Annotated in this window: 82 protein-coding genes and 1 pseudogene; 48 read left to right on the forward strand and 35 right to left on the reverse strand. The window is 69.2% G+C overall.

Translation table 11 applies throughout. The features are described 5' to 3' along the window. The 5 genes and pseudogenes from LGR54_RS23745 to LGR54_RS23765 all read left to right on the forward strand — a co-directional run. Positions 1-387, forward strand: a pseudogene (locus tag LGR54_RS23745) (methyltransferase); the annotation flags it as partial. Next, the gene (locus LGR54_RS23750; protein ID WP_230364440.1) at positions 384-1,043 is read left to right on the forward strand and encodes a chemotaxis protein CheW; all 660 of its coding nucleotides are present in this window, start codon (positions 384-386) and stop codon (positions 1,041-1,043) included. The pseudogene LGR54_RS23745 and the gene LGR54_RS23750, both read left to right, overlap by 4 nt. Then, the gene (locus LGR54_RS23755) at positions 1,040-3,319 is read left to right on the forward strand and encodes a hybrid sensor histidine kinase/response regulator (RefSeq protein ID WP_230364441.1); all 2,280 of its coding nucleotides are present in this window, start codon (positions 1,040-1,042) and stop codon (positions 3,317-3,319) included. The genes LGR54_RS23750 and LGR54_RS23755 overlap by 4 nt, the downstream gene beginning before the upstream one ends. A gap of 28 nt (positions 3,320-3,347) precedes the next feature. Next, positions 3,348-4,364: a chemotaxis response regulator protein-glutamate methylesterase gene (locus tag LGR54_RS23760; RefSeq protein WP_230364442.1), complete on the forward strand. Its 1,017-nt coding sequence runs from the start codon at positions 3,348-3,350 to the stop codon at positions 4,362-4,364. Positions 4,365-4,377: 13 nt separating this feature from the next. Then, a complete protein-coding gene (locus LGR54_RS23765) occupies positions 4,378-5,391 on the forward strand; it encodes a diguanylate cyclase (protein ID WP_230364443.1) in 1,014 nt (337 codons plus the stop codon). A gap of 51 nt (positions 5,392-5,442) precedes the next feature. Here the strand turns inward: LGR54_RS23765 and LGR54_RS23770 are convergent, their stop codons facing one another. Further along, a complete protein-coding gene (locus LGR54_RS23770) occupies positions 5,443-5,901 on the reverse strand; it encodes a YbaK/EbsC family protein (RefSeq protein WP_230364444.1) in 459 nt (152 codons plus the stop codon). Between the two features lie 196 nt (positions 5,902-6,097). Here LGR54_RS23770 and LGR54_RS23775 point away from each other — a divergent pair, with 196 nt between their 5' ends. The 13 genes from LGR54_RS23775 (at position 6,098) to LGR54_RS23835 (ending at position 18,425) form a co-directional block, all read left to right on the forward strand. Beyond that, on the forward strand, positions 6,098-7,432 hold the full coding sequence (locus tag LGR54_RS23775; RefSeq protein WP_214007359.1) for an ABC transporter substrate-binding protein: 1,335 nt from the start codon (positions 6,098-6,100) through the stop codon (positions 7,430-7,432). Between the two features lie 386 nt (positions 7,433-7,818). Then, on the forward strand, positions 7,819-8,754 hold the full coding sequence (locus tag LGR54_RS23780) for a carbohydrate ABC transporter permease (RefSeq protein ID WP_246564403.1): 936 nt from the start codon (positions 7,819-7,821) through the stop codon (positions 8,752-8,754). Next, positions 8,751-9,719: a carbohydrate ABC transporter permease gene (locus LGR54_RS23785; RefSeq protein ID WP_230364445.1), complete on the forward strand. Its 969-nt coding sequence runs from the start codon at positions 8,751-8,753 to the stop codon at positions 9,717-9,719. The genes LGR54_RS23780 and LGR54_RS23785 overlap by 4 nt, the downstream gene beginning before the upstream one ends. Next, positions 9,716-9,922: a hypothetical protein gene (locus tag LGR54_RS23790; RefSeq protein ID WP_230364446.1), complete on the forward strand. Its 207-nt coding sequence runs from the start codon at positions 9,716-9,718 to the stop codon at positions 9,920-9,922. The genes LGR54_RS23785 and LGR54_RS23790 overlap by 4 nt, the downstream gene beginning before the upstream one ends. A gap of 4 nt (positions 9,923-9,926) precedes the next feature. Next, positions 9,927-11,069, forward strand: a complete 1,143-nt coding sequence (locus LGR54_RS23795) for an ABC transporter ATP-binding protein (protein WP_230364447.1) — start codon at positions 9,927-9,929, stop codon at positions 11,067-11,069. Next, on the forward strand, positions 11,062-12,078 hold the full coding sequence (locus LGR54_RS23800; RefSeq protein WP_230364448.1) for an ABC transporter ATP-binding protein: 1,017 nt from the start codon (positions 11,062-11,064) through the stop codon (positions 12,076-12,078). Before LGR54_RS23795 ends, LGR54_RS23800 begins: the two co-directional genes overlap by 8 nt. 151 nt (positions 12,079-12,229) lie before the next feature. After that, entirely contained in the window at positions 12,230-13,864 is a 1,635-nt protein-coding gene (locus tag LGR54_RS23805; RefSeq protein WP_230364449.1) for a dihydroxyacetone kinase subunit DhaK, read from the forward strand. 26 nt (positions 13,865-13,890) lie between these two features. Further along, positions 13,891-14,505 carry a dihydroxyacetone kinase subunit DhaL gene (gene dhaL, locus LGR54_RS23810; protein ID WP_230364450.1) on the forward strand — a complete coding sequence of 205 codons (615 nt, stop codon included), beginning with the start codon at positions 13,891-13,893 and terminating at the stop codon, positions 14,503-14,505. Next, positions 14,502-14,924, forward strand: coding sequence for a dihydroxyacetone kinase phosphoryl donor subunit DhaM (gene dhaM / locus LGR54_RS23815; RefSeq protein ID WP_214007351.1), 423 nt, complete (start codon positions 14,502-14,504; stop codon positions 14,922-14,924). The genes dhaL and dhaM overlap by 4 nt, the downstream gene beginning before the upstream one ends. Beyond that, positions 14,924-15,286 carry an HPr family phosphocarrier protein gene (locus LGR54_RS23820; protein WP_230364451.1) on the forward strand — a complete coding sequence of 121 codons (363 nt, stop codon included), beginning with the start codon at positions 14,924-14,926 and terminating at the stop codon, positions 15,284-15,286. Before dhaM ends, LGR54_RS23820 begins: the two co-directional genes overlap by 1 nt. Beyond that, positions 15,246-16,961: a putative PEP-binding protein gene (locus LGR54_RS23825; protein ID WP_370638269.1), complete on the forward strand. Its 1,716-nt coding sequence runs from the start codon at positions 15,246-15,248 to the stop codon at positions 16,959-16,961. Before LGR54_RS23820 ends, LGR54_RS23825 begins: the two co-directional genes overlap by 41 nt. Positions 16,962-16,964: 3 nt before the next feature. Further along, entirely contained in the window at positions 16,965-17,372 is a 408-nt protein-coding gene (locus tag LGR54_RS23830; RefSeq protein WP_230364452.1) for a hypothetical protein, read from the forward strand. Between the two features lie 51 nt (positions 17,373-17,423). Further along, entirely contained in the window at positions 17,424-18,425 is a 1,002-nt protein-coding gene (locus LGR54_RS23835) for a dihydroxyacetone kinase subunit DhaK (protein ID WP_230364453.1), read from the forward strand. Here LGR54_RS23835 and LGR54_RS23840 read toward each other — a convergent pair. After that, a complete protein-coding gene (locus LGR54_RS23840; RefSeq protein WP_230364454.1) occupies positions 18,374-19,015 on the reverse strand; it encodes an NAD(P)H-dependent oxidoreductase in 642 nt (213 codons plus the stop codon). The two genes, LGR54_RS23835 and LGR54_RS23840, sit on opposite strands and share 52 nt — an antisense overlap. An 87-nt stretch (positions 19,016-19,102) precedes the next feature. Here LGR54_RS23840 and LGR54_RS23845 point away from each other — a divergent pair, with 87 nt between their 5' ends. Next, the gene (locus LGR54_RS23845) at positions 19,103-20,005 is read left to right on the forward strand and encodes a LysR family transcriptional regulator (protein ID WP_230364455.1); all 903 of its coding nucleotides are present in this window, start codon (positions 19,103-19,105) and stop codon (positions 20,003-20,005) included. 6 nt (positions 20,006-20,011) lie between these two features. On the opposite strand, the gene dmeF is transcribed toward LGR54_RS23845, so the two are convergent. From dmeF to LGR54_RS23860, 3 genes are all read right to left on the reverse strand, one after another. Next, complete coding sequence (dmeF, locus tag LGR54_RS23850) at positions 20,012-20,986, reverse strand: CDF family Co(II)/Ni(II) efflux transporter DmeF (protein WP_230364456.1); 975 nt, start codon at positions 20,984-20,986, stop codon at positions 20,012-20,014. Then, positions 20,983-21,255 carry a metal/formaldehyde-sensitive transcriptional repressor gene (locus LGR54_RS23855; RefSeq protein ID WP_230364457.1) on the reverse strand — a complete coding sequence of 91 codons (273 nt, stop codon included), beginning with the start codon at positions 21,253-21,255 and terminating at the stop codon, positions 20,983-20,985. The genes dmeF and LGR54_RS23855 overlap by 4 nt, the downstream gene beginning before the upstream one ends. A gap of 219 nt (positions 21,256-21,474) precedes the next feature. Next, positions 21,475-22,704, reverse strand: a complete 1,230-nt coding sequence (locus tag LGR54_RS23860; RefSeq protein ID WP_230364510.1) for an MFS transporter — start codon at positions 22,702-22,704, stop codon at positions 21,475-21,477. A gap of 260 nt (positions 22,705-22,964) precedes the next feature. Between LGR54_RS23860 and LGR54_RS23865 the strand changes: the two genes are divergently transcribed. Then, positions 22,965-23,894: a LysR family transcriptional regulator gene (locus tag LGR54_RS23865; RefSeq protein WP_370638272.1), complete on the forward strand. Its 930-nt coding sequence runs from the start codon at positions 22,965-22,967 to the stop codon at positions 23,892-23,894. Between the two features lie 3 nt (positions 23,895-23,897). Here the strand turns inward: LGR54_RS23865 and LGR54_RS23870 are convergent, their stop codons facing one another. Continuing rightward, the gene (locus LGR54_RS23870) at positions 23,898-24,824 is read right to left on the reverse strand and encodes an AraC family transcriptional regulator (RefSeq protein WP_230364459.1); all 927 of its coding nucleotides are present in this window, start codon (positions 24,822-24,824) and stop codon (positions 23,898-23,900) included. Positions 24,825-24,961: 137 nt separating this feature from the next. On the opposite strand from LGR54_RS23870, the gene LGR54_RS23875 reads away from it, so the two are divergent. The 10 genes from LGR54_RS23875 (at position 24,962) to LGR54_RS23920 (ending at position 38,628) form a co-directional block, all read left to right on the forward strand. Further along, positions 24,962-25,945 carry an oxidoreductase gene (locus LGR54_RS23875; RefSeq protein WP_230364460.1) on the forward strand — a complete coding sequence of 328 codons (984 nt, stop codon included), beginning with the start codon at positions 24,962-24,964 and terminating at the stop codon, positions 25,943-25,945. Positions 25,946-26,061: 116 nt separating this feature from the next. Continuing rightward, entirely contained in the window at positions 26,062-27,639 is a 1,578-nt protein-coding gene (locus LGR54_RS23880) for an alkaline phosphatase family protein (protein ID WP_230364461.1), read from the forward strand. 150 nt (positions 27,640-27,789) lie between these two features. Further along, a complete protein-coding gene (locus tag LGR54_RS23885; protein WP_230364462.1) occupies positions 27,790-28,926 on the forward strand; it encodes an ABC transporter substrate-binding protein in 1,137 nt (378 codons plus the stop codon). 34 nt (positions 28,927-28,960) lie between these two features. Next, the gene (locus LGR54_RS23890) at positions 28,961-30,157 is read left to right on the forward strand and encodes a YncE family protein (protein WP_230364463.1); all 1,197 of its coding nucleotides are present in this window, start codon (positions 28,961-28,963) and stop codon (positions 30,155-30,157) included. Positions 30,158-30,182: 25 nt separating this feature from the next. After that, positions 30,183-31,391, forward strand: a complete 1,209-nt coding sequence (locus LGR54_RS23895) for an isochorismate synthase MenF (protein ID WP_230364464.1) — start codon at positions 30,183-30,185, stop codon at positions 31,389-31,391. Beyond that, a complete protein-coding gene (locus LGR54_RS23900; RefSeq protein WP_230364465.1) occupies positions 31,388-33,025 on the forward strand; it encodes a (2,3-dihydroxybenzoyl)adenylate synthase in 1,638 nt (545 codons plus the stop codon). The genes LGR54_RS23895 and LGR54_RS23900 overlap by 4 nt, the downstream gene beginning before the upstream one ends. Before the next feature lie 2 nt (positions 33,026-33,027). Next, positions 33,028-33,675: an isochorismatase family protein gene (locus tag LGR54_RS23905; RefSeq protein WP_230364466.1), complete on the forward strand. Its 648-nt coding sequence runs from the start codon at positions 33,028-33,030 to the stop codon at positions 33,673-33,675. Next, positions 33,672-33,953 carry a phosphopantetheine-binding protein gene (locus tag LGR54_RS23910; protein ID WP_230364467.1) on the forward strand — a complete coding sequence of 94 codons (282 nt, stop codon included), beginning with the start codon at positions 33,672-33,674 and terminating at the stop codon, positions 33,951-33,953. The genes LGR54_RS23905 and LGR54_RS23910 overlap by 4 nt, the downstream gene beginning before the upstream one ends. Next, the gene (locus tag LGR54_RS23915) at positions 33,914-37,912 is read left to right on the forward strand and encodes a non-ribosomal peptide synthetase (RefSeq protein ID WP_230364468.1); all 3,999 of its coding nucleotides are present in this window, start codon (positions 33,914-33,916) and stop codon (positions 37,910-37,912) included. Before LGR54_RS23910 ends, LGR54_RS23915 begins: the two co-directional genes overlap by 40 nt. Beyond that, entirely contained in the window at positions 37,852-38,628 is a 777-nt protein-coding gene (locus LGR54_RS23920; RefSeq protein ID WP_230364469.1) for a 2,3-dihydro-2,3-dihydroxybenzoate dehydrogenase, read from the forward strand. The genes LGR54_RS23915 and LGR54_RS23920 overlap by 61 nt, the downstream gene beginning before the upstream one ends. On the opposite strand, the gene LGR54_RS23925 is transcribed toward LGR54_RS23920, so the two are convergent. After that, positions 38,629-39,411, reverse strand: a complete 783-nt coding sequence (locus LGR54_RS23925; protein WP_230364470.1) for an ABC transporter ATP-binding protein — start codon at positions 39,409-39,411, stop codon at positions 38,629-38,631. Continuing rightward, on the reverse strand, positions 39,408-40,532 hold the full coding sequence (locus LGR54_RS23930; RefSeq protein WP_230364471.1) for an iron ABC transporter permease: 1,125 nt from the start codon (positions 40,530-40,532) through the stop codon (positions 39,408-39,410). Before LGR54_RS23930 ends, LGR54_RS23925 begins: the two co-directional genes overlap by 4 nt. A gap of 233 nt (positions 40,533-40,765) precedes the next feature. On the opposite strand from LGR54_RS23930, the gene LGR54_RS23935 reads away from it, so the two are divergent. Both LGR54_RS23935 and LGR54_RS23940 read left to right on the forward strand, forming a co-directional pair. Continuing rightward, positions 40,766-41,617 carry an alpha/beta hydrolase gene (locus LGR54_RS23935; RefSeq protein WP_230364472.1) on the forward strand — a complete coding sequence of 284 codons (852 nt, stop codon included), beginning with the start codon at positions 40,766-40,768 and terminating at the stop codon, positions 41,615-41,617. Positions 41,618-41,772: 155 nt separating this feature from the next. Next, the gene (locus LGR54_RS23940) at positions 41,773-42,297 is read left to right on the forward strand and encodes a disulfide bond formation protein B (protein ID WP_230364473.1); all 525 of its coding nucleotides are present in this window, start codon (positions 41,773-41,775) and stop codon (positions 42,295-42,297) included. 189 nt (positions 42,298-42,486) lie between these two features. On the opposite strand, the gene LGR54_RS23945 is transcribed toward LGR54_RS23940, so the two are convergent. The 4 genes from LGR54_RS23945 to LGR54_RS23960 all read right to left on the reverse strand — a co-directional run bounded on the left by LGR54_RS23945 (position 42,487) and on the right by LGR54_RS23960 (position 47,200). Then, the gene (locus tag LGR54_RS23945) at positions 42,487-43,044 is read right to left on the reverse strand and encodes an HNH endonuclease (RefSeq protein WP_230364474.1); all 558 of its coding nucleotides are present in this window, start codon (positions 43,042-43,044) and stop codon (positions 42,487-42,489) included. A gap of 147 nt (positions 43,045-43,191) precedes the next feature. Continuing rightward, the gene (locus LGR54_RS23950; RefSeq protein WP_230364475.1) at positions 43,192-43,884 is read right to left on the reverse strand and encodes an alpha/beta hydrolase; all 693 of its coding nucleotides are present in this window, start codon (positions 43,882-43,884) and stop codon (positions 43,192-43,194) included. Positions 43,885-43,892: 8 nt separating this feature from the next. Beyond that, the gene (locus tag LGR54_RS23955; RefSeq protein WP_230364476.1) at positions 43,893-45,881 is read right to left on the reverse strand and encodes a M23 family metallopeptidase; all 1,989 of its coding nucleotides are present in this window, start codon (positions 45,879-45,881) and stop codon (positions 43,893-43,895) included. Between the two features lie 266 nt (positions 45,882-46,147). After that, entirely contained in the window at positions 46,148-47,200 is a 1,053-nt protein-coding gene (locus LGR54_RS23960; RefSeq protein WP_230364477.1) for a PHB depolymerase family esterase, read from the reverse strand. Between the two features lie 293 nt (positions 47,201-47,493). Here LGR54_RS23960 and sdhC point away from each other — a divergent pair, with 293 nt between their 5' ends. The 6 genes from sdhC to LGR54_RS23990 all read left to right on the forward strand — a co-directional run bounded on the left by sdhC (position 47,494) and on the right by LGR54_RS23990 (position 53,338). Beyond that, positions 47,494-47,895 (forward strand): succinate dehydrogenase, cytochrome b556 subunit, encoded by a 402-nt coding sequence (sdhC, locus tag LGR54_RS23965; RefSeq protein ID WP_370638270.1) that lies wholly within the window; start codon positions 47,494-47,496, stop codon positions 47,893-47,895. Between the two features lie 4 nt (positions 47,896-47,899). Continuing rightward, positions 47,900-48,307: a succinate dehydrogenase, hydrophobic membrane anchor protein gene (sdhD, locus tag LGR54_RS23970; RefSeq protein WP_230364478.1), complete on the forward strand. Its 408-nt coding sequence runs from the start codon at positions 47,900-47,902 to the stop codon at positions 48,305-48,307. 5 nt (positions 48,308-48,312) lie between these two features. After that, positions 48,313-50,172, forward strand: coding sequence for a succinate dehydrogenase flavoprotein subunit (gene sdhA, locus LGR54_RS23975; RefSeq protein WP_230364479.1), 1,860 nt, complete (start codon positions 48,313-48,315; stop codon positions 50,170-50,172). A 76-nt stretch (positions 50,173-50,248) separates the two neighbouring features. Continuing rightward, positions 50,249-51,031 (forward strand): succinate dehydrogenase iron-sulfur subunit, encoded by a 783-nt coding sequence (locus LGR54_RS23980; protein ID WP_214007324.1) that lies wholly within the window; start codon positions 50,249-50,251, stop codon positions 51,029-51,031. A 115-nt stretch (positions 51,032-51,146) separates the two neighbouring features. Next, the gene (gene gluQRS, locus LGR54_RS23985; protein WP_230364480.1) at positions 51,147-52,007 is read left to right on the forward strand and encodes a tRNA glutamyl-Q(34) synthetase GluQRS; all 861 of its coding nucleotides are present in this window, start codon (positions 51,147-51,149) and stop codon (positions 52,005-52,007) included. An 86-nt stretch (positions 52,008-52,093) separates the two neighbouring features. Beyond that, positions 52,094-53,338 (forward strand): glycerophosphodiester phosphodiesterase family protein, encoded by a 1,245-nt coding sequence (locus LGR54_RS23990; RefSeq protein ID WP_230364481.1) that lies wholly within the window; start codon positions 52,094-52,096, stop codon positions 53,336-53,338. Positions 53,339-53,426: 88 nt separating this feature from the next. Here LGR54_RS23990 and LGR54_RS23995 read toward each other — a convergent pair whose 3' ends face one another. The 5 genes from LGR54_RS23995 to LGR54_RS24015 all read right to left on the reverse strand — a co-directional run bounded on the left by LGR54_RS23995 (position 53,427) and on the right by LGR54_RS24015 (position 58,298). Beyond that, positions 53,427-54,383: an AEC family transporter gene (locus LGR54_RS23995; RefSeq protein ID WP_230364482.1), complete on the reverse strand. Its 957-nt coding sequence runs from the start codon at positions 54,381-54,383 to the stop codon at positions 53,427-53,429. A 7-nt stretch (positions 54,384-54,390) separates the two neighbouring features. Beyond that, complete coding sequence (locus LGR54_RS24000; RefSeq protein WP_230364483.1) at positions 54,391-54,720, reverse strand: hypothetical protein; 330 nt, start codon at positions 54,718-54,720, stop codon at positions 54,391-54,393. 279 nt (positions 54,721-54,999) lie between these two features. Further along, a complete protein-coding gene (locus LGR54_RS24005; RefSeq protein WP_230364484.1) occupies positions 55,000-55,596 on the reverse strand; it encodes a disulfide bond formation protein B in 597 nt (198 codons plus the stop codon). 63 nt (positions 55,597-55,659) lie between these two features. Continuing rightward, on the reverse strand, positions 55,660-55,812 hold the full coding sequence (locus tag LGR54_RS24010; protein WP_230364485.1) for a DUF5993 family protein: 153 nt from the start codon (positions 55,810-55,812) through the stop codon (positions 55,660-55,662). A gap of 272 nt (positions 55,813-56,084) precedes the next feature. Beyond that, complete coding sequence (locus tag LGR54_RS24015) at positions 56,085-58,298, reverse strand: primosomal protein N' (RefSeq protein ID WP_230364486.1); 2,214 nt, start codon at positions 58,296-58,298, stop codon at positions 56,085-56,087. Between the two features lie 50 nt (positions 58,299-58,348). On the opposite strand from LGR54_RS24015, the gene LGR54_RS24020 reads away from it, so the two are divergent. The 3 genes from LGR54_RS24020 (at position 58,349) to LGR54_RS25865 (ending at position 60,080) form a co-directional block, all read left to right on the forward strand. Then, positions 58,349-59,356: a tyrosine recombinase XerC gene (locus LGR54_RS24020; protein WP_230364487.1), complete on the forward strand. Its 1,008-nt coding sequence runs from the start codon at positions 58,349-58,351 to the stop codon at positions 59,354-59,356. A 66-nt stretch (positions 59,357-59,422) separates the two neighbouring features. Next, the gene (locus LGR54_RS24025; RefSeq protein ID WP_230364512.1) at positions 59,423-59,848 is read left to right on the forward strand and encodes a VOC family protein; all 426 of its coding nucleotides are present in this window, start codon (positions 59,423-59,425) and stop codon (positions 59,846-59,848) included. Between the two features lie 106 nt (positions 59,849-59,954). Further along, complete coding sequence (locus tag LGR54_RS25865) at positions 59,955-60,080, forward strand: hypothetical protein (RefSeq protein WP_255608041.1); 126 nt, start codon at positions 59,955-59,957, stop codon at positions 60,078-60,080. A 153-nt stretch (positions 60,081-60,233) separates the two neighbouring features. Here LGR54_RS25865 and lpdA read toward each other — a convergent pair whose 3' ends face one another. The 7 genes from lpdA to zapE form a co-directional block, all read right to left on the reverse strand. Beyond that, a complete protein-coding gene (gene lpdA, locus LGR54_RS24030) occupies positions 60,234-61,634 on the reverse strand; it encodes a dihydrolipoyl dehydrogenase (RefSeq protein ID WP_230364488.1) in 1,401 nt (466 codons plus the stop codon). A 27-nt stretch (positions 61,635-61,661) separates the two neighbouring features. Further along, positions 61,662-62,303: a LysE family transporter gene (locus LGR54_RS24035; RefSeq protein WP_370638271.1), complete on the reverse strand. Its 642-nt coding sequence runs from the start codon at positions 62,301-62,303 to the stop codon at positions 61,662-61,664. A gap of 42 nt (positions 62,304-62,345) precedes the next feature. Further along, a complete protein-coding gene (gene odhB, locus LGR54_RS24040) occupies positions 62,346-63,578 on the reverse strand; it encodes a 2-oxoglutarate dehydrogenase complex dihydrolipoyllysine-residue succinyltransferase (RefSeq protein WP_230364489.1) in 1,233 nt (410 codons plus the stop codon). 65 nt (positions 63,579-63,643) lie between these two features. Next, the gene (locus LGR54_RS24045; protein ID WP_230364490.1) at positions 63,644-66,625 is read right to left on the reverse strand and encodes a 2-oxoglutarate dehydrogenase E1 component; all 2,982 of its coding nucleotides are present in this window, start codon (positions 66,623-66,625) and stop codon (positions 63,644-63,646) included. 315 nt (positions 66,626-66,940) lie between these two features. After that, a complete protein-coding gene (mdh, locus tag LGR54_RS24050; RefSeq protein WP_230364491.1) occupies positions 66,941-67,906 on the reverse strand; it encodes a malate dehydrogenase in 966 nt (321 codons plus the stop codon). 299 nt (positions 67,907-68,205) lie between these two features. Then, the gene (locus tag LGR54_RS24055) at positions 68,206-68,937 is read right to left on the reverse strand and encodes a DUF1003 domain-containing protein (RefSeq protein WP_230364492.1); all 732 of its coding nucleotides are present in this window, start codon (positions 68,935-68,937) and stop codon (positions 68,206-68,208) included. Positions 68,938-68,996: 59 nt separating this feature from the next. Next, positions 68,997-70,211: a cell division protein ZapE gene (gene zapE, locus LGR54_RS24060; protein WP_255608043.1), complete on the reverse strand. Its 1,215-nt coding sequence runs from the start codon at positions 70,209-70,211 to the stop codon at positions 68,997-68,999. 403 nt (positions 70,212-70,614) lie between these two features. Here zapE and LGR54_RS24065 point away from each other — a divergent pair, with 403 nt between their 5' ends. The 3 genes from LGR54_RS24065 (at position 70,615) to LGR54_RS24075 (ending at position 74,683) form a co-directional block, all read left to right on the forward strand. After that, a complete protein-coding gene (locus LGR54_RS24065; RefSeq protein WP_230364493.1) occupies positions 70,615-71,253 on the forward strand; it encodes a GNAT family N-acetyltransferase in 639 nt (212 codons plus the stop codon). A 120-nt stretch (positions 71,254-71,373) separates the two neighbouring features. Further along, positions 71,374-73,848, forward strand: coding sequence for a DUF3772 domain-containing protein (locus LGR54_RS24070; RefSeq protein WP_230364494.1), 2,475 nt, complete (start codon positions 71,374-71,376; stop codon positions 73,846-73,848). 178 nt (positions 73,849-74,026) lie between these two features. Beyond that, positions 74,027-74,683, forward strand: a complete 657-nt coding sequence (locus tag LGR54_RS24075; protein ID WP_230364495.1) for a CAP domain-containing protein — start codon at positions 74,027-74,029, stop codon at positions 74,681-74,683. Between the two features lie 138 nt (positions 74,684-74,821). Here LGR54_RS24075 and LGR54_RS24080 read toward each other — a convergent pair whose 3' ends face one another. Both LGR54_RS24080 and LGR54_RS24085 read right to left on the reverse strand, forming a co-directional pair. Further along, the gene (locus LGR54_RS24080) at positions 74,822-75,952 is read right to left on the reverse strand and encodes a GTP-binding protein (protein WP_230364496.1); all 1,131 of its coding nucleotides are present in this window, start codon (positions 75,950-75,952) and stop codon (positions 74,822-74,824) included. A gap of 11 nt (positions 75,953-75,963) precedes the next feature. Continuing rightward, positions 75,964-77,421: a D-alanyl-D-alanine carboxypeptidase family protein gene (locus LGR54_RS24085; RefSeq protein ID WP_230364497.1), complete on the reverse strand. Its 1,458-nt coding sequence runs from the start codon at positions 77,419-77,421 to the stop codon at positions 75,964-75,966. Between the two features lie 202 nt (positions 77,422-77,623). Between LGR54_RS24085 and hisE the strand changes: the two genes are divergently transcribed. Both hisE and LGR54_RS24095 read left to right on the forward strand, forming a co-directional pair. Then, positions 77,624-78,151, forward strand: a complete 528-nt coding sequence (gene hisE, locus LGR54_RS24090; protein ID WP_255608045.1) for a phosphoribosyl-ATP diphosphatase — start codon at positions 77,624-77,626, stop codon at positions 78,149-78,151. 53 nt (positions 78,152-78,204) lie between these two features. Then, positions 78,205-78,786 (forward strand): YqaA family protein, encoded by a 582-nt coding sequence (locus LGR54_RS24095; RefSeq protein WP_230364499.1) that lies wholly within the window; start codon positions 78,205-78,207, stop codon positions 78,784-78,786. Positions 78,787-78,804: 18 nt separating this feature from the next. On the opposite strand, the gene cysW is transcribed toward LGR54_RS24095, so the two are convergent. The 9 genes from cysW to LGR54_RS24140 all read right to left on the reverse strand — a co-directional run bounded on the left by cysW (position 78,805) and on the right by LGR54_RS24140 (position 87,220). Next, complete coding sequence (cysW, locus tag LGR54_RS24100) at positions 78,805-79,641, reverse strand: sulfate ABC transporter permease subunit CysW (protein WP_230364500.1); 837 nt, start codon at positions 79,639-79,641, stop codon at positions 78,805-78,807. After that, entirely contained in the window at positions 79,638-80,501 is an 864-nt protein-coding gene (gene cysT, locus LGR54_RS24105) for a sulfate ABC transporter permease subunit CysT (RefSeq protein WP_230364515.1), read from the reverse strand. The genes cysW and cysT overlap by 4 nt, the downstream gene beginning before the upstream one ends. 112 nt (positions 80,502-80,613) lie before the next feature. Further along, the gene (locus LGR54_RS24110; RefSeq protein ID WP_230364501.1) at positions 80,614-81,633 is read right to left on the reverse strand and encodes a sulfate ABC transporter substrate-binding protein; all 1,020 of its coding nucleotides are present in this window, start codon (positions 81,631-81,633) and stop codon (positions 80,614-80,616) included. A gap of 208 nt (positions 81,634-81,841) precedes the next feature. Further along, positions 81,842-82,576 carry a phosphoadenylyl-sulfate reductase gene (locus tag LGR54_RS24115; protein ID WP_230364502.1) on the reverse strand — a complete coding sequence of 245 codons (735 nt, stop codon included), beginning with the start codon at positions 82,574-82,576 and terminating at the stop codon, positions 81,842-81,844. Continuing rightward, a complete protein-coding gene (locus LGR54_RS24120) occupies positions 82,573-83,118 on the reverse strand; it encodes a DUF934 domain-containing protein (protein ID WP_230364503.1) in 546 nt (181 codons plus the stop codon). The genes LGR54_RS24115 and LGR54_RS24120 overlap by 4 nt, the downstream gene beginning before the upstream one ends. Continuing rightward, positions 83,105-84,760 (reverse strand): nitrite/sulfite reductase, encoded by a 1,656-nt coding sequence (locus LGR54_RS24125; protein ID WP_230364504.1) that lies wholly within the window; start codon positions 84,758-84,760, stop codon positions 83,105-83,107. The genes LGR54_RS24120 and LGR54_RS24125 overlap by 14 nt, the downstream gene beginning before the upstream one ends. Positions 84,761-84,800: 40 nt before the next feature. Further along, positions 84,801-85,142: a DUF2849 domain-containing protein gene (locus LGR54_RS24130; RefSeq protein ID WP_230364505.1), complete on the reverse strand. Its 342-nt coding sequence runs from the start codon at positions 85,140-85,142 to the stop codon at positions 84,801-84,803. Between the two features lie 129 nt (positions 85,143-85,271). Next, positions 85,272-86,036, reverse strand: coding sequence for a DUF429 domain-containing protein (locus LGR54_RS24135; RefSeq protein WP_230364506.1), 765 nt, complete (start codon positions 86,034-86,036; stop codon positions 85,272-85,274). Beyond that, positions 86,033-87,220, reverse strand: a complete 1,188-nt coding sequence (locus LGR54_RS24140) for an FAD-binding oxidoreductase (protein WP_230364507.1) — start codon at positions 87,218-87,220, stop codon at positions 86,033-86,035. The genes LGR54_RS24135 and LGR54_RS24140 overlap by 4 nt, the downstream gene beginning before the upstream one ends. Before the next feature lie 141 nt (positions 87,221-87,361). Here LGR54_RS24140 and LGR54_RS24145 point away from each other — a divergent pair, with 141 nt between their 5' ends. Together LGR54_RS24145 and LGR54_RS24150 are read left to right on the forward strand one after the other, a co-directional pair. Continuing rightward, a complete protein-coding gene (locus tag LGR54_RS24145) occupies positions 87,362-88,261 on the forward strand; it encodes a CoA ester lyase (RefSeq protein WP_230364508.1) in 900 nt (299 codons plus the stop codon). A 45-nt stretch (positions 88,262-88,306) separates the two neighbouring features. Next, the gene (locus LGR54_RS24150; protein ID WP_230364516.1) at positions 88,307-88,510 is read left to right on the forward strand and encodes a DUF1737 domain-containing protein; all 204 of its coding nucleotides are present in this window, start codon (positions 88,307-88,309) and stop codon (positions 88,508-88,510) included. Positions 88,511-88,727: the final 217 nt, after the last annotated feature.

An 88,727-nucleotide genomic window follows, 5' to 3' on the forward strand; every position in this document is an offset into this window, starting at 1 on the left:
GGGGTGCCGCTTCCCGTGGCGGCGCCGGCGCCGGTTGCGACCGGGCCAGCGGCCCCGCCGCGCGACGCGGCGGCCGACAGCCTCGCCGCCGTCGAGCGCGCGGCCAATGAAGGCCGGCTCGCCGAGGCGCGGCAGGCGGCGGGCCGCCACATCGCCGCCTTCGGGCCGTCGGCGGCGGCGCTCTACCTGCTCGGCCTCGCCTGCGATGCCGAGGGCGCGGCGGCGGAGGCCGTGGAGGCCTATCGCAAGGTGCTCTATCTGGCGCCGGACCACCACGAGGCGCTGGCGCATCTGGCGCTGCTGCTGCGCCGGCAGGGCGATCTTTCAGGAGCGAAGGCGCTCGGGGACCGTCTCAGGCGGCTCGAGAAGAGGAGTGAGCGGCGATGAGCGCCGGTGCCGATGACGAGCTGCCTCCCTCGCGCGCCCAGGCGGAGCCGTCGAGCCGGGAGGCCTCGCGCCACGCGGCCGCCAGCCGCCTGCTCGACCGCGCCCTGCCGCCCGGCTATCGCGAGGAATGGGCGCGCTATTTCGCCCGGGTTCCCGATGTCGACGAGGTCGAGGCGGAGGCGGGCGAGGCGGGAGCGGACCGGCGCGTGCTGGTGTTCCGCCTCGGCGACGAATGGCTGGCGCTGCCTGCCGATCTGGTTCAGGAGATCACCGAGCCGCGTCCGCGCCATACGCTGCCGCACCGGCGCGACGAACTGGTGCTCGGGGTGGTGAACATTCGCGGCGAACTGCTGGTCGAGATTTCCTTCGCGTCGCTGATCGGCCTCGGCGAGGCGCGCGGCGAGGCGGCGGAGAACCGCATCACCGCCTTCCCGCGTCTCGTCGTGCTCGGCCGGGACCGGCATCGGGTGGCCTTCCGCGTCGACGAGGTGCACGGCCTGCACCAGCACGCGACGCGTGACCTGGTGGCGCTGCCGGCGACCATCGGCAAGTCGGCGTCCAGCTTCGCGACCGCGATGATCGCCTGGCAGGGCCGCATGCTGGGCCGCCTCGACGGCGATCTCGTCCTCGACGCCATCGACCGGGGCATCGCATGAGCACCCCCGACTATGGCAGCTTCTCCATGCTCGACCTGTTCCGGGCCGAGCTCGACATGCAGTCGCAGGCGCTGACCGCCAGCCTGCTGGCGCTGGAGCGCGATCCGGTGGCCACCGCCGAGCTGGAAGCGGCGATGCGGGCGGCGCATTCGCTGAAGGGCGCGGCGCGTATCGTCGAGCTGATGCCGGCGGTGCGCGTCGCCCACGCGATGGAGGAATGCCTCGTCGCGGCGCAGAACGGCCAGCTGCGGTTGCGCCAGGAGCATATCGACGCCCTGCTCAAGGGTGTCGACCTGCTCGGCGCGGTCGCTGCCGACGAGACGGCCGGCGCGACGGCGGAACCGCGGATCGCCGTCTTCCTGCAGGCGCTGGAGGCGGCGTCGCGGGCGGAGCCGCCGGCGGTTCCCGCCGAGGTGCCCGTGTCGCCAGTGTCGCCTTTGCCGGCGCCGGCCGCCGGCCTGGTCCCGGACGATGCGCCGGTGACGTTCCCGACATCCTTCCCGGCGCCGGAGGCACCGTCGGCGGGCACCGAGCGGATGATCCGCATCACCGCCCAGAGCATGACCCGGCTGCTCGGCCTTGCCGGCGAATCGCTGATCGAGGCCCGGCGCCTGCGGCCCTTCGCCGACAGCCTGCAACGGTTGCGGCGGCATCATGCCGAGCTCGCCCGCGCGCTCGACACCGCCCGTGCGGGGCTGCCGCCGGACGCGGGTGACGGGCCGGCCGCCCAGGCGCTCGCCATCGCCCGCGCGGCGCTGGGAGAGAGTCGGGACTATCTCGCCGGGCGGTTCGCCGAACTCGACTCCATCGACCGGCGCAGCACCGATCTCGCCAACCGCCTCTATGCCGAGACGCTGGAGAGCCGCATGCGGCCCTTCGAGGATGGCGTGCGCAGCTATTCGCGCACCGTGCGCGATCTCAGCCGCGCGCTGGGCAAGCAGGCGCGGCTCGCCATCGTCGGCGGCTCCACCGGCATCGACCGCGACATTCTCGACCAACTCGACGCGCCGCTCGGCCATTTGCTGCGCAACGCCATCGATCATGGGCTGGAGACGCCGGCGGAACGCCAGGCCGTCGGCAAGCCGGCCGAGGGGCTCATCCGCCTGGAAGCCCGGCACACCGCCGGCCTGTTGCAGATCATCGTCGCCGATGACGGCCGCGGCGTCGATCTCGACCGGCTGCGCCAGGTGGTGGTCGAGCGCCATCTCATCGCCGAGGAGGCGGCGGCCCGGCTGAGCGAGGCCGAGCTGCTGGAATTCCTGTTCCTGCCCGGCTTTTCCATGAAGCCGACGGTGAGCGACGTCTCCGGTCGCGGCGTCGGTCTCGACGCGGTTCAGGCGACGGTGAAGGAGATGCGTGGGCGGGTGGTGATCACGAACCGGCCGGGCGAGGGCACGCGCTTCCTGTTCGAGCTGCCGCTCACCCTTTCGGTGATCCGCACCCTGCTGGTCGAGGTCGATGGCGAGCCCTATGCGCTGCCGCTCGCCGGCATCACCCGCACCCTCAAGCTGGAGCGCAGCGCCATCGAAACGCTGGAGGGGCGCCCGCATTTCCGCTTCGGCGACTGGCCGGTCGGGCTGGTCACCGCCCACGAATTGCTGGAGCGCGGCGCGGCGCGGCCAGACACGGCCGAGATCGCTGTCGTGGTGATCGGCGAGAACGAGGGCACCTACGGCCTGATCGTCGACGGCTTCCTCGGCGAGCGCGAGCTGGTGGTGCGGCTGCTCGATCCGCGGCTCGGCAAGATCAAGGACATCAGCGCGGCAGCGTTGATGGAGGACGGTTCGCCGGTGCTCATCGTCGATATGGACGACCTGCTGCAATCGGCCGACAAGCTTGCCGTCGCGGGGGCGGTCCGCAGCCTGCGCCAGAGTTCGGCCGCCACCGCGCAGAGCCGGCGCAAGCGGGTGCTGGTGGTCGACGATTCGCTCACCGTGCGCGAACTGGAGCGCAAGCTGCTCGACCAGCACGGCTATGTCGTCGAGATCGCCGTCGACGGCATGGACGGCTGGAACGCGGTGCGCTCCGAGGCCTTCGACCTGGTCGTCACCGATGTCGACATGCCGCGCATGGACGGCATCGAGTTGGTGACGCTGATCAAGCGCGACCCGCGCCTCAACCGCCTGCCGGTGATGATCGTGTCCTATAAGGATCGCGAGGAAGACCGGCGCCGTGGTCTCGACGCCGGGGCGGACTATTATCTCACCAAGAGCAGCTTCCACGACGAGACCTTGATCCATGCGGTCGAGGATCTGATCGGCGCGGCGGTGGAGTGAGAGGGGCGGACATCATGCGGGGCGCGGGATGAGGATCGGCATCGTCAACGATCTGCCGCTGGCGGCGGAGGTGCTGCGGCGGGCGGTCGCCGCCACCCATGAGCACGAGGTGGCCTGGATCGCCTCCAATGGGCGCGAGGCGGTGGACGCCTGCCGGCGCGACCTGCCCGATCTCGTGCTGATGGACCTTGTCATGCCGGAGATGGACGGGGTGGAGGCGACGCGGCGGATCATGCGGGATACGCCGTGCCCGATCCTCCTGGTCATCGCCAGCGTCGACGGCAACATTCCCGGCGTCTACGAGGCGATGGGCCATGGCGCACTCGACGCCGTCGACATTCCCTCGGTGAACATCGCCGAGGGAATGTCGATCCAGGCCGACGTGCTGCTGAACAAGATCGCCACCATCGGCCGGCTGATCGGCGACGGCCGCTCGTCGCGCCCGGTGCCGCCCGCCGCCCCGGCCGGCGGTTCGGCGCCGCCGCTGGTGGTCATCGGCGCTTCCGCCGGTGGCCCGGCGGCGGTGGCGACCCTGCTCGGCGGCCTGCCGGCCGATTTCCCGGCCGCGCTGATCCTGGTGCAGCATGTCGACGAGAAATTCGTCCCCGGCCTCGCCTCCTGGCTCGGGCAGCACACCGGGCTGAAGGTGCGCCCGGCGCTGGAGGGCGACCGGCCGGAGGTCGGTACGGTGCTGATCGCCGCCTCGGCCGATCACCTCGTGCTCACCGCCATCGGCACGCTCGCCTATACGCCGGAGCCGCGCGCCTATCCCTACCGGCCCTCGGTCGACGTGTTCTTCAAGAGTGTCGCCCGGCTGTGGCGGGGCGACACCGTCGCCGTGCTGCTTACCGGCATGGGCCGCGACGGCGCGACCGGTCTTAAAATGCTCCGCGACGCGCATCACCACACGATTGCGCAGGACAAGGACAGCAGTGCGGTTTACGGAATGCCGAAAGCTGCCGCCGCGATAGGTGCGGCGGCCGAGATACTTCCCCTCGACCTGATCGCCCGTCGCCTGACCGTGGCGTTCGGGCGGTCGCAATGACGGGCATGGTACGATGAGCAACACCGCCGTTTTCCCGGCCAACATGCCGCCTCTGGCGGAAGGCTATCTCTCGCTGGTGCTGTTGGTCGACGACCAGGTGCTCATCTGCGAGGCGGTGCGGCGTGCGCTGCTGGGCGAAGGCGACATCGACCTGCACTATTGCACCAACGCCCAGGACGCGATCCGGGTGGCCGAGGAATTGAAGCCGACGGTCATCCTGCAGGACCTCGTCATGCCCGGCATAGACGGCCTCGCCTTGGTGCGGCACTACCGGGAGCACCCGACGCTGCAGCCGGTGCCGGTCATCGTCCTGTCGGCCAAGGACGAGGCGGCGACCAAGAGCGCGGCGTTCCAGGCCGGTGCCAACGACTATCTCGTCAAGCTGCCCGACCGCATCGAGCTGATCGCCCGCATCCGCTATCACAGCCGCGCCTATCTCGATCATCTCCAGCGCGACGCCGCCTATGCGGCGCTGCGCGAGAGCCAGCGCCAGCTGATGCAGGCCAATCTGGAGCTGGAGCGCCTTACCCGCATCGACGGGCTGACCAGCCTCGGCAACCGGCGCTATTTCGACGAGTACATGATGGCGGAGTGGCGGCGCGCGCTGCGCGGCGGCCTGACGCTGTCGGTGCTGATGATCGATGTCGACCAGTTCAAGGACTACAACGACAACTATGGCCATCTCGCCGGCGATGACGTGCTGCGGCGGGTGGCCGACGCCATTCGCGTCAGCGCCAGCCGCGCCGGCGATTTGGCGGCGCGCTTCGGCGGCGAGGAGTTCGTCGTGGTGCTGCTGAACACCGGCATCGAGGAGGCGCAGGTCGCCGCCGAGCGGCTGGTGCAGAACGTGCGCAACCTCGACATCCCGCACGGCAGCAAGCGGGTGACGGTCAGCGTCGGCGTTGCCTCGATGCAGCCGCAAGGCGACCTGCCGGAGGAGATCATCACCGCCGCCGACCTCGCTCTGTTCCGCGCCAAGGCGTCCGGCAAGGACCGCTACGAGCTGAGCATCCCCGGCGATCGCTAGCCGCGCTGGGCGGTCAGCCTTTTCTCAGCCTGCGTCTTGCCGGCTAACCTCTCACCGGCAGACGTCGACCCAGGCGGCGCCGGTGATGTCGGCCATGCGGTCGGGCGCGATCCGGAGCGCGGCATAGGGCGAGCCGGCCGCCGGCACCACCTCGTCGAACGCCTTCAGCGACACGTCGCAATAGACCGGCAGCGGCGTCGCGAGGCCGAACGGGCAGACGCCGCCGATCGGATGGCCGGTGAGCGCCGTCACCTCGTCGGCGCCGAGCATGCTGGTCTTGCCGCCGAAGGTCGCCTTGGCCTTGGCGTTGTCGAGCCGCGCCTCGCCGCCGGCCACCAGCAGGAAGGCGCGTTCGCCCACCCGTAGCGACAGCGTCTTGGCGATCTGTGCCGGCGCGACGCCGTGCCCGGCCGCCGCCTCGGCGACGGTGGCGGTGCGCGCCTCCAGCTCGACGATGGCGATGTCGGGCGCCGTGGCGTCGAGAAAATCCCTGACCGATTGGACGCTCATTCCCGCCGCGCGCTCCCGCTGTTCATCGCGGCTGATCCTGCCCGATTCGCCCGCTGCGGCGCAGCATCGAATTGCCCTTGCGTTGTTGAGCGAATTGAACATAACTAAACACAAAGCTAAACGCGGCCGGACGCCACCGGCACGTAAACGCCAATCGAGGGGGCAGAAGACCCACCTCGTTTCCTGGGAGGAGAACATGCTGAAGACGTTGAGGCCCCTTCTGGGGGCTGCGGTTGCGTTTGGAGCCTTCGCCGGCACGCTCGCCGTGCCGCAGGCAGCCAAGGCCGAGCAGCTGACGCTGTGCTGGGCGGCCTGGGACCCGGCCAACGCACTGGTCGAGCTGTCCAAGGATTTCACCGCCAAGACCAAGATCGACATGAAGTTCGAGTTCGTCCCGTGGACGAGCTACGCCGACCGCTTCCTCAACGAGCTCAACTCGCACGGCAAGCTGTGCGACCTGATCATCGGCGACAGCCAGTGGGTCGGCGGCTCGGCGGAGAACGGCCATTACGTGAAGCTGAACGACTTCTTCGCCAAGGAAGGCATCAAGATGGATGACTTCGTGCCGGCGACCGTCGTGGGTTATTCGGAATGGCCGAAGAACACGCCGAATTACTGGGCGCTGCCGGCGATGGGCGACGTGGTGGGCTGGACCTACCGCAAGGACTGGTTCGAGAAGCCGGAGCTGCAGAAGGAGTTCAAGGCCAAATATGGCTGGGACCTCGCGGCGCCGAAGACCTACACCCAGCTGAAGCAGATCGCCGAGTTCTTCCAGAAGAGGCAGATCGACGGCAAGACCGTCTATGGCGCCTCGATCTATACCGAGCGCGGCTCGGAAGGCATCACCATGGGCGTCACCAACGTCCTGTATGATTGGGGTTTCATGTATGACAACCCCAAGAAGCCCTATGAGATGCAGGGCTACGTCAATTCGCCGGACGCGGTGAAGGGCCTCGAATTCTACAAGGCGCTCTACGATTGCTGCACCCCGCCGGGTGCCTCCAACGTCTACATGGTGGAATCTGCCGACGCCTTCAAATCCGGCCAGGTGGCGATGCAGATGAACTTCGCCTTCACCTGGCCCGGCCTCTACAAGGACGAGAAGGTCGGCGGCAACCGCATCGGCTTCTTCCCCAATCCGGCCGAGAAGTACCATTTCGCTCAATTGGGCGGGCAGGGCATCTCGGTGGTGTCCTATTCGGACAAGAAGGACGCGGCGCTCCAGTACATCAAGTGGTTCGCCCAGCCGGACGTGCAGCAGAAATGGTGGCAGCTCGGCGGCTTCTCCTGCCTGAAGGCGGTGGTCGACGCGCCCAGCTTCAAGACCAGCCAGCCCTATGCGCCGGCCTTCCTGGAATCCATGGCCATCGTCAAGGATTTCTGGGCCGAGCCGAGCTATGCCGAACTGCTGCAGGCGATGCAGAAGCGGGTGCATGACTATGTCATCGCCGGCAAGGGCACGGCGAAGGAAGCGCTCGACGGCCTGGTCAAGGACTGGACCGAGGTCTTCAAGGACGACGGCAAGATCTGAGGCGACGGGGCGGAGAGCCCGCAAGGCTCTCCTTTCCGGCACGAGAGATATCTGCCGAGCCATTCCGGGATCGCCCCTTCTTTCTTTCCCTCTCCCCGGTGGGGAGAGGGGCCCGCGCACCGGGTCGGTGAGGGGCCCTCGCGATCGGGAAGCCAAGAAGGCCGCTCACCCCGTCCCTCTCGGTCAAAACCGAATGCCTTCGGTTTTGACCATCCAGATCCCGAATTCGGCAACAGCCGAGTTCGGGGAGGGAGGGAACCGCCGGGCCTCCACGTGACGGTTCTGTTGCAGGTGGCCGCGTGGCCGCCCAGGACCAGACCCGGCCCACCCGCTCATCCATCAGGTGAGAGACCGTGACCGCTTCACACGACACCTTCTCCGACAAGATGGCCGACGCGGCCATCCGCGCGACGCCCGAACCGCTCGCCGCAAGGGTGCGCGGCCTGTCCGACCGGGCCATCGCCTGGCTGTTCATCGCCCCGACCATCGTGCTGCTGCTGGCGATCAACATTTTCCCGCTGTTCTGGGCGATCTATCTGTCCTTCACCAATTTCCGCGCCAACCGGCCCAATGCGGTGGTGCAGAATGTCGGGCTCGGCAATTATTCGCGCATCCTCAACGACCCCGACATCTGGGCGTCGATGCAGACCACGGCGCATTTCGTGTTCTGGACCATCGTGCTGCAGACGCTGATCGGCTTCACGCTGGCCTATCTCATCGACCGCAAGTTCCGTGGCCACGCCTTCTGGACCACGCTGATCCTCATCCCGATGATGCTGTCGCCGGCGGTGGTGGGCAATTTCTGGCGCTTCCTCTACGAGCCGCAGATCGGCCTGTTCGCCTATGCCGTCTCCTTCGTGTCGGGCATCCCGACCTCCGACATCCAGATGCTCGGCAACGTCCATCTCGCGCCCTGGGCGATCATCATCGTCGATACCTGGATGTGGACGCCCTACGTGATGCTGATCTGCCTCGCCGGGCTGCGCTCCATCCCCGACTACATCTACGAGGCGGCCGAGGTCGACCGCGCTTCGCCCTGGCGGCAGTTCTGGTCGATCACCGTGCCGATGGCGCTGCCCTTCATCATGCTGGCCGTGCTGTTCCGCGGCATCGAGAACTTCAAGATGTTCGACATGGTGAACCTGCTCACCGGCGGCGGGCCGGGTTCGACCACCGAGGTCGCCTCGATCGCGCTCAAGCGCGACGCCTTCGAGGCGTGGGCGACCGGGCGCTCCTCCGCCTTCGCCATCGTGCTGTTCGTCGCGGTGTTCGGCCTCGCCAACATCTATGTGAAGGCGCTGAACAAGGTGAAGCAGAGATGAGCACCAGCAAGGCCGCCCCCGCCGTCTCCGCCCATTCGGTCGTCGAGCCGAGCCCGCGCACCAAGCGCATCGCCGGCGCCCTCGTCATCCTCTACGCGCTCATCACCCTGGTGCCGCTGGTGTGGATCTTCCTCACCTCGATCAAGTCGCCGCCGGATTCGATCTCCTACCCGCCGAAGATCCTGTTCACGCCGTCGCTCGAGGGCTACTGCAACCTCTTCACCACCCGCACGCGGCAGACGCCGGACTACATCGCCGCTCTGCCGCCGCCGTCCGGCGTGTGCGACGCGGTGACCCGCGAGCGCAACATGGTGATCGCCGGCCCGTCCAACTTCCTGCCGCGCTTCGCCAATTCGCTGATCATCGCCTTCGGCTCGACCTTCCTCGCCGTGTCGCTGGGCACGCTGGCGGCCTATGGCTTCTCGCGCTTCAAGGTGCCGCTGGCCGACGACCTTCTGTTCTTCATTCTGTCGACGCGGATGATGCCGCCCATCGCGGTCGCCATCCCGATCTACCTGATGTACCGCCAGCTCGGCCTGTCCGACACCGCGCTCGGCATGATGCTGCTCTACACGGCGGTGAACGTCTCGCTGGCGGTCTGGCTGCTCAAGGGCTTCATCGACGAGATCCCGCGCGAATATGAGGAAGCCGCGATGATCGACGGCTACACGCGGCTGCAGGCCTTCTTCAAGGTGGTGCTGCCGCAGGCTACCACCGGCATCGCCGCCACCGCGATCTTCTGCCTGATCTTCGCCTGGAACGAATACGCCTTCGCCTCGCTGCTCACCTCGGGCTCGGCTCAGACCGCGCCGCCCTTCATCCCCACCATCATCGGCGAGGGTGGGCAGGACTGGCCGGCGGTGGCGGCGGGCACCACCATCTTCCTGGTGCCGATCCTCGTCTTCACCATCCTGCTGCGTAAACAGCTGCTGCGCGGCATCACCTTCGGGGCGGTGCGCAAATGACCGACCATACGCTGATCCCCGGCAAGTCCCGCCGGCCGTTCTTCCTGCGGCGCGGCCCGATGGAAATGCTTGCCGTCGCCCTCATCGCGCTCGGCTTCCTCATGCTGTTCCAGCCCTTCGCGCTGGTGCTCTACACCTATTCCTTCATCACCCTCCTCGCCGGCACGCTGATGTTCACCATCGTGTCGAAATTCCCGGAGTAGGCCGATGGCCGAGATCAGGGTCGACCACCTCCGCAAGGCCTTCGGCGAGTTCGTCGCGGTGCAGGATTCCTCCTTCACCGTCGAGGACGGCGAGTTCCTCGCCCTTCTCGGGCCGTCGGGCTGCGGCAAGACCACCACTTTGCGCATGATCGCCGGGCTGGAGCTGCCCACCGGCGGCGCCATCCATCTCGGCGGCGAGGACGTCACCTACAAGCGCGCCAGCGAGCGCGACATCGCCTTCGTGTTCCAGCTCTTCGCGCTCTACCCGCACATGAACGTGCGCCGGAACATCGGCTTCCCGCTGCTCTCGCAGGGCGTGCCGAAGGCGGAGATAAAGCGCCGCGTCGAGGAGACGGCGAAGCTCCTGCAGATCGACCACATCCTCGACCGCCCGGTGTCCGGCCTCGCCGGCGGCGACCGCCAGCGGGTGGCGCTGGGCCGCGCCATCGTGCGGCGGCCGAAATGCTTCCTGATGGACGAGCCGCTCGGCACGCTCGACGCCGAGTTCCGCGATGTGATGGTCCGCGAGCTGCGCGAACTGCACAACCGCATCCACGCCACCACGGTCTACGTCACCCACGACCAGATTGAGGCGATGGCGATGGCCGACAAGATCGCGGTGATGAATCACGGCATCATCGAGCAGTTCGCCACCCCGCGCGAGATCTACAACCGCCCGGCCTCGATGTATGTCGCCGACTTCATCGGTTCGCCGCCGATGAACTTCCTGCGCTTCACCGCCGGCCTGCCGAAGGGTGCCCGCATCGCCCGCATCGACGGGGCGGATGTGCAGATGCCCGAGTTGCGCGCCGACGTCGCCGAGGGCGAGCTCGCCTTGGGCGTGCGTCCCGAGCACATCCGCTTTTCCGACACCTCGCCGCTGCGCGGGGCGATCTATGGCGCGGAATATCTCGGCACCAACCAGATCGTCACGGTCGAGACGGCGGGCGGCCTCGTCCGCGCCCGTCTGCCGGCCGAGCGCTCCTACCGCATCGGCGACCGCGTCGGCCTCGCCTTCGTCGCCGACCGGCTGTCGCTGTTTGATTGCCGTAGCGGCCGCGCCGTTCCCTCGGTGCTGCATGAGGGCGTGCTGGCGCGCGACACCCGCCACCGCGAAATGCGCGATCTGGAGGCCCATCATGGCTGATGTCACGCTGAAGAGCGTCACCCGCAGCTTCGGCGACAAGCGCGCGGTCGACAGTCTCGACCTGCATATTGCCGATGGCGAATTCGTGGTGCTGCTCGGCCCCACCGGCGCCGGCAAGACCACCACGCTGCGCCTCATCGCCGGGCTGGAGAAGCCGGATGCCGGCACGGTGGAGATCGGCGGGCGGCCGATGAACGGCCAGTCCCCCGCCGGGCGCGACGTCGCCTTCGTGTTCCAGCAATATTCGCTGTACCCGCATCTCACCGTCTACGAGAACCTGGCCTTCCCGTTGCGCTCGCCGGCGCGGCGGATGGACAAGGCGACCATCGATGCCCGGGTGCGGCAGGTGGCGAAGATGGTGCGCATCGACCACAAGCTGGAGAACCGCTCGACAAGGCTGTCGGGCGGCGAGATGCAGCGCGTCGCCATCGGCCGGGCGCTGGTGCGCCGGCCCTCGATCTACCTGATGGACGAGCCGCTCTCTTCGCTCGACGCCAAGCTGCGCGGCGAATTGCGTCTCGAGCTGAAGCGCATCCAGAAGGAACTCGGCGCCACCCTGCTCTACGTCACCCACGACCAGATCGAGGCGATGACCATGGCCGACCGCATCGGCATCCTCGCCGAGGGCAAGCTGGTGCAGATCGGCACCCCGCGCGAGATCTACGCCAACCCGGCCAATCTGCACGTCGCCGCCCGGCTCGGCCAGCCGCACATCAATCTGGTGCCGCCGGGCCTGCTGCCCGACGCCGCCACGCCGGTGGGCACCCGCACCATCGGCGCGCGTACCGAGCATCTGGAGATCGCCCGCACCCGGGAGGGCGCCGCCGGCAATGCCGAGGTCGACTGGATCGAGCATCTCGGCGACCAGAACCACCTGCACATCAAGGTCGACGGCCACAAGCTGGTGACGCTGGCCGATCCCGACCTGCCGGTCGAGGCGGGCGACCGTGTCAGCGTGCGATTGCGCCAGCCACTCTATTTCGGTGGCGACGGGCAGCGCCTCGCGTGACATGAAGACAGGCGGCGCGGTTCGCTGCGTCGCATCATGTGTCGGCCAGCGCCTCTTCCGGTCGGGTCCCTTGCCCGGTCGATAGGAAGAAGTGCCGGATTCAGGAGAGTGAGCCCGATCCGGTCGGGGCGGGCTCTGGGGATCGGAAGCAATGACCAAGCATTTCTTCAACCGCCGCGAGGCCATCGTCACCGAGGCGCTGGACGGTCTCATCCGTACCACTCCGCCCGGCCGGCTGGCCCGGCTCGACACCTATCCCGACATCAAGGTGGTCCTCCGCGCCGATTGGGACAGGTCGAAGGTGGCGGTGGTCTCCGGCGGCGGCGCCGGTCACGAGCCCTCGCATGCCGGCTTCGTCGGCCGCGGCATGCTCACCGCCGCCGTCTCCGGCGAGATCTTCGCCTCGCCGAGCGTGGAAGCCGTGCTCACCGCCATCCGCGCCGTCACCGGCGCGCCGGGCTGCCTGCTGGTGGTGAAGAACTACACCGGCGACCGGCTGAATTTCGGCCTCGCCGCCGAGCGCGCCCGCGCCGAGGGCTTCAAGGTCGAGGTGGTGATCGTCGCCGACGACATCGCGCTGCCCGACCTGCCGCAGCCGCGCGGCATCGCCGGCACGCTGTTCGTGCACAAGATCGCCGGCCATCACGCCGAGGCGGGCGCCGACCTTGCCAGCGTGGCGGCGGCGGCCAAGGCGGCGGCGCACGACATCGCCTCGCTTGGCGTGTCGTTCTCCTCCTGCTCGATCCCCGGCCAGAATTTCACCGAGCGGCTCGGCGAGGCCGAGGGTGAGCTCGGCCTCGGCATCCACGGCGAGCCGGGCGTCGAGCGTATCGCGGTGCAGCCGGTCGACGCGCTGGTGGCGCGGATGGGCGAGCATCTGGCGCCGAAGCTCGAAGCCGGCGCCAGCTACGCCCTGCTGGTCAACAATCTCGGCGCCGTGCCGCCTTTGGAGATGTCGCTGATCGCCGACAGCGTGCTGCGCGCGCCGCTCGGCGCCGGGGTGAAGCTGGTAATCGGCCCGCAGGCGCTGATGACGGCGCTGAACATGAACGGCTTCTCGCTGTCCTTCCTCAAGCTCGACGCCGCGCGGGAAGCCGCGCTGGCCTCGCCGGTCGAGCCGCTGGCCTGGCGTCCGGCGGTGACGGCCGGCCCGGTCGTCGTGGTGCCGGCGCCCGCCGCGCCGCGCGCCGAGATCCCGCCCGCCAGCGGCGACGCCACCGCCGAGGCGGTGATCCGCACCGCCTGCGCCGCCCTCATCGGGCTGGAGGCGGAGCTGAACCGCCTCGACGCCAAGGCGGGCGACGGCGATACCGGCTCCACCGTCGCTACCGGCGCCCGCGCCATCGAGGGCAAGCTCGCCTCCCTGCCGCTCGCCGACATCGCCGCGACGCTCGCCGTCATCGGCGAGACGCTGGCCACCGCCATGGGCGGGTCGAGCGGCGTGCTGCTCTCCATCTTCTTCACCGCGAGCGCCAAGGCGGTCGCCGAGGGCAAGAACATCCCCGCCGCGCTGCTCGCCGGCCTCGACCGCATGACCTTCTATGGCGGGGCGACGCTGGGCGCCCGCACCATGGTCGACGCGCTCGATCCCGGCTTGAAGGCGCTGGCGTCCGGCGGCCTCCCCGGCGCCGCCGAGGCGGCGGATACCGGCGCTGAGGCCACCAAGGCGATGACCCATGCCCGCGCCGGCCGCGCTTCCTATGTCGCGGCGCGCGATCTCGAAGGCTCGGCCGATCCCGGCGCGGTGGCGGTGGCTGCGGTGTTCGCGGCGCTCGCGCGGGGATAGTGGAAACCAGCACAGGGGAGGAGCCGATGCATCTCGCCGCCGCCGATCTCTCCGCGCTGATCGCCCTGTGCCGGGCGGAGATCGACCGGCATGGCGAGCATCTGGGCGCGCTCGACAGCGCCATCGGCGACGGCGACCACGGCGCCAATATGCGGCGCGGCCTCGAGGCGGTGTTCGCCGAGCGCGACGCCATCGCCGCCCTGCCGCTGCCGGCGGCGCTGGAGCGCATCGGCCTGGTGCTGGTGATGAATATCGGCGGCGCCGCCGGCCCGCTCTACGGCACGCTCTTGATGGAGCTCGGCCGCGCGCTGCCCGACGGCGACGAGGCCGACGACCTCGCCGCCCCGCTTGAGCGCGCCATCGCCGCCGTGGCGCGGCGCGGCCGCTCCGGTCCCGGCGACAAGACGCTGCTCGACGTGCTTTACCCGGTGCAGGCCGAACTGGTAAGGCGCTCGCCGCCGGGCGACATCGCCGCCTGCGCCCGCTCGGCGGCCCATTCCACCGGGCCGATGCAGGCGCGACGCGGTCGGGCGTCGTTTCTCGGCGCCCGCTCCATCGGCCACGAGGATCCCGGCGCCTCCAGCTGCGCCCTGCTCACCGCCGCCATCTGCGGCTATTTCGAGGAGCACCGCCCGTCATGAACGCGCGTGCCGACCAGCCCTCCGCGCCGTCCCCGGCCAATGTCGGCATCGTCATCGTGTCGCATTCGCCGCTGGTGGCGAAGGGCGCCGCCGACATGGTGCGCCAGATGGTCGGCGACTGCGTGCCGCTCGCCTGGACCGGCGGCAATGTCGAGGGCGGGCTCGGCACCCATGTCGCCGGCATCGCGGCGGCGATCGAGGCGGCGTGGTCGGAGGCAGGGGTCGCGATCTTCGTCGATCTCGGCGGCGCCGAGACCAATAGCGAGATGGCGGTCGAGCGGCTGGGCCCGGCGCGGGCGGCCCGCGTCGCCATCTGCAACGCCCCGCTGGTCGAGGGCGCGGTGGTGGCCGCCGCCGAGGCGTCGGGGGGCTCCAGCCTCGCCAAGGTGGTGGCGACCGCCGAGGAGCTGTCCCCCTGATGAGCGAGCCCAGCCCCGCCTTTCCGCGCGAGCGCAGCGGCGCCCGCTGGCAGACCGAGGTGGAAGTCACCCACGGCATCGGCCTGCATGCGCGCCCCTCGGTCGCCTTCACCCGGCTGGCCAAGAGCTTTCCCTGCGCCATCGAGGTGGCGGTGGACGGCTCGGCGGACTGGCTGAACGGCAAGAGCATCGTGAAGATCATGGGCGCCCGCATCCGTCGCGGCACCCGCCTGCGCATCCGCGCCGAGGGCTTTCGCGCCGAGGAGGCGATCGTCGCGCTCGGCGAGCTGGTGCGGCGCAATTTCGACGAGGACCGCAAGAATGCCCGTGCCGATGGTCGTCCGGATGGCCGGCCCGCGTGAGCTGACCGGCAAGGCGGCCTCGCCCGGCCGCGCCTGCGGTCCGGCGTTCCGCGCCCTCGCGCCGGCCGCGCCCCCGGCGATGGCCGGGGAGGACGCGCGCGCCGCGCTGGCCGGCGCGGTGACGGTGGCGATCGGCGAATTGCGGGCGCTGGCCGCCGGCGCCGATGCCGAGAGCGCCGGCGTGCTCGACTTCCAGATCGAGATGCTGCTCGACGACGACCTGATCGAGCCGGCGCTCGCGCGCATCGCCCGCGGGGAGGGCGCCGCGCTGGCCTGGGCCGGCGCGATGGACGCCCACATCGCCGCGCTGGTCGCCGATGACGGCCACGATGCGGCGGACACCATTGGGGCGCGCGGCGCTGGCGAAGATGCCTTCGCCGATGGGGTTGGGGAGCGCGGCTCCGGCGAGGACGCCTTCGCCGATGGAGTTGGAGAGCGCGGCGCTGGCGAAGATGCCTTCGCCGCGCGGGCCGCCGATCTCGCCGACCTCCGGCAGCGCGTGCTCGATGCGCTCGCCGGACGGCCGCGTGCCGATTTCCCCGCCGCCGCGATCTATGTCGGCGACGACATGCCGCCCAGCCTGTTCCTCGCCCATGACTGGTCGAAGGGCGGCGGCATCGCGCTCGGCGCCGGCAGCACGGTGAGCCATGTCGCCATGTTGGCCCGCGCGCGCGGCGTGCCGATGGTCATCGGCCTCGGGCCGCTCGCCGTCGTCGCCGGCCAGCCGCTGCTCGTCGACGGCACGGCCGGGCGGGTCGGCCTCGATCCGGCCGAACCGGTCGCGCCGCCGCTTCCGACCATCATTCCCGCCGCCGTCGCCGGGCCGGGCGGGGCGTTCCGGCTGAGCGTCAACCTCAACAGCCTGTCCGACCTCGCCGCCGTCGATCCCGCCACGGTGGACGGCGTCGGGCTGGTACGCAGCGAATTCCTGTTCCTCTCGCCGGCCGAGGCGCTGAGCGAGGAGCGGCATGTCGACTGCTACCGCGCCATCCTCGCGCGCTTTTCCGGCCGCCCGGTGCGGCTGCGGTTGCTCGATCTCGGCGGCGACAAGGCGCTGCCCGGCCTCGTCGAAGGCGGGCCGGCCTCGCTGCTCGGCGAGCGCGGCATCCGCTTCCTGCTGGCGCATCCCGATCTCGCCCGCATCCAGGCGCGGGCGATCCTGCGCGCGGCGGCGGACAGTCCGGCAACCCGTGACTCCGTCAGCGTGCTGCTGCCGATGGTGACGCTGCCGCAGGAGGTCGCCGCCATGGCCGCCTTGTTCGATGAGGAGGCCGCCCGCCTCGCCCGGCTCGGCATCGCCGCGCGGCGCCCGCCGCTCGGCATCATGGTGGAGGTGCCGGCCGCTGCCCTCACGCTCGACCTGTTCGAGGCGGCGGCGTTCTTTTCGGTGGGGACCAACGATCTGATGCAGTATCTGTCGGCGGCCGCGCGCGACAATCCCATCGCCGCCCCGCTCAATGCCGGCTCGGAGACCGCCTTGTTCCGCCTGATGGCCCAGATCGCGACGACCGCGGAGGCGCTCGGCAAGCCGGTGTCGGTCTGCGGCGACCTCGCCGGCGATCCGGAGGCGCTGGCGCGGCTGGTCGGCCTCGGCTTCCGCGATTTCTCGGTCGCACCCTCGCGCCTCGCCGCCATCGGCCCGCTGCGGCGCGCCATGCCCGCCGGGGAGGGGTGAGCCGTGGCGCGGGAGCTCGACGAGGCGGTGATCGCCTACAAGGCCATGCTGGCCGGCATTCTCGACAACCGGCCCTCCGGCACCCGCCAGCGGCTGGCCTCGGCGCTCGGCAAGCATCGCAGCTTCGTCACCCAGGTGACCAGCCCGACCTATGACACGCCGCTGCCGGCCCGGCACTTGCCGACGATCTTCCGCGTCTGCCATTTCAGCCCGGCCGAGCAGGAGCGCTTCCTGCTCGCCTATGACGCCGCCCATCCCGGCAAGCTGCCGGAGGCCGGGGGCGGTGAGCGGCTGCGCCCGCTGACGCTGATGGCGCCGGACTTCGGCGACGACAAGAAGAACCGCCAGTTCGACGAGGCGGTCGCCGAGTTCGCCCAGAAGATGGCGGCGCTGGTGAATGGCGGTGAGTGAGCGGTTCCACCATAGCGGCATCCGCCCGCTTGCGCGCCGGAGCGCCGGGCGATGAAGAAGATCATGAACGCGCCGGAGCGTTTCGTCGCCGAGAGCCTCGACGGGTTGGTGCGCGCGCATGCCGAGCTCGTCACTTTCGGCGGCGGGCGCAAATTCGTCCGGCGGCGCCAGCTGGTGCCGGGCAAGGTGGCGGTGATCTCCGGCGGCGGCGCCGGCCACGAGCCGCTGCATTCCGGCTTCGTCGGGTTGGGCATGCTGGATGCTGCCTGCACCGGCCATGTCTTCACCTCGCCGACGCCCGACCAGATCGTCGCGGCGATGGACGAGACCGATACCGGCGCCGGCTGCCTGCTGATCGTCAAGAATTACGACGGCGACGTGATGAATTTCGAGATGGCGGCGGAGATGGCCGCCGACCGTCATGCCGTCGAGACCGTCATCGTCGAGGACGACGCCGCCACCGGGCCGGCGGTGCGCAGCCGGGGCCGGCGCGGGGTCGCCGGCACGGTGGTGGTGGAGAAGCTGATCGGCGCCGCCGCCGAGCGCGGGGCGGACCTCGCGGCGCTGAAGGCGCTGGGCGACGGGCTCAATGCCGGCATCCGCTCGATGGGCGTCGCCCTGCGCGGCGTGGCGATACCGAACAACCCGCGCGAGACCTTCGTGCTCGGGCCGGAGGAGATGGAGATCGGCGTCGGCATCCATGGCGAGCCGGGTCTCGATCGTACCCGCTTCGCCGACGCCGACGCCATCATCGGCCAGCTCGGCGCGGCCATCCTCGCCGAATTGCCGGCGGAGCTGACGGCGGCGACGGACCTTCACCCTCTGCTGGTGGTCAACGGCTTCGGCGGCACGCCGCCGATCGAGCTCTATCTCGCCTATGGCCTGGCGCATCGCTTCTTCGAGGCGCGGGGCCTGGCGCCGGTGCGCTCGCTCACCGGCACCTTCGTCACCTCGCTGGACATGGCCGGGCTGTCGGTGACGCTGGCGCTGCTCACGACCGATCAGCTGGCGCTGTGGGATGCCCCGGTGGCGACGCCGACGCTGAACTGGTGAGGCGTCGCCGAATTGTCGGTGATCCAGTCGTCGAGCTGTCGCGCATAGGCCTCGGCGGCGGCATCGAGAGCCTCCACCGGCACCTTGTTGGCCTCGTAGACGATGAAGGGGTCGGCGAGCGCCAGGCCGCAGCGATGCGCGGTGGCGCGCAGCGGCGCCAGCAGCGCGTCGAGCGCGAAGGGGTTGCCGGCGCCGGAGCGGTAGGCCTCGGCGGGGCCGCCGGCGGTCAGGGCGAGCAGCAACGGCATGCCCTCCACGAGCCGGCCCTCGCTTTCATAGGCGACGTAGAACATGCGGGTCAGCACCGCGTCCTGCCACGCCTTCAGCAGCGGCGGCGTCGCGTACCACAGCAGCGGGAATTGCAGCACCAGCCGGTCGGCCGCGAGAAGCCGTGCCGCCTCGCGGGCGCCGTCGGCCTCCATGTCGATGCCGTGCGGGTAGAGCGCGGCCATGTCGACTACCTCGACATCCGGTCGCCGCGCCGCCGCGCTGGCGAGCCTCGCATTGGCGCGCGAGCGGGCGGGATCGGGATGGAACAGCAGGACGAGGGTCTTTCCAGTAGGGTTTTTGCCGGTCAGTGCGTCGGACATCGTCGTCTCCATGGCGGGTTGACGGCACGATGCGCGGCGGCAATAAATCATTCCAATCGATTATCGATATAGCTTATTATCCACGTCATGAATTTACGCTCGCTCGACCTCAATTTGCTGGTGGTGCTGGACGCGCTGCTCGACGAGGCGCATGTCGGGCGGGCCGCCGAGCGGGTGGGCCTGTCGCAGCCCGCCGCCTCGGCGGCGCTGCAGCGCTGCCGTCATCTGTTCCACGACGCGCTGATGGAGCGCGGGCGCGGTGTCATGCGCCTCACGCCGCGGGCGCAGGCATTGCGCGCACCGCTCAAGGCGCTGCTGGCCGAGGTGGAGGCGCTGGTCGATCCGGCGCCGGTGCCGCTGCACGAGCTGCGGCAGACGCTGCGCATCGTTATGACCGACTATCCGGCTCTGTTCGTGCTCGCCCCGCTGGCGGCGAAGCTGGCTGAAACCGCGCCCGGCCTCGATCTGGTGGTGCAGCCCTGGCTCAGTGCGGAAGCGGCGCGGCGGGCGCTGGCCGAGGGCAGCGCCGATCTCGCCGTCTCGGTCTTCGCCCCCGGCGAGGACGGATTGCGCTACACCCATCTCCTCGGCGAACGCTATGTGGTGGCGATGCGGCCCGGCCATCCCGCCGCGACGGCGTTCGACCGTGCGCGCTGGCTCGCCAGCCCGCACATCGTCGTCTCCGGACGGGGCGAGCGGACGACGCCGGTGGACGAGGAACTGGGGCGGCGCGGGCTCGCCCGCCGTGTCGGCTTCGTGGTGCCGGGCTTCCAGATGGTGCCGACACTGCTGCGCCAGACCGACATGATGGCGCTGCTGCCCTCGCGGGTGGTGGCGGCGGAGGGCGGGCTCGTCAGCTTCCCGCCGCCGGTGCCGGTGGCCGGCTTCCCGCTGCACCTCGCCTGGCACCAGCGCCGCGCCGGCGATGCCGGGCTGCGCCACGTCGCCGGTCTGCTCGCCGAGCTGCTGCGTGCGCCTGCACCCGCCTGAAGGGGCTCAGGCGGCCAGCTTCGGCTCCACCTCGACCGTCACATGCGACAGGTCGTGGATATGCGCCAGCTTGGCGCGGTAGTGCGAGGGCGGGCGCGGATCGGCGCTGCGCAGCGCGACGATGGCGCCGTGATGGCCGGGGCCGAGCTGCCAGACATGCAGGTCGACGATCTCGTCGCCATCGGTCTCCACCGCCTCGCGGATCTCGTCCGGCAGGTCCTCGCCCGGCTCGACATAGTCGATCAGCACCGCGCCGGCGCTGCGGATCAGGCCGAAGGACCAGCGGGCGATGACGAGGCCGCCGACGATGCCCATCATCGGGTCGAGCCACAGCCAGCCATAGAGGCTGCCCAGCGTCAGCGCCGCGATGGCGAGCACTGAGGTCAGTGCGTCGGCGAGTACGTGCAGATAGGCGGCGCGCAGGTTGAGATCGTGCGCAGGCCCCTCGCTGTGCTGCTCGCCGTCATGATGATCGTGATGATGCCCGTGCCCGTGGTGGTGGCCATGGCCGTGATGGTGGTCGTGGTCCTCGCGCAGCAGCCAGGCGCTGGCGAGGTTCACCGCGAGGCCGAGCACCGCCACCGCGATGGCCTGCGGAAAGTCGATGGCGGTCGGGCTGTAGAGCCGCACCAGGCTTTCCCAGCCGATCAGCAGCGCGATCAGCGCCAGCACCACGGCGCTGGCGAAGGCGGCGAGGTCGCCCAGCTTGCCGGTGCCGAAGCTGAAGCGCGGATTGTGGGCGTTGCGGCGGGCATAGAGATAGGCGAGGGCGGTGATCAGCATCGCCGCCGCATGGGTCGCCATGTGCCAGCCATCGGCGACCAGCGCCATCGAGCCGAACACGCTGCCGGCGACGATTTCGCCGACCATCATCGTCGCGGTCAGCGCGATCACCAGCCAGGTGCGGCGGGCGTTGCGGTCATGGTTGTCGCCGAGGAACACGTGGCTGTGCGGCGCATCGAGGCGGGCGGCGTCGGTCATTTCATATAGGTCCGGATGACGTCGATCAGCTCCTCGGCGCCCGCCTCGCGGGCGGCCGGGTCCTCGACGGCGAGCACGTGCTCGTGGATGTGGTCTTCGATCAGCTCGGCGGTGAGGCCGTTGATGGCGCCGCGCACCGAGGCGACCTGGTTCAGCACGTCGGCGCAGGGCGCCTCCGCCTCCAGCGACCGCTCGATCGCCTCCATCTGCCCCTTCAGGCGGCGGATACGCGCGAGAAGCTTGGCCTTGTTCTTCGCAATATGGCTCATGGGATATAGGGGTATACCCTATTTTTCCGAAGGGCAAGGCCACCCGCTCTCCGTCCGGCGACGCGGAAACGACCAGCTATCCGACATTTAGTGAGGTTTACGCACGCCCCGGCAGCACCCGAGGGCATGCGCGATCGAATTATAGGAGGTATACCTATACGAAAACGCCGCGCCTTTGCCGGGCGCGGCGTCGCGGAAGGCCGATGGTGCGTCGTGCGGTCAGCGCGCGATGGCGGCGGCGCCGGCCTCGTGGGTCCGCCCGGCGAGGGAGAGCAGGGCGCCGAGTCCGGCCAGCCCGCCGGTGAGGGCGACAATCGCGCCCCAGCCGCCATGCTGCCAGAACCAGCCGCCCATCGAGCCGGTGACGCTGGACCCGATATAGTAGAACAGCAGGTACAGCGAGGCGGCGTGCCCCTTGGACAGCCCGGCCAGCGGGCCGACCGAGCTGGAGGCCACGGAATGGCCGATGAAGAAGCCGGTCGCCACCAGCGCCACGCCGCCGGCGATCGCCACCAGCGAGGCGGACAGCGTCAGCAGGATCCCCGCCAGCATGATCAGGAAGCCGGCGACCAGCAGCGGCCGGCGGCCGAAGCGGTCGGCGAGGCTGCCGGCCAGCGAGGAGGAGACGATGCCGAAGCCGAAGGCGAGGAACAGCATGCTCACCGCGGAGGGGGAGAGCCCATAGGGCGCGCCGGACAGCCGGAAGGTGGCGTAGTTGAACAGCGTCACGAAGATGCTGGTGAGCACGAAGCCGATGGCATAGACGCGGATCAGCGCGCGGTTGCGCAGGTGCCCGCCCCAGGCGGAGAGGTGGAAGCCGAGGCCGAGGCCGCGCTGCGGCTGGAAATTGCGCGAGGGCGGCAAGAGCAGCAGGAAGCCGATCGCCGAGGCGACGCACACCGCGCCGAGCACGCCGAGCGCCATCCGCCAGGAGGCGAATTCGGTGGTCAGCCCCATGCCGACGCGGCCCATCATCGCCCCGAAGGCGGTGCCGCCAATATAGAGGCCCATCGCCTTGCCGAGATGCCTGGGAGCGATCTCCTCGGCGAGATAGGCCATCGCCACCGCCGGCACGCCGCCGAGCACGAAGCCTTCCAGCGCGCGCGCGGCCAACAGCGTCGGCCATGAGGGCGCGAAGGCGGCGGCGAGATTGAAAACCGCCGCCAGCGCCATCGAGCCGAAGATCAGCCCGCGCCGGCCCAGCACCTGCGAGAAGGCGCCGGCCAGCACGATGGAGACCGCGAGCATCCCGGTGGTCAGCGACAGAGCGAGCGAGCTCTGCGCCGGGGTCAGCGCGAAGGAGCGGGCGAAGTCGGGCAGCAGCGGCTGCACGCAATAGATCAGCGAGAAGCTGGCGAAGCCGGCGAGGAACAAAGCGAGGCCGGCGCGGCGATAGTCGGAGGTGCCGCGCTCGATGAAGCTCGGCGAAGGCGCGGCCTCATACGCCATCTCCTCGGGCACCACGAGGTCGGGCGCCGCGCGCGGGATCTCGGCGGCGGGGGCGCGGTCACGCAACACAGGCGAGGCGGCGGCGGGCAAGGCAGCAGCGGAGGCGGCAAGAGCGGGCGAGGCGAGGGCAGGCGCGGACATCTGACAATTCCCGGAAGCGTCCCCGTTTCGGAGAGGGGGCAGCCCGGCGGAGATAGTCCCACCAACATCATCTGTCCAATATATGGAAATGTCGTTCTTCATATGTAATATGTATGGCCATGGAGCTGCGCCACATCCGCTATTTCATCGCCGTCGCCGAGGAGCGGAACTTCACCCGCGCCGCCGCCCGCCTCGGCATCGGCCAGCCGCCGCTCAGCGCCCAGATCAAGGATCTGGAGGCGGAGATCGGCACCCAGCTGTTCCACCGTGTGGCGCATGGCGCCGAGCTCACCGAGGCGGGCGAGGCCTTCCTCGCGGCGGTGAAGCCGCTGCCGGAGGAGGCCGCCGCCGCCATCCACGCCGCCCGGCGCGCCGCGCGCGGCGAGATCGGCCAGCTCAGCGTCGGGCTCACCGGCACGGCGGCACTCAACCCGCTGTTCCCCGCCGCCATCCGCTCCTTCCGCCGTTCCTATCCCGAGGTCGAGCTGAGGATCGTCGAGGCGAACTCGGTGGTGCTGCTGTCGAGCCTGGTCGAGGGCCGGCTGGACGTCGCCATCCTGCGCCCGGCGGAATCCGATCCCGCCGACCTGCACGAGGAGCGGCTGATCGACGAGCCGCTAGTGGCGGCGCTGCCGGCGGCGCATCCCGCCGCGGGGAAGGCGGGGAAGGCGCGCGGCGGCAAAACGCGCGCCGGGCTGGATCTGACGACGCTGCGCGAGGAACCGTTCATCCTCACCCCGCGCTCGGTCGGCACCAGCCTGCACGATGCCGCGCTGGCCGCCTGCCGCGCGGTCGGCTTCGAGCCACGCCTCGGCCAGCCGGCGCCGCAGATCGCCTCGATCCTGTCGCTGGTGGCGGCGGAGTTCGGCGTGTCGCTGGTGCCGGCCTCGCTGGGCGATCTCAACGTGCCCGGCGTGGCGTTCCGCCGGCTGCGCGCGCCGGAGCCGCGCGTCGGGCTGGTCGTCGCCTACCGCAAGCACCGCCCACCGCCGCTGGCGCTGAACTTCGCCCGCGCGGCGCGGGCGGCGCGGCCGACCGTGCCGGAATGAGGCTCAGCCGTTCCTTGCCGCCCGCCGGTAGCGGCCCGGCGGCACGCCGGCGAAGCGGCGGAAGCCGGCGCTGAACGCCGCCTCGGACCGGTAGCCGAGCGCGAAGGCGATGCCGGCGATGCTCTCGGTGGTGTCCCGCAGCCGCCCGGCGGCCAGTCGCATGCGCCAGCCGGTCAGGTAGTCGAGCGGCGGCTGGCCGACCGCCCGGCGAAAGCGGTCGGCGAACACGCTGCGCGACATGCCGGCCTGCCCGGCGAGTTCGGCCAGCGTCCAGCGCCGTCCCGGTTCGCCATGCAGGGCGGCGAGCGCGCGCGCCAGCCGCGGGTCGGCCAGGGCGCCCAGCCAGCCGGGGGGCTTGGCGCCCGCCATGGCCAGCCACAGCCGCAGCACCTGCAGCAGCATGATATGGGCGAGATGCTCGGCCATCAGGCCACCGCCTGGCGCCCTGTCCTTCAGCTCCGCCGCCAGCCGCTCCAGCGCCCAGCGCAGCACGGCGGCCTGCTCGCCGGCGGCGGCGGGCACATACACGATGGCCGGCAGCGCCTCCAGCAGCAGGCCGGCCGCCTCGCCGAAGGCAAACCGTCCGCCGACGAGGAAGAAGTCGCCGCCGCCATTGCAGGTGGCGATGCCGTCCACCGCGCGATCATAGAGGGTCGGCGAGGCCACCGGCGGCAAAGCGAGGTCGGTGGCGAAGCGGAACGGCCGGCCGCGCGTCAGCAGGAAGCAGTCGCCGGCCTCGATGCGGCGCGGTTCGCTCTCGCCCTCCGCGTCGCCGTCGACCTGCACCCAGCAGGCACCGCGCAGCACGGCGTTGAACTTGATGCCCTCATGCGGGGGAAAGGCGATCGCCCAGTCGCCGCCCGCGTCGAGGCCGGCGCTGATCGCGCTTTTCGGCTTCAGCAGCGACAGCACGTCGGAGAGAGGATCCATCAGCGGAGCCGGACGATACAGGAGAAAAGCCGGACTTTATCGCATGGAACGTCCGTCGGCCATCCGCGATGCTTGGGGGGAGATCGCCGGTCGGTGGACAGTGCATCCGGCCGGCAGTGCAGCGCAGGAGAGTTCTCATGGCCACCCACCAGATGCCGCTCGGTTCCGGCTTCGGGCCGCGCAGCACCGCGCGGCAGGTTCTCGCCGGCCTGGACCTTGCCGGCCGGCGGGCCCTCGTCACCGGCGGGCATTCCGGCCTCGGGCTGGAGACGACGCGGGCGCTGGCGGCGGCCGGTGCCGAGGTGGTCGTCGCCGCCCGCCAACCCGAGGTCGCCCGCCGCGCCCTGGCGGATCTTCCCGGCGTGGCGGTCGAGGCGCTGGACCTTGCCGACCTCGTCAGCGTGCGCGCCTGCGCCGGCCGCCTGCTCGCTTCCGGCGAGCCTCTCGACCTCATGATCAACAATGCCGGCATCATGGCCTGTCCGGAGACCCGCGTCGGGCCGGGCTGGGAGGCGCAGTTCGCCACCAACCATCTCGGCCCCTTCGTGTTGACCAACCTGCTGTGGCCGGCGCTGGCGGCAGGCGCGGGCGTGGCGGGAGGCGCGCGCGTGGTCTGCGTCTCCTCGGCCGGGCATCACCAGTCGGCCATGCGCTGGGACGACGTGCAGTTCCGGGACGGCTACGACAAATGGCGGGCCTATGGCCAGTCGAAGACCGCCAACGCACTGTTCGCCGTGCATCTCGACCGGCTGGGGCGGGAGCATGGCATCCGGGCGTTCTCGCTGCATCCCGGCAAGATCTTCACCCCGTTGCAGCGGCATCTGGCGCGGGAGGAGATGGTAGCGGCCGGCTGGCTGGACGAGACGGGAGCGCTCGCCGATCCCAGCTTCAAGACGCCGGAACAGGGCGCCGCCACCGCCGTGTGGGCTGCCACCTCGCCGCGCTTGGAGGGGCTTGGGGGCCTCTATTGCGAGGATTGCGACGTCGCGGTCCGCGCCGAGGAGGCACGGGAGCCGTTCGTCGGCGTGTGCGCCCATGCGGCGGACGAGGGGGAGGCGGCGCGTCTCTGGGCGCTGTCGGCCGAACTCACCGGCATCGGGCGAGCCGGAGGTCCGGGCTGACCGGGGCCGGCGGCGGGAGGTTTGTCGCAGCGGCTGTCGCGAAACCCGCTTATGCTGCCGGCGGCGGCGCGCCCGCGTCGCCGTCCAGCCTCCATCAGCCCGTGACGGCCCTTCCAATGACCCGAGCTTCGACCCGAGCTTCCTCTGAGCGCGCGCCGGCGCCTTCCCGCCCCAACATCCTGCTGATCACCGCCGACCAGTGGCGCGGCGATCTCATGGGCGCCGGGCGGCCGTTCGGCGGGCTGACGCCGCATCTCGATGCGCTGGCCGCCGCCGGCACCAGCTTCGCCAGCCATTATTGCCAGGTCTATCCCTGCGGCCCGTCGCGGGCCTCGCTCTATACCGGGCTCTATGCTCACAAGCACCGCTCGGTGGCCAATGGCATGCCGCTGGACGCCCGCCACCCGACGCTGTTCACCGAGCTGCGCCGTGCCGGCTATCTGCCGACCCTGTTCGGCTACACCGACACCACGCTCGACCCGCGCGGCCGGGCGCCGCTGGATCCCGATCGCGGCACCTATGAGAATCTCTGCCCGGGCATGGTGGCGGGGATGATGCTCACCGAGCGGGCGACGCCGTGGTTGGCGCATCTGAAGGCGAATGGCTACCGGGTGGAGGATCCCGATGCCGGCCGCGAGGCGATCTTCGCCCAGCGCCGCTTCGGCGAGCCGGCGGTGTTCGCCGCCGAACACTCCGAGACCGCCTTCCTCACCGACCGCTTCCTCGACTGGCTCGGCGTGGTCGGGCGGGAGCCCTTCTGTGCGCATCTCTCCTACATCGCCCCGCATCCGCCCTTCGGCGCGGCCGATCCCTGGCACCGTCTCGTCGACCCGGCCGACATGCCGGCGCCGGTACGCGGCGCCGATCCCTCGGTCGAGGCCGGCCAAAGCCCGCTGATCGCTGCACTGATCGGTCAGATTGGCCTCACTGCACACCTCATCGGTCTCACCGGACGCGCCGCCGAGATGGATGACGAGCTCATCCGCCGCATGCGTGCCATCTATGCCGGCCTCGCCCATGAGGTGGACCACCATCTCGGCCGAATCTTCCGGGCGCTCAAGGAAAACGGCTTGTGGGACAATACCTTGATCGTCTTCACCGCCGATCATGGCGAGCAGCTCGGCGACCACTGGCTGCTCGGTAAGACCGGCTATTACGACCAGTCCGCCCATATCCCGCTGATCATCCGCGACCCGCGTCCCGCCGTAGACAAAGGGCGCGGCAAGTTGTTGGATTCGTTCACGGAATCCGTCGATGTGCTGCCCACTCTGCTGGAGGCCGCGGGCGTGCCGACCCCGCGAAACTGCGACGGCAGGAGCCTCCTCCCCCTCTGCGCCGGCGAGGAAACCCCCACCGACTGGCGCGACGCCACGCAATGGAGCTTCCATTTCGGCGACATCGTCGGGCGGCGAATGGAGCAGGCTCTCGGTCTGCCGACCAAACGCTGCCACCTGCAGGTCATTCGAACCAAGGCATTGAAATATATTGCCTTTGCCGGAATGCCGCCAGTGCTGTTCGACCTCGCCGCTGACCCGGCCGAGCTCACGAACCGTGCCTCCGACCCCGCGTCGCTCGCCCTGCGGCTGGAGGGAGCCGAACGGCTGCTCGCCTTCCGCCAGCGCCATGAGGAGGAAACCCTCACCGGCTATCTCGCCAAGGACGGAGCATTCCATGAAGAGACGTCTAGAATATGATTAGAATAATTAAAATGAGAGGGTGACGTCCGTTGTTTTCTCCATAAGTAGAATAGTTTAAAAGTAAGAATTAAGAATTGTTTAGTTGACAGTAACGGCATAGCGGGCGGATAGGCAGCGTAGTTCTTGTGCAGCCGATGACACCGATCCATGCCCGTCCGCAACCTGTCGCCTGTCCTGCCCCGCCGACGCGATGTACTGGGCCTCATGGCGCTGACCCTGGTCGGCGGTGGCCTGTCCATGCACCCGGCGATGGCGGATATCGCGCTGAAGGACGTCACCGGACGCGAGGTGACGCTCGCCAAGCCCGCCTCGCGGATCGTGATCGGCGACGGTCGTTTCCTTCTGGCGCTGGCGCTGGTGCATCCCGACCCGGTCTCGCTCGTTGCCGGCTGGCCGCGCGACATCAACCGCCTGGGCCGGTCGGCCTATGAGGCGTGGCAGAAAAAATTCCCTGCGATCAACGACATACCCCAGACGTCGGCGGCCAATGCGGCGATCTCGGTGGAGCGCATCATCGCCGCGAAGCCGGACCTCGCGCTGTTCTCCCTCGGCGCGACGCCCTCCGACGAGGAGCGGGCGCGGCTGGAGGCGGCGGGCATTCCCGTCGCGGTGGTCGATTTCTTCGTCAAGCCGCTCGACAATATGGAAGCGAGCCTCCGCCTCATCGGCGCGGCCGTGGGCCGCGAGGCGCAGGCGGAAGCGTTCATCGCCTTTCGTCGCCAGCATTTCGATGTCGTGCGCAGCCGCGTCGCTACCCTGCCGCCGGAGAAGAAGCCGCGCCTATTCTTCGAGGCGCATGCGGCGATGACCGCCGATTGCTGCAACTCCCCCGGTCGCGGCAATATCGGCGAAGTCATCGCGGCGGTGGGCGCGACGAATATCGGCGCCTCGGTGATTTCCGGCGCCTTTGGCAAGCTGAACCTGGAATATGTCATCGCCCAGGACCCGCAGGTCTATGTCGCGACCGGCGGCAGCCACATGGAAGGCACCGCAGGCCTGCTGATCGGCCCGGAATACAGCGCCGAGCGTGCCCGCGAGACGCTGGCCGGCCTCATCAAGCGCCCCGGATTCGACGGCATGAGCGCGGTGCGCAACCACCGCGTCTACGGCCTCGCCCACCAGATGCTCAACTCGCCGCTTGACGTGCTCACCCTCGAGGTGCTGGCGCGCTGGGCGCATCCCGAACTTTTCGCCGATCTCGATCCCGACGCCACGCTGGCCGAGATCAATGCGCGCTTCCTCGCCGTGCCCGTCGCCGGTCCGAACTGGATCGCCCTCGACTGATCGGCCTCATCGCATCCCGCAACGGAGATTTCCCATGCGCCTCGTCGCCCAGACCCGCCGATTCCTTGCCGCTTCCTCGCTTCCCGCGCTTGTGATGGGTGCGGCGCTGCTCGTCGGTACCGGCGCAGCGCAGGCCGAGCCGGAATTCGTCCGTTCGGTGAAGCCCGGTCCCGGTGTCTATGAGCTGGTGTTCAGCGCGCCGATGAACCGCGTCTATGTCGCCGCCGCCGGCACGCGCGGCTCGACCGAGGCCAAGGTGCTGGCGCTGGATCCGGCGACGCTGGAGACCAAGGAAACCATCGATTTCGGCTCGGAGGCCGCTTTCGGCCTCGGCATCAACAACAAGACCAAGAAGCTCTACGCCACCCAGACCCGCATCGGCGCGGTGGCGATCGTCGATCTTGCCACCGGCAAGGTGGTGGCGACGGTGAAGAAGGGCGACAAGGCGCATGTGCGCGAGGCCGTGGTCGACGAGGCCGGCAACCGCACCTTCATCACCGTGATGGGCCGCGATGACGACAGCTCGGTGTGGATCATCGACGGCGCCACCGACAGCATCGTCGGCAGCATCGACAACCTGCCCGGCAGCGTCACCGGCGTCGCCGTCGATCAGAAGGGCAACCGTCTGTTCGCCTCCGCGATGAAGAGCAATCAGGTCCATGTCATCGACCTCGCCACCGGCAAGATAATCAAGAGCTTCGCGTCGGGCGGAGAGAACGCAATCAACCTCGTTTATGACGCCAGCGGCGACCAGATCTTCGTCGCGCATCAGGGTTCCGGCGACGTGGTGGTGCTCGACGCCAAGGACGGTTCGGTCGTCAAGAAGATCCCGACTGGCCAGGGCGCCCTCGGCATCACGCTCGATGCGGCGCGCAACCTGGTCTACGTCGCCAATCGCGTCGGGGGCTATGTCACGCTGATCGACACCAAGACGCTGGAGCCGGTGGCGAATGTGGTGACCGGCTCGATGCCGAATACCGTCGCCGTCGATCCGGCGACCGGCAATGCCTATGTCACCAACAAGTCGAAGATGACGCCGCGCCCGCGTCCCGCCCAGCCGCCGGCGGCTGGAGCGGCGCCCGCCCCGGGTGCTACGCCGGCCACGCCCGTCGCGGCGGCCCCCGCGGGCGGTGCCCCGGCCGGTGGTGCGCCGGGTGGCCCGGCTCCGGGCGGCCGTCCGGTGCCGATGATCGATCCCTTCGGCGACACCGTCTCCCTGATCAAGCCGTGACGCCGAGGACGTGACCAAAGCCCGCATGATGAAGACCTCGGAGATGACAGACCGGGAGGCGACGGCACTCGATGCACCGGCTGCCGCCCTCTCGTCCTTCGTCCTGGTCGGGGCCGGCGAGACGGTGGTGGCCACCGGCTGCCGGCCGGTTCCGGTCGTCGCCGGCGTGTCGCTGGCGCGGCAGGCCGCCGACGCGCTGGCCGATGCACGCGGCGGCGCGGCGGTGCTGGTCGGAGCGTTGCCTTACGACCATGCGCAGCCGGCGCATCTGCTGCGTCCGGCCGGCTGGTCGCGCCAGCCGGGCCGTTCCGCCGCCCGGGCCTTCGGAACGCCGGCTCTCGTGCGGGCCGACGCCTACCCACGCTGGCAGGTGACGGCGGAGCCTTCCCTCGCCGCCTATCAGGCCGCGGTGGCGGAAGCACTGGCGCGGATGGAGCGCCGGCCGGAGCTGCGCAAGGTGGTGCTGGCGCGGGCGCTGCGGGTGGCCGGTGACCGGCCGATCGATGCCCGCGCGCTGCTCGGTCGCCTTGCCGAGGATCCGGCCGCCACCGCCTTCTGCGTGCCGCTGCCGTCGCAGGGCGGGGCGGGGCGGCTCTTGGTCGGTGCGACGCCGGAACTGCTGGTTTCGCGGCAGGGCGACGCGGTGCTGTCGCACCCGCTCGCCGGTTCGGCTCGTCGCTCGGCCGATCCAAGTCTCGACCGCGAGGCAGCCGAGGGCCTCGTCGCTTCGGCCAAGGATCAGCGCGAGCACCGGGAAGTGGTGACCGCCATCCTCGACCAACTGGCGCCGCATTGCCGCGAATTGGGCACGCCGGAGGGCACGCAGATCGTGTCCACCGCCAGCATGTGGCATCTCGGCACGCGGATCGTCGGGCGGCTGCACGACACGACGCTGTCGAGCCTCGACCTCGCCGCCCTGCTGCATCCGACGCCCGCCGTCTGCGGCACGCCCCGCGACGCGGCGGCGGCGGTCATCGCCGAGCTCGAAGGCCATGATCGCGGCTTCTACGCCGGAGCTGTCGGCTGGTGCGAGGCAAATGGCGACGGCGCCTGGTATGTCGCGCTGCGTTGCGCCGAGATCGCCGGCAACGAGGCGCGGCTGCATGCCGGCGCCGGTGTCGTGCCGGGCTCCGACCCGGTGGCGGAAGGCGAGGAGACCGCGGCGAAATTCGCCGCGATGCTGCGTGCGCTCGGCCTCGACGAAGCCATCGCCTTTGACGGAGCCGCTCGATGATCCCGCTGGTGCAGCCCTTCCAGCCGGAATTCGCCGAGCGCTACCGCCGGGCCGGCTATTGGCGCGGCGAGACCTTCCCCGGCATGCTGCGGGATCTCGCCGCGCGCCATGCCGAGCGGATGGCGGTTGTCGGCGGCGATCAGCGCTGGAGCTATGGCGAGCTCGCCGGCCGGGCGGAACGGGCGGCGGCCGGTTTCCTCGCGCTGGGGCTGAAGCCGGGCGACCGGGTGGTGGTGCAACTGCCCAACATCCCGGAATTCCTGTCGGTGGTGTTCGGCTTGTTCCGCGCCGGGCTGGTGCCGGTCTATGCGCTGCCGGCGCATCGGGTGGTCGAGGTGGTGCATTTCGCCCGCACCGCCGAGGCGCGCGCTTATGTCGTCGCCGAGCGACATGAGGGCTTCGACTATCGCGGCCTTGCCGAGGAGGTGCGGCAGCAGGTGCCGGCGCTCGATACGGTCATCGTGGTCGGCGAAGCCGGCCCGTTCGAGCCGTTTGGCGGGTTGGAGGGCGATGTCGCGTCGCTGCCGGGCGATCCGGATCCCTCGTCGGTCGCCTTCCTGCAGATTTCCGGCGGCAGCACCGGCCTGTCCAAGCTGATCCCGCGCACGCATGACGACTACATCTACAGCTTCCGCGCCAGCGCCGAGATCTGCGGCCTCACGCCGGACAGCATCTATCTCGCGGCGCTGCCGGTGGCGCATAATTTCCCGATGAGCTCGCCCGGCGTGTTCGGCGTGCTCCATGCCGGCGGCACCGTGGTGATGTCGCCCTCGCCGAGCCCGGAAGCGGCTTTCCCGCTGATCGCGCGGGAGAGGGTGACGATCACCGGCCTGGTGCCGCCGCTCGCTTTGCTGTGGATGCAGGCGGCGCCGAAGGCCGGGCACGACCTGTCCAGCCTGGAGGTGCTGCAGGTCGGCGGCGCCAAATTCATGCCGGAGGCGGCGCGCCGCGTGCGTCCGACGCTCGGCTGCACCTTGCAGCAGGTGTTCGGCATGGCGGAGGGGCTGGTCAACTACACCCGCCTCGACGACCCCGAGGAGATCATCGTCACCACGCAGGGACGGCCGATCAGCGAGGCCGACGAAGTGCTGATCCTCGACGATGCCGGCGCCCCGGTGCCGGAGGGCGAGGTCGGCAATTTGCTGACGCGCGGGCCCTACACCATCCGCGCCTATCACAATAATGACGGCGCCAATGCTCGCTCCTTCACCCAGGACGGCTTCTACCGCACCGGCGACATGGTGAAGCGGACGCCCGATGGCTATCTCGTCGTGCAGGGGCGCGCCAGCGACCACATCAACCGCGCCGGCGAGAAGATCTCCGCCGAGGAGATCGAGGATCATCTGCTGGCGCATCCGAGCGTATTCGACGCTGCCGTGGTGTCGCTGCCGGACGAGTTCCTCGGCGAGCGGAGCTGCGCCTTCGTCATCGCGCAGGGAGACAAGCCGAAGGCGGCGGCGCTGAAGGCGTTCATGCGTACGCGCGGGCTCGCCGATTTCAAGGTGCCTGACCAGGTCGTCTTCGTGCCGGCCTTCGAGACCACGGCGGTGGGCAAGGTCAGCCGCAAGGAGCTGCGCGCCACGCTGCGCCGGCAGTTCCTCGCCGAACAATCGGCCGTGCCGCCGGGAGAATGACCATGTCCGACAAACCCGGATTGCCGCGCATTGCTTCCTATGCGCTGCCGACGCCGGCCGCGCTGCCGGCCTCGCGGGCACCGTGGACGCTCGCCCGCGAGCGGGCCGCGCTGCTGATCCACGACATGCAGGGCTATTTCGTCGCCGCCTTCGCCGCCGGCGAGGCGCCGATCGCACCGGCCATCGCCAATATCGCCGCGCTCGCCGCCGCCGCCCGTGCCGCCGGGGTGCCGGTGTTCTACACGGCGCAGGACGGCGACCAGGACCGGCGCGACCGTGGCCTGCAGGCCGATCTCTGGGGCCCGGGCATGAGCTCGGCGCCGGAACACCAGAAGATCATCGCCGAGCTCGCGCCCGGGCCGGCCGACTTCGTGCTGGTGAAGCACCGCTACAGCGCCTTCCAGCGCTCCAACCTGGAGACGCTGATGCGCGTGCGCGGCCGTGACCAGCTGATCGTCACCGGCATCTACGCTCATATCGGCTGCCAGCTCACTACCGCCGAAGCCTTTATGCGCGACATCGAGCCGTTCTTCGTGGCCGATGCGCTCGCCGATTTCTCGCGGGCGAAGCACGATGCGGCGCTCGCCTATGTCGCGTCGACCTGCGGTGTCGTCGCCCCTGCCGCCGCGCTGATGGAGATGCTGCGATGATCGATCCCACCCAGATCCGCCGCCTCGCCGAGCCGCGCGAGCCGCTGACCATGGACCGCATGCGCCGCGACATCGCCGCGATGCTGCACGAGGACCCCTCCGAGATCGGCGAGGCCGACAGCCTGCTCGACCTCGGGCTCGATTCCATGCGGGCGATGAATCTCGTGCTCGGCTGGAGCGAGGGCGGGCTCGACCTCGAATTCTCCGAATTCGCGGAGGATCCGACCCTGACCGGCTGGTGGACGATCGTCGCCCGGCAGCAGGCGCGGCGCGGCTGAACGCGATGGCCGCGTCGCCCGATAGTCCCGGCTGGCCGCTGACCGAGGCGCAGAGCGGCCTGTGGTACGCGCAGCGGCTCGATCCCGCCAATCCGCTGTTCAATACCGGCCAATATATCGAACTCGCCGGCGCGCTAGATCTCGACGCCTTCCGGTCCGCCGTCGCGACGGCGGTGGAGGAGGCCGAGGCGCTGGCGCTGTGCATGGTCGATGCCGCCGAGGGACCCCGTCAGTTGCTCGACCCGTCGCGGCGCCCTCGGCTGGAGGTCGTCGACGTGTCCGGTGCAGCCGATCCGCTGGCCACCGCCGAGGCCGACATTGCCCGCGACATGGCGACGCCGATCGATCCGACGCGGGATCCGCTCGCCGCCGAGCGGCTGTTCGTCCTCGGGCCGCAGCGTTTCGTCTGGCAGCAGCGCATCCATCACCTCGCCATCGACGGCTATGGCATGATCCTGCTCACCCAGCGGGTGGCCGACCTCTACAATGCGCGCCGGCGCGGGACCGTGGCCGGCCCGGCATTGCCGGGGCTCGATGTGGTGCTGGCCGAGGATGCCGCCTATCGCTGCTCGAACAAGCGCCAGGCCGATGCCGCCTATTGGCGCGACGCCTTCGCCGGCCAGCCGGAGGTCGTCAGCCTGGCAGCCGGCGCGCCGGTGAGTGCCTTCGGCTTCCATCGCCGGGCGGTGGAGATCGATGCCGCGACCATCGCCCGCCTGCATGCTCTGGCGCGGGAAAGCTCCATTCCCTGGCCGGACCTCATCACCGCCTTCTGCGCCGCCTATGTGCAGCGCCACACCGGCACGCCGGAAGTGGTGCTCGGCGTGCCGCATATGGGCCGGCTCGGCAGCAAGGCGGCGCGGGTGCCGGCGATGCTGATGAACGTGCTGCCGCTCAGGGTGGCGCCGCAGCCGGGCGCCACACGGGCGGATTTCCTCGCCTCGGTGGCGCGCAGCCTGGTGAAGGCCCGCCGCCACGGCCGCTACCGCAGCGAGCAATTGCGCCGTGATCTCAAGCTGATCGGCCGCCGGCGGCGCCTGCACGGGCCGCTGGTCAATGTGCTGCCTTTCGACGAGACACCGCGCTTTGAGGGGCTCGACGCCCGGCTGGAAGTGCTGAGTGCCGGGCCGGTGGATGACATCACCTTCACCTTCCGCGCCCATGGCGCCGGGGGGCTGCGGCTGGAGGTCGACGCCAATCCCGATCTCTATTCCGCCGAGGAGGCGCTTGCGCATGCCCGCCGGCTCGACGCCTTCATCGCCGGGGCGCTCGCCGCCGAGCGACTCGATGAGGTGCCGACGGCCACGCCGGAGGAAGCGCACCGCCATCTGGTGGAGATGAACGCCACCGCGCATGAGGTGCCGGACGTCACCCTTACGGCGCTGATCGAGGCGGCGATGCGGCTGACGCCGGAGGCGCCGGCGGTGCGTTTCGAGGGCGTGGAACTCAGCTATGCCGAGCTTGAGCGCCGTAGTGCCGCGCTGGCCGGCGGCTTGACGGATGCCGGTGCCGGTCCGGGCTCCCTCGTTGCGGTGGCGTTGCCGCGTTCGCTGGAACTGATCGTGGCGCTGGTGGCGGTGCTGCGGGCCGGCGCCGCCTATCTGCCGCTCGATCTCGCCCACCCCGACGAACGGCTTGCCCGCATCCTCGGATCCGCAAAACCGTGCGTGATACTTGCGCGGGACGCCGATGCCGACCGGCTGCGGCCACATGCGGCGGTGCTTGTCCCCGAGGCGTGGCCGACCGAGATCGGCGCCGCGCCGCTGCATGCGCCGGTGCCCGACGACGCGGCCTATGTGATCTACACCTCCGGCTCTACCGGCGAGCCGAAAGGCGTGGTGGTCGGGCATCGGGCCATCGCCAACCGCCTCGAATGGATGCGCGAGCACTACGGCATCGGGCCGGGCGAGCGCATTGTGCAGAAGACGCCGGCCACTTTCGACGTCTCGGTGTGGGAGTTCTTCCTGCCGCTGATCGCCGGGGCGGTGCTCGTGGTGGCGCCGCCCGACGCGCATCGCGACCCGCTGGCGCTGGCGCGGCTGTTCCGGACCGAGAAGGTGACGACGGCGCATTTCGTGCCGTCCATGCTGGCGGCCTTCCTCGCCGAGCCGGCGGCTCGGGGGCTCGAAGTGCGCCAGGTCTTCTGCTCCGGCGAGGAACTGCCGGCGGATCTGCGCGACCGTTTCCACCGCACGCTGAGCGCGGAGCTGCACAATCTCTACGGGCCGACCGAGGCGGCGGTCGACGTCAGTTACTGGCCGGCCGGGCCGGACGATCGCGCGCGGCCGGTGCCGATCGGCTTCCCGGTGTGGAACACCCGGCTCTATGTGCTCGACGAGGCGATGCGCCCGCAGCCGCCGGGCGTGCCAGGTCATCTGTTCCTTGCCGGCGTGCAGCTGGCGCATGGCTATCTCGGCCGACCGGACCTCACCGCCGAGCGCTTCCTCGCCGATCCCTTCGTGGCCGGCGAGCGCATGTACCGGTCGGGCGACCTCGCCTATTACCGGCCGGACGGTGCGGTGGTGTTCCTCGGCCGCTCCGATCACCAGATCAAGATCCGCGGCCTGCGCGTCGAGCTCGGCGAGATCGAGGCGGCGATCATGCAGAGCGGACTGGCTCGGCAATGCGCCGTGATCGCCAGCCGCGATGCCGCCGGCACTCAGCGCATCGTCGCCTATGTGGTGGGCGTCGAGGATGTCGCAGTGCTGCGCGAGCGGCTGGCGGCGCGGCTGCCGGACTACATGGTGCCTTCCGCGCTGGTAGCGCTCGACGCGCTGCCGGTGACGGCGAACGGCAAGCTTGACCGCGCGGCCTTGCCGGCACCGGAATTCTCCGGCAGCGGCGGGCGTGGGCCGGGGACGCCGAGCGAGAAGCTGGTAGCGGCGCTGTTCCGCGAGGTGCTGGGACTGGACGCCGAGCCCGCCGCCGAGGACGACTTCTTTACGCTCGGCGGCGATTCCCTGCAGGCGGTCGCCCTGCTGCTGCGTCTGCGCGAAGCGGCAGGACGCGATCCGGGCCTCGCGGCGCTATTCGCGGCCCCGAGCGTTGCCGGCCTTGCCGGCGCCTTGGACGAGCAGGGCGCGCGGGCCGATTTCGGCCTTGAGCCGCTGGTCCGCCTGACCGAGGGCGATCCCGCGCTACCGCCGCTCTTCGCCATTCATCCGGCCGGCGGCCTGTCCTGGTGCTATGGGGGGCTCGCACGGGCGCTGGCGCCGCGGCGGAGCGTCTACGGGCTTCAGGCGCCGGCCCTGTCGCCGGACCAGCCGCTGCCGCCGAGCCTCGAGGCACTCGCCGCAGATTATGCCCGGCGCATCCGGGCGCTGCGGCCGGAGGGACCCTATCATCTCGTCGGCTGGTCGGTCGGCGGCATCCTCGCGCAGGCGGTGGCGGTGGAACTGCGCCGGCAGGGCGCCGAGGTCGGCATCGTCGCGCTGCTCGACGCCTATCCGAGCGATTGCTGGCGTGCCGAGCCGGAGCCGGCGCCCGATGCGGCGCTCAAGGCACTGTTGGCGATCGCCGGCCACGATCCCGACCGGCTGCCCGGGCTGGCGCTCAGCCGCGCCTCGGTAGTCGCCTTCTTGCGCGCCTCCGACAGCCCGCTCGGCACGCTTTCCGACACTGCTCTCGACGGGGTGGTGCGGGTGGTGGCCGGCAACAACCGGCTGGTGCGCGGGCATCACCATGCCCGCTACGACGGTGGGCTGACCTTCTTCCGTGCGGCGCTGGACCATGAGGGGCGCGACCTCACGCCGGCGAAATGGGCGGCCTATGCTGATCATATCGACGTCGTCGACATAGCGAGCCTGCATGCGCATCTCACCGGCCGCGAGGCAACCATGGCCATCGCGCCGGCTCTCGGCGCCGCGCTGACGGCCTGCGAACAAGCAAGGAAAACATCATGCGCGACAATGGCCTGCGCGGACGCATCGCCCTCGTCACCGGAGCGGGCGGAGGCATAGGTCGGGCAGTGGTCCGGCTGCTGGTCGAGGAAGGCGCCCGCGTCGTCGCCACCGACCACGCGGCCGAACTGCTGGCGCCGATCGCCGAGGAATTCGGTGGTGCCGTGCGCACGGAGATTCTCGACATCCGCTCCACCGAGGCGGTGGAGGCGGTGGTGGCGCGCGTTGAGGCGGAGGAGGGGCCGATCGATCTCGGCGCCAGCGTCGCCGGGGTGCTGTCCTGGCAGACGGTGGTGGAGACCGACGACGCCGAGTGGGATCGGGTGTTCGACATCAACAGCAAGGGGGTGTTCCGCTTCGGCCGGGCGCTCGCCCGCCGTATGCAGCCGCGCCGGCGCGGGGCGCTGGTGACGGTTGCCTCCAATGCCGCCGGGGTGCCGCGCCACGCCATGGCCGCCTATGCGGCCTCCAAGGCGGCGGCGGCGATGTTCACCCGCTGCCTCGGCATCGAGCTCGCCCCGCACGGCATTCGCTGCAACATCGTGGCGCCCGGCTCGACGCTGACGTCGATGCAGACCGGCATGTGGGCGGACGACAACGGCGCGGCGCAAGTCATTGCCGGCGCAGCGGAAGTCTTCAAGGCCGGCATTCCGCTCGGCAAGCTGGCGACCCCGGAGGATGTGGCGGAGGCGGTGGTGTTCCTGCTCTCGGCACGGGCCGGGCACATCACCATGAGCGACCTCTATGTCGATGGCGGCGCGACGCTGCGGGCCTGACTAGTCCTTGACGGCGTCGACCATCACTTGCACGAAGCCGTGCGAGCAGCGCTCGACCCGCGCCTCGACACCGTAGACGCTCGCCAGCATCGCCGGGGTGATCGCCTGCGCCGGCGTGCCGTCGGCGACAATATGCCCTTGAGAAAGAACGATAATCCGGTCGCACCAGCGAGCCGCCAGCGCGATGTCGTGCAGCACCACCACGACGATGATGCCGCGCTCGCGCGCCACCTCGCCGGCGAGCTTCATCACCGCGAGCTGGTGGCGGATGTCGAGGGCACTGGTGGGCTCGTCGAGCAGCAGCACCCTCGGCTCGCGCACCAGGCACTGGGCGAGGGCGGCGAGCTGGCGCTGGCCGCCAGACAGCTCGTCGAGGCCGCGCATGGCGAGGTCGGCAATGCCGAGACGGCGCAGGACGTCGAGAGATTTCCGTTTTGGATCAGTGCCTTGCGCGAAGGTTACCGATTGCAGCGCGCTCAGCGTCGCCTCGAAGACCGAGAGCGCGACGCGCGGCGGCAGCGTCTGCGGCATGTAAGAGACCTCGCGCGCATAGCTGGCCGGATCGAGGCCGGACAGTTCGCGGCCGTCGAGGCGGATCGAGCCGCGGGCGGGAATCAGCCCCGCCAGCGAACGCAGCAAGGTGGTCTTGCCGGCGGCGTTCGGTCCGACCAGTGCGGTGACCGATGCGGCCAGAATGCCGCTCAAGTGCAGCCCGTCGATGATGCGACGCGCGCCGTAGCCGACCGACAGGTCGGCAATGTCCAGTCCCGATGCCGCACTCATCCCAGATTACCCCGGCGGGAGAGGATGAGGACCACGAAGAAGGGTATCCCGATAAGCGAGGTGATGATGCCGACCGGCAGCAGCGTGCCGGGCACGATGAGCTTGCTGCCGACCGAGGCGAGCGACATCAGCCCGGCGCCGGTCAGCACGCTGGCCGGCAGGTAGAAGCGGTGATCCTCGCCGACCAGCAGCCGGGCGATGTGCGGCGCCACCAGCCCGATGAAGCCGATGGTGCCGACAAAGGCGACGCTGGTGCCGGTGAGCACGCTGACCCGCAGCAGCGAGGCGAAGCGCAGTCGGCCGAGCGCAATGCCGAAGCTGCGCGCGCGATCCTCGCCGAGGCGCAGGGCAGTCATCTGCCAGCTGTCCCGCAGCGCGAGCGGCACCAGCACCGCCAGCACTGCGGCGAGCACCCCGAGCTTGGCCCAGGTGGCGCGGGCGAGCGAGCCCATCGACCAGAACACCAGCTGTTGCAGCGCCTCCTGGCTGGCGACGAACTGGATGAGCGCCACCAGCGCGTTGAAGGTGAACACCATGGCGATGCCGAACAGCACCAGGGTTTCCACCCCGGTGCCGCGCAGCCGCGCCAGCGCCTGCAGCAGCAGCACCGAGCCGAAGGCGAACAGGAAGGCGAAGAGCGGCAGGTTCCAGTTGCCGGGCAGGCCGGGGATGGCGAGGCCGAGCACGATGGACAAAGCGGCGCCGAAGGAGGCGGCCGAGGAGACGCCGAGCGTGAACGGGCTGGCCAGCGGGTTGTTGAGGATGGTCTGCATCTCCGCCCCGGCGAGCGCCAGCGCGGCGCCGACCAGCACCGCCATCAACGCCGCCGGCAGCCGCACCTCCCAGACGATGACCCGGATGCCGGGCTCGGCGGCGGCGGGATCGAGGAGGGTGCGCAGCACCGCGCCGATCGACAGGCCGGAGGGGCCGGTGGCGATGTCCACCAGCATGCCGGCCGCCATGATGGCGAGCAGGCCGGCGAGGATGGCGAGCCGCCGGCGCTGGCGGCGGGCATAGGCATCGATCGGATCGGCGGCAATGAGATCGGCGGCGAGGGCGGCGCCGGCCGGCAGGTCGGGAAGGCTCTGGCCTGGCGGTGCCTGCGGCGACAATCCGGTCATCTCCGTCCCACTCGGCCTGTTTGCGCGGCGTGTCGCGACGCTATCCGTCGCGTGGCCCGGCGAGCGGGGCTCTCGCGGCGGCGCGCAAGGTTCAATGCCCGAGCCGTCCGTACCGGTCAAGTTTCTGATGTCGCTCAATAATTTAGAATCGTTTCAGTCTGGAGGGCGGCTGCTTGCATTGTCCGGCGAGTGGTTTAGATGCCGGGAGGAAATGGCAGGGGCGCGCGAGGCGGATGGAACCCGGCATCGTCATCGAGGGTAGCTGCTGGTTCGACCTCGCGCCGCGTGGCGGCGGGGCGCCCTATCGCATTTTCCTGGCGCTGCCGAAAGGACCGGCGCCGCCGGCCGGCTTCCCGGTGCTGTATCTGCTCGACGCCAATGCCAGCTTCGCGACGCTGGTGGAGGCGCAGCGGCGCGGCGGCGAGCGCCCGGCCGGCACCGGCATCGGCCCGACGGTGCTGGTGGGCATCGGCCATGCTGCCGACGGGCTCTATGACCGGACGCGCCGGACCTTCGACTACACCGCCGGGCCGAGCCAGGAGGCGCCGGCGGTTGCCGGTGCTACCGCCGGCCGGGCGACGGGCGGGCGGGATGCGTTCCTTGCCTTTCTTCGTGGCGAGGTGAGGCGGGCGGTGGCCGCGCGCGTGCCGGTTGATGCCGGCCGGCAGACGCTGGTCGGCCACTCGCTGGCGGGGCGTTTCGTGCTCGATGTGTTCGGCCGCGACAGCACGGCCTTCGCCGCCTATGTGGCGATCAGCCCCTCGATCTGGTGGGACGAGGAGGAGCTTCTCGACGGATTATCGGCCCCGGGCGGAGCTCCTCGCCTTTCCATCGTCGTCGGCGAATGGGAACAGCAGCTGGCGCCCTGGCTGGCGGCGCGCCCCGGCGCGGCGGAAATCGCCGAGCGGCGGGCGCGCCGGGCTATGGTCGACCGGGCGGCAGCCTTCGCAGAGCGGGCGCGAGCGGTGCTTGGCGAAGAGGGCAGGGTGCAATTCGAATGTCTTCCCGGCGAGGACCATGCCTCGGTGGTGGCGCCGGCTCTGACCCGGGCGTTGCGCTTGGCGCTGGTCGCTGCCGAAGGGTAAGGCGACTCGCGCCACGGTGTGTTCGCCAAACTGTGATCGCCGCAGATGCCGTGTCGCCGTCGGTGCGCTGGAATTGCACGGGTTCTGGTCGCGACGGCGATTTCCCGGCGGCCAAAACGGCTTTAAGGAAGGCTCGCTTGTTCGCGGAGCCCGAGATGCCGAATCCTGATATGTCCAGCCTCGATGCGACCGCTGGCGCGCGCCGCCCGCTGGTGCTCGCCCCGCTGATCATCGCGGCCGGGGCGGCGGCGACGCTCGCCGGTGCCTGGTTCTTCCAGCTGGTGATCGGGCTGGCGCCGTGCCCGCTCTGCCTGGAGCAGCGGCTGCCCTATTACGCCGCCGTGCCGCTGGGGCTGGTGGTGGCGCTGGTGGCGCGGCAGGGGCATGCCGGGCTGGCGCGGCTGGGTCTGGCGCTGCTCGGCCTATTGATGCTGGTCGGCTTCGGGCTGGCGCTCTATCACGCCGGCGTCGAATGGCACTGGTGGCAGGGACCGACCGCCTGCTCGGGGGCCGCTCCGGCGGCGGGCTCGGCGAACCTGCTGCAGGACCTGCAGCAGGCGCGGGTGGTGCGCTGCGACGAGGCGCCGTGGCGCTTCCTCGGCCTGTCGCTGGCCGGCTGGAACGTGCTGATCGCCGCGACGCTGACGCTGGTGGCGGTATGGGGCGTGCGCCGGCGCTGAGGGCGGGAGCGGCGAAGGCCGCTCGCCCCATCCCTCTCGCCGACTGGGAGGGGGCTGTCGCGCGGAACTGGGCAGACCGCGTCGGGGCGATTCAGCGATGGCGGGGCGGAGCAGGTAAGGGGGCAGGCGAGCCGAAGCCGCGAGGGCCCGCGTCCCAACGGGAGAGGGGAGCCTCCCGAGGATTGCAGCCTACGGGTCGAGCTCGGTATCCCAGTAGAGATAATCGACCCAGCTCTCATGCAGGTAGTTGGGCGGGAAGTGCCGGCCGTTCTGGTGCAGGTCGAATACCGCCGGCTGGAAGGGTTTCTGCCGCGGCACCATCCTCGCCTCCGCCGGCATCAGGCTGCCCTTGCGCAGATTGCAGGGTGAGCAGGCGGCGACGACGTTCTCCCAGGTCGTCAGCCCGCCGCGCGAGCGCGGGATGACGTGGTCGAAGGTGAGGTCATCGCGCGAGTCGCAGTACTGGCAGGTGAAGCGGTCGCGCAGGAACACGTTGAAGCGGGTGAAGGCCGGCTGGCGGGCCGGGCGGATGAAGCTCTTGAGCGAGACGACGCTCGGCAGCCGCATCTGGAACTGGGCGCTGGAGACCTGCCGCTCGTAATATTCGACGATATTCACCCGGTCGAGGAACACCGCCTTGATGGCGTCCTGCCATGACCAGACCGAGAGGGGGTAGTAGCTCAACGGGCGGTAATCCGCGTTGAGCACGAGGGCCGGCCAGGCACCTGGGGACAAAGTCGCCGTCAAGCACTTGCTCCCTTACCGGAGCGACTCACGACGGCTCGGCGCCGTGGGACGCACGGCGATACTCTATAGGTAGCGTGTCAGTCTTGTGAAGCACCGCGATGCGGCATCGGCTTCACGAATGCGGCCAACGGACCCGCCGGAGCGGGCTCAGCCGAGCGGCGGCAGGCGTTCGGCGAGGAAGGCGCCGCCGAGCAGCAGGCCCTCGCTGTCGATGCCGTGGCCGAGCCCGCGCGACAGATGCCCGCGCGCTGGCACGCCGGCCGCCTTGAGGCTCGCGAGCGAGCGCGGCAGCGCCTGCGGCGGGATCACCTCGTCGGCATCGCCATGGATGAGCAGCACCGGCGGGCGGCTGGCGATCACCGGGCCGGCGATGTCGGCGGCGCGGCCTTCCGGGGTCACGTGCAGGCCGGAATAGCCGAGGATGCCGGCGAGCGGCGCCGGCCGGGCGAGGCCGACCTCCAGCGCCATCATCGTGCCCTGGCTGAAGCCGACCAGCGCCAGGCGGGACGGCGGCAAGGCGTGGCGGGCGAGCTCGGCATCGAGGAAGCCGTCGAGCGCGGCATGGGCGGCCTGCACGCCGGCCCAGCGCTCGCGGTCGTTACGCTCGACATAGGCGAACCATTGCCGGCCGACCGGGGCGATGCCGAGCGGCTCGGGCGCGTGCGGCGACACGAAGGCGGTGCGCGGCAGCTTCTCGCCCCACAATTCGCCGAGGTCGATCAGGTCGCGGCCATCGGCGCCGTAGCCGTGCAGCAGCACCACCAGCGAATCGGGCGCGCCGCCGGAGCGGGGGGCGAGGCGCGGGCCGTCGAGGAGCGGAACTGCGGCGGGAGTGACCATGGCGGGGCTCAGTTGGTGTCGTCGCTGCCGTCGCGGGAATTGCCGGCGACCTTGGGGCTGGGGCTGTGGTTGAGCAGCGTGTCGATACGGGTGCGCTCGGTGGAGAAGTCGGCGAGGATCTTGCCGTCGAGCGCGCGGCCACGCGGCAGGCGCACGCGCATCGGATCGACGAAGCGGCCGTTCACCAGCACCTCGTAATGCAGATGCGGGCCGGTGGAGAGGCCGGAGGAGCCGAGATAGCCGATGAGCTGGCCCTGGCGCACCCGCATGCCCTCGCGGATGCCCTTGGCGAAGCCGGACTGATGCGAATAGGTGGTCACATAGCCGTTGGCGTGCTGGATCTCGGTATGGCGGCCATAGCCCGAGCTCCAGCCGGCCTTCCGGATGATGCCGTTGCCGGCGGCGTAGATCGGCGTGCCGACCCGGTCGGCCCAGTCGACGCCGGAATGCATGCGCGAGAAGCCGAGGATCGGGTGGCGGCGCATGCCGAAGCCCGAGCGCAGCGTGCCACCGGCGATCGGTTTGCGGACCAGGAACTTCTTCGCGCTCTTGCCGGTCTCGTCATAGAAGTCGAGCACGTTGTCGTCGGCCGTCTGGTAGCGGTAATAGCGCCGCTCCTCGCCGCCGACGGTGAGACCGGCATAGAGCACGCCGGCGGTGCCGCCGCCTTCCTCCGGGTCGAACAGCACCTCGAAGCTGTCGCCCGAGCGCACCCGGCGCTGGAAGTCGACGTCGAAGGAATAGATGCGGATCAGGTTCTCGATGACCGGGCGCGGCACGTCGTGGCGCAGCGCGGTCTCCCAGATGCTCTCATAGAGGGTGATGCCGCCACGTCCGCCGGCATCGTCGTCGCCATCGTCGGAGGGCAGGTCGGCGACCTCGACGTCATTGGGCTCCTCGACCGCGAGGAAGGTGCCCATGTCGGAGAGCGCGATGGTGCCCTCATGGCCCTGGTCGCTGAACACCCCAACGCGCAGCGGCACCGTGGCGCCGCCGGACGGATCGAGCAGCACCCGCAGCCGCAGGCCGGGGGTGAGCGGGCCGCGCAGCTCGGGAGTGGCGAAGGCCGCCGCCGCCGCCTTGGCGGACACGTCGGCGACGCCGAGATCCTTGAGGATGGAGGCGATGCTGTCGCCTTTTTTGGTGACGACGGCGCGCTCGGTCCACTCATTGCCGCCGGACGCCTCGCCGGCTGACTTGCCGAAGGCGCTCATATTGTCCGGCGTGTTGGCGAGCGCGGTGGGGTCGGCCGGGACGTTGGCAGGCGCGTAGCCGAGGGCGCCGCCGCCGAAGCTGGCCAGCGCCGGCATCGTCGCCTCGGCGAGCGGCATGCTGAACTCGGCGGTCTCGCGCACCTTCATCAGCACGTCTTCCATCGACAGTTCGGCCGCGAACTTCGTGGAGGGCGGCAGGCTGCCGAGGTCGCGCATCGTCAGGGTGAGCTCGCCGGTGGGCTCGGCCTGCGGCGTGTCGTCGTCCTGGTCGTCGGAAGAGGTATCGGCGATCAGCTTGGTCGGGTTGAAGCGCGGCACGTCGGCCGAGGCCGAGGTGACCGACTGGGCGAGATTGGTGCTCACCCGCGTCACCGCCCGCACCTTGATCACCTCGCGGTCGCCGTCCCGCGTGGTGGTGGACAGGCGCAGCGTCTGGCGGGCGTTGAAGCTCTCGTTGATGATCGACATGCGGTCGCCCTTGCGGGCGACATTGGACGGGCGCTCGCCGGCAGCCAGCGCGCCGCGCAGGGCGGAGCGCACCGTTTCGGGCGACTGGGCGAAGCGGTAGACCTCGTTGTCGAGCGCGGCATAGACCGCGCCGCCCATCAGCGCCGCGCCGCAAATGCCGGTGAGCAGGGTGGCCATCAGCCAGCGTATGGAGATGCGGCGGCGGTTGATCGGCTCCTCGGTGTCGCCGTCAACGCCCAGCGGAGGCTCGTCGCCGAGATCGAACGCCGCGCCGCGCCAGCGTCGCAGGCCGTTTGCTCCGAGCCGCGTCTCCAACAGATCCTATCCCCGTGCTTCGCGGCGCTCCCTGGGCCGCCACTCAGAAATTGCGCGTCCGCTGGTTCGAACGTCCGTGTCTCATTGCCGCCGGGTCGGCAGCGGGCGGGACGATGCCGCCCCGGGCGCGCAACGTCAACCCGGGCGAATCCCGCCAGCGCTTCGGCGTCGTGCAGGATGTAAATCGCCGTCTCGCGGCGAAACCAAGGCGAGGGCGCGTGGACGCCCCCTCATTCCGCGTCGGTGGGGCATTGCGTGCCGACGGATCACTCCGCGCTGGCGGACTTGCGGCGCAGCGGCGAGGCCATCGGCAGCGGCACGCTGGCGAGCGTCGTGACGGTGCGCGATGCGGCGGCGCCGGGACGCAAAGGCAGCGGCTGCGACGTGGCGGCGGTGCCGGCGGCCACCAGGGCCTCGGTGCCGGGCGGCGTCTCCGGCACCGTCGGCGTGCCGTAGCGCTTGAAGAAGGACCAGATCTCGTTCGGCGCGTCGAGACCGCTGCGGCGCGGCCCGAGCAGCAGCGCGGCCAGGGCATCGCCGGCGTCGACCGACTGGGCGGGCGGCTGGTGGCCGCCGGCAATCTCGTAATAGGCCACCGCCGCGCCGCCGGCGCAGCGGTCGAAGCGGTAGATGCGGGTATTCGGCGCCTGGCTGACCTGGGCGGAAGCGCAACCGTCGATGCGGGCGAACAGCTCGGCGCTTTCCCGCGCCGACATCAGCCGGGCCCCCGGCGTCGGGCGGCCGAACATCGGCACGATGGGATCATAGGTGCCGTTCATCATCAGGATCGGCACCGGCTTCGACGGCCGGCAGGATTCCGCATAGCCGACCGGCACCGTCATCATCATGGTGGCAAAGGCGGCGAAGGCGTCGGCATGGCGGCAGGCGACGAAGGCGGTGAGGAAGCCGCCATTGGAGAAGCCCATGAGATAGGAGCGGCCGGGATCGGCCAGCCCCTGCGCGACGAGCTCGTCGCGCACCGCCAGCACGAAGCCGGCATCGTCGCGGGCATCGAGGATCGGCAGGAAGCCGGCGACCGAGGCACGGCCGTCGTTCCAGATCAGGTTGATGCCCTTGGGATAGGCGACGACGAAGCCTTCGCGGTCGGCCACCGCGTCGAGATCGAGGTAGCGCTGCATGATGCTGGCCGGCTGCAGGGCGCCGTGCAAGGCGACGACCAGCGGCCGCGGGCCGGGCGGCAGATTCTTCGGAACATGCAGGATGTAGTTTCGCGTCGTGCCCTGAAACGCGATGGAGCGCTGCTGCGCCTGCGCGGCCGCGAACGGCCCAAGGAGGGCCGGCGCCAGCAACAGGGCCATGACGGCAACACAAAATCGGCCAAGCCCCGACAGTCGGGCAAAACACGCACGCCGCATGCCGGTCCTCGCTCACGCCACCATTCGGCGGTCATTGACGCCGCCATTCCGTCAATTAAATGGCAAAGATGGTTAATGGTCCATGACCGGCGCGATTGCCTCCTGACAAGAGCGTCCGGCATCGCTAGGTTGCCCTTGCTGCGACGCACCCAAAAACCTATAGACGTCGCCTTTGGAATGATTGCGAACTGCTATCGTTTCCGCTACGCACTCCGCATAGACTGAAGGACCTCGCAATGTCCGATATGCACGGCGCTGCCCGGCGGCCGCTTTCGCCGCATCTCCAGATTTACCGGCCGATGCTCACGATGATGATGTCCATCGTGCACCGAATTACCGGCGTGGCTCTCTATTTCGGCACCTTCCTGTTGGTCGTGTGGCTGGTGGCGGCGGCAAGCTCCCCCAACGCCTTCGCGACGGTGAACGCCGTCTATGGCAGCTGGATCGGCCTCATCGTGCTGTTCGGCTTCAGCTGGGCGATGCTGCACCACATGCTGGGCGGCCTGCGCCACTTCATCTGGGACATGGGCCACGGCTTCGGGCCGGAGGCGCGCGAATTGATGGCCAAGCTGACCATCGGCGGTTCGGTGGCGCTGACGGTGCTGCTGTGGGTCGTCATCTTTGCGGTGAAGGGCTGAAGTCATGAGCGGATCTTCCGACTTCCCGGGCTCCTCGCTGCGCACGGTGCGCCGCCGCGTCGCCGGCCTCGGCGCCGCCCATTCCGGCACCCACCATTTCTGGCTGCAGCGCGTGACCGCGCTCGCCAATGTGCCGCTGACCCTTGCGTTTCTCGCGGTGCTGGTCTGCGTCGCCGGCGAGCCCCCCGAGCGGGTGCTGGCCACCATCGGCCAGCCGATCGTGGCGATCATCCTTCTCCTCGCCATCGTCTCCATCACCACCCACATGCGGGCGGGCATGCAGGTGGTGATCGAGGACTACGTCCATAACGAGGGCGCCAAGGTGCTCGCTTTGGTCGGCAACACCTTCTTCTGCGCCGCCATGGGCTGCGCCGGGGTGTTCGCGATCCTCAAGATCAGCTTCGGAGGCTAGTTCCCATGGCCGAGACCCATTCCGCCAACGGTTCTGCCGCCAACGGTTCCGCCGACCCGAAGGCCGCCTATCTGAACGGCGCCTACCCGATCACCGACCACACCTATGACGTGGTGGTGGTGGGCGCCGGCGGCGCCGGCCTGCGCGCGGTGGTCGGCTGCTCGGAAGCCGGGCTGCGCACCGCCTGCGTCACCAAGGTGTTCCCGACCCGCTCGCACACCGTGGCGGCGCAGGGCGGCATCGCCGCCTCGCTCGGCAATATGGGCGTCGACGACTGGCGCTACCACATGTACGACACCGTGAAGGGGTCGGACTGGCTGGGCGATCAGGACGCCATCGAATATCTGGTGCGCCACGCGCCGGCGGCCGTCTATGAGCTGGAGCACTGGGGCGTGCCGTTCTCGCGCACCGAGGCCGGCAAGATCTACCAGCGCCCCTTCGGCGGCATGACCATCGACTACGGCAAGACCCCGGCGCAGCGCACCTGCGCCGCCGCCGACCGTACCGGTCACGCCATCCTGCACACGCTCTACGGCGCGGCGCTGAAGCACTCGGCCGAGTTCTTCATCGAGTATTTCGCCCTCGACCTGATCATGGACGAGGATGGCCGCTGCCGCGGCATCGTCGCCCTGAAGATGGACGACGGCACCCTCCACCGATTCCGGGCGCAGACGGTGATCCTCGCCACCGGCGGCTATGGCCGCGCCTATTTCTCGGCGACATCAGCCCATACCTGCACCGGCGACGGCAACGCCATGGTGCTGCGCGCTGGCCTGCCCTTGCAGGACATGGAGTTCGTGCAGTTCCACCCGACCGGCATCTACGGCTCGGGCTGCCTGATCACCGAGGGCGCGCGCGGCGAGGGCGGCTACCTCACCAATTCCGAGGGCGAGCGCTTCATGGAGCGCTACGCGCCTTCCGCCAAGGACCTCGCCTCGCGCGACGTCGTCTCGCGCTCCATGACCATGGAGATCCGCGAGGGGCGCGGCGTCGGCAAGAACAAGGACCACATCTTCCTGCACCTCGACCATCTCGACCCGGCGATCCTGCATGAGCGCCTGCCGGGCATCTCCGAGAGCGCGAAGATCTTCGCCGGTGTCGACGTGACCAAGGAGCCGATCCCGGTGCTGCCGACCGTGCATTACAACATGGGCGGCATCCCGACGAACTTCCACGGCGAGGTCGTCACCAAGAAGGACGGCAACCCCGACCATGTGGTGCCTGGCCTGATGGCGGTGGGCGAATGCGCCTGCGTGTCGATCCACGGCGCCAACCGGCTCGGCTCCAACTCGCTGACCGACCTCGTGGTGTTCGGCCGCGCCGCCGCGCTGCGCTGCGCCGAGCTGCTCACCCCCGGTGACAAGCAGCGCGAATTGCCGGCCAATTCGGCCGAGCTCGCTCTGTCGCGGCTCGACCATTTCCGCAACGCCTCCGGCTCGACGCCGACCGCCGAGCTGCGCCTCTCCATGCAGAAGGTGATGCAGAACAACTGCGCGGTCTACCGCACCGGCGACGTGCTGCAGGAAGGCCGCAAGCTGATCGCCGACGTGTTCGCCGGCACCGACGACATCGACGTCACCGACCGCTCGCTGGTGTGGAATTCCGATCTCATCGAGACGCTGGAATATGACAACCTCATCTGCCTCGCCACGGTGACGATGGAAGGCGCGGCGGCGCGTACCGAGAGCCGGGGCGCCCATGCCCGCGAGGACTTCCCGGATCGCGACGACAGCAAGTGGATGAAGCACACGCTGGCCTTCGTCGATTTCGACACCCGCGCGGTGCGGCTCGACGACCGTCCGGTGCACACCTACACGATGTCGAACGACATCCAGTACATCGAGCCGCGCAAGCGGGTCTACTGAGCCAGCCTGCGGCAGCGGCCGCGCGCGATTACCGACAGGCCTGCGGCATCGGCCGCGGGAAAGGGATAAAGGCCAGATGGTCCAGCTCACGCTTCCGAAGAACTCGCAGCTCGTTCCCGGCACGGTGTGGCCGAAGCCGGAGGGCACCAACCGGCTGACCGAATACCGCATCTATCGGTGGAACCCGGATGACGGGAAGAACCCGCATGTCGACACCTATTATGTCGACCGCGACGATTGCGGGCCGATGGTTCTCGACGGCCTCATCTATATCAAGAACAAGATCGACCCGACGCTGACCTTCCGCCGCTCCTGCCGCGAGGGCATCTGCGGCTCCTGCGCGATGAACATCGACGGCACCAACACGCTGGCCTGCCTCAAGAGCATGGACGACGTGACGGCGAAGTCGGTCAACATCTACCCGCTGCCGCACATGCCGGTGGTGAAGGACCTGGTGCCGGACCTCACCCAGTTCTACGCCCAGCACGCCTCGGTGGAGCCGTGGCTGCACACCAAGACCCCGGCGCCGGAAAAGGAATGGCCGCAGGGCCGCCAGGACCGCGAGAAGCTCGACGGGCTCTATGAGTGCATCCTGTGCGCCTGCTGCTCGACCTCCTGCCCGAGCTACTGGTGGAACGGCGACCGCTATCTCGGCCCGGCGGCGCTTTTGCAGGCCTATCGCTGGCTGATCGATAGCCGCGACGAGGCGACCGGCGAGCGGCTCGACGACCTCGAGGACCCGTTCCGGCTCTATCGCTGCCACACCATCATGAACTGCGCCAAGGCCTGCCCGAAGGGGCTGAACCCGGCCAAGGCGATCGCCGAGATCAAGAAGATGATGGTGGCCCGCCAGTTCTGACGGCGGTTCTTCTTCTTTCGACGCGTCGATATGGCCGGGCTCGTCCCGGCCATATGCGTTTCGGGACCCGCGCGGCCTCTCGCCTGATGCCTCGTGAATGGCGTAGACACGAGCGATGCCCCGCCCCGATCCCCGCCCCGTCTTCCGCTTCGCGCCGAGCCCGAATGGGCTGCTGCATCTCGGCCATGCGCGTTCGGCGCTGCTCAATGCCGAGATGGCGCGCGCGGCGGGCGGGCGGTTCCTGCTGCGCATCGAGGATATCGACGCCACGCGCTGCCGGCCGGAGTACGAGGCGGCGATCTATGAGGATCTCGCCTGGCTCGGGCTCGACTGGGAGCGGCCGGTGCGCCGGCAGTCCGAGCATATGGACGCCTACCGCGCCGCGCTGGCGCGGCTGGAGGCGATGGACCTCGTCTATCCGAGCTTCGAGAGCCGCGCCGAGATCCGCCGCGCGGTCGCCGCCCGGCCGGGCTGGTCGAGCGACCCGGACGGGGCGCCGCTGTTTCCGTTTTCCCGCGCGGCGATGGACGAGGCGGAGCGCCGCGAGCGGCAGGCGGCGGGCGAGCCCTATGCGCTGCGGCTCGACATGGCACGCGCGGTGGCGCTGGTGGGGGAGGGGCTGAGCTGGCGCGAGGCGGGCGAGGCGGGGCCGGTGCCGGCCGACCCGGCGGCGTGGGGCGACGTCGTCATCGCCCGCAAGGAGACGCCGACCAGCTATCACCTCTCGGTGGTGGTCGACGATGCCGTGCAGGGCGTCACCCATGTGGTGCGCGGTGCCGACCTGAAGGCGGCGACCTCGGTGCATCGCCTGCTGCAAAGGCTGCTCGACCTGCCCGAACCGCTCTACCGCCATCATGCGCTGGTGCTCGATGAGCAGGGGTGCAAGCTGTCCAAGTCGATCGGCTCGGAAAGCCTGCGTGACCTGCGCGCGCGCGGAGTGAGCGCCGCCGAGGCGCGGCACATGGCGCTCGGCTAAGGATTGGCGTTTCCCGCTGCGTCAAGCCGATGTCATCGGCGGCGGCTATGCCTTCGCCGTCATCCGCCGGGGAAGGGAAACCGTCCATGTCGCGCCCGCTGTCGATCCGCCTGCCACTTGCCGCACTCGCGCTCTCGCTTTTCGTCGCGCCGCTGGCGGCGCAGGAAGTTAGCCGGCTCGCCGAAGTCGGCCCGCGCCCGTTCCATCTCGTCGACACCATGAAGGACGGCCCGCTGAAGGATCAGCTGGCGCAGTGCAAGGGGCCGTTCACCACCAAGAATTTCTCGATCTCGCATCGCGGCGCGCCGCTGCAATTCCCCGAGCATACCCGCGAGGGCTATCTCGCCGCCGCGCAGATGGGCGCCGGCGTCATCGAATGCGACGTCGCCTTCACCAAGGACCGCCAGCTGGTGTGCCGCCACGCCCAGTGCGACCTGCACACCACCACCGATATCCTCGCGCGGCCCGAGCTCGCCTCGAAGTGCTCGCAGGGCTTCCAGCCGGCCGACCCGGCGACCGGCCGCAAGGCCAGCGCCAAATGCTGCACCAGCGACCTGACGCTGGCCGAGTTCAAGTCGCTGAAGCCGAAGATGGACGCCGGCAACCCCGCCGCCACCACGGTGGCCGACTACATGAATTCGACGCCGCGCTGGCGCACCGACCTCTATGTCGACCGCGCGACGCTGATGTCGCACAAGGAATATGTCGAGCTGGTCAAGTCGCTCGGCCTGAAGTTCACCCCGGAGCTGAAGGCGCCGGAAGTGACCATGCCGTTCGAGGGCAGCTACACCCAGGCGAACTACGCCCAGCAGCTGATCGACGAGTACAAGGCGGCCGGCATCGACCCGAAGGACGTCTACGCCCAGTCCTTCCAGCTTGACGACGTGCTGTACTGGCTGAAGAACGCCCCGGAATTCGGCGCGCAGGCGGTGTATCTCGACGGTCGCGACGAGACCGACACCGGCTTCGACAACATGAAGGCGGAGAGCTGGAAGCCCTCCATGCAGGAGCTCGCCGACAAGGGGGTGAAGATCCTCGCCCCGCCGCTGTGGATGCTGGTCACGGCCAAGGACGGCAAGATCGTGCCCTCGCTCTATGCCGAGGAGGCCAAGAAGGCCGGGCTCGGGCTGATCTCCTGGTCGCTGGAGCGCTCCGGCCCGCTGAAGGATGGCGGCGGCTACTATTACCAGTCGATCAAGTCGGTGACCGACCGCGACGGCGACACGTTCGCATTGCTCGACGTGCTGGCCCGCGACATCGGGGTGATCGGGGTGTTCTCCGACTGGCCGGCGACCACCACCTTCTACGCCAATTGCATGAAGCTGAACTGAGCCGAAGCAGGCCTGATTTCGTCGATCACCGCCCCCGCCGCACGGCGTCCGATCCGCCGGCGGCGGTCCTTAGGCCGGATTCGAGGCGTTAGCCGACGCCGAGGATCAGGAACCACACCGAGACGGTGAATAGGCTGAGCGCGGTCGACAGCGACACCGCGCTCGCCGAGGCGGTGACGCCGACGCGGTAGCGCTGCGCCAGCAGATAGGCGTTGATGCCCGAGGGCATCGCCGCGAACACCACCGCGACATCGGCCCATACTTTCGGCATCGGCAACACCTGCACCAGCCCGAACACCAGCGCCGGGTGCACGACGAGCTTCAGCGTGGTCATCACCGCCGCTGGGGCGATGTCGCCGCGGATCGGGTAGCGGTGCAAGGCGAGGCCGAGCGAGACCAGCGCGCAGGGCGAGGCGGACGCCGCCAGCATGTCGATGGTCTGCTTTAAGAGGCCGTCCGGCGCATAGCCGATCACCTTGGCGATGCCGCCGGCATAGATGCCGAGCAGGATCGGATTATAGGCCAGCTGCCGGCCGAGCTTCTTCAGCCCGGCGAGCGAGAGGCCGGAGGCGGCGCCCTCGGTGAGCACGGTGGCGACCACCATCATCACCGGCAGATGGATGGCGATGAGCAGGAACAGCGGCACCGCGCCCTCCGGCCCGAAGGCGGTGAGGATCAGCGGCACGCCGACGAAGACCGTGTTGGCCTGGCCGGAGGTGAAGCCCTGGATCACCGCCTCGGTATGGTCGCGGTGGAACAGTTTCCGCGCCGCGAGCATGCCGAGGGCGAACACCGTGAAGGCGCCGGTGAAATAGGCGATCCAGTAACCCCAGGGCTGGCCCTCGGCCGGCAATTGCGCCTCGGCCAGCGTCTTGAAGATCAGCACCGGCACGGCCAGCCCGAACACATATTCGGACAGGCCCTCCGCCGCCTTCTCGCGCAGCAGGCCGCCCCGGCTCGCCACATAGCCGAGGCCGATCAGACCGAACACCGGCGCCACGAGGAAGGCGATGCCGCCCAGCTGGGCGCCGAGCTGTGCGAGCATGGATGCCTCAGGCCGCCGCTTCCGAGGAAGCTGGCGAAGAGGTCGATGAGGACGCCGGGGCGACGGCGGTGGAGACGAGGTGCGAGGAGCGCACCGGCACCATCACGTCGATGCGCGACCACAGGCGCTCGGCGACCTCCACCGGGGCGGTGAAGGCGATCTCCGCCCGCATCGCGCCGAGATCGGCCATGTCCATGACGCCGTCGGCCGGGCCGTCCATGCGCACCCGGGTGGGCTGCACGTCGTGCACGGCGAAGGGTTCGAGCAGGCGCAGCATGAGATTGGGATGGGCATCGGCCTCGACCACGAGGCGATGACGGAGAAGGGCGTAGGACATGGGAGCTAATCCGGGAATGACGAGAAAGGAGCTGGTGAGCGTCGGAACTCGCGGCCGATCGCATCGGCCCTCAGAGTTCAGGTGCCCCGGCCGATGAAATCGGCAGACAGGGTCAGGTATCCCGGCCGATAAAATCGGCCGGGCGACGAATTCGCCGTCCCGCGCGGATGCGCTCTCTCGTCACCAGGGTCGTCATGGTGGTGAAGCTAGGCGCCCGCCCGGCGCGCGTCAATATGACAAAGGTGGACAGAGGCTTGCGTGGAACGCAGGCCGTGCGAATCAGGGAGCCGGGGACGGGGAGAGCAGTTGGTAGCCGGCGGGATCGTCCGGGCAGAGGCCGGCGCCGCATTCGAGCACGGTGGAGACGCCGTTGCCGAGCGTCAGCGCCGCCATCAGCACCAGAGCGGCGAGGGGGAGGGCGGCGAGGGGGAAGGCATTGGGCGGGCCGTTCCCCGGCCGGGGCTCCTCGAACTGCCGGTCGAACAGCAGCAGCACGGCGCAGCCAGCGATGATGGCGATATAGAGCACCAGCGCCCAGGAATAGAAGTGCAGGCCGAGCAGTGCCTCGCCATAGGACCCGGTGCCGGGCACGATGTGCAGCAGCACCTGCCGTACCGACACGAGCGCGCCGGCCATCGCCGAGAGGATGGCGACGGCATAGTGGCTCGGCCGCGCGCCGAATCGCAGGTTCAGTGCGAGGCCGACGCCGACGCCGCAGAAGCCGACCCGCTGCAGGATGCAGAGCGGGCAGGGCAGGTCGTGGCGGAAGATCTGGTCGATGAAGGCGAAGAGCAGCACCAGCGCCACCGCGACGAGGCCGAGCGCGTTCAGCAGCCGCGAGCGGGCCGGGTCGAGCAGGGCGGGGGCGGGGCTCATGCGCGTGGCCTCACGAGCGGGGTTCGATGGGCGAGTGTTCCGGGGCGGGGTGCCATCGAGGGCTCACAGCGCGATGTTCAGTGCGTCGGTGGCGTGCAGGCGGAACAGCAGCGCCAGCAACGTCATCGACAGCGCCCAGGCCAGCATGGCCGCGCCCCGACGCCCGGCGAGGATGAGCGCCAGACCGGCGAACAGGCCGAAAAACGGCAGGCTCATCATCGGCGGAACGTCCTTAAACCGAGGAAACGGGCCAGAAGCGGGGCAGGTTGAAAGCCGCGCATTTTGTGCAGGAAATCCGTCGCTGTCACGACGCGCTGCGGTGGAGTCGGCCCGGCCGGAGCACACCAGTCAGAGGAGGTCGGATAGAGGAGGCGGGCAGGTGAGGGCCGGCCGGAGGAAGCTAGTCAGAGAAAACCGGGCCGCAGAAGGCCGGCTGAAGGAGGTCGGTCAGGGGACGTCGGTTAAAGGAGGCGGCTGGCGAGAAACGGTCACAGGAAGCTCTGTGGGTCGATGTCGATCTCCACCTTCACATTGCCGCGCGGGCGCGGCGCTTTCGCCATCCAGTCGCGCACATAGGCGGAGAGGTCGAAGGCGCGGGGCGCGCGCGCCAGCAGCCGCAGTCGGTGGCGGCCGCGCAGCAGCGCGATCGGCGCTTCCGCCGGGCCGAGGATGCGCACGCCCTCGACGAGGGGGGCCGAGGCGGCGAGCGCCTGGGCGTGGCGCTGCGCCTCGTGCTGCTCGTTCGCCGAGACGACGAGGCCGCAGAAGCGGGCGAAGGGCGGCAGGTGCGCCTCCTCGCGCACCGCGATCTCGCGGTCGTAGAAGGCGGCGCGGTCGCCGGCGATCAACGCCTGCATCACCGGGTGCTCCGGCATGAAGGTCTGCAGGAAGGCGCGTCCCTCCAGCTTGTGGCGGCCGGCGCGGCCGGCGACCTGGTGCAGCAGCTGGAAGGTGCGCTCGGCGGCGCGCGGATCGCCATGACCGAGCCCGACATCGGCATCGACCACACCGACCAAAGCGAGGCCGGGGAAATTGTGCCCCTTCGCCACCAGCTGGGTGCCGACGACGACGTCGACCTCGCCGTCCTCGATGGCCTTCAGCTCGGTGCGCAGCCGTTCGACGCCGCCGGCGAGGTCGGAGGACAGCACCTGCACGCGCGCCTGCGGCAGCAGCGCCTGGATTTCCTCATGCAGCCGCTCGACGCCGGGGCCGCAGGGGATGAGGCTGTTGGGCTCGTGGCAGGAAGGGCAGGCCTCCGGCACCGGGGTGGCGTAGCCGCATTGATGGCATTCGAGCCGGCGGCGGAAGCGGTGCTCGACCAGCCAGGACGAGCAGGACGGGCAGCGGATGCGGTGGCCGCAGGTGCGGCACAGGGTGAGCGGGGCATAGCCACGCCGGTTGAGGAACAAGAGCGCCTGCCCGCCGCCTTCGATCGTCTCGGTAATGTCGGTCACCAGCGACGGGGCGATCCAGCGGCCCTTGGGCGGCCCCTGCCGGCGCATGTCGATGGGCTCCAGCCGGGGCACCTTGGTGCCGGCGAAGCGCTCGGGCAGCGCGAGGCGCAGATAGCGGCCGCGCCGGGCATTCACCTCGGTCTCGATGGAGGGCGTCGCCGACGCCAGCACCACCGGCGCGCCGGCGAGACGGGCGCGCACCACCGCCATGTCGCGGGCGTGGTAGTGGACGCCGTCCTCCTGCTTGTAGGCAGCGTCGTGCTCCTCGTCGACGATGACGAGGCCGAGATCGCGGTAGGGCAGGAACAGCGCCGAGCGGGCACCAGCCACCACCACGACCTCGCCGGAGGCGACGCCGGCAAACACCCGGCCGCGACGCTTGCTGCCGACCGCCGAATGCCACTGCGCCGGGACGACGCCGAAGCGCTTGGCGAACCGGTCGAGGAAGGCCTGGGTGAGGGCGATTTCCGGCATCAGGATCAGCACCTGCCGGCCGTCGCGGATCGCCTGCGCCACGCCTTCGAAATAGGTCTCGGTCTTGCCCGAGCCGGTGACGCCGTCGAGCAGGTGGACGCGGAATTCGTGCGCCGCCACCGCCTCGCGCAGCACATCCGCCGCCGCCTTCTGGCCGGGCAGCAGCTCGGGCACCGCGTGGTCGGGATCCGGCGGCTCGGCAGCGGGCTCGGGCGGCAGGGTGACGGTCTCCAGCACCCCCTCGTCGATCAGCCCGTCCACCACCGAGGGCGACACGCCGGCCTCGCGGGCGGCCTCGTTCTTCGGGCGCAGGAAGCCGTCGGCGAGCGCCTCGATGACCTTCTCGCGCGCGCCGGTGCGGCGCTCCGGGCGCTTGTCCGTCAATCGCACGCCGACCCGCTCGCGCTGCGGGCCGGCGGCCTCGTCATGGCGCAAGGCGAGGCGCAGCACCATGCCGGGCGGCGAGACGGTGTATTCCGCCATCCAGTCGATGAAGGCGATCATCTGCGCCGACAGCGGCGGGGCGGCGTATTTGCGGATCACCGGCTTCAGCTTGCCCGGATCGACCGGCTTTTGCGGCGCGGCGGGATCGCGCGGCCAGACGCAGCCGAGAATGTTGCGGGTGCCGAGCGGCACCACCACCACGTCGCCAGGGGCAAGCTCCATGCCCTCCGGCACGCGGTAGGAATAGGCGGCGCCGATGGCCACCGGCAGCAGCACATCGACGGTCTCGGGCGCAGCCGCCTCGGCGAAGGGGAGAATCGGAGCTTTCATTAAGCTCAGATATGGCAGGATGGGCGCGGAACAGAAGGGGAAACGCGCAGATGGCGATGACCGACGTCCAGAAGGCGGAGCGGGCGGAGATCGCTCTCCTCGCCGGCGCCGCGCCGGACGTGGCGCCGGCATTGAAAGCCTGGCTGGCGCGTCTTGGCCATGAGCGGCGGCTCTCGGCCAAGACGCGCGAGGCCTATGCGCGCGACATGACCGGCTTCCTGCAGCATCTGGCGCGGCATCTCGGCGCGACGCCCGACCTCGCCGCCTTCTCCGAGCTCGCCCCGCGCGACGTGCGGGCGGTGATCGCCGCCAAGCGGGCGGAAGGCATCGAGCCGCGCACCCAGATGCGCTTTCTCGCCGCCGCCCGCTCCTTCGGCCGGCATCTCGAGCGCGAGGGGCTGGGCAAGGTGGGGGCGTTGACGGCGGTGCGGGCGCCGAGGATCCCGCGTACCCTGCCGCGACCGGTCTCGGTGGCCGATGCGAAGAAGCTCGCCGATCCGGATATCCGTGCCGGCGAGGCGCGTGAGAGCTGGGTGCTGATGCGCGACGCGGCGGTGCTGGCGCTGCTCTACGGCTCCGGCCTGCGCATCTCCGAGGCGCTGGGGCTGAGGCGGCGCGACATGCCGGCGCCGGGAGCCGGCGACCACATCACCGTGACCGGCAAGGGCGGCAAGACCCGCATGGTGCCGGTGCTGCCGCATGTGCTGAAGGCCATCGACGCCTATGCGGTGGCCTGTCCGTTCGCGCTGGAACTCGGCGGGCCGCTCTTCGTCGGCGAGAAGGGCGGGCCGCTGTCCGCGCGGGTGATCCAGCGCACGGTGGAGAGCCTGCGCGGGGCGCTGGGGCTGCCGGACAGCGCGACGCCGCATGCGCTGCGGCACTCCTTCGCGACGCATCTGCTGGCGCGCGGCGGCGATCTGCGCTCGATCCAGGAGTTGCTCGGCCACGCCTCGCTGTCCACCACGCAGATCTACGCCGCCGTCGACGCCTCGGCGCTGATGGCGAGCTGGCGGGCGGCGCATCCCCGCGCGCGCCTCGCCGACAACAAGGAAGGGTAGTGGGTCAGGAAGGTTCGCGGGCAAGAAGGGTTCGACATGACGCTGACGGTGCAGCCGATCCTGCCGATGATCGACCATATGTCGGTCGGGGTGAGCGACCTCGCCCGCTCGGTGGCGTTCTACGACGCGGTGCTGGCGCCGCTCGCCTATGTCCGGGTGCGCCACTACGATGCCTCGGAGGACCCGAATGGCGGCGCCGCCTGCTGGGGCCGGCCGGGGGAGGCGCCCTCGCCGGACGGGCTGCCGGGAGCGGCGGCGTTCTGGATCCAGCGTCGCGCCGGAGCGGTGACGCCGCAGCCGGGCTGCCATTTCTGCTTCCTGGCGCCCGATCGTGAGGCGGTGCGCGGCTTCCACGCCGCCGGGCTGACCCATGGCGGCGCCGATTTCGGCGCGCCGGGGCTGCGCGCGCATTATGGTGAGGGTTACTACGCCGCCTTCCTCACCGACCCCGATGGCTGGCGGATCGAGGCGGTGGCCTACACGGCTGCGTGAGACCGGGTGGATTTGCCTGACTTTAGGTCACATGGCACCGGCGGCGCGCTTTTCATCACCTTCCGCATGGGTAAGACTGGGGCGTCCACACCAGAGGAGACCTGACATGAAGAAGATCGTGACGGCCCTGTGTGCGCTTTCCCTCACCGTGGCCGCCTCCGGGGTTGCGCTTGCCGACTGCTCGCCGGGCCATGCCTCGGCGCCGAAGCCGACCCAGACGCAGGGTACCTGAGACAACGGGACCCGACCTTGGGCAGCTGATCTCGGGCACCTGAGCTGCGACGGTCCCCGCTAAAACGGAACGGCCCGGAGAGATGCTCTCCGGGCCGTTCTCGTTTCCGCCGTGAGGCAGAGCCTCACATGCCGTCCGCGCCGAGGCGCGGCCTCACATGTGGATGGCGCGCTTCTCCACCGCCATCGCCGCTTCCTTCACCGCCTCGGAGCGGGTGGGGTGGGCGTGGCAGGTGCGGGCGAGATCCTCGGGCGAGCCGCCGAACTCCATCAGCACCGCGCATTCGTGGATCATCTCGCCGGCCTCGACGCCGATGATGTGGGCGCCCAGCACCTTGTCGGTGGCGGCGTCGGCGAGGATCTTCACGAAACCCTCGGTCTGGTCGTTGGCCTTGGCGCGGCCATTGGCGAGGAAGGGGAACTTGCCGACCTTGTACTCGATGCCGGCCGCCTTCAGCTCCTCCTCGGTCTTGCCGACCGCGGCGACTTCCGGCGAAGTGTAGACCACGCCCGGAATGACGTCGTAATTCACATGCCCGGCCTGGCCGGCCAGCAGCTCGGCGATGGCGACGCCCTCGTCTTCCGCCTTGTGGGCCAGCATCGGGCCGGCAATGGCGTCGCCGATGGCGAAGACGCCGGGCACATTGGTGCGGAAATAATGGTCGGTGACCACACGGCCGCGCTTGTCCTTCTCGACGCCGAGCGCCTCGAGGCCGAGGCCCTCGGTGTAGGCGACGCGGCCGATGGCGACCAGCACCACATCGGCTTCCAGGCTCTGCGCCTCGCCGCCGGCGGCCGGCTCGATGGAGACCTTCAGCGTCTTGCCGGAGGTGTCGACGCCGGTGACCTTGGCGCCGAGCTTGAACGCGACACCCTGCTTCTCGAGGATGCGCTGGAACGACTTGGCGACCTCGCCATCCATGCCGGGCAGGATGCGGTCGAGGAACTCGACCACGGTCACCTCGGCACCAAGGCGGCGCCACACCGAGCCGAGTTCCAGCCCGATGACGCCGGCGCCGACCACGATCAGCTTGCCCGGCACCTTGTCGAGCGCGATGGCGCCGGTGGAGGAGACGATGCGCTGCTCATCGATCTCGATACCCGGCAGCTTCGCCACATCCGAGCCGGTAGCGATGACGATGGCCTTCGATTCCAGCGTCTGCTGGCCGCCATCGGCGAGCGCGACCTCGACCTTGCCGGGCGCGGCGATGCTGGCGGTGCCGTGGAAGGTGTCGATCTTGTTCTTCTTCATCAGGAAGGCGACACCCTTGGTGTTGCCGTCCACCGCCTTGTCCTTGAAGCCGAGCAGCGCCGGCAGATCGAGCTTCGGCTTGTCGACCACGATGCCCATATTGGCGAAGGAGTGGCCGGCCTCCTCGAACAGCTCGGAAGCGTGCAGCAGCGCCTTGGAGGGGATGCAGCCGACATTCAGGCAGGTGCCGCCGAAGGTGGCGCGCTTCTCCACCACCGCGACCTTGAGGCCGAGCTGCGAGGCGCGGATGGCGCAGACATAGCCGCCCGGGCCGGTGCCGATGACGATCAGGTCGTAGGACATGGAGGTTTCCTTGAATTCCGAAAGCGATCAGCCGGCCTTCTGGGCGGCAAGACGTAGGCCGAGCAGCACGAAGGTCGCCCCGGTGATCCGGTTGAACCAGCGACCGCCCGCCGCGAAGCGTGCCCGCACGGCGGGATTGGTGAAGAACAGCGTGACGCCGGCGAACCAGGCGATCAGCGCCGCCGCCATGCCGATGCCATACAGGAAAGTGACGGCGGCCGGTGTCTCGTGGCTGACCAGCGCCGAGAACAGCGACAGGAAGAACAGCACCGGCTTGGGGTTCAGCGCATTGGTGAGGAAGCCCATGCCGAAGCACATCGGCAGCGACAGGCGCCGAGCCGCCTGAGCCTCACCGGCGAGCGCGGTCTCGTCGAGGCTGAACGGCTTCTCGAAGAAGGAGCGGATGCCGAGATAGACCAGATAGGCGACGCCGCACCACTTGATCAGCGCGAACAGCGCCAGCGACTGCGAGACCACCAGCCCGATGCCGAGAATGGTGTAGCTGATGTGGAAGAGGAGCGAGGCACCGATGCCGAAGGAGGTGACCAGCGCCGCGCGGCGGCCATGCACCACGCTCTGGCGCACGACGAGGGCGAAATCCGCCCCCGGCGCCACGATCACCACCGCGAACACGGCCATGATGGCCGCGAATTCGCCGAGATAGCTCAACGCCCCCTCCGCCCGGTTGGTTGCCGCCTCAGTTGGTTGCGATCACAGGTCCAGCACGAGGCGGGTCGGATCTTCCAGCGCTTCCTTGACGCGGACCAGGAAGGTCACCGCGCCCTTGCCGTCGACGATGCGGTGATCATAGCTGAGCGCCAGATACATCATCGGGCGGATGACCACCTGGCCCTTGATCGCCACCGGACGCTCCTCGATGCGGTGCATGCCGAGAATGCCCGACTGCGGCGCGTTGAGGATCGGGGTGGACATCAGCGAGCCGTAGATGCCGCCATTGGTGATGGTGAAGGTGCCGCCCTGCATGTCCTCGATGCCGAGCTTGCCGTCGCGCGCCTTGCGGCCATAGCCGGAGATCGCCTTCTCGATGCCGGCGATGGACAGCGCGTCGGCGTCGCGCACCACCGGAACCACCAGGCCCTTATCGGTGCCGACGGCGATGCCGATATTGTAGTAGTTCTTGTAGACCAGTTCCTGACCGTCGATCTCGGCATTCACCTCCGGCACATCCTTCAGCGCCTGGATGACCGCCTTGGTGAAGAAGCCCATGAAGCCGAGCTTCGTGCCGTGCTTCTTCTCGAACACGTCCTTGTACTGCGCGCGCAGGCTCATCACCGCCGACATGTCGACGTCGTTGAAGGTGGTGAGCATCGCCGCGGCGTTCTGCGCATCCTTCAGCCGCTTGGCGATGGTGAGGCGCAGCTTGGTCATCTTCACCCGCTCCTCGCGGGCGGCGTCGACCGGCGTCGAGGGCGCGCGCGCGACCACAGGAGCCGGGGCCGGGGCGGCGGCGGGCGGAGTGGCGACGGCCGCGAGCATGTCGCCCTTGGTCACCCGGCCGTCCTTGCCGGAGCCGGCGAGCAGTGCCGGGTTGATGCCGGTCTCGGCGGCGAGCTTGGCGACCGCCGGGCCATTGGAGCCCGACGCGGCGGCAGCGGCAGCCGGGGCCGCGGCGGCAGGAGCCGCCGGAGCGGGCTTGGGCGCCTCGGCCTTGGCCGGGGCGGCGGCGGGAGCGGCAGCCGCACCGGCACCTGCGCCGATGGAGCCGAGCAGGGCGCCAACGCCGACGGTCTCGCCGTCCTTGGCGATGATCTCGGAGAGCACGCCGGCGGCGGGAGCCGGAACCTCGATCGTGACCTTGTCGGTCTCAAGCTCGACAATCGGCTCGTCGGCGGCGACGGCCTCGCCGGCCTTCTTGAACCACTTGCCGATGGTCGCTTCGGTGACCGATTCGCCCAGCGTCGGAACGCGGATCTCGGTGGCCATGCTCTTTTTCCCTTACCTACCCATTGGCCGACCGCAGGGCCGGCGCTCCCTTCGGTTCGTCAGTGTCAGTCCAGCGCGTCGGCCAGGAAGGCCTTGAGCTGGGCGAGATGCTTGGACATGAGGCCGGTGGCGGTGGCCGCCGAGGCCGGCCGGCCGGCATAGCGCGGCCGCGACGAGGCCGAGCCCGTCTGCTCCAGCACCCATTCCAGATAAGGCTGCACGAAGGCCCAGGCGCCCTGGTTCTTCGGCTCCTCCTGGCACCAGACGATCTCCGCCTGCTTGAAGCGCGACAGTTCCTGCACCAGCGTCTTGAGCGGGAACGGGAAGAGCTGCTCGACGCGCATCAGGTAGATGTCGTCGATGCCGCGACGCTCGCGCTCCTCGAACAGGTCGTAATAGACCTTGCCCGAGCAGAGCACGACGCGGCGGATCTTGTCGTCGGCCTTCAGCGTGACCGATTCCGGCCCCTTCACCACGTGCTCGTTCTGAGCGTCGTCCCACAGCACGCGGTGGAAGGTGGTGCCGGCGCTGAACTGCGCCAGCGTCGAGACCGCCCGCTTGTGACGCAGCAGGCTCTTCGGCGTCATCAGGATCAGCGGCTTGCGGAAATCGCGCTTCAGCTGGCGGCGCAGGGCATGGAAGTAGTTCGCCGGCGTCGTCAGGTTCGCGACCTGCATGTTGTCCTCGGCGCACATCTGCAGATAGCGCTCGAGGCGGGCGGAGGAATGCTCCGGCCCCTGGCCCTCATAGCCGTGCGGCAGCAGGCAGACGAGGCCGGACATGCGCAGCCACTTGCGCTCGCCGGAGGACAGGAACTGGTCGAACACCACCTGCGCGCCATTGGCGAAATCGCCGAACTGCGCTTCCCACAGCACCAGGGCGTTGGGCTCGGAGAGCGAATAGCCGTACTCGAAGCCGAGCACCGCCTCTTCCGAGAGCATCGAGTTGATGACCTCGTAATGCGCCTGGCCCTCGCGCACGTGATTGAACGGGGTGAAGCGGTCCTCGTTCTGCTGGTCGATCAGCACGGAATGGCGCTGCGAGAAGGTGCCGCGCTCGCAATCCTGGCCGGACAGGCGCACCGGGTGGCCGTCCAGCTGCAGGGTGGTGAAGGCCAGAGCCTCGGCGGTCGACCAGTCGATGCCGGCGCCGTCCTCGACGATCGCCTTGCGGCGGGAATCGAGGAAACGCTGGATGGTGCGGTGGACCTGGAAGCCCTCCGGCACGGTGGTGATCCTCGTGCCGATCTCCTTCAGCTCGTCGATCGCCACGCCGGTATTGCCGCGGCGCGGATCGTCGGCGTCGGCGGCGGCCTTGAGGCCGGCCCAGCGGCCATCGAGCCAGTCGGCCTTGTTCGGCTTGTAGGCCTGGCCGGCGTCGTATTCGGCGTCGAGGCGCGAGCGCCAGTCGGCCTTCATGCGGTCGAACTCGGTGGTGTCGACGACACCCTCGGCCGCGAGCTTCTTGGAGTAGATCTCCAGCGTGGTCGGGTGCTGCTTGATCGCCTTGTACATCAGCGGCTGGGTGAAGGCGGGCTCGTCGCCTTCATTGTGGCCGAAGCGGCGGTAGCAGAACATGTCGATGACCACCGGCTTGCGGAAGCGCTGGCGGAACTCGATGGCGATCTTGGCGGCGAAGGTCACCGCTTCGGGGTCGTCGCCGTTCACGTGGAAGATCGGCGCCTCGATGGTCTTCGCCACATCCGACGGATAGGGCGAGGAGCGCGAGAAGCGCGGATAGGTGGTGAAGCCGATCTGGTTGTTGATGATGAAGTGGATCGAGCCGCCGGTGCGGTGACCCTTCAGGCCGGACAGGCCGAAGCACTCGGCCACCACGCCCTGGCCGGCGAAGGCGGCGTCGCCGTGCAGCAGCAGCGGCAGCACCTGGGTGCGCTCGGTGTCGCCCAGCGCGTCCTGCTTGGCGCGGCACTTGCCGAGCACCACCGGGTCGACGATCTCGAGATGCGACGGGTTGGCGGTGAGCGACAGATGCACCTTGTTGCCGTCGAACTCGCGGTCCGAGGAAGCGCCGAGGTGGTACTTCACGTCGCCGGAGCCCTCGACCTCGTCGGGGGCCCAGGAGCCGCCCTTGAACTCGTGGAACAGCGCGCGGTGCGGCTTGCCCATCACCTGGGTCAGCGTGTTGAGGCGGCCGCGATGGGCCATGCCGAACACGATCTCGGTGACGCCGAGCTGGCCGCCGCGCTTGATGATCTGCTCGAGCGCCGGAATCAGGCTCTCGCCGCCGTCAAGGCCGAAGCGCTTGGTGCCGGTGTAGCGGACGTCGAGGAACTTCTCGAAGCCCTCGGCCTCGACCAGCTTGTTGAGGATCGCCTTCTTGCCCTCGCGGGTGAAGGTGATCTCCTTGTCGACGCCCTCGATGCGCTCCTGGATCCACGCCTTCTCCTCGGGCGAGGAGATGTGCATGAACTCGACGCCGAGCGTCTGGCAGTAGGTGCGCTGGAGGATCGCCACCATCTGGCGGACGGTGGCGAATTCGAGGCCCAGCACGTGGTCGATGAAGATCGGCCGGTCGAGATCGGCCTCGGTGGTGAAGCCGTAGGAGGCCGGGTCGAGCTCGGGAGCGGGATGCTCCGGCTCCAGACCCAGCGGGTCGAGCTTGGCGTGGAGATGGCCGCGCATGCGGTAGGCGCGGATCATCATCAGCGCCTTGACGGAGTCGCGGGTGGCCTGCTGGACCTCGGCCGCGGTGAGCTCGACGCCGGCCGTCTTGGCCTTCTCGACGGCCTTGGCCTCGACCTTCTTGGAGACGACCTTCTCGACCTCGATCCAGTTGCCGTCGAGGGCGGAGACCAGCTCACCATTGGCGGTGAGCGGCCAGTTGTCCCGCTTCCACGAGGCGCCGCGGGCGCTCTTCTCGACGTCGGCCGGCGAATCCTTCAGCGCCGCGAAGAAGGCCTGCCATTCGGGATCGACCGAGGCGGGATCGGCTTCGTAGCTGGCGTAGAGCTGCTCGATCCAGGCCGCATTGGCGCCGTAGAGGAAGGAGGTGTTCAGGAAAGCTTCGTTCGAGTCCGCGCGCGACATTGTCGGCTCCTGAGGGACCGTTGCGGTCCGGTGGAGACGCTTTCTCACCCGTCGACCCCGCCGCCCGGTGGCAGAGGGCCCGCCCGATGCCCCGCTGCCGGGGACGAAAGCTGTGGTCTTCAGTCTATATAGGCTCGTCTTGACGTCATGAATGCCGCGAGATTGCGGCGCGGGCCTGCAAAAAACGCTTATCTCGCCCGATCTTGACCGGGCGCGACCGGCTCTGCGCACTCACATCGGCGGCCCGTTGAGGGCACAAGCAAGATAGGTACCGCGCTCCCCGGCGGCCAGAGGACGCCGGGGAGCGGATGTCGTTCACGCCGCGAGGCCGGGCGCGATCTTCTGGCACTCGGCGACGAGTTCCTTCACCGAGGCGACCGACTTGTCGAGCATGGCCTGCTCGCCGGCGTCGAGCGCGATCTCGACGATCTTCTCCACCCCGTTGGCGCCGATGATCACCGGCACGCCGAGATAGAGGTCGCTGAGCCCGTACTCGCCGGACAGGAAGGCGGCGGCCGGCAGCAGACGCCGCTTGTCGCGCAGGTAGGAGGCGGCCATCTCGATGGCGGACGCGGCCGGGGCGTAGAAGGCCGAGCCGGTCTTGAGCAGATTGACGATCTCGCCGCCGCCCTTGCGGGTGCGCTCGACGATGGCGTCGACCTTGGCCTGGGTGGTCCAGCCCATCTTGACGAGGTCCGGCAGCGGGATGCCGGCGACGCCGGAATAACGCACCAGCGGCACCATGTCGTCGCCGTGGCCGCCGAGCACGAAGGCGGTGACGTCCTCGACCGAGACCTTGAACTCATCGGCGAGGAAGTAGCGGAAGCGGGCCGAATCCAGCACGCCGGCCATGCCGACCACCTTGTTGGTGGGCAGGCCGGAGGCCTTCTGCAGCGCCCACACCATGGCGTCGAGCGGGTTGGTGATGCAGATCACGAAGGCGTCCGGGGCGTATTCCTTGATGCCCGCGCCGACCTGCTGCATGACCTTCAGGTTGATGTCGAGAAGGTCTGAGCGGCTCATGCCGGGCTTGCGGGGCACGCCGGCGGTGACGATGATCACATCGGCGCCCGCGATCGCCTCGTAGCTGTTGGTGCCGGCATAGTTGGCATCGAAGCCGAGCACCGGGCTCGCTTCCGCGATATCGAGGCTCTTGCCCTGCGGAATGCCCTCGGCGACGTCGAAGAGGACGATGTCGCCAAGTTCCTTGAGACCCGCGAGAAGGGCGAGCGTGCCGCCGATCTGACCGGCCCCGATCAGTGCAATCTTTGCTCGAGCCATGAGATTTCCTGACGATCCGTGGGAAAAGGCGGCGAAGTGCCGCGCCGGTTTCCGATAACGCTTCTCGCCGGAGGGTTCAAGCGAGGATGGCCGGTAGTGTAAACATTGGCGTCTACGACTTTACGACGATGATCCTGGCATATGGCATGCCGAATACCTGCCCTCTGTTTTCCGCATAACTATCGCGTGATCGCGCAACGATCTTCGCCCGTGCGCAAGATGCGATGACCGGACGATGACGGACCGGTGACAGGGGTATCGGGTGTGCTGGAAACTTTCGCGACGATGCGGAAGCCGGCTCAACGGCGGCGCTGGAGCACCTCTTCCATCAGCTCGATCTGGATCGACTGGATCTCGGCGAGCCGCTCCCATTGCCGGGTCAGCATGTGGTCGATCTTCTCGTGCAAATGGCGGATCTCGAGTTCCGCCTTGAGGTTCACCCGGTAGTCGTTCTCCGAGCGCTTGCGGTCCTTCGCCTCCTGCCGCTTCTGGCTCATCATGATGATCGGCGCCTGCAGGGCGGCGATGCAGGACAGCACAAGATTGAGCAGGATGAACGGGTAGGGGTCGAAGGCGCCGGCGGCGAGCAGCGCGGTGTTGATGATCATCCACACCACCAGCAGGCCGCAGAAGCCGATGATGAAGGTCCAGCTGCCGCCGAAGCTGGCGATGAGGTCGGCGGAGCGCTCGCCGAGCGTGCGGTTCTCGTCCAGCTCCTCCTCGACATTGGCGGCGAGGGTTTCGTGGCGGGCGAGGCTCTCGATGACGTCGCGCTCGATCTGCGAGAGGTCGCCGCGCTCGGCCTGCAGCGTCTCGGCGATCATGGTGGAACGCTCGGCGGCAAGGGCCTCGCGCGAGATGAAGGCGTCGTCGGGTATGCCGGGATGGGCGGCGCGGATATGCGCCGCCAGCGCCGGGCGCAGCGTGTCGAGCCGCTCGCCGTCATGGTCGGTGACGATCTGGCCGGTGAGGGCGCAGTGATGGCGGATGCGATGGCGTTCGCCGTCGGCGGGGGGATTCTGGTGCGTCATGCCTGGGCTCCTGCGTTCCGCCATCCGGTTTGCCGCCCCGCCTTCCGCCGCCCCGCCGATCAGGTCTCGACGAGGCCGGTGGTGTCGCCGCTGGCCTGGGAATCGCCGCGCCCGTGCGGACGGGCGAGGTAGTCGGCCGAGCGCATCTCGTGCAGGCGCGAGACGGTGCGCGCCCATTCGAACGCCTCGGCACCCTGCGTGCCGCGATAGAGTTCCTCGGGCTCCGCCGCCGCCGAGGCGACCAGCTTGACGCCCTTGTCGTAGAGCTCGTCGATCAGGGTGATGAAGCGCTTGGCCTCGTTGCGGCGGTCCTGGTCCATCACCGGCACATGCTCGATGACCAGCGTGTGATAGGCGCGGGCCAGGCGCAGATAGTCGGAGGCGCCGAGCGGCTGCTCGCACAGATCGGCGAAGGAAAACCGCGCCGCGCCGCCGCCCGCCTTCGGCACGCGCAGCGTGCGGCCGCCGGACACCACGGTGGCCGGGGCGCCGCCATCGACGCCGGCGATGCGATGCCAGATCTTCTCGACCTCGCGGTCGACCTCCACCTGGGTGCCATGCTCGCCGGCGACATACCAGATGCGGGCGCCGCCGAGCTTTTCCATGCGGTAGTCGGTGGGCGAATCGATGCGCACCACGTCCATATGCGCCTCGATCAGCTTGATGAAGGGCAGGAACAGCGCGCGGTTGAGGCCGCCCTCATAGAGGTTCTCCGGGGCAACGTTGGAGGTGGCGACGATGACCACGCCGACGTCGAACAGCTTCTCGAACAGCCGGCCGAGGATCATCGCGTCTGCGATGTCGGTAACGTGGAACTCGTCGAAGCACAGAAGCCACGCCTCCTCCGCCAGCGCCTTGGCGACGATGGCGATGGGGTCGGCATCCTTGAGCTTGCCGGACTTCATGTCGTTGCGGACCTGGAAGATGCGGGCGTGCACATCGGCCATGAACTCATGGAAATGCGCGCGGCGCTTGCGCTTGCGCACGGCGACGCATTCGTAGAACAGGTCGACCAGCATGGTCTTGCCGCGACCGACCGAGCCGTGGATGTAGAGCCCGCGCGGCGGGGGCTGCTGCACGTCCCGTTTGGCGAACAGCCAGCCCAGCGCCGACGATTTGCGCGCGAGGCGCCGCGTCGCGATGCGCTGCTCCAGCGCGGCAAGGGCCGAGACCACCTTGGCCTGGCCGGCGTCGGGGGCGATGTCGCCGGCCGCCATGCGCGCGACATAGCGTGCCGCCAGCACCGATCCGCCCGCTTCTGCCGCAAACTCCATCTGGCCGATCTCCCGAAATTTGTGCCGCGCACACCTAACGACCCGAAGGCGCCGCAGCAAGGAGGCGGGATGCCGCCTTGAACGAAGGTTCGGTAGCAACCGTGCGCAACTGCAATATCGACAGTGGTGGGTGGAGGTCGGGCGGGACGGCCTGCAAATCCGAGGCGCCGAAGGGCGCGGAGGCGGCGCGGTGGGTGCATTTGGCGGCTTGACCCTCGCGAGGTGGTCCCACACAGTTCCGGTGGCTTTCGCAAGCGGGCGAGCCGGCCGGACGGTGCGACACCACCTCAGGCTCGCGCCCCCTGCATGCGAGCCATGCAGGGCTGCCGGTTGTGTGATGTTGCAGTGCGAATATTTATGTCGCACCGCAATGGAGCGGTGGATTGCAATGCCCGGAACGCCGATGACCGATACGCGCGAGTCGCAAAAGACCGCCGAGGCGCCCGCCCCGCGGGGCGACGCCGTTGCCGAAGGCGTGATCCGCAAGATCGTGCCCGCCGAGCGGCAGATGTTTCTCGATCACCTGCTCCGCCTCGACCCGCTGAGCCGCTTCATGCGTTTCGGCGGCGTGGTTTCCGATGCCGCGCTCACGCGCCACGCCGCCCGCGCGGTCGAAGGCGACAAGTTGCTGGTCGGTTTTTTCCACGAGGGCGAGCTGCGGGCCGTCGCCGAGCTGCATCCGCTGCCCAAGAAGCCCGGCAAGCCGGTCGCCGCCGAGGCGGCCTTCAGTGTCGAGCGGGACTGGCAGGGCAAGGGCGTCGGCTCGGCGCTGATGCGCCAGCTGGTGCTGCTGGCGCAGAATCGCGGCATCGAGGACCTCGAAGTGGTGTTCCTGCCGCAGAACGGCCGGATGAAGAGCATCGCGCTGCGCCATGAGGCGGATTTTTCGCTCGACGAGACCGAGATGGTCGGCCACCTGCGTACGCCGCCGGCCACGCCGATCTCCTGGCTGCGCGAGATGATCGGCGACGTCTCCGCCGTCTTCTCCGCGGCATTCGAGTTGCAGGATCGCATGCTGCCGCGCCCGCATCGCGGCCACTGACGCAGCGGCGCGCCGGGTGCGCCCGCAGGCCGGTATCCGCCGGGTCGTCTTGATGCGATGCCTTGACTTGGCCGCGATCGGGCGAGAGACAGGGCCATCCTCATCGAATGCGCCCGGTTCATGGTCATCTCCCATCGCCTTGCTCCTGATGCCGCGATAGGCATTTTCCTGCGTGCGACGATTGCGGCGCTGCTGCTCGTCCTTGCCCTTGCCGGCGGCGCCTTTGCCCAGGTAACGCTCGACACGAAGACCGTGCATGACCGCCTGGAAGGGCAGCGAGCGGTGGTCGACAGCGTCGAGGGGGGCCTGGGACGCGACGGGCTGCGCTCGCAGGACCTCGACGAATTGCGCGGGCGGCTCGACCCGGTGCGCACCGATCTGACGGCGGCGATCGCGGTGCTCGAGCCGCTGCTGAGCGACCTCAACCACCGCATCCAGGAGCTGGGGCCGAAGCCGGCGGCCGACGCGCCGCCGGAAAACGCCTCCGTCACCGCCCAGCGCGACGATCTCACCGCGCAGGCCGCCGAGGTGGAGGGACTGGCCAAGCAGGTGCGGCTGCTCAACACCCGCGGCGACCAGCTGTCCGACCGCATCACCAGCCGCCGCCGCGCTTTGTTCACCGACCAGTTGCTGGCGCGCTCCTATTCCGTCCTCAATCCCGAATTGTGGCTGGCCTCGCTGAGCGCCATGGCGATGGAAGGCCGCGGCATACGCTACCTGATGAGTGACTGGCAGGCCTATGCCGCCAGCCGCATGCCGCTTTGGGGACAATTGCTGCTGGCCCTCGGCGTCGTCGGCATCATCACGCTGTCGGTGATGCTGCGCCGCCTGCTGGGCCGGCCGCTGCGCCGGCTGAACCGCGAGCGGGGCGAGCAAACGCTGTCGCGCCTGCAGGCCTGCGTCGCCTCGATGCTGACCGCCCTGATCGGCGTCGTGCCGCCCATTCTCGCCGCCTTCGCGGGAGTCGCCCTGCTCGACGCCTTCGACGCGCTACCGGCGCGGGTGAGCGAGGTGATGCAGGGCGTGATACTGGCGGTGATCGTGGTTGCCGCCGGGCGCGGCATGCTGCTCGCCGCGCTGGCGCCCGACGAGCCCTGGCGCCGCGTGGTGCCGGTGAGCGACCAGATCGCCACCCTGCTGTACCGGCATATCGTCGGCGGTGTCTGGCTGCTCGGCGTGGTCGCCTTCCTCGGCAATCTGCACCGGGCGCTGGTGACGCCGGTGGCGCTCACCGTCAGCAACAATGCGCTGCTGGCGCTCGGTCTCGCGGTGATCGCCATCTCGACGGTGCGGGCGCTGGCCGCCGATGACGATCCGGCCGACGGGGCGGGCGACGCGCCGGCGGCGGGAGAGCAACCGGAAAGCGTGCTGGCCGCCGCCTCCGCCACCGCGCTGCAATGGGCGCGCTTCCCGTTCTGGGTGCTGAACTTCGCCGTGCTCGGCGCGCTGCTCGCCGGCTATGTCAGCCTCGCCAGCTTCCTCGCCTCGCGCTCGCTGGTCGCGGTGGTGTTCGGGCTGTTCGTCTATGTGGTGGTGGCGCTGATCAACGCCTTCTTCATCGAGGGCATCGCCCAGGGACACAAGGCCAAGATGGCGGCGCGCACGCTCGGCGTGCGCCCGGCCAGCCTCGAGCTGATCGCCGTGCTGGTGGCCGGCGTGCTCAAGGTGGTGGTGGTGGTGTTCGCCATCGTCATCGTGGTCGGCACCTGGGGCACCTCCACCGCCGATTTGCGCGACGTGGTCAGCCGCATCACCTTCGGCTTCACCATCGGCACCTCGACGGTGACGATCGGCGACATCCTCTACGCGGTGCTGTTCCTGATCGTTGGCATCCTGATCGCCCGTGCCATCCAGCGCTGGGTCTCGGTGGCGATCCTGCCGCGCACCGCCTTCGATCCCGGCCTGCAGAACTCCATCGCCACCATCATCGGCTATGTGATCTCGCTCGCCGTGATCGCCATGGCGATGGGGCAGATCGGCCTCAACCTGCAGAACATCGCGCTGGTCGCCGGTGCGCTGTCGGTCGGTATCGGTTTCGGCCTGCAATCGATCGTGTCGAACTTCGTCTCGGGGCTGATCCTGCTCGCCGAGCGACCGATCCGCGTCGGCGACACCATTTCGGTGAAGGGCGAGGAGGGCTATGTGCGCCGCATCTCGGTGCGCGCCACCGAGATCGAGACCTTCGACCGCGCCGCCGTGCTGATCCCCAATTCCGACCTGATCACCGGCCTCGTCAAGAACTACACCCACGCCAACACCACCGGGCGCATCATCCTCCAGATCAACGTCGCCTATGACGCCGATGCCGAGGAGGTGCGCGACCTGTTGATCGGCTGCGCCTGCGATCATCCGCAGGTGCTGCGCTCGCCGCCGCCGCGGGTGTTCCTGGTCAAGTTCGGCGACAGCTACCTGCAATTCGAGCTGCGTTGCGTGGTCGCCAATGTCGACTACGCGCTGACCGTGAAGAGCGACCTGCATTTCGCCGTGCTCGATCGCATGAAGCAGGCGCGCATCGGCATACCGTTCACGCCCTGGAGCATCTATCGCGGCGGCTCGCTGGAGGCGCCCGATCCCACCGCCGGCGAGGACGGCTAAGACGCCGCGCGGTCGGGCGGCAAGCCCGGCAGGAACGAAAGATATTCGTTTTCAATCATTTGGCGCGAAGGCTCTTTCGCAAAGGTCTTTCAACCTTTGCGGCACATGCTCCGGCCCCGCCTATTCGTGCCTCGCTTGCCGATTCGCGCTTTTCTCCTCCTGCCCCCGAGAGGCTTCCATGCCCGGTTTCCCCATTTCGCGCCGTGCGATCCCGCGTCTGGCGGCCGGCGCGCTGCTGCTGCCGCTGTTTCTCGCGGGCTGCGCCACGCCGCCGCCGGTGGCCACCGACCCCACCTTCTATGCCGACCTGTCCAAGGGCGGGCAGCTCGATCCGGAGGCGGCCGCCTCGCTGGTGAGCGACTATCGGCGCGGACGAGGGCTGTCGGCGGTCGCCATCGACCCGGTGCTGATGCGGGTGGCGGAACAGCAGGCCAGGGCGATGGCGGCGGCGGACGAGCTGTCGCATTCGGTCGGCGGGCGCGGCTTCGTGCAGCGGCTGAAATCGGCCGGCTGGACCGGGTTGACGGCGGTGGAGAATGTCGGCGCCGGCTACCACACGCTCGCCGAGGCGTTTTCCGGCTGGCGGGATTCGCCCTCGCACAACAAGAACATGCTGGCGCCGGGCATGACCAAGATGGGCATCGCCGCCATCGCGGTGCCGAGGAGCCGCTACCGCGTCTACTGGGCGATGGTGCTCGGCAAGCCGGATCCGAAGGTGGAGGCCGCCGCGCAGGCCGCCGCCACTCCGGCGGCGGGCGCCCAGCCCGCCAATTCCCAGCCGGCGATGGGCACCACCACCGTCACCTTCGGCGGCGCCACCCTGCAGGGGCAATAGGCCGAGCGGCGTCGAGCGCGGCGCCCAGCGCCCTTATCGATCAGGTGGGATCACCTGATCGATAAGAACGCGCTCGCGATCCGATAGGCTGGAGCCTGTTCTCGTCGCGAGAGCTTTTCAGCCTTTGCGGAACAGGCCCTAGCGCCGCATCGTCGCCGGGGCGAGCGGGTTGTCGGTGAGGGCCTTGCCGTCCGGCTGGTCCGGCGCCGGCAGGCCCATGAAGGCGTCGAACAGCCGGCGGATCACCGCCGGCTCGACATCGCGCACGATCATGACGAGACGGGTGCGGTGGTCGTCGTCGGGCCAGGCGGGCAGCTGGCTCGGCGGATGCAGCACCTGCTGCACGCCGTGCAGCACCACCGGGCGGGCGGGATCCTCGGCGAGCGCGACGATGCCCTTGAGCCGCAGCAGCTTGTCGCCATGCATGCCGCGGACGAGTTCCAGGAACATGTCGAGCGCCGCCGCCGGAACCGCCGCCTCAGTGGCTACGGTGAAGGCGCGGATGCGGTCGTCATGGCGATTGGCGTCGTGCGCGGATTGTCCGCGCTGCGCCGCTTCCGCCGCCTCGATCGCCTCGTCGCGCAGCCAGCCGGCGACGTCGGGGATCTTGCTCGACGGGTCGTAGAGGCCGGCCTCGAGCAGCGCCGCCGCCGTCGCCTCGCCCTTTGCCGCATCGAGCCGGACGGCGCCGGGCGCCAGCCGGTCGAGCCGGGCGTCGAGGGCGGCGAAAGCGGCCTGCCGCTCCGGCGTGTCGAGGAGGTCCGTCTTGGTGAGGACCAGCCGGTCGGCGATCGCCGCCTGCTTGACCGCTTCGGGATGGGCGTCGAGCGTCGCGAGCCCGTTCACCGCATCGATCACCGTCACCACCCCGTCGAGGCGGAAGCGCATGACCAGATAGGGATGCATCATCAGCACGTGCAGGATCGGGGCGGGGTCGGCGAGGCCGGTGGTCTCGATCATCACCCGCCGGAACGGCGGGATGACGCCGTTGTCCATACGACGCAGCAGGTGCTCCAGCCCCTCGACGAGGTCGCCGCGCACCGTGCAGCACAGGCAGCCCGAGGCGAGCAGCACGGTGGCGTCGTCGAAATGCTGCACCAGCAGATGGTCGAGCCCGATCTCGCCGAACTCGTTGATGAGCACGGCGGTGTCCTTCAGGCCCGTATCCGCCAGCAGGCGGTTGAGCAGCGTGGTCTTCCCGGCTCCGAGAAAGCCGGTGAGCAGCGTGACGGGGATCGGCTCCGGCTGCCCGCGTGTCGTATCGCTCATGATCGTACGGTCTATTGTGCCGCCGTGGCCGGGCTGGGCGCGGGCACCGGCGCGATGATGATGGTCGGCTGCGAACCCGCCTGCGCGGCGGGCTTGGCCGCCGGTTTCGGCTTGGCGGTCGAGGCCGTCGGCTTGGGAGCGGGCTTGGCAGCCGGTTTGGCCGCCGGCTTCGGCGCCGGGGCGGCGTCGCCGGTCGGATCGGCCATCACCGTGGTCTCCGGCGTGCTCTTCGGCTTGGCGGCGGATTTCGAGCCCGGCTTGGCGTCGGGCTTGGCCGGCGCCACGGGGATGGCGACCTGCTTGGCGCCGGTGACCTTCTTGCTGCCGGTGGCGGGCTTCTTCGGCGCCGGCGCCGGATAGGCGGCGGCAAGCGCCGCGGGATCGGGGGTCGGGCCGACGAACACCTCGACCGGCGGCATGGAGGGCGGCAGGTTCTGCAGCAGGCTGGCGCCGGTCACGTTGACGCCGAGGGCACCCATGCCGGCGGCGGCAAAGCCGGCCGGCGCCGGACCGCTGTCGTCATCGGCTTCCGAGGCGACGGTCTTGCGCTTGGCGCCGCAGACCTGGGCGCGCATGTCGGTCGGCGCGCCGCCCTGATTGCGCAGCGAATCCACCGTCGGCGCGACGGCACCGAAGATCTGCCAGGACTGGTTGAAGCCGCGTTCCAGCAGCAGGGCGGCCTGCTCGGTGCGCTCCTTGCCGGAATTGGTGCCGAGCACGATGGCGATCAGCCGCTTGTCGCCGCGATGCGCGGTGGCGACGAGGTTGAAGCCGGAGGCGCAGATGAAGCCGGTCTTCATGCCGTCGGCGCCGGGATAGCGGTCGATCAGCTTGTTGTAGCTGCGGATGACGTTGTTGCCGACCTTCATCGCCGGGATGCGGAACAGCTGCTCGTGCTCGGGATATTCGAGCGCGATGGCGCGCACCAGCACGGCGAGGTCGCGGGCGGTAGTGACGTTGTTGGGATCGGGCAGCCCGTTTGGATTGGCGAAATGCGAGCCGGTCATACCGAGGTCGCGCGCCGCCTCGTTCATCTCGTCGACGAAGGCCGGCAGCGAGCCGCTGACGCCCTCGGCGAGGACATAGGCCATGTCGTTGGCCGACTTGACCAGCATCATCTTCAGCGCGTTGTCGACGGTGAGCTTGGTGCCCGGCACGAAGCCCATCTTCGAGGGCGCCTGCGAGGCGGCCAGCGGCGAGACGGTGATCAGGGTGCTCTCGGTCAGCCGTCCCGCCTTGAGGGCGCGAAAGGTAACATAAGCCGTCATCAGCTTGGTGATGGAGGCAGGATACCAGGGCTTGGTGGCGTCCTCGGCCAGCAGCACCTTGCCGCTGTCGAGCTCGACCACCAGCGACGGCGTCGCGCGCGCGGCCGTGGAGGCCGCCACGGGCAGCAGCCCGGCGATGGCGCCGGCAAGCGCGAGGACGATGGCACGGCTACGGGTGCGGCGGGAGGAGGAGTTCAGCACGCGACGCGATCCGTTCTTGCTGGAAGCGAATATTCGACACACGTTCCTTCCATACCGCGTCCGCCGTCCGGGATCAAAAGGCGCCGGGACGGAAACCGGAAAATGACGCGCCGTTCCGGGCCGCGGGCGGGCGGTGATCGCACCGCCGCGGAACCGCATGCCGCCACGCAAACTTCATCGAAAGCGCGCTAAGCTCCTTGGGATGAGTGATTCGATCCGCCGCCTTCACGAGTCCGTGTGTGCGGCGCGGAAGGGGCGGGTTGCCTCTCCGCGCACCGCCAAGCTGTTCGCGCGCGGCCGCTCCTTCATCGCCAAGAAAGTGGCGGAGGAAGCGGTGGAGGTGGCGCTGGACGGCGCGATGGGCGACGCGCCGGGCGCGGTGCGCGAAAGCGCCGACCTTCTCTACAACCTCGTCGTGCTGTGGGTCGAGCTCGGCATCGATCCCGACGATGTGTGGGCGGAGATGCGCCGGCGCGAGAAGATGCTCGGCATGGCCGAGAAGCTGCCGAAGATGGGCAAGAAGGCCGGCGTGCCGGGTTCTGGCGCCTCGCCGGCGGCTCCGCTGCGGCACGGTGACAGTCTCGGCCATTCGGGCTATGCGGTGCCGGCCGATCTCTTCGCCGACTTTACCGTCGAGCCGGCCCGGGAGGTCTCGGCGGAAGCGGCGGCGGCGGGCGCCGCGCGGCTTGCCTCGCCGACGGCGCCGGGCCCGCGTCGCGGATCCCGCTGAAGCGCCCGCCCTCGGCCCGGCTTGCCGCCAGGCCGCCTTCCCCCGGAGTTTCCATGCTGCGCCGTCTCTATCAATGGGTCATCGACCTCGCCGAACGCCCCTCGGCCGGCTGGGCGCTCGCTGGTGTGTCGGCGGCGGAAAGCTCGTTCTTTCCGGTGCCGCCGGACATCATGCTGGTGCCGATGTGCATCGCCCGGCCGGAGCGGGCCTGGCGCTACGCGCTCATCTGCACGGTCGCCTCGGTGCTGGGCGGGCTCGTCGGCTATGCGATCGGGGCGCTGCTCTACGAGACGGTCGGGCTGTTCCTGATCCAGCTCTATGGTTATGGCGACAAGGTCGACGCCTTCGCCAAGGCCTATGGCGAATACGGCCACTGGATCATCCTGATCAAGGGCGTGACGCCGATCCCCTACAAGGTGGTGACGATCACCTCGGGCTTCGCGCATTACAGCCTGTTCTGGTTCGTCGTCCTGTCGGTGATCACCCGCGGTGCCCGCTTCTTCCTGGTCGCCGGGCTGCTCTACTGGATCGGCCCCTCGGCCCGCACCTTCATCGAGGAACGGCTGGGGCTGGTGACCTTGATCTTCGCGGCGGTCACCATCGGCGGCTTCATCATCGCGACCTATCTGTTCTGAGGCGGATCGGAGCGCCGCTCAGTGCCCGCCCTTGCGGGTATGTACGCGGCTCTCCAGCACCGTCTTGGCGAATAGGGTCACTACCGCCAGCAGCGCCAGCAGCGAGGCCACCGCGAAGGAGGCCTGGAACTGGTACTCGTTGTAGAGGATCTCGACCTGCAGCGGGATGGTGTTGGTCTCGCCGCGCACATGGCCGGAGACCACCGATACCGCGCCGAACTCGCCCATGGCGCGGGCGTTGCAGAGCAGCACGCCATAGAGCAGCGCCCATTTCACATTGGGCAGGGTGACGCGGGAGAACACCCGCCAGCCGGAGGCGCCGAGCGTCACCGCCGCCTCCTCCTCCGTCGTGCCCTGTTCCTGCATCAGCGGGATCAGTTCGCGCGCCACAAAGGGGAAGGTGACGAAAATGGTGGCGAGCGCGATGCCAGGCCAGGCGAAGATGATCTTCCAGCCATTGTCGATCAGCCAGGGGCCGAAATAGCCCTGCGCGCCGAACATGAGCACGAAGACGAGACCGGCCACCACCGGCGACACCGAGAAGGGCAGGTCGAGCAGGGTGATCAGGAAGCTCTTGCCGGGAAAGGAGAACTTGGTGATCGCCCAGGCCATGACGAGGCCCATCACCGTATTTGCGGCGACCGCGATGGCGGTGACGATGAGGGTCAGTTCGATGGCGGCGAGCGCGTCGGGCTCGACCAGGGCGTTGGCATAGGCTTCCCAGCCCTTCACGAAGGCCTGGGCGAAGACGTTGATCAGCGGCAGCACGATGAACAGGCCGATGAACAGCGTCGCCACCGCGACCACCGCCCATTTGACGGCGGCGGGTTCGGAACGGACGGATGGGTCGCTCATGACGCTCTCCCGGTGCGGGACTGCGACCAACGCTGCAGGCCGTTGATCACGAACAGCAATGCGAAGGAGGCCACCAGCATGGTGGCGGCGATGGTGGTGGCGTCGGCGTAGCGGAACTCCTCCAGCCGGATGACGATCAGCAGCGGGGCGATCTCCGACACGTTGGGCAGGTTGCCGGCGATGAAGATCACCGAGCCGTATTCGCCGACCGCGCGGGCGAAGGCGAGGGCGAAGCCGGTGAGGAAGGCCGGCAGCACGGTGGGCAGCACCACCTTGCGGATGGTGGTCCAGCGGCTGGCGCCGAGCGTCGCGGCGGCCTCCTCCAACTCATGGTCGAAATCCTCCAGCACCGGCTGCACCGTGCGCACCACGAAGGGCAGGCCGATGAAGATCAGTGCCACCAGAATGCCGAGCGGGGTGAAGGAGACCTTGATGCCGAAGGGGGCGAGGAATTGGCCAAGCCAGCCATTCTCGGCATAGAGCGTGGTCAGCGCGATACCGGCCACCGCTGTGGGCAGGGCGAAGGGGATGTCGACGAGGGCGTCGAGCAGGCGTCGGCCGGGAAAGTCGTAGCGCACCAGCGCCCACACCACGACGGCCCCGAGCACCAGGTTGATCGCGGCGGCGACCAGCGACAGGCCGAAGGAGATCTTCAGCGCGTTCAGCGTGCGGGCGGCGGTGAGGATGGTCCAGATGCGGTCCGGCGTCAGCTCGGCGGTCTTGAAGAACAGGCCGGCGAGCGGGATCAGCACGATCAGCGAGAGCCAGAGCAAGGTCAGGCCCATGGTGAGCCCGAAGCCGGGGATCACGCCGCTACTGCGGCGCGATGGAGCCGTCTCCCCCAGTTCCGCTGCGCTCATCGTCGTCTCGGCCATGTTCCGGTTCCGCGATCGCCATCATAAGAGCGGCGCCGGACCTGGCGAAAGGTCCGGCGCCCAGTTGTAGCCCAGCGTGAACGCCGGCCTCGGGAACTCAGTTGGAATAGATCTGGTCGAAGACACCGCCATCGTCGAAGTGGGTCTTCTGGGTCTTGCGCCAGCCGCCGAAGATCGGGTCGTCGATGGTGACGAGCGAGACCTTGGGGAACACGTTCTCATACTGCTTGGCGATCTCAGGGTCGCGCGGGCGGTAGAAGTTCTCGGCGGCGACCTTCTGGCCTTCCTTGCTGTAGAGCAGCTTCAGATAGGCCTCGGCGATGGGGCGGGTGCCCTTGCGATCCACCACCTTGTCGACCACCGCGACCGGCGGCTCGGCGAGGATGGAGAGCGAGGGCACGACGATGTCGAACTTGTCGTCGCCGAATTCCTTCTTCGACAGGAACGCCTCGTTCTCCCAGGCGAGCAGCACGTCGCCGACGCCGCGCTCGGTGAAGGTGACGGTGGAGCCGCGCGCCCCGGTGTCGAGCACCGGCACGTTCTTGAACAGCGAAGCGAGATAGGCCTTCGCCTTGTCCTCGGAGCCGTACTTCTTCAGCGCATAGGCCCAACCGGCGAGGTAGTTCCAGCGGGCGCCGCCGGAGGTCTTCGGATTGGGGGTGATGACCTGGATGCCCGGCTTCACCAGGTCGTCCCAGTCCTTGATGCCCTTGGGGTTGCCCTTGCGGACCAGGAATACGATGGTCGAGGTGTAGGGCGAGGAATTGTCGGGCAGGCGCTTCTGCCAATCCTGGGCGAGGAAGCCCTTGTCGGCGATGGCGTCGATGTCATAGGCGAGCGCCAGGGTGACGACGTCGGCCTCGAGGCCGTCGATCACCGAGCGGGCCTGCTTGCCGGAGCCGCCATGCGAGGCCTTGATCTCGACGGTCTTGCCGGTCTCTGCCTTGTACTTCTCCGCGAACAGCTTGTTGAACTGCTGGTAGAGCTCGCGGGTCGGGTCGTAGGACACGTTGAGCAGGGTGGCGTCGGCGGCACGCACCGGCGCCGGCGCGGCGAGCGGGGCGATGAGCGCGGCGGCGAGGCCGGCCACGGCCAGAGGCTTGAAATTGAAGAACATGTCGATCTCTCCATCGCGGCGCCCAGCGCTGCGGAAAACCATCGAGCTCAGAGTTCCACAGCTCTCCCATGGGGTCAACTATAAAAATACAGAGTATATAGAAAATTAGATAAAATAACGTGTCGGTCGTGTGATTTCGAAGGCGTCACCCCGCGTTCGCCTGAAACCTCAATGGGTTGGCGATCGCGAGGTGAACTGCGAGGTGCCGTCAGTGCGCCGAGATCAGCGTGTGAATTCCGCACTCGGTCTTGGCTTTGCCGCGCCAGCGGCCGGCGCGGGCGTCCTCGCCCGGGGCGACGCGGCTGGTGCAGGGCAGGCAGCCGACCGAGGGGAAACCCTTGGCTTCCAGCGGGTGCGGCGGTAGGGCGAAGCGCTTGTGAGCGGCTTCCACCTCGGCCCGCTCAAGGCTGGCGAGCGGGTTGAACTTCAGCCGCTCGCCATCGCGCTCGGCCACCGCAATGGCGGCGCGGGTGGAGGCCTGGTAGCGCTTGCGCCCGTTCAGCCAGCCATCGAAGCCCGACAGCGCGCGGGCCAGCGGCTCGACCTTGCGGATGCGGCAGCAGGCGTCCGGGTCGGAATACCAGAGGTCGTTGCCGGCATCGAGCGCGGCCAGCCGCTCGGCATCCGGGTGGATGGAGCGGACATCGGTGAGACCGAGCTGGGCCGCGAGCGTGTCGCGATAGGCGAGGGTCTCCTCGAACAGCCAGCCGGTGTCGAGGAACACCACCGGGATCGACGGGTCCACCTCGGCGGCGAAGGCGAGCAGCACCGCGGATTCGGTGCCGAAGGACGAGACGAGGCACAACCGGTCGCGTCCGACGATGGTCTGGGCGGCGGCGATGATCTCGGTCGGCGAGCGGCCTTCGAGGGTGCGGGAAATCTCTTCCACCGCGTCGAGCGGGGTGGTGCCGGCGAGGGTATCAGGCAGCAGGGTGGAGGTCATGCGGCCGCCCCCCGGTCCGACGACCCGTTGTCGTCCGCGCGGGTCGCCGAGCGGCCGAGCCGGGCGCGCAGCAGGCTTTTGCGGCCGTCGCCAGTCGGCTGGTAGAACACGGTGTAGCTGTGCATCGCGGCGTCGAAGGCCTGCGCGTCGGCCGGCTTGACCGGCACGATCTGATCGAAGCCGGAACGGGCCATGATGAGGAACTGGTCGCGCAGCACGTTGCCGACGGCGCGCAGCGGCCCCTTCCAGCCGAGCCGCTCGCGCAGCAGGCGGGCCTGGCTGTAGGCGCGCCCGTCGCGGAAGGTGGGGAAGTTGAGCGCCACCAGCGCGAGGCGCGGCAGATAGGGCGCGATCTCGGCGATCGGCTTGTTGTTCGGCCAGATGAGGCCGACCTCGACATTGGCGCTCTTCAGCGCCTCCTCTTCCTTGAGGAAGCGGTCGAGCGACAGTAGCACCGGGGTGGAGGCGGGGAGGGTTTCGTCCTCGTCGGCGACGCGGATGAAGCGGTCCTCGACCAGCTTGCCGTTCTCAATGAGTGGCATAGACGCGCTCCTTGAAGGGTTCGACGCCGAGGCGATGAACGGTGTCGATGAACAGCTCCTTCGGCGAGGAGCGCAGTTCGAGATAGGCGTCGACGATGTCCTCGATCAGGCCCGGCACCTGATCGTAGGAAACCGCCGGGCCGAGCAGTGTGCCCAGCTGGGCATGCTCGTCGGCGCGGCCGCCGAGGGTGATCTGGTAGAATTCCTGGCCGTTCTTCTCGACGCCGAGAATGCCGATATGGCCAACATGGTGATGGCCGCAGGCATTGATGCAGCCGGAGATGTTGACGTGCAGCCGGCCGATGCCGCGCGAGCGGTCGAGATCGGCGAAGCGCTTGGAGATCTCCTGCGCCACCGGAATGGCGCGGGCATTGGCCAGCGCGCAATAATCGAGGCCGGGGCAGGCGATGATGTCGCTGATGTGGTTGACGTTCGGCGTCGCCAGTTCGGCGGCGTCGAGCTGGCGCCACAGCTCCGGCAGGTCCTTGGTCGCCACGTTCGGCAGGCAGAGGTTCTGCTCGTGGCCGACGCGGATCTCGTGGAAGGCATAGGCGTCGGCGAGGTCGGCGACCACGTCCATCTGGTCGGCGGTGGCGTCGCCGGGAGGCGCGCCCACGGGCTTCAGCGAGATGGTGACGATGGAATAGCCGGGCACCTTATGCTTGTGCACCGAGTTGCGGTACCAGGTGGCGAAGCGCGGATCTTCCAGCGCCGCCTTCAGTTCGGCGGGCTCGGCTTCCAGCGCGGCGAAATCCGGGTAGAGGAAACGGGCGCGGATATCGTCGATGATCTCGTCGGTGAGCTTCAGCGCGCCATCGCGGATGTTCGCCCACTCGGCCTCGACCGCCTGCGCGAACGCCTCGGCGCCGATCTCGTGCACCAGGATCTTGATGCGCGCCTTGTAGATGTTGTCGCGCCGGCCGAACTGGTTGTACACGCGCATGATGGCTTCGATGTAGCTGAGCACGTGCCGGACCGGCAGGAACGGGCGGATCGACTTGCCTACGAAGGGCGTGCGACCGAGGCCGCCGCCGACCAGTACCTCGAAGCCGAGCTCGCCATCCTCGTTGCGATGCAGCCGCAGGCCGACATCGTGCACCTTGGTGGCGGCGCGATCCTTCGGCGCCGCGGTGATGGCGATCTTGAACTTGCGCGGCAGGTAGGTGAACTCGGGGTGGAAGGTCGAGTACTGGCGTAGGATCTCCGCCCAGATGCGCGGGTCGTCGAATTCCTCCGGCGTGGCGCCGGCCCACTGGTCGGTGGTCACGTTGCGGATGCAGTTGCCCGACGTCTGTATGCCGTGCACGCCGACCTCGCCGAGGTCGGCCATGGCCTGCGGCAGGTCTTCCAGCTTGATCCAGTTGAACTGGATGTTCTGCCGGGTGGTGAAGTGGCCGTAGCCGCGATCATAGACGCGCGCGACATGCGCCATGCGACGCAACTGGTCCGAGGACAGCGTGCCATAGGGGATGGCGATGCGCAGCATATAGGCGTGCAGCTGCAGATAGACGCCGTTCATCAGCCGCAGCGGCTTGAACTCGTCCTCGGAGAGGGCGCCCGACAGGCGCCGTTCCACCTGGTCGCGGAAGTCGGCGACCCGTTCGGCGAGGAAGGCGCGGTCGAATTCGTCGTAGACGTACATGATCGGTGTCTTCTTCAGTCGCGGCTCGAAGGAACGGCGTTCAGGCCGCGGGAAGGGTGGAGGCGGGCGTGTCCGAACCCGGCAGCGCGAAGGTGACGCCGTTGACGCGGATGCGCTCGCGCAGATTGCCGGGCAGGATGGTGCCGTTGTCGCCGAGGATCACCGGTGCCACATAGGCGCCGACGGCGTCGGTGTCGCGCTTGTGGGCGCCTTCCAGCAGAGCGATGGCCTCCGGCGCGGTGGTGACGACGGCGGCATCGGCCAGCGCGGTCGACCAGCTGCCCTCGGCGGTACGCCAGACCACCGCGCCGTCCGACAGACGGTTGGCGGTGACGGCGACCGGGCCGTTGACCTTCAGTTTCTGTTGTTGCGGCGCGGCCATTTCCGGCAAATCCCTGTGTTTTAGTCGTTCCAAATATATAACACAAAATCGGATGTGCAAATTCGATTAATGCACAAAATTTATGTGTGATATGTTATTTGACAATATTTGTAGACTGTTAGGTGTGGCTCAGGCCTGTATCTGGATCGGCAGATCTTCGCCGTCGCGGTCCGGAATGGCCGGAAAGCCGATGGCCCGCCCCTGCGCGATGCGCCCGGCGGTCCAGGCGGCGGCGCAGGCATCGACGAGGTCGTCCTCGCCCACGCCGAGCTCGCGGGCGCGGGCGGGCGAGGTGAGGCCGGCCTCAAAGCCTTGTGTCGCAAGGAGCCGGCGTCGCAAGGCGAGGCCCGGCTTGTTCGGGGCATTCTTCACCTTCTTGGCGATATCGAGCGGCGTCTCGCCGTTCATCGCCCAGAAGCTCACCTCCGGATGGCATTCGTGGATCCGCCTGGCGAGGTCGGGCCGGCCGCGCAACAGCCGATCGATCTCGGCGATCTTGCCGAAGATGTGGAAGGCCTGCTTGGAGACCGCACGCGGCGGTTCGGAGCTTGCGCGGGCGACAGAGCAGGCATGCCGGTAGCGCTCGGCTTCATCCGCGATGCTCATGTCGAGCGCCGCATAGACGGCGGCGCGCGAGGGCATGGAGAAGACGCTCGACTGCCGCATGCCGAGCCGGGGGCGCACTAGCCGCTCGGGCGCCCGTCCGTTGGGGCCGACGCGCTCGGGCAGGCCGATCGGCATGTCGACGGCGATGATCTGCGGCGCGTCCGGCCGGTCGACGAGATCGGCGAGACGGCCGACCCGTTCGACGGACATGACGCCGCCGGGCTCGACGACCACCGCGACCCATCCGCCCTTGCAGCCGTCGACCCCGGCCAGCCGGACCGCGCTCATATGATGTTCAGCTCGGCATGCGGGCGGTTGGCGAGGATGCGCTCATAGCCGAACACGTCGAGATCGAGCGATATCGACCGCCCGTGCACGATCCATTCGGCGATGGCGCGGCCGGCGGCGGGTGCCTGCTGCAGGCCATGGCCGGAGAAGCCGTTCATGAAATAGAAATTGGCGAACTCGGGATGCGGGCCAATCACCGCATTGTGGTCGAGCAGGTTCATCTCGTAGTGCCCGGCCCAGGCGCGCACCAGCTTCACCTCTTCCATCGCCGGAATGCGGGTGGCGAGGTTGGGCCAGGTGGTCTCCTCGAACAGCGGCCAGTCGACCTCGAAATCCTCGCCCGGATCGCGATCCTCCACCGGATCCGGTGCGCCGCAGATCTGGTAGGCCCCTTCCGGACGGATCCAGAAGCCGGTCGGATCGACCAGCAGCGGCAGGCGCGGCAGCTCGGTGCGGCAGTGCAAGACAAAGATGCAGCGCTTGCGCCCTTCGACCGGCAGCGCGATGCCGGCGAGGCCGGCGAGGCGCCCGGCGCGCGGGCCGGCGGCGTTGACGAGGCTGCCGCAAGCGATGCGCCGCCCATCGGCGAGGGTGACGCCGGCGATGCGTCCGCCCGTGCGCTCGATGCCGACCACCTCGCCGGTGATCAGCTGCGCGCCCTGCCGCTTGGCGGCGCGGCGGGCGCCGGCGAGGAAGGCGTGGGCGTCGAACCAGCCTTCGCCGGAGCGGCCATAGGCGCCGGCGACCAGGCCCTCGACATTCAGATAAGGAAAGGTGGCGGCGAGCCCGGCCGAATCGAGCAGGTCGATATCCGCGCCTTCCGCCTTCTGTACCCGGTGATTGGCCTCCAGGACGGGCAGTCCCTTCTCGGTGGCGAGGATGAGATAGCCGCCTTCATGGAAGGAGATCTCGGTATCGGGATCGAAGCGTTCCTTGATGCCGCGCAGGAAGTCGAGCCCGAACTGCGACATGCGGATGTTCTCCGGGAAGGAGAATTGCTGGCGGATCGAGGCGGCCGACAGGGTGGTCGAGGAGCGGGCGAAGCTCGGGTCGCGCTCGATCACCGCCACCGTGCCGGTGAAGGCGGGATCGAGGGTGAGGAAATAGGCGGCCATCGCCCCCATGATGGCGCCCCCGACGATGACGACGTCGTAATGCTCGTCCGCTCCGATAGCTGCGCTCATGTCCTTCGATCCGGTAAGACGTTGCGTGGTGGGGCGCTGTCGCGCAAGAAAGCTGCGGGGCCGCTGGCCGGCGGGGGTTGGTGTGCCGCCATCCGTCCGGATAGGCTGCTTTCCCGATCTTGCCAATTACCCGAGCGAATCATGTCCACTTCCGTCCGCCCCCGCCGCAGCGTGCTCTATATGCCCGGCGCCAATGCCCGCGCGCTGGAAAAGGCGCGCAGCCTGCCGGCCGATGGCCTCATCATCGATCTGGAGGATGCGGTGGCGCCGGATGCCAAGGCGGCGGCGCGCCGGCAGGTGGCGGCGGCGCTGGCCGGGGGCGGCTATGGCCCGCGCGAGGTGGTGGTGCGGGTGAACGGCTTCGACACCCCCTGGTTCGAAGCGGATCTCGCCTGTTTCGCCGAAGCCGCTGCGGCAGGCATGGGCCCCGACGCGCTGCTGATCCCGAAGATCGCCAGTGCCGAGACGCTGCGGGCGATCGGCACCCGGCTCGACGAGCTCGGCGCCCCGGCCTCGCTGAGGGTCTGGGCGATGATCGAGACGCCGCAGGCGGTGCTGGACGTGGCGGCGATCGCCGCGGCGGCGCGCGATCCGGTGTCCCGCCTCGCCGTGCTGGCGCTCGGCACCAACGACCTCTCCAAGGAGACCGGCGCGCGCATCGTGCCCGGGCGGGCACCCATGCAGGCTTGGCTGTCGTTCTGCGTGCTGGCGGCGAGGGCGGCGCGGATCGAGGTGCTGGACGGCGTGTGGAACGATTTCCGCGATCTCGACGGTTTTTCGCGCGAATGCGCGGAGGCGGCCGAGATGGGCTTCGACGGCAAGACGCTGATCCATCCGACGCAGCTCGAGCCCTGCAACGCCGCCTTCACCCCGCCGACGGACGAGGTGGCGGCGGCGCGGGCGTTGATCGCGGCCTTCGACCTGCCGGAGCATGCCGACAAGGGCGTGATCCAGATCGACGGGCGCATGTATGAGCGCATGCATGCCGACATCGCCCGCAAGACGGTGGCGCTTGCCGAGGCGATCGCCGGGCGCCAGTGAATTCCAGATAGGACGAGACCGATGACGACCGAGACAACGAAGACGATGAAGCTCTACCGCTATCTGACCGGCCCGGACGACGTATCCTTCTGCAAGCGCGTGTCGGCGGCGTTGAACCGGGGCTGGCAGCTTTCCGGCAGCCCGACGCTGACCTTCGACCCGGTGAAGGGCCGGGTCATTTGCGGCCAGGCGATCATGAAGGAGGTCCCGGGCGAATGGTCGGACGAGGTCGTGCTGTCCGATCACTGAGTTTGCGGCCGCTTTTCGACCTATCCACAGGCCTGTGGATAGGTCAGCAAGGCTAACCCACTGAAAGGTCAGCCTTTCTTCCCGAGCGGGGCCATCGGAGCCGTTTTGTCGCCGGTCCGTCATTTTTCTGAAAACGAGGCTGTTGACACTCTGAGGGGCTCCCCCTATAACCCCGTTCATCGACGGGGCGCGCCGCTGACGCGGTGCTGACGCTCCT

Origin of the sequence: Ancylobacter sp. Lp-2 (genome assembly GCF_020523795.1) — a bacterium.
Classification (GTDB): Bacteria; Pseudomonadota; Alphaproteobacteria; order Rhizobiales; family Xanthobacteraceae; genus Ancylobacter.

Bases quoted from the DNA above. Each gene is read 5' to 3' on its own strand.
- LGR54_RS23880 (WP_230364461.1), top strand. From the start codon at position 26,062: ATGACCCGAGCTTCGACCCGAGCTTCCTCTGAGCGCGCGCCGGCGCCT.
- LGR54_RS23795 (WP_230364447.1), top strand. From the start codon at position 9,927: ATGGCCGAGATCAGGGTCGACCACCTCCGCAAGGCCTTCGGCGAGTTC.
- LGR54_RS24010 (WP_230364485.1), bottom strand. From the start codon at position 55,812: ATGAGCCTGCCGTTTTTCGGCCTGTTCGCCGGTCTGGCGCTCATCCTC.
- LGR54_RS23875 (WP_230364460.1), top strand. From the start codon at position 24,962: ATGGCCACCCACCAGATGCCGCTCGGTTCCGGCTTCGGGCCGCGCAGC.
- LGR54_RS23935 (WP_230364472.1), top strand. From the start codon at position 40,766: ATGGAACCCGGCATCGTCATCGAGGGTAGCTGCTGGTTCGACCTCGCG.
- LGR54_RS24140 (WP_230364507.1), bottom strand. From the start codon at position 87,220: ATGAGCGCAGCTATCGGAGCGGACGAGCATTACGACGTCGTCATCGTC.
- gluQRS (WP_230364480.1), top strand. From the start codon at position 51,147: ATGCCCCGCCCCGATCCCCGCCCCGTCTTCCGCTTCGCGCCGAGCCCG.
- LGR54_RS23785 (WP_230364445.1), top strand. From the start codon at position 8,751: ATGAGCACCAGCAAGGCCGCCCCCGCCGTCTCCGCCCATTCGGTCGTC.
- LGR54_RS23760 (WP_230364442.1), top strand. From the start codon at position 3,348: ATGAGGATCGGCATCGTCAACGATCTGCCGCTGGCGGCGGAGGTGCTG.
- LGR54_RS23920 (WP_230364469.1), top strand. From the start codon at position 37,852: ATGCGCGACAATGGCCTGCGCGGACGCATCGCCCTCGTCACCGGAGCG.
- LGR54_RS23765 (WP_230364443.1), top strand. From the start codon at position 4,378: ATGAGCAACACCGCCGTTTTCCCGGCCAACATGCCGCCTCTGGCGGAA.
- LGR54_RS24110 (WP_230364501.1), bottom strand. From the start codon at position 81,633: ATGTTCTTCAATTTCAAGCCTCTGGCCGTGGCCGGCCTCGCCGCCGCG.
- LGR54_RS23860 (WP_230364510.1), bottom strand. From the start codon at position 22,704: ATGGCGTATGAGGCCGCGCCTTCGCCGAGCTTCATCGAGCGCGGCACC.
- cysT (WP_230364515.1), bottom strand. From the start codon at position 80,501: ATGAGCGCAGCGGAACTGGGGGAGACGGCTCCATCGCGCCGCAGTAGC.
- LGR54_RS24020 (WP_230364487.1), top strand. From the start codon at position 58,349: ATGGCGATGACCGACGTCCAGAAGGCGGAGCGGGCGGAGATCGCTCTC.
- LGR54_RS23800 (WP_230364448.1), top strand. From the start codon at position 11,062: ATGGCTGATGTCACGCTGAAGAGCGTCACCCGCAGCTTCGGCGACAAG.
- LGR54_RS23940 (WP_230364473.1), top strand. From the start codon at position 41,773: ATGCCGAATCCTGATATGTCCAGCCTCGATGCGACCGCTGGCGCGCGC.
- LGR54_RS23770 (WP_230364444.1), bottom strand. From the start codon at position 5,901: ATGAGCGTCCAATCGGTCAGGGATTTTCTCGACGCCACGGCGCCCGAC.
- LGR54_RS23995 (WP_230364482.1), bottom strand. From the start codon at position 54,383: ATGCTCGCACAGCTCGGCGCCCAGCTGGGCGGCATCGCCTTCCTCGTG.
- LGR54_RS23960 (WP_230364477.1), bottom strand. From the start codon at position 47,200: ATGGCCCTGTTGCTGGCGCCGGCCCTCCTTGGGCCGTTCGCGGCCGCG.
- LGR54_RS24065 (WP_230364493.1), top strand. From the start codon at position 70,615: ATGACCGATACGCGCGAGTCGCAAAAGACCGCCGAGGCGCCCGCCCCG.
- cysW (WP_230364500.1), bottom strand. From the start codon at position 79,641: ATGAGCGACCCATCCGTCCGTTCCGAACCCGCCGCCGTCAAATGGGCG.
- LGR54_RS23805 (WP_230364449.1), top strand. From the start codon at position 12,230: ATGACCAAGCATTTCTTCAACCGCCGCGAGGCCATCGTCACCGAGGCG.
- dhaL (WP_230364450.1), top strand. From the start codon at position 13,891: ATGCATCTCGCCGCCGCCGATCTCTCCGCGCTGATCGCCCTGTGCCGG.
- zapE (WP_255608043.1), bottom strand. From the start codon at position 70,211: ATGGAGTTTGCGGCAGAAGCGGGCGGATCGGTGCTGGCGGCACGCTAT.
- dmeF (WP_230364456.1), bottom strand. From the start codon at position 20,986: ATGACCGACGCCGCCCGCCTCGATGCGCCGCACAGCCACGTGTTCCTC.
- LGR54_RS23790 (WP_230364446.1), top strand. From the start codon at position 9,716: ATGACCGACCATACGCTGATCCCCGGCAAGTCCCGCCGGCCGTTCTTC.
- LGR54_RS23910 (WP_230364467.1), top strand. From the start codon at position 33,672: ATGATCGATCCCACCCAGATCCGCCGCCTCGCCGAGCCGCGCGAGCCG.
- LGR54_RS23930 (WP_230364471.1), bottom strand. From the start codon at position 40,532: ATGACCGGATTGTCGCCGCAGGCACCGCCAGGCCAGAGCCTTCCCGAC.
- LGR54_RS24145 (WP_230364508.1), top strand. From the start codon at position 87,362: ATGTCCACTTCCGTCCGCCCCCGCCGCAGCGTGCTCTATATGCCCGGC.
- LGR54_RS24045 (WP_230364490.1), bottom strand. From the start codon at position 66,625: ATGTCGCGCGCGGACTCGAACGAAGCTTTCCTGAACACCTCCTTCCTC.
- sdhD (WP_230364478.1), top strand. From the start codon at position 47,900: ATGAGCGGATCTTCCGACTTCCCGGGCTCCTCGCTGCGCACGGTGCGC.
- LGR54_RS23750 (WP_230364440.1), top strand. From the start codon at position 384: ATGAGCGCCGGTGCCGATGACGAGCTGCCTCCCTCGCGCGCCCAGGCG.
- LGR54_RS24055 (WP_230364492.1), bottom strand. From the start codon at position 68,937: ATGACGCACCAGAATCCCCCCGCCGACGGCGAACGCCATCGCATCCGC.
- LGR54_RS23845 (WP_230364455.1), top strand. From the start codon at position 19,103: ATGAATTTACGCTCGCTCGACCTCAATTTGCTGGTGGTGCTGGACGCG.
- sdhC (WP_370638270.1), top strand. From the start codon at position 47,494: ATGTCCGATATGCACGGCGCTGCCCGGCGGCCGCTTTCGCCGCATCTC.
- odhB (WP_230364489.1), bottom strand. From the start codon at position 63,578: ATGGCCACCGAGATCCGCGTTCCGACGCTGGGCGAATCGGTCACCGAA.
- LGR54_RS23840 (WP_230364454.1), bottom strand. From the start codon at position 19,015: ATGTCCGACGCACTGACCGGCAAAAACCCTACTGGAAAGACCCTCGTC.
- LGR54_RS23835 (WP_230364453.1), top strand. From the start codon at position 17,424: ATGAAGAAGATCATGAACGCGCCGGAGCGTTTCGTCGCCGAGAGCCTC.
- LGR54_RS23905 (WP_230364466.1), top strand. From the start codon at position 33,028: ATGTCCGACAAACCCGGATTGCCGCGCATTGCTTCCTATGCGCTGCCG.
- sdhA (WP_230364479.1), top strand. From the start codon at position 48,313: ATGGCCGAGACCCATTCCGCCAACGGTTCTGCCGCCAACGGTTCCGCC.
- LGR54_RS24125 (WP_230364504.1), bottom strand. From the start codon at position 84,760: ATGTACGTCTACGACGAATTCGACCGCGCCTTCCTCGCCGAACGGGTC.
- hisE (WP_255608045.1), top strand. From the start codon at position 77,624: ATGAGTGATTCGATCCGCCGCCTTCACGAGTCCGTGTGTGCGGCGCGG.
- LGR54_RS24115 (WP_230364502.1), bottom strand. From the start codon at position 82,576: ATGACCTCCACCCTGCTGCCTGATACCCTCGCCGGCACCACCCCGCTC.
- LGR54_RS23890 (WP_230364463.1), top strand. From the start codon at position 28,961: ATGCGCCTCGTCGCCCAGACCCGCCGATTCCTTGCCGCTTCCTCGCTT.
- LGR54_RS24130 (WP_230364505.1), bottom strand. From the start codon at position 85,142: ATGGCCGCGCCGCAACAACAGAAACTGAAGGTCAACGGCCCGGTCGCC.
- LGR54_RS23980 (WP_214007324.1), top strand. From the start codon at position 50,249: ATGGTCCAGCTCACGCTTCCGAAGAACTCGCAGCTCGTTCCCGGCACG.
- LGR54_RS23865 (WP_370638272.1), top strand. From the start codon at position 22,965: ATGGAGCTGCGCCACATCCGCTATTTCATCGCCGTCGCCGAGGAGCGG.
- LGR54_RS23900 (WP_230364465.1), top strand. From the start codon at position 31,388: ATGATCCCGCTGGTGCAGCCCTTCCAGCCGGAATTCGCCGAGCGCTAC.
- LGR54_RS24070 (WP_230364494.1), top strand. From the start codon at position 71,374: ATGGTCATCTCCCATCGCCTTGCTCCTGATGCCGCGATAGGCATTTTC.
- LGR54_RS23825 (WP_370638269.1), top strand. From the start codon at position 15,246: ATGCCCGTGCCGATGGTCGTCCGGATGGCCGGCCCGCGTGAGCTGACC.
- LGR54_RS24120 (WP_230364503.1), bottom strand. From the start codon at position 83,118: ATGCCACTCATTGAGAACGGCAAGCTGGTCGAGGACCGCTTCATCCGC.
- LGR54_RS23870 (WP_230364459.1), bottom strand. From the start codon at position 24,824: ATGGATCCTCTCTCCGACGTGCTGTCGCTGCTGAAGCCGAAAAGCGCG.
- dhaM (WP_214007351.1), top strand. From the start codon at position 14,502: ATGAACGCGCGTGCCGACCAGCCCTCCGCGCCGTCCCCGGCCAATGTC.
- LGR54_RS23895 (WP_230364464.1), top strand. From the start codon at position 30,183: ATGATGAAGACCTCGGAGATGACAGACCGGGAGGCGACGGCACTCGAT.
- LGR54_RS25865 (WP_255608041.1), top strand. From the start codon at position 59,955: ATGAAGAAGATCGTGACGGCCCTGTGTGCGCTTTCCCTCACCGTGGCC.
- LGR54_RS23755 (WP_230364441.1), top strand. From the start codon at position 1,040: ATGAGCACCCCCGACTATGGCAGCTTCTCCATGCTCGACCTGTTCCGG.
- LGR54_RS23775 (WP_214007359.1), top strand. From the start codon at position 6,098: ATGCTGAAGACGTTGAGGCCCCTTCTGGGGGCTGCGGTTGCGTTTGGA.
- LGR54_RS24005 (WP_230364484.1), bottom strand. From the start codon at position 55,596: ATGAGCCCCGCCCCCGCCCTGCTCGACCCGGCCCGCTCGCGGCTGCTG.
- LGR54_RS24075 (WP_230364495.1), top strand. From the start codon at position 74,027: ATGCCCGGTTTCCCCATTTCGCGCCGTGCGATCCCGCGTCTGGCGGCC.
- LGR54_RS23990 (WP_230364481.1), top strand. From the start codon at position 52,094: ATGTCGCGCCCGCTGTCGATCCGCCTGCCACTTGCCGCACTCGCGCTC.
- mdh (WP_230364491.1), bottom strand. From the start codon at position 67,906: ATGGCTCGAGCAAAGATTGCACTGATCGGGGCCGGTCAGATCGGCGGC.
- LGR54_RS24025 (WP_230364512.1), top strand. From the start codon at position 59,423: ATGATCGACCATATGTCGGTCGGGGTGAGCGACCTCGCCCGCTCGGTG.
- LGR54_RS23780 (WP_246564403.1), top strand. From the start codon at position 7,819: ATGGCCGACGCGGCCATCCGCGCGACGCCCGAACCGCTCGCCGCAAGG.
- LGR54_RS24135 (WP_230364506.1), bottom strand. From the start codon at position 86,036: ATGAGCGCGGTCCGGCTGGCCGGGGTCGACGGCTGCAAGGGCGGATGG.
- LGR54_RS23855 (WP_230364457.1), bottom strand. From the start codon at position 21,255: ATGAGCCATATTGCGAAGAACAAGGCCAAGCTTCTCGCGCGTATCCGC.
- LGR54_RS23885 (WP_230364462.1), top strand. From the start codon at position 27,790: ATGCCCGTCCGCAACCTGTCGCCTGTCCTGCCCCGCCGACGCGATGTA.
- lpdA (WP_230364488.1), bottom strand. From the start codon at position 61,634: ATGTCCTACGACCTGATCGTCATCGGCACCGGCCCGGGCGGCTATGTC.
- LGR54_RS23950 (WP_230364475.1), bottom strand. From the start codon at position 43,884: ATGGTCACTCCCGCCGCAGTTCCGCTCCTCGACGGCCCGCGCCTCGCC.
- LGR54_RS23820 (WP_230364451.1), top strand. From the start codon at position 14,924: ATGAGCGAGCCCAGCCCCGCCTTTCCGCGCGAGCGCAGCGGCGCCCGC.
- LGR54_RS24080 (WP_230364496.1), bottom strand. From the start codon at position 75,952: ATGAGCGATACGACACGCGGGCAGCCGGAGCCGATCCCCGTCACGCTG.
- LGR54_RS24150 (WP_230364516.1), top strand. From the start codon at position 88,307: ATGAAGCTCTACCGCTATCTGACCGGCCCGGACGACGTATCCTTCTGC.
- LGR54_RS23925 (WP_230364470.1), bottom strand. From the start codon at position 39,411: ATGAGTGCGGCATCGGGACTGGACATTGCCGACCTGTCGGTCGGCTAC.
- LGR54_RS24095 (WP_230364499.1), top strand. From the start codon at position 78,205: ATGCTGCGCCGTCTCTATCAATGGGTCATCGACCTCGCCGAACGCCCC.
- LGR54_RS24000 (WP_230364483.1), bottom strand. From the start codon at position 54,720: ATGTCCTACGCCCTTCTCCGTCATCGCCTCGTGGTCGAGGCCGATGCC.
- LGR54_RS24015 (WP_230364486.1), bottom strand. From the start codon at position 58,298: ATGAAAGCTCCGATTCTCCCCTTCGCCGAGGCGGCTGCGCCCGAGACC.